The organism is Clostridioides sp. LIBA-6622, assembly GCF_056716095.1.
In genome coordinates this window covers 940,242-1,055,584 of the sequence record NZ_CP196998.1, presented here as the reverse complement: position 1 = coordinate 1,055,584, position 115,343 = coordinate 940,242, and the positions used below count along the sequence as shown (strand labels likewise).

Sequence of the window (115,343 nt, the reverse complement as noted above, 5' to 3'; positions counted from 1 at the left end):
CATACTGTATCCTAATTTTTTAAGAGTTATTCCTATAGTATCTCTAACAGAATCAAACATCATTATATTACCCTTATACTTTGGATTCCAAAGTATATTCCAACTATCTATAGGGTCTTTAACCTCTTTTTTATTATACAATATTCCAAGAGTTCCCCACATATATGCAACACTATATTCATTAGTTTTATCATATATAGGGTTTAAAAAACTTTTATCTAAATACTTCATATTAGGTATATTTTTAAAATCTAACTTTTCCAAAAGACCTTCATTTTTCATTTTTTCTACCATGTAATCTGAAGGAAAAACCAAATCGTAGTGTGTACTACCACTCTTTACTTTTTGATACATCATTTCATTAGTATCATAAGTTGAATACTGAACATCTATTCCAGTTTCTTCTTCAAACTTATCTATAAGAGATTCGTCTATATAATCTCCAACATTATATACATTTAAAACTTTTGTAGAATCAGTCGCTTTATTACATCCTGTAAATAAAGTCACTGTCATCACACCTACAGCTACAAGGGCTATTACTTTTTTATACTTAATCATTATTTAGTCCCCCTTACTATAGATTCTTTTTTATTAGCTAATAAAAGTAACCCTAAAACAACTGCAAACATTATTGTTGATAATGCATTTATTTCAGGTTTTATACCTCTTCTAGCCATTCCATAGATTTCTATAGAAAGATTGCTTACACCATTTCCAGCATTAAAGAAACTTATTATAAAGTCATCTATTGACATAGTAAATGCAATTAAAAATCCAGAAACAATACCTGGCTTTATTTGTGGCAAAATTACTTTTCTAAGAGCATATATAGGTGTCGCTCCTAAGTCCATAGCTGCATCCTCTATATTATCAGGCAATTGCTTCATTTTTGGTAAAACTGAAAGTATGACGTATGGCAAACAGAACATTATATGTGCCAATAGCATTGTTGTAAACCCAAATTCCATTTTTACAAATACAAATAGACTCATAAGAGCTACTGCTGTAACTATCTCTGTATTTAAAATAGGAAGATAGTTTACATTTAGTATTAATTTCTTACTCTTACCTCTCATCTTATGTATTCCTATAGCACTTATAGTTCCTACTATTGTAGATATTACAGATGCTAATATAGCTATTACAATAGTGTAATATAAAGCACTCATTATACTCTCATTTTGAAGTAATTGACCATACCACTTCCATGTAAATCCATTCCATCTTGCCATTGATTTTGAATCATTGAAAGAAAATAGTACTAAAGCAAATATGGGTGCATATAAAAACAAGAATACTAATGCTAAATATATATTAGAAGTTATTTTCTTTAATTTTAAAATAGTAACCCACCGCCTTCTTTGTCAGACTCATCTCCAAATTTTGACATTATGGACATCGATATTAATATTACTATCATCATAAATATCGATATTGCTGAGCCAAAGTTCCAATCTCCAACAACCGTAAATTGTTGTTCAATCAAATCTCCAACTAGCATTATTTTACCTCCACCTAACAGTCTTGATATTGCAAAGGTAGTTACTGCTGGCATAAATACCATAGTTATTCCAGACATTACACCTGGCAAACTCAAAGGAAATATAATTTTTCTAAATACTGTCATATTGTTTGCACCTAAGTCATGAGCAGCATTTATCAAATCATTATCCATCTTTGATAGTGCAGTGTATATTGGAAGAACCATGAATGGTAAAAAGTTGTATACCATACCTAAAAGTATAGCAAAATTAGTATACAAAATTGCTAATGGCTGTATCCCAAACCAACCTAAAAATGTATTTAAAAGTCCATTTTTTCCTAATATAGCAACCCATGCATAAGTTCTTAAAAGAAAATTCATCCACATAGGAAGAATAAACAATAATATTAATGAACCTCTTCTACTTACATGAGCTTTTGAAATTATATATGCCACTGGATAACCAACTATAAGGCATATCAATGTCGCTCCTCCTGCTAAAAGAATAGAACGAGCAAATACTTTAATGTATATAGGGTCGATTACTTCTTTATAATTTTCAAGTGTAAATGCATAACCTCCACCTGACTCTTTTGTAAAACTGAAAAATACTACTAGTATTAAAGGAATTATTACAAATATCGCACTCCAAACTACATATGGATATGCTAAGAAAGATTTTCTCTTCATCTTAGTTATTCTCTTTTCTCATTATATGGATGTCTTCTGGATATATATCCATGCCTAGCTCTGTTCCAACCTCAGCATTTTTAGTATTATGAAGTATCCATAATCTTCCATTTTCATTTAATTCTATCTCATAGTGCACTCCTTTAAACACAGTAGATGTAACTTTCCCCTTTAACATTCCTTCTTCTGGCTTTACCATTTTTATATCTTCTGGTCTTATTACGACTTCTATATTTTCGTTTTTTTCAAATCCTTTATCAACACATTCAAAATCCCTATTACAGAAATTAACTTTATAATCTTCTATCATAATTCCATCAAATATGTTACTTTCACCTATAAACTTAGCTACGAATGAGTTTTTAGGTTCATTATATATGTCTTGTGGTGTTCCCATTTGTTGTATCTTGCCCTTATACATTACGACAATAGTATCTGACATCGTAAGAGCCTCTTCTTGGTCATGAGTTACAAATACAAATGTTATTCCTAATTTTTTTTGAATTCTTTTTAATTCTATTTGCATTTCTTGTCTAAGCTTTAAATCAAGTGCTCCAAGTGGCTCATCTAGTAGCAATACTTTTGGTTCATTAACTAAAGCTCTTGCTATTGCAATCCTCTGTTGTTGTCCTCCACTTAATGAGTCAACTTGTCGTCTTTCAAAACCTTCTAGTGCAACAAGTTTTAAAATCTCTTTCACTTTAGTATCTATTACATCTTTTGGAGTCTTTTTGATTTTTAGTCCAAAAGCTACATTTTCATATACATCCATATGTGGAAATAAAGCATATTTTTGAAATACTGTATTTACTTGTCTTTCATATGGTGGCAAATTATTTATCTCTTTACCTTCAAATAAAACTCTACCATCATCAGCATACTCAAATCCTGCTATTATTTTTAATGTAGTAGTTTTTCCACATCCACTTGGTCCAAGTAAAGTTAAAAACTCATTTTTCTTTATATCTAAATTGAAATTATCTAAAACAGTAAGTTCTTCATAATGTTTAGATATATCTCTTAATTCTATTATATTTTCTACCAATTATTAAACACCTCTATTCTAAAATGATGGTGGCGTACTTACCCAAATCACTTTTGCTGTCGTTTTACCTTCGTTTGATATATAGTGATTCGCTCTTGGTCTAAAGTAAAAGCTTTCTCCTTTTTTTACCTTATTTTTCTTTTCGCCTATATGAACATATATTGAGCCTGCTAATACATATCCAAATTCTTCGCCTTCATGTGGCTTTTCTTCTTTATATTGTCCTCCTGGATACAATGTTATTATTATTGGCTCCATTTCATTTTTTTGTGAATTTGGAATTAGCCACTTCAGTTTATATTTTAAGTCTTCGTCTTCCGTTTCAAACATATCCTCTTTTGTAAAACTAATTCTTTCATCATCTATTTCATTAAAAAATTCCCTTAAATTCGTACCTAGTATCTCAAGTATATCTATAAGGGTAGCTATGGATGGTGATGTTAAGTTATTTTCTAATTGAGAAATAAATCCCTTTGACAATTCACATCTATTAGCTAACTCTTCCTGGGTCAGTTGCTTTTCTGTTCTTAATCTTTTTATCTTTTCACCTATATCCATGTTGCACCTCCTAGTTTCTGTTTTATTTTACTAAACATTTTGTTTACTAAACATTGTGTTTAAAATTTGTAAACAACATAGGTAATTATATATAAAATTTGGATATAATACAAGAGTTTTTTTGACATTTTTTTATTTTTTTATTTATAAGAAATACAAGTATTTTAAAGGCTTTGGAAAATACACAATTAAAGGTGTTTATATTAATATTTATAAAGTTTAGTATCTCTAATTATAAATTAATTAATTCATTAAATACACAATTAAACTTATAAAACATAAAAAAGTATTAAACAAATAAAAAATTGCTAGAAATCTACATTTTATAGTTTCCTAGCAATCTTCATAACTTAATATTCTCTTAATAATTAAAATTTATATATTTTTAAAATTTTTCAAACTAAAATATTTAACCTTTGCTTGAATTTATTATTAAATTACTTAGCTATATTCTGAGCAGCAGTTTTTTTATCTCCATTCATATATAACTTAATAAATTTTATATCATCTACTATAAATCTATGCTTTATCTTGCTACAATCTAATTTAAATAAACTAAATATTATCTGTGTAAAGTAACCCAATCCAAATGCGCTTATTATAGTTCCTATACCAACTTTTCCACCCAAGAAAAATCCTACTATTAATGCTCCAACTTCTATAGTCCCTCTTATTAAGTTAAGTGATTTTCCAGTTTTCTTTTGAAGTGCAACCATCAAACCATCTCTAGGTCCACTTCCTAAACCACTTCCCATATAAAATACCATTCCAATAGCCAAAAGAACCAATCCTAATATCAACATAATTATTCCTACAAATAAACTATCAGCCTCTGGAATTAATTTACTATACAAAAGCAAATCCATAAAGAATCCAATTAATAACATGTTAAAAACAGTTCCCCATCCTACATTCTCACCAAGAACAACATCAGCTATAACTACTATAGAGCCTACAATTATAGAGGCAGTCCCTATAGTTATTCCTATATGATTTGAAAGACCTTGATGAAACACATCCCAAGGAGATAAACCAAGGTTACAATTTATCGTCAATACTATACCAATTGAACATATAAATAAACCTGCTACTAGCTTTAAAAATTTCCATAATACTTTTTGTAACAAAATCTACCCCTCCTAAACATAATTTAACTACTAACTTTAAATATCAAAAGCCAGCAGTTCTATTTAAAAAAATCTTACTTTATTAATTTTATAAGACACTTCTATGATACATCATTTTATGCTAAATAACTACCATTTTATTACAATTTAGTTACAATTTTTAATTATTTTTTTTATTATGTATTTTCTAGTTTCAGTATTTCTTAAATTGAATTCTATATTTTAAAATTCTTTATTATTTTATAGTTCATAAATAAAATAGAGACCACTTAAATATAATAAGAAATTGTATTTAAATAGTCTCTATTTTATTATGTAATGCTATTAATATTTATTATGTGATACTGTTAATATGCCGAATTTAGTTTTGCTTCTAGTTTCTTTTGAACAAGTCCAAAGACAAATAATATAAACCAATATACAAATCCTGCAACTAAGAACGCTTCTAGATATTTATATTTACTACCACCATTATAATTTGCTGCTGCCATTATTTCTAGTACTCCTATAGTAAAAGCTAATGAAGAACCTTTAATTAAATCCACAAAGTGATTAGATAATGCAGGAATAGCCACTCTTATAGCCTGTGGCATGACTATCCTTCTAAATATTTGTACATTTGTAAGTCCAATGGAAGCTCCTGCTTCATATTGACCCTTATCTACAGAAGAAATTGCTCCTCTTATAGTCTCTGCCATATACGCAGACATATTTACTGATAAAGCAATTATCATTGCAGTAAATGGAGACATGTCTACAAGAGCTGGAATAGCTCTTGGTAATCCAAAATATAATGCATACAACTGAACTAATAGTGGTGTGCCTCTAAAAATTGATGTATAAACTTTAACAATTTCATTTAATACTTTAACTTTGTTATAGCTTATCAATGCCATTATAGTTGCTATTACTAAAGATAGTACTAGTGATATTAAAGCCATTGTTATTGTTTCTTTAGATGCTATAAATATTTCTGGCAAAATTTTAAACATGAATGATACATCTAAACTCATAAAATTCACCTATCTCTCAATTGTTATGTCTTCTCCAAACCATTTTTTAGAGATTTCAGTAAGAGTTCCATCTTTTCTCATAGCAGTTATTGTATCATCAACCTTAGCTTTTAAAGCCTTTGATTCTTCATCTTTTCTAAATGGATACGCATTTATTTCTTCATAAATAGGTTCTCCAACAGCGATGAAATTTGAACCAGCTTTTTTATTTCTAGCAGCTGTTGCAGAAACAGAAATTATTCTTGCGTCAGATCTGCCAAGTTCAAGACCTTCATATGAATCAGACCCATCATTGAATACTAATTCCATTGAATTATCTTTATTTTTTTCCTCCATTATAGCTCTTTCAGATGAATTTGCTCCAACTTCAACTTTTTTACCTTTCAAATCTTCAAGACTTTTTATCTTGTCTTTATCTTCTGGTCTAATAGTTATCATTAGAGGATTATAAGCATATGGTACTGTAAAGTCATACACTTCTTCTCTTTCTGGTGTTATACTTATTTGTTGAGCTGCTGTATCTGCCTTACCACTGTCCACCATTCCAAGTAATCCACCTGTATCTCCATTATTTACTTCATACTTAATTTCAGAATCTAATCTTTTACCAATTTCATTCCATATATCAATTTCAAAACCTTGCATTTTCCCATCTTCTCTAAAATTAAATGGATAATACTTTGCTCCTGTAGCTACTGTAATAGTCTTCTTTTCTTCTTTTTTAGATTCTTCTTTTGTTGAACAACCTATTGTTAATCCACAAATAACTAACCCTAATGTTAGTAAGCTTAATGCTTTTTTCAAATACATTAAAATCCCTCCATACTTAATGATATTTTTATTTACATGAATTTAAACTTTATTTATATACCACGATTTAGTTTTATAATTTCTCAACTTACATATCACTCTTTACTTCCATATAAGTTAAATTTAAAACATTCATTTTTATGGATATTTCTACAAAATATAAGTTTATTTTCCATTTACCCCAAAACAATCGTATTATACTTTCCATACTTTGTCTAATAGTTTTTTTCTATGTACTTTTTTAATAGAATTAAAATTTACTATATCATTGTAAAGTTATAGATATACGAAATTACAATGCTTATTAAGCTAACATTAATAAGAAAATAATTTTTATTAAAAACAAATATATTAAAATAAAAAAGATACTGTTAAGTTGATATTTACTTAACAGTATCTTTTTTGTTTGTATCTGATTCTATTTTGATTTTATGAATCTTCTTCGGTTTATCTTTGATACACCTACTAACATAATTGACATGACTATCATTGATGCTCCACCTAAAATTAATTTAGAGTATGTTGTCGTTTTATTCATAGAGCCGCCTCCTTTATTACCAAAACCTCCAGTTTCCTTTGGACCACCTTGACTTCTATCTATATTCATATCGCCATTTTTACCATTCATATCTCCCTTATCAATATTTCCCATTCCTGGTGGTGTTTTACCATCCATACCTTCAGGTGGCTCTGGCATTCCACTCATCTTATCATCAGAATTTTCTGTGTCTTTACTTTCACTTGAACTATTATCATCAGAATTTTCTTTAGTTGAAGAAGATTCTCCACTTAATTGAGCTTTTATAGTTTTGCTCATATTTTCTGCAACTTCTAAAACTCCTGGTATTGACTTACCACCTTTGCCCATAGGTCCTCCTGACTTTTCATTAGTATTGTTCTCACTTTTATTGTCATTTGTATTATTCTCATTTTCACTATTATCTGTAGTATCATTTTTATTATCATTATCTGTATTAGTTTTGACTTCACTTAATGTTAATTCAGCATTAACTTCTTTTTCATTACTTTTGTTTTCAAAACTCTTATTTTCATTGTTAGAGTTATTATTGTTAGATTCATTGTTATTAGATTCTTTATTATTAGAATCATTATTAAATTCTTTATCACCAAATCCCTTATCATCACTAGAGTCTTCAATTGAAGATGTTATATTTTTTTCAAATTCTTCATAAGTATAAAATGCTGTTGGGTCTTCTTTTACATATGATGCTATCAAGTCATGTAATTTTGTTGTCATATTTTCTAAATAATCTGAGTCCAAGTACTTGGTTACTATTTCTTCTAGATATTCATGATACTTAGCTTTATATGTATCATTTTTTAATAGTGCAGATATTAAAGGTCTATCTTCCAAATTACCTGTTGTAGGTTCATCGATAGCTATAGATTGACTACCTCCACCAAAACCACTAAATCCACCAAATGACATATTAAAGTCCCATGGCAACATAGAAAACACTCCATCTTGTTCATATAAATAGTAATTATGAGCGAAACTACCTTGATAACTATCAAGATTTAATAAAGCTGTACTTATTGCTATATTTTTGAGGACAGAATCTACATCAAGATATTTTTCAATATCTTCACCTGTATCTAAAGATCTTAATAGTTTTGTAACTTTAGACCAGTCAGCTGTTTTTTTGTCACTTTCAACGATTAGATTTGAGTAACTATCTGGATCATCACCCTCATATTGTAATGAAGCCCCTTCATCTGATTTGTATAAGTCTCCAGTTACATCCCCAAAATTATTTTCAAGATAAGACTCTTTTAATCCTTCTACTGCCAAATATAATCCATGATATTCACCATTTATAGACACTTTAGCATATGCAAATTCTGGAGTAGCCAATCCCATTTCCTCACAGACGCTATATGTTAAAAATTCTCTCATATAAGATGGGTCAGAGTAACAGTTATTAAGGTTTAGTTGAGTAAGACCTTCCATACTTTGACTAGTATTATATTTATCGAAATTAATCTTATAGCTATATCTATCGCTATCACTATTTGCTACAGATGTAAGGCTTGAATTTCCTTTAGTTCTTATACCAACGTTTCCATATGAATCTCCATTTACAGTTACTTTTGCGACTTTAAATTCTTCTTTTATAGCATTTTCATTCATATCTTCCAAGTCACTTTCATCTATTTCTATATTAACTTCCATAACCTTGTCTCTATCAAAATATTTTTCAATATATACATCACTATATAAATCAACATTTTTATTACCATATGTACTGTAAACTCCAACTACTGCACATAAAAATATAACCATAATTGAGATAAGAAGGGTAAATTTTTTATCTTTCATAAAAGATTACTCCTCTCTACGCTACATAGTCACCATTATAACTTACAAGAACTGCATTAGTGACTCCATCTACTTGGCTTAAGTCATTTATAAGACTTGTTTCTCCGTCCTTCATTCTTACTTCAAATACCAATTCTATACCTTTTTCTGGTGTAACACTTTTTGATTTTATTTGATATTTAGAAAATACTTGCTTAATTTTGTCAGTTGCGATGTCTTCTGAATTTTCATTATTACAATTTACCATCAATATATATGGTGTTTCGGATATTGTTTTGTTTGAAAAGAATATTAGAATCAATCCCATGATTATTGAACCCATAACAGCCAACGGAATCAAACCTGCCCCCAAAACTATCCCTGAACCTAATGACCAAAATAGAAATACCAAATCCATTGGGTCTTTAATTGCTGTTCTAAATCTTACTATAGATAAAGCACCAACCATACCTAGAGATAAAACTACATTTGATGTAACTGCTAATATTACGAAAGTTGTAAGCATTGTAAGTGCTACAAGTGACACATTAAATGGACGAGAATACATAATTCCCATATAGGTTTTTTTGTAAATCATATATATAAACAAACCTACTAAAAATGCTGAACCTAGAGCTAAAGCACTATCTATAAATGAAAAACCTGATACATTTTCTATAAAACTTGATTTAAAAATATCGTTAAATGTCATAACTAAAATCATCCTTCCTATTTTTTAATTTTTTTATTTTATTTGGATACTCTTTATATAAGATTTAAATTTCAATCCTATATATACAATCTACTTGATGCATACTTTGAAACTGCTGTAGAAGTAGTTTTATTAATCTGAACTAAATCTTTTATAAAATCTGGTATAAACTCATCATATTTAACTTCTAATACAGTCATATTTTCATCAATAACTGACACTGTTGGCAAGTCTTTATTGAATAAATCAGTTGAATTTACAGAAGTTTTAATATCGCTATCAATTGTAACTCTTACATTTCCAAGTGGATATACAAAAGCTTCTCTATCATAATCAACTATACTTTTTGCCTCCAATCTTTCACATTTTATTTTTAAATAAAATTCTCTTAATAAACAGTTTGTCGATTCTTTTAAAAACTCAATGTCATTTTTTAATATCTTATCTACTTCCTTTTTAGTTAAACTAGCTGTTAGTTTTGATGTCATATTATAATGTTTTATTTTCTTCTCCAATTTTATATAAGAAGGGTCATTGTTATAAAATCTTATTCTAAACTTTTCTCTCATTGCAACTCCATTTAACTTATCTAAAAGTGCTTTATCTTCAGGAGTGTCAAAATATAAACTTCTGATAAGATACTTCCCATCTTTTGATGCGTTTCTATCTTTCTTCATTATTGGATAAAGTCTTGATTTTAAAGCTAGGACATCAGCTTCAGTTATTTTATGTTTCATCTCAAATCTATAGTTTAACTTCTTATCCATTATTACCACCTCTCAATTCATTTAACTATGTTTGATTTATTTTATATTTAGAGTATACTTCACTCCACTTTGTTAAATCTCCGTAAAATAAGTGCATCTTTATGGCATATATGTGGCAAACAATATTAAATCGATGAGATAGATGTGAATTTATTTATCTAAGTTTTAATAATAAATTACATTTTTATATGGAAATTAAATTTTACATGTTATTAGATTTTGTACAATTAACAAATAGTAGTTTTAGATAACAAAAAAAGAAGATGTTACTTATATATAAATTAAATATTTCAAATAAAAAATTAAGTTTCTTATTTAAAATAACATAATCTATAGTTCCATCTTCTAAATCTATAAAACTAAATAATTAAATTTATATGTTTATACTATGTATACTTATTTATGTTAAAATTAGTTTTACTGCACTCCAAACAAGTACTAGTGCCATAATAATATTGATTACTTTGTAATGCTTATTTATATATTTTTGCAAAATACCTCCTGCTAAAGCCCATGTCAAAGTACCAGATATGCCCACAATACTATTACAAACTGCTGCTGACAATAAATATCCAGCTGACTGTGACACAGGTATCACATATCCTGTATATACAGTAATAGCAAATATTATAATTTTTACATTAACAAACTGTAAAATAAATCCAGTCCAAAATGATTCTTTCTTAACATCGCTATTATTGTTTGGTTTGCTCTTAGCCACTTGTATCGCTAACCAGAGAATATAAAGTGCTCCTATGTACTTCATAATACCAGTAATCATTGGTATAAACTTTGATAATTCAAGACATCCAAAAGCACATATAAACATAATACATATAAATCCCATAGCAATTCCTATAACCACTGATTTTCCTTTTTTCCATCCACTATTACTAATCGTATTTAATGCAAGAATATTATTAGGTCCTGGTGTAAAACCTGTAACAAATGCATATGGTAAAAAAGATAATAAAACTTCACTCAACACTTGCAATCACTCTCCTTTTATATTATAATACTATAAATCAAACAATAAAAAAAATCGAAATATTTGAATTTATACTTCAATTATATTGAATGAAATGAGGATAAATATGTATCTTAAATATCTACAAACTTTTAAAACTATAATAGAAGAAGGTAGTTTTTCTAAAGCAGCAAATAAGCTCAATTACACACAATCAACAATAACATTCCAAGTACAGCAGTTAGAACAAGAATTATCTACACACTTATTTGAAAAAATAGGAAGAAAAATGGTTCTAACTAAAGCTGGCAAAAACTTAATACCTTATGTAGATGATGTTCTATGTTCTGTTGATAAAATGAAGAATATTGGTACTGATTTGTCTGAGCTACGTGGTGATTTACATATTGCGCTAGGAGAAACGCTTATTTGTTATAAGATACCTCCTATTTTAAAACGTTTTCATGAAATGGCACCAAATGCACGACTATTTCTTCGCTCAATGAATTGTTATGATATTAGAAACTCTTTGCTTGCAGGAAGTATTGATTTAGGAATATTTTATAAAGATATTGGTGGCTTAGGAAATTCTATTTCTACCTATACAGTTGGAGAATCACCTTTAACACTAGTTGCTTCACCAAAAGTAAAAAAACAATTCCCTGATTTTATTACTCCAAACCAAGAATTAGATATACCTTTCATAATAGATGAGCCAGCATGTATTTTTAGACAAATGTTTGAATCATACTTAAATGAAAAAAACATTACTTTAGACCATACGATTGAGCTATGGAGTATACCTACTATTAAAAATTTAGTAAAAAATGATATGGGAGTTTCATACCTTCCTACATTTGCAGTGAAAGATGATTTGAAAACAGGAGAACTATGTGCAATAGATACAGAATTAGATGATAGGAGCATTGTCGCAGTATGTGCTCATCATAAAAATAAGTGGATTAGTCCCCTTATGCAATTATTTATTGACTTAGTTGTTTCAAATGAAAATAGATAGACTTATTTTAAATAAGCCTATCTATTTCTTAGTATCTTAATTATTTTAATTACACAACTTCTTCGTCATATTCACTTGAAAATTGACTATTGTAAAGTTCTTCATAAAATCCTTTATTTTCAATAAGCTCTTTATGATTTCCTTGTTCTATAATAGTCCCTTCTTTCATTACTAATATTAAATCAGCATCACGAATAGTTGACAATCTATGTGCAATAACAAAGCTAGTTCTTCCCTTCATCAAGTTATTCATTGCTTTTTGAATCTCAACCTCTGTTCTAGTGTCTACACTAGAAGTTGCCTCATCAAGAATTAACACTGATGGGTCTGAAAGTATTGCCCTGGCAATCGTTAAAAGTTGTTTTTGACCTTGAGATAGATTAGAAGCATCTTCAGTCAATATAGTATCATATCCCTGAGGTAAAGTTCTTATAAAGTGGTCTACTCTTGCTGATTTTGCTGCATTTACAATCTCATCCATGGTAGCATCTGACTTACTATAAGCAATATTTTCTTTTATACTACCATTAAATAGCCATGTATCCTGTAGAACCATTCCAAACATAGTTCTAAGTTCTCCACGTTTTAAGTCCTTTATATTAATGCCATCAATAGTAATTCTTCCATCTTGTATCTCATAAAACCTCATAAGTAAGTTTACAAGAGTTGTCTTCCCAGCTCCTGTAGGTCCAACAATTGCAATCTTATCTCCTGCATTCAATTTAATATTAATGTCTTTCATAAGAATAGAATCATCACTATATCCAAATTTAACATGCTCAAATTCTACTTTACCTTTAGGCATGTTGATAACCTTTGAATCCTCTTTGTCCTTCATTTCTTCCACTTCATCCATAACTGTAAAAACTCTCTCTGCAGATGCAATCGCTGCTTGAAGCATATTTACAATATAAGATATCTCTGTAGTAGGCTCTGATGCTTGATTTACATATTGTATAAATGCTTGTATACTACCAAGAGTCATTGCTCCAGTTGATGCAAATACACCACCTACAACGGCTATAATAACATACCCAATTTGATTTATAAATCTAATAATTGGAGATATCGCATATGATGAAAATTGAGCTTTTCTACTAGCATTATAAAGATTTTGATTTAATTCTTTGAAATTTTTTATAGTATCTTTTTCTTTACTAAATGCCTTGACTACTATTTGACCAGTAAACATCTCTTCTATATTGCTATTTAATTCTCCTAATGCTTTTTGATTTTCTGAAAATCTATTTTGTGATTTTCTTGCAATGATAACAGTAATACCTAAGGAAACAATTAATGTTACAGCTGATACTACTGTAAGTGGTATACTTATACTTATCATCATCACAATAGAACCAATTACTGTGACCACTGCTGTAATAAGTTGCATTAACCCTTCTTGTAAACTATCTGCTACCTTCTCTAAATCGTTTGTAACTATACTAAGTGTTTCCCCTTTTTTATGAGAATCATAGTATTTAAGAGGAAGTTTATTTAATTTATCACTTAAATCTTTTCTCATGTTAAGAACTAAACTTTGTGCAACACTTGACATAATATATTGTTGTATATATATAAATACTGCACTAATTAAATACAACCCTAGAAGTATTGATATTATGCTTCCCATAGTACTAAAATTCACACTGAACTTTGTACCTGTTTGGACTGCAGTTTTAATTCCATTAAATAATTGGTCAATAGCTTTTCCCATAACCATTGGTGCTAAAACTGTAAGAGCTGAACTTATTAGTACTGAAATAAAAATAATTAATAATTTAAACTTTTGTTTTTTCATATATTTCAATAATCTTTTAGTTGTCTTTTTTGCATCTTTAGCTTTTTCTACTGACATACCATCTTCAAAACTAAGTACATCTACATCTTGTTTCTCTGTTATTTTTTCACTCATATTACACCTCCAAATACACAGATTGATTCTTCACTCTATGCAAGTTCTTCTTTACTAAGCTGTGAATCTGCGATTTGCTTATAAACTTCACAATTTTCAAGTAAATCTTTATGTTTTCCTATCCCTACAATTTCTCCATCATTTAAAACTATAATTTGATTAGCATCCATAATTGTACTTATACGTTGTGCTATAATTATAGCTGATGAATCTTTAATTTCATTCTTCAATGCTCTTCTAAGCCTTTTATCTGTCTTGAAATCTAATGCAGAAAAACTATCATCAAAAACATATACTTCTGGTTTTCTAATTAATGCCCTTGCAATAGATATTCTCTGTTTCTGACCACCAGATAAGTTATTTCCACCTTGTGCTACGAATGAATCATACTTATCTTCCATATCAGAAATGAACTCATCAGCTTGTGCTATATTTGCAGCATACTTTACTTCTTCAATACTTGCATCTTCTTTTCCATATTTTATATTTTCCTCTATTGTTCCACTAAACAAAAAAGCTTTTTGTGGCACAAATCCAATCTTATCTCTAAGCTCTTTTTGAGGCATATTCTTAATATCTTGACCATTTATAGATATTTCTCCAGATTGAATTTCAAAAAAACGTGGTATTATATTTGCAATAGTAGATTTACCAGAGCCAGTACTTCCTATAATTGCAGTTACTTCTCCAGATTTTGCTTCAAATGTTATATTGTTCAAAACCGGTTCCTCCGAATCGGAATATGAAAATGTTACGTTTTTAAATACTAAATGCCCTCTCTCTGAAGTAATATCTTTATATCCATTTCCATCTACAATTTCAGGCTCTATATCTAAGATTTGATTTACCCTGTCTGCACAAGCTCCTGCTCTAGGTATGTACATAAATACCATTACTCCCATAATTAAATAAAATAATATTAAGATACAGTATTCAACCAGTGCCATTATATGACCTATCTCCATATTTCCATTACTTACTCTCATACCACCAAACCAAATTATACTCACTATACCTAAGTTCATTATTAACATTACAATAGGCATAAGTACTGCAAATATTTTATTTATTGAAATTGCTGTTTCAGAATAATCCATTGCAGTTCTATCAAATCTCTTTTTCTCAAAACGACTTCTATCAAAAGCTCTTATAACTCTTACCCCAGTTACTACCTCACGTAATACTCTATTCATATTATCCATCTTTATTTGCATCATCTTAAACAATCGGATAACTTTCTTACCAACCAAAAATGCAGATAACATGAATAGAAACATTACTGTAACAATAATAATTGTCATTACTTTATCTATAGAATATGCTAAAAATAGACCAGAAACAGTTATAATTGGTGCTGGTAATACCAATTGAATAAACATAAACAAGGATTGACCTATTAAAGTAATATCACTAGTACTCCTAGTAATCATTGAAGCTGTACCTATCTTATTAAAATCATTTATTGACAAATCTTGTGATTTTATAAATACTGCTTCTCTAATATCTCTACAAAATCCAGATGAGAGATTTGATGATACTTTGCAAACTAAAACAGCTGATAAAGCTGTTATACCTGCTGCTATCAACATAATTATACCTGTCTTTACAATATAATCTATATCCCCCTTTACTACACCATTATTTACTATACTTGCTGTAAGTGTTGGTATATATAAAGTTCCAAGAGTTTGTAAAAATGTAAACATCAGCACTGTAACAATTAAAACTCTATATGGTTTTAAAAAACGAATTAATTTTTTCATACAATCACACTCCTTTATAGAATATTATGATAAACTATACTGTAACAGGATAGTCAAGGAGGAATTTTAATCATGAGTCAAATTTCGAAAAATTATTTCACAACTGGAGAATTCGCAAAGATTTGTGGAGTCAATAAAAAGACACTTTTTTATTATGATGATATAGGCCTTTTCTCTCCAGAGTTAAAGAAGGAAAATGGATATAGATACTACTCATACCATCAACTTAGTATTTTTGGTATAATTTCTTCGCTTAAGGAAATCAAAATGCCTTTAAAAGAAATTAAAACTTATATAGATAAACGAACTCCTAATTTACTAATTGAACTTTTGGAAAAGAAAACTATTGATATTAACAATGAAATTGAAAAATTGAACAATATTAAAGCTTTAATGGATTCTACAATTTCATTTACTAGAAAAGCATGTAATATAGATGCAAATACAATTACTTTAGAAGAACATGAGGAAGAGTACTTAGTCAAAACGCCTATTACTTCTAAAGAACCCTTTCTTGGAGATGATGATGAAAACTTTTTATATGAATGTATTAACTTTATGGATAACTATGATTTAGGTGATGATGGTATGATTGGTTCAATCATTAAAGGAGAAGATATAATGAATAGAGATTTTGAATCATATTCATATTTATTTACAAAAGTTAATAAAGACTATAAGAAATATCCTACATCAATCAAACCAAAAGGGCTTTATGTAACGGCTTACCATAAAGGAGGTTATGAAACTATTGATAGAACTTATAAAAAACTTTTAGAATTTTTCAATCAAAATAATTTACATATTGGAGAATTTGTTTATGAAGAATATCTCCTATATGATATAAGTGTACGAGATTCTAATGAATATCTGACTCAAATCTCGGCAGAAGTTAAAGTATAAAAGGAAGATACTAAAAAATACAAAAATGAATATAAATATAAGTAATACGAATAGAAAATCAAACAAATTTTTTACGATAGTATTACTCAAAACATTATAGAAGTTTATTTTTAAAGATGTAAGTAATTTTATATAAAATCACCTACATCTTTATTTATATTTAAACTAGTTTCTAGAGTTATCCAACAACCACTTTTCTGCATCCTTATAAAGTTTATCAACCTTTTCTGGTCTATCTATTCCAGGAAGTTCTTGATTTATTTTATATCCATCCTTACTAAGCATATAAGAAAGACTTGCATAGGAAGGTCTATAATCTTTTATATCTTCCTTAGAAATTTTGACATCTCTATCCTGATAAACAGATAAAATTATATCTTTTTCATAGATAGCATCCATAGATATTATATACCATATATCGTCTATCTTTTGAGTCTTATACAAAAACTTGACATCTGACTGAAGTTCAACTAGATTTCCATCTATCTCATTTCTAATATGAATAGCTCCCATTGTAATTGATACTGCCTTATCATTATTTACCCAAACTAATGTATCACAAATTTTATGTGGTGCATAAGATTTCATCTTACTTGATTCTTCTACGAACCCCTCTCCACTACCTTGATACCAAGATATTGAAACAGTTGATTCCTTTGCAAAGCATTTTTTCATTTCATCCCATAATGCATTATCTCTACAAAATCTCTCAAATTCTATAAGTTCTTTTACACTATTTTTATCTACTATATCTTGTATAGAATTTTTTCCTGGTCTACTTAATAACATGCTCTCAATCTCCTTTAACATAAAAGTATTTTATTTTTAACAATACTCAATTTATTATCTTACTTTATTGCCTTTTATCCATACACCTTTTATATTTCTAGTTGCCATTATATCTTTAATTGGGTCACCTTCAACCATTACTAAATCAGCTCTTTTTCCCTCTTTTATTAATCCTCGGTCATTAAGACCTAATAGTTTTGCTGGTAAACTTGTTGCACTCTCAAGTACTTCAATTGTATTGAGACCTGCCTTAACTAATAATTCAAATTCACGATGAAGAGATTCTCCATGTTTAACTATACTAACAGAGTTCTCATCATTATTTGCATCAGTTCCAGCTAATATCATCACTCCAGCTTTTTTCAATGTAGCTGTATTTTCTACTGCTGTTTCTAACCTAACATCTTCTCTTCCTGTGGCTTTATTTATATTTGATACTATACTTTCCATCATAACCATAGTTGGAATTGATATAAGATTTTTATCTTTTATTCTTTTTGCTACATCATCAGATAATTTACCTATAAAAGGAATATGATTTATTACATCAACACCTGCTTTTTCTGCATATTCATAAGCTATAGTTGTAGGTGCATGAGCAAATACTTTTTTCCCATTTTCATGAGATATTTCAACTACTCTTTTTATAGTCTCGAAATCAAAAGCTATTTTAGATGTTTTAGGGTCTTCTATTATAATTTTTACAAAGTCTGCTCCTTGTTTAATTTGTTTCTTAGCAAAATTTTCAGCATCTTCAATAGTATGTATTTTACTATCCTTAAATCCCATTCCCATAAGATGAGGGTGCGATGCTGGTGCAACAGGTTCATATACACTACGAATATCAGTTAATCCATCTAAGTTTCTTAAAGATTCTACTATATCTTTACTATTAGTTGCCATATCAAGCATAGTAGTTATCCCCCAATTAGTTGCATCCTCCAAGTTTTTTATACTATCCAAATGTATATGGGAATCAATAAATCCTGGAAGTAAAGTACATCCTTCTCCATCTATAGTAATATCAGCAATTGTTTTTGATGATATTACACCACCTTCTATTACAACACACCTTTGTTCTGAAAGTTTCTCTCCATCAAATATTTTAACATTCGTAATTTTAGTTATTGCCATACTTCACACTCCCTTTATTTTTATTAACAGTCTAATTCTATTTAATTAAAAATTTCTTACTTTAATGCTTCATTAATTTATATAACTAATTATATATAAATTAATTTAACTAAACTATGTGTTAGAATCTAAACTTTGATGTAAAATATACTATATCAATTGTGCTATAGTACAATCAAATATAATTAGAGGAGGTTTAGCATGAAACTAGCAAGTTTAATGAAAGATATATCTCAATATACATCAGTATTGAAGCCATTTTCAGATGAATATATAGACATTACTAGCTTAAATATTTATAAAAATAATCAAACTGAATTTATCACTGGATGTTTATATTTAGGAAACATCTCAGATATTACTGTAAATTTAAACAATATAAACTTTTTAGGTATATTCATACAAAATGAAATTAATATTGATTTAGAAAGATATAATTTAAACTCAAATATCTGTATTATAAAATCAAAAAAAGAAAAGTATGACCTTTTTAGTGAATTGTTAAATATTATGAATCAAGAAGTACGTCTTAGTTTATCTGCTCAAAAGTTTTTTGATGTAGTATCTGAAAATAAAGGCATACAGTATTTAATCGATATAGCACATGAAGAATTTGGCTATCCTATGATAATTCGTGACTCTAGCTTCAAAGTTTTAGCTTATTCTTATGATGCTAGTGATATATTACAACTTACAGAAGATTCTAATGGAGATAAATATTTAGATGAAGAAACTATAAATTACATAAAATATCAAAATATACATAAAAAAACACATTATAATAAATCTACTAAAGATGAAAATAAACCAAACAACTGGCTTGGTACATTAGTATCATCTGTGTGTGTAGAAGAAATTGAAGTAGCTCATATAGCTATCTGTGAATGGAAAATACCATTTAATGAATTTCACTTCAAATTATTAGAATCATTTAATACCGCTTTATCTCTAGAACTACAAAAAAGTAATCTGTTTAATATAAATAAAAAACTTATTCCTAATTACATACTTTCTGATTTATTAGAAAAAAAATATTTAGATGATGATACTATAAGCAGAAGGTTTCATTATTTAAATTGGACTAAGTCAAATTCGTTAAACATAATGGTAATAGTAAACAAAGATAATAATTACTTTGACAGTAAAGTTCCTTTTATTATGCAGTCTTTAAGTGCATTTATACCATCTACTAATTGTGTAGTATATAAATCTGCTTTAGTTGCTTTTATTAATGATTCGTTAATTAATAATTTAATTGAGCATGAGAATAAAGAATTTATTAATTACTTAAAACTAAATTCACTTTACGCTGGAATAAGTTCTAAATTCTCAAAGTTATCTGATAGTCGGAAATACTATATTCAAGCTAAAAGAGCTAGTGAAATTGCTCAAAAATATGATATAAATTTTTCTCCATTTGGGAAAAGCATACCATATATACTTTACGAGCTACTTAGTATCAATTATGATTTGTATGACCTCAATCATCCTGCTGTAACCAAATTAATTGAAGAAGATAAAAAAAATGGTTCTAATTTTTTAGAAACCCTAAAGCAATATATTTATTTTAATAATTCACCAAACAAGGCAGCTGAAGTTTTAAATATCCATAGAAATACTCTATTCTATAGAATTAATAAGATAAAGGAAATTACAGGTATTACACTAGATTATGCTGATGAAATACTTCAGATTTATATTTCTATAAAAATGATTGAAATTAACTCAAGAAATAAGACCTGTTTCAACATATATGAGGGCATGTAAAAACATTTTGACACACTGAAATCGCTATTGTAAAAGATATTTGATAGACCTTAACCTCTCAATATGACAAAATAATTATGAAAGGAGCGATAGCTACATGGAAATTGGAAAGAAACTAAAAAACGCTCGTATAAATTCTGGATTTACACAAGAAAAAGTTGCAGAAAAAATTAATGTATCACGACAAACAATTTCAAATTGGGAAAATGAGAAATCTTATCCAGATATTATAAGTGTCATAAAACTAAGTGACTTATATTCCATTAGCTTGGATGACTTATTGAAAGGAGATAATAAAATGATTGAACATCTAAAAGAAAGTACAAATGTTGTTAATAGCAATAAGAAGTTAATAACTGCAATTATCATAAATATTATGTTGCTTATTTTATTTGTGATATTTAATAGATTTATACCAAACAACTACTACTTTATGGCTAGTATATTTTGTGTGGCGATAATTAGTTCATCAGCATTGTTCTACCAGATTATAAGAAAATTTTAGGAGGTGTTCTCATTATGGAAGTGAATAAAATGGTGTTTATATTGATATGTTTTGCTGTAGCCCTTGTGGGTTCAGTTGGTGTTGTATATCAAATTTATCATATGACCATGATTGATGCAAAAGCTCGTGGATTAAAGCATCCTAAATTATGGGGATTATTTGCTATGAATGGCAATAATTCTAGTGGTTTGATAATATATTTAATAGGTAGACGAAAATATCCCATTATAAATATGTCTGAATCAGATTGCAAAGAAATTGAATCCAGAAAAAAATCAGTTGGAGTTGGATTGATTTTTTTGGTTATAAGTGCTATAGGTTTGGTAATATGTATTACATTACTTTAAATTAAGAAAATTTCAGTAGATATTTAGACTGCCTAGATTAACTTCATTTATTATCCATAAATATTAAATGATACTATTTTATAACTATAAAAAGTAAGGAGAATTTACATGAAATTATCTAGTAAAAATGAAGAAAATGGCGAAAAATCAGAAATCAAACAGTATATAACTGGAGCAGGAAGTTGTATTGTCAGCAAATCAATTCTCAATGGAGCATCAAAGTTGAAGTGGCTTTTTAGAGAATACAGTGAATTTGGAAATGGATGGATTGCTTTTGGAGATACAGATACACAAGAATATGTCAATAATCCCCAAAACATGGCAATTGTAGATTTTAATACTCTTATTAATATTGAACCCATCGCTTTAAATATTTTTTATATGCCTATAGGAACAGAACTAGAGTTTTGCTCTGATAAAAGTGGAAAATATTTCATTGATACAAACACAAGTAAAGAAATTAGAGAACCAGTTAAGCATCCTGCACAAATAGCATTTGAAAAGAACCTAAGATTTCTAAATCAGGAAAATTATCCAATAGAATTCTTTCAAAGCTTGTTTCAAAAAAGTGATAAACTTGAACCCTTCATTGTGGGAGAAACAGATTTTCCAAGTGGAGAAGTTGTCCTTGCAGACCCGCTTGCATATTTAGGTAGTGAATATGAAACTTATTTAGAAAGAAAAATACCAGCTGGAAGTTATTCTGTAGAAATCTCTATTTGTCATTCTAAAATTGCTGGACTTAGAATTGTAGCAACTAGATTAATTATTAGTGACAAACAACCTATTAGATATGAAATTGCTATGCCAAAAGGAAAGAAAATCGACGACTTTGGACAAGTAGGTGCATGGACTTTCTTTGGTGTAGATACAGGATTAGCTTGTTTTTCAGATGCAAAGGTTGCAAAAAAATATGGGGATTTTATAATAAAATGGCAAAATGAAAATCCAGGTAAAAATAAATATAATGATTATTTTTCATCATTTTTTAAAAAAAGCTATGAAATGTATCCAAACATCCAAAGTAAAGATGGCAATTTCTTGATTTGGCAATTACCACAGACACCTTATAGATTGGTTATGTTAACAAGTGGTATGGGTGATGGTATTTATAGAGGATATTGGGGACTTGATACAGATGGAGAAGTCACAGAACTTATAATACCCTTTATGAATCCAACGTATTTTTAAACTGTAAAACTTATTGCCAATTTAGTTTTAATAAATAGAATTCTTTTAAAATACATAAGGTTTAATTAGACATGGAAATAAGGCTATGCTTTTTTATAGTCATAGCCTTTAATAAATACTTGCAAATTCACTACATGAGTCAACTTTTTCAATAATTCAACTATATACTCAAACTGTATCTTCTAAATTCACTGTATATATAGTTCTTCTTCAAATAAACAATAAGAATTCTTTCCTGATGCCTTTACACTATAAAGCGCTCTATCTGCATTTTTAAACAATTCTAAAAATGAATTTCCATTTTGGGGATATCTTGCAATACCTATACTAACGGAAGCTTCAAAACTAAAACTTAAGTCATTGTAATTATCATGAAGCACTCTATTTAATTCTTTAGCTTTTTTATGCAAGTTTACTTCTGAATGATAATCTTGCATATACACTACAAATTCATCCCCACCAATTCTTCCAACTATATCTTCATTACTAAAACTAGCTTGTATCTTCTCAGCAGAAGTTTTTAGCACAAAATCACCAAATGGATGCCCAAAATTATCATTTATTTCTTTAAAATCGTCTAAATCAATAATGAATAAAGCATCTTTTTTATTACATTTATTTGTGGCTATAACTTCTTCTACTCGTTTTTCAAATGTACCTTTATTGTATATATTTGTCAATGAGTCACTTTCTGCTCTAGTTTTCAACTCTTCATATTTTTTTATATCACTATCTACATCTACAATTACACCTACAACCTTTAAAAGTTCTTTTTCATCATTAAAAATTTTTGTCACTGATATCCTACACCAAATGTATTCACCATTAGACTTTTTTAAACGACATATTACTTGATTATGTTTGTTATTCTCTTTAATACTCTTGAGAAAATCTTCAAATACACTATAATCTTCATGATAAACTAATTCTTTGTCCATAATCTCTTTTAAAAGATTCTGACATTTACTGATATATCCAAATTTTTCAGTCCATGCTTGAGATACAAATGATTTATTTTCTTTAGCATTCCATTCAAAGACAACAGAATCAGTCTGCTCAACAATAATTTTATAACGTTCATTACTAAGCCTTAATTCTTCTTTATGAACTATTTCTTGCTCAAGTATTTCATAATTCATAGACAACTTAGTTTTATCTATAATAGATTTAAATAGATAAAATACAATAAAATTAATATATAAAATACCAACACTTGATATTAAGTTTAGAAACTTTAAACTTTCAGAGCTAAAAAACTTATTTATATCAAATATAGAAATAGCCAAAAATAAACTGAATAAAGGTATTGCAAGTAAAGTAATCCAATATTTTATCGCCATATCCGAATGTACATCTTTTTTAAATAAACAAACAGTCTTGCATATAAACAAAAAAACGATTTTAGATAAAATTGTAGCTAGTACTCTTATAGTATTGTTTTCAAACATTATTTCAAAGCCTTCTTTTATAAATAAAACAAAAATACTTGTGACCACAATTTCTGATAATATAAAGAATACATTTAATAAAACCGTAGCAAATAATCGTGTCTTTATGTTTCCTTCATATAAAAATGATGATGAAAAAATAAGGATGAAAATTAAAGGCATTGTGATTGCAGGATTTAAAGTTATTAAATTACAGACTCCTAAGCATATTATAAAACCTAATCTAGCATATCTTACAGCTCTTGTATATCCTTCTTTTTGACCTAAAAAATCTGATAAAAACATATGGACAACAAAAGCTTCAAAGATAACTGTTACTAAATTTGTAATATCAAAAAGCAGTTGTTCTTTCATACATATTTTTTATAAAATAAGAAGCTTACTTAAACTAAATATACTTCAGATTTTACTTTTCCTTTCTGCATATATATTTAAGCATCTACTTTAATTGTCAACCATTATAATATATGTCAGCTTAATATTGTTCTTTTTTCAACAGTATACAATAGATATATGTAAAAAACAACTTCAAATATTGACATATTTTCTTTAATATATATCAATATTATCTTTATAACTTAAATACTATAGTAAACTTAGCTCCTTTTTTACCATTTTCTGCATATATACGTCCTCCATGTTTATTTACAATGGATTTAACTATTGATAATCCAATTCCATGATTTCCCCCAACCCCCTTATAAAATCGTTCAAAAATATGAGGTAAATCGTCTTTATTAATACCAATCCCATCATCTTCAACTACAACAACTATATTTTTTTGATTATATTTACATACTATTTTAATTTCACTCTTAGCATATCTTAAAGCATTTTCTATAAGATTCATAAATGCTTTGGATACATTTTTTTCATCACATTCAAATAGAACCATTTCTTCATCAAACTCATAAATAAATTTTATACCTTTATTTGTTGCTCTTACATTTTGTCTGGAACCACAGTTTGAAAGTACTTCTCTTAAATCACATTCTACAAGGTCATAATCTTTAGTTATATTCTGAACCTCCCATGACTAAAGTCACAGGGTTCCTGCTTCATAGAATTTTGCATATAAAATATGTCTTACAAACTCTCCACAGGCTATCCCCGTAGTTCCTACGGTTCTTACATAAGTTATCTATTTTAGACTGTTATTAATCTTAGTCCTTCTTTTAGTATATTTATACTTGCATTTATATCTCTATCATGAGTTACATTACAACAAGGTCAAATCCATTCTCTTATACTTAAATTTTTCATTTCCTCGTTTTTATACCCACATTTATTGCATGTTTGTGAACTTGCAAAGAATTTACCTACCTTTACAATTTGTCTACCATACCAATTAGCCTTATATTCTAATTGGCGAACAAATTCTGACCATGATACATCAGAAATTAAGCGAGATAATTTACGATTTTTAGTCATATTCTTTACTTGTAAATCTTCTATGCAAATAATATCATTCTCTCATATTAACTTGGTAGATAGTTTTTGTAGAAAATCCTCTCGACAATTAGCTATATGTTCTTGAAGTCTTGCAACTTTTAATCTTGCTTTATTTCTATTTAAACTACCAATTGTTTTTCTTGATAATTCTCTTTGTAATTTAGCAAGTTTATTCGATGATTTTTGAAGATACTTAGGATTTTCTATAAATTGTCCACTACTTGAGATACAAAATTCTTTAATTCCTAAATCTAAACCTATCTGACTATTAGTATTTTCAAATGCTTTAATATCTATATCAGTACAACATAATGATACATAATATTTACCACTTGGTTCTTTGGATACTGTAGCATTAAGTATTCTCCCTTGAGGTACTTGTTTATCCCTTGCTTTAACCATACCAAGTTTAGGTAATTTTATATATTGACCACAGTACATAATATTTCCATTTGTAAAGTTAGTTCTATATGAAAATCTATTAGCTTTCTTTGATTTAAATTTAGGAAATCCTGCATTTTCTTTAAAGAATTTTTTATATGCGTTTTCTAAATCTTTTAAGGTGTTTTGTAGTGAAAATTTGTCAGGTTCTTTAAGCCACTCTAATTCTCTTTTTAAATTGGTCAAATCAGAACTGCACTGTTTATAAGTAAAAGTTTCTTTATTATTTTCATAAACTTCTACTTTTTTAGCAAGATATTTATTATATACAAATCTACAACATCCAAAAGTTTTGTTAATTAACTGTTGCTGTTTTTTATTTGGATACATTCTAAACTTATAAGCTTTTTTCACTACTATCACCTCACTTTACTTGTTTTTTCTGACTATTAATATATTTCATCACACATCCTAATATTAACATATGTAATTTTATTTAAAACAAGTATTTTGAAGGTTTTATATTTATTTCTAAATAACATATGTAAGAACCATAAGTCCTAACTTTTATCATTTTTGAGGTTGTCGTTCACATAAGTTCGCTACTACCTATGCAGTTCTCTTATGAACTTCTTACACTTTCATGCAAGCACAGACTATATCTTATCCTTCGGCATTATCCGTTAAGGTCTACCCACTTCCACTACCAATAGCTTGTAGTGTACTTCCCTCAAGAGGAATAGTCGTTGAAGTTTCTCCTATTCGGAGCTTACCTGCTGATTGCCCATTTTAAAGTACTTAGGGTTTAACCTTATACCATCTAACCAATTTTTTTTACTTTCGTAACTTTCACACTTAGGTTTATTTCATCCTTATGTTTTAGTTTGGTTAGCTTTAGGGGTTTCCAGCAATTCAAGTAGTATTGGATAGGTTATATCCTATCTCTACATATAAGTTTCCCTATATGCTGACTACTTTAGCTACTAACTCATGACTAAAGTCACGAGTATGCGTAGCTATTTTTTAATCAATTTTAGATATATATAGCAAATCTTCAACCATATCGCTCAATCTATCACTTTCTTCAAGTATTATATCACTTGCATGTTTGCTATCTATTACATTATACTTTATGGCCTCTGCATAACCTTTAATGGACATAAGTGGAGTTCTAAGTTCATGAGAAGCATTTTGAAAAAATATTTTTTGTTCATTATCATACTTATCAAGATATTCAGCACTCTTATTCATAATATTTGAAAGTTCTACTAATTCCTTATCTGAAAAGTCAAAGTAAGTTCTTTTAAAATCTCCTTGACCCATTTTTTTTGCAAAACCACATAACTCTTTTATTGGCTTAGCAATTTTTTCAGATAAAACTACGGCTGTAAATATTGCTAATATCCCAGCAAAACACATTACAAATATCAATACAACGTTTATTTTTTGAACTAGATTTAAAGTTTTTGATATATCTATAAAAAGAATCAAATACTTATCTTGTTCTCCATATATACTAGTGATTTTTACAGTCGAAATATAATAATCCTTACTTCCAGTAGAGATACGTGTGTTTTCATCTGAGTTTAAGTCTAGTTTTTCGTTTTGAATACACTTTTTAATCGATTCCATCTCATCAATATTCTTTAAAAAATCATCCTCTCTTGTTGGAAATATCAAGTTATACTTCGAATCAATCACCATAGCATCAGCATCTGATTGTGTTTCTGCCATTCTAACTTTATCTTGTACATTTCTCATAAAGTTAGACAATGCTTTTGGAGGTAGCTTTCCATCATCTTGAGGAGGCTTAATTGGTCTAAAATTACTATCCATATGTTCCACTATTTCTGTAGATTTTGTTAGCTCTTCATTTGCAGTAGTTTTTATGTATGTATCAAGCAATACATTAAAAGATACTAATATTATCATAAAAACTACAATTATCAAACACAATATACTCAATAAAATCCTAGTTTTTATACTTATATTTTTCCTTGAAAATTTTAATTTAAGTATAGATTTAATCTTATTTGTTCTCTTTTTATCATTTTTATTTTCCATCTGAATTTTTCTCCTTTAATCTAAACCCAAATCCCCAAACAGTCTCTATCAAAATATTTGTATCTAAAATTTTTTTACGTAGCCTCTTCACTGTATCATCAGCAGCTCTTGTTTCAACTTCTATATCATATCCCCATATTTTATTTAATAATTCATCTCTAGAAACTGCCCTATCTTTATTTTCAAACAAATAGGTCAATAAGTTATATTCATTTGGTGTCAAATCTATATTGTCACTTTTATTTGTAACAATTTTATTTTTTTTATTTATTGTTATATCACCAAATCTCAATTCCATATCTACAGAATCACCATACTTATCATAGTTTTGTTTCTTTTCAAATTCTATCCTTCTAAATATAGATTTTACTCTCATAACTAAAGACATTGGGCTAAATGGCTTTGTAAAATAATCATCACTACCTAAGGTTATCCCTGTAATATAATCTATATCTGTATCTCTTGCAGTAAGCATGATTATTGGAACTGTACTCTTCTCACGAAGTTTCGTACATACATCAAAACCGCTTAAACCAGGCATCATTATATCTAGTATTACTAAGTCACACTCTTTTTTATTAAATTGCTCTAAAAGTTCATCCCCTGTTTTAAAATCCATAACATCATGGCCTTCATTTTTTAAAAATGTCTTTACCAAATTTCTTATATTGTCTTCGTCATCTGCTATATAAATTAACTTATTCATATACTCACTCCTTAATAAACTCTTAATTTAAATTAAATAGTATAAATAATATTGATTAAACAATAAAATCCCAATATGCAAGATAAATAATATTTTTTACTATATTTAAATTATATCAGCTTTTTACGGTACATTAGTTTTAAAATTGTTTAGATTTTAAGGCAATTTTAAGGCAAAAACAAATTATTATAGAATTTATTAAACTCATTGAAAAATGTTATAAAATAATAACAAAATATCTAAATATATTTATTCATTTTCTACCAAAACTGATATTTTTTAGACTTTTTATTGAATATTCAAACGATTAATATTATAGTTATATTAAGCAATACAGTTTACTTCAAACATAAGAAACATTTACTCATATATCATACTTATTCAATTCTCAACTAATTTTATGTATTTCTTAAACTCATTAACAAAATAAAACTAGGTAAAGTATCTATGAAGGGAGAATTTAAAATGAAAAAAGCTCTTAGATATCTTTTATTTTTAATTATTCTATTACTTATGTATTTCTTAGCTGTCAAATTAAATTTTGATTATTATCATCAAACTCATACCAGTTTTACACAAGACTTTAAAAAATTTGTTTTTATTAATTTGGTTTCCTCTGGTGGTATTGGTTTATTACTAGGTGTTGAATTATTTATTAATGAACATAAAAAAAATGGTAATTGGTATCTTGATATTCCAAGAGTAGTTATTCTCTGTATTCCATCTTTTTTTCTAGCATTAATGCCTATGCTAATCTTTATGTTTCCAGTTGGATATATTCCAATTATAGGTAATTTCATTATACTTGACCGAATACCACTGAATATAACAATTTTTAATATCTTACTTGGATACTTCTTGATAACGAGTTTTCGTAAAAAGTAATAACTAAATAACTTAAATAAAAATAGCTATATTTAAATAAATTCTATTATTTAAAGATAGCTATTTTTTACTTAAACTCAATTATATTCTTATACTAATTTATAATCTTTTGGATTCAGTTTACTTGCTGCTGCTTCATCTACTATAACTATAGTATCTTTGTGAAGTTGAAGTATAGAGCCAGGAACTTCTGGAGTTATATCTCCATAAACAGTTTTGTATACTGCATCAGCTTTTTCTTCTCCTGAAGCTAAAAGTAATATTTTTTTAGATTTTAATATTGAACCAATTCCCATACTTACAGCTTTTTTAGGTACATCTTCTCTTGATTCAAAGAATCTTGCATTAGCTTCTATTGTAGATTCTGTAAGTTCAACCACATGAGTTCTTTTTGCAAATTTATTGTCAGGTTCATTAAAACCTATGTGAGCATTACGACCTATTCCAAGTACTTGTACATCTATACCACCAGCTGCATCTATAGAAGCTTCATAATTTATACATTCTTCTTCAATATCATCAGCCATTCCATTTGGTAGATGAGTATTCTCTAACTTTATATTTACATGATTGAATAGATTCTCTTTCATAAAATAATCATAGCTTTGGTCATTAGATACTGGTAACTTATAATATTCATCTAAATTAAAGCTCATTACGTCTGAAAAATCTACTATGTTATCATTATATTTCTTTACTAAATCTCTATACATACCTACTGGTGTACTTCCTGTAGCTAGTCCTAATATTGAATTTGGCTTTAAAACTATTTGAGCTGCTATCATCTCAGCTGCTTTTTTACTCATTCCATCGTAATCTTTACATACTAATACTCTCATTTTGTTCCTCCTAAATTTTAGCTAATACTTTAATTGATATAAATTCAATTTACTATTTTTTATGTTACTTTTATCTTCTTTAAAGTTTGTTTTTATATTACATATTTTTATATACTACTTCGCCTAAACAAAGAGTCATCTTACAATCTAAATTCTCATCAAATACAGCTATATCTGCATCCTTACCTATTTCTAAACTTCCTTTTTTGTCATTTATACCTAAAGATGTTGCAGGATTTAAAGATGCTAAATTAATTGCTTCATTTACTTTAAGGTTTGTATTATCAAAGAAGTTAAGTACCATTTTATTTAAAGATAATACACTTCCAGCTAGTGCTCCATTTTCAAGTCTAGCTTCATTCCCCTTAACTACGACTTTCTGACCTCCAAGAGCATAATTTCCATCTTCAAGCCCACCAGCTTCTATAGAGTCTGTTATTAAAATAAGTCTTTCTTTTCCTTTATTATTCAATATAAATTGAAATAAATCTTTATTTATATGGATTGTATCTGCTATTAATTCACTATATACATTAGTTGTAAGTGCTGCACCAACAACACCTGGGTCTCTATGATTTAAACCAGTCATCGCATTAAACATATGAGTTACATTTGTTACGCCTAAGTTTATAGCTTCTTTAGCTTGCTCATAATTTGCATTACTATGACCAATAGATAATACTATATCTGTACATCTTTTTATTTCTCTAGTAAAATCAAAATCAATATCCTTCTCTGGAGCATATGTTATTACTTTTATAACATCTTTATATTCTTTAATAAATTCATATTTTGAATTTATTATAAATTTTTCGTTTTGTGCTCCTTTATAATTTTCATTTATAAAAGGTCCTTCTAAGTGTGCACCTAATACCTGTGCTCCTTTAAGTTTTCTATTTTGGGCTTTTTTTATAACTTCAAGCGCATCATAAACATGTTCTTTATCCATAGTCATTGTAGTTGGAAGAAAAGAAGTTACTCCATGTCTCATTATTGATTTTGAAATTGTCTCAATAGATTCATCTGTAGAGTCCATTGTGTCTTTACCCATATTTCCATGTATATGAATATCAATAAGCCCTGGAGATATATACTTTCCATCAACATCTATAACTTCACAATCATTTGGTATACTATCAGCTATATCAATTATTTTTTCATCAAATACGAGTACTTTATTTTCCAAGATTTGATTTTTTAATATTATCTTTCCATTAATTAAACATTTCATATTATTCACCTACTCACTCAATACTATTTCATATTGATATTTATCTGTTCTAAATATTGATATGGTATATTCTATAGGATTACCTTCTCTATTATAAGAATTTCTATGAAGCTTAAGAGCCAAAGCACCTTCTTCTGTCTCCAAAAGTTTACTTTCTTCATCAGAAAGTATTATTGGCTCCATTACTTGCTCAGCTTTTTGTATCTTATAACCATATTTTTCATTTAACACTCTATATAATGAAGAATTATCTAATATCCCTTTTGTAAGACCCTTACACATTTCTTCTGATAAATATACTATTTCCAATCCAAATGGCTCTCCATCAGTATATCTAAGTCTAACAATCTTATATATATTTGTGGTATTATCACTTATTCCAAGCTTTCTTTTAACTAAATCATCAGGTAGTTCCATCTCAAAGGATAATATATCCGTTTTTATATTTACTCCCTTTTCTTTCATAACATCAGTAAAACCTTTTACATTTGAAAACTGATACTTCTTTTTTTGCTTTGCAACAAATGTCCCTTTACCTTGTACTCTATAAAGAAGACCTTCTGTAACTAATCCAACAATCGTTTTATTTACTGTCATACGACTTACATTTTGTATGTTGCAAAGTTCTCTTTCTGGCATTATTGCATCGCCTTCTTTAAGTTCACCAGTTTCTATCATATCTCTTATTATTGAACTTAATTGAGTATGCAATGGTATATTACTAGATTTATCTACTATTTTCATATAGTCACCACTTTTCGATATGGTATATACCAATTTTGGTATATACCAATTATACTTTAAAAGAAATTTTATTTCAATAGTTTTTAACTTATTTTGTAAAAATTTTAGTAAAATGTAAAGACAAAAAAGAAATTGGAGTTTATACTATATAAGAAGCTAGAGAATTGCAAAATACATAGATAAATACATTATTTATTACAAATTTCACTAATACTAATACATATACTGTGAAAAACTACTACATAAGTATATTATGGCTAAATTATAAATATAAAATGAGAGGATGATTTTAATTTGATAAACATAGGTGATTTTAATAAACTTACAGTAAAAAGAAAAACTGAATTTGGGTATTTTTTGGATGGACAGACTAATAATACAAAAGACGATATACTTCTTCATAATAGATTAATTGGAAAAAATGAAATAAATATAGGTGATGAGGTAGATGTTTTCATATTTAAAGATTCTGATGACAGAACTGCTGCAACTTTAATCCCTCCTTTAGCTAAAGTTGGAGATGTAGCACACTTGAAAGTAGTTGACAATACAGATATTGGAACTTTCATAGATATGGGGCTTTCTAAGGACATACTAGTTCCTTTTAAAGCTAAAACTTATCCATTATTTAGAGACGAAAAATATTTATTTTATATATATTTGGATAAAAGTAAAAGAATTGCTGCTACTACAGATATAGATTCATATTTATCAACAGACCATACTTACAATATTGGAGATGTTGTAACTGGAATTGTGTATGGCTTCCAAACTAATAACTCTGCCATGATATGTGTAGATAATAAATATGCAGGTGTAATACTTCATAATGAATACTTTACTGAATTAAAAACTGGCGATGTTCTTGAAAATTTACATGTTATAAAGGTATATGAAGATGGAAAACTAGGTCTTTCTCCTAGAGGAAATAGAAAAGATGAACTTGATACTTTAGAAAATAAAATCTTAAGTTATTTAGAAGGCTCTGATGGATATATGAGATTTAATGATAAATCTGACCCTAAAGATATTTCTATATTATTTAATTCAAGTAAAAAGAATTTTAAAAGAGCTCTTGGAGTACTTATGAAAAAAGGATTAATCTATCAAGATGAAGAAGGAACTTATTTAAAGTAAAATATTTAGGAGAAATACACATGGATTTAGTTCAGTTAAAAATTAAAAAAGATAATTCTTTGGTAAAGTACATTAAGATTATCAGAAAATTTGATAACTCTTTATCTGTTAATGTTATTAAGCAACGAATAGAAAATGATGATTTTGTGGTGGGATTTGATTTAGAATATTATGATGTGCTAGAAGAACTCAACACAATTGATAGAAAAGAAGTTTTTCGTAATATGATAAGTGAACTTTTAGATTCCGGAGCCAGTATTACAATATACGAAAATGGTAACTTATCTTCATTGGAATTTTTGGATAATTGGTTAAAGACTCTTAAGCAGATAAATCTTGAGGTAGAGAAAGATATGTATAGAGAAATAGAATAGAAAAAATATATTTTAAACTTTGCAGTTTCAGGATAATATATATTTAACCATATAACTCATATCTAACATATAGTGGTATGCTATAAAGCATACCACTTGTTATTAATATTACATCTCATACTCTTCTACATGTACATTCTTATAAACATACCTAACATATTATATAAATAAGCCTAATCATTATACAGAATCAATATATTTATTATCAATTTTTATAAATTTTATGCCATCTACTAAATTTATAGAAAATTACTTCCAACGCTTTAATATTGGAAAGAACTTGTTCATCATTGTTCTTGCTTCATCTTCAGTCATACCTTTATTACTTTCAAGCATATGAGGTACACAAATCTCTATCATTTCTTCCATACTTACATCAGCTGTAAATTCACCATCTTTGAAACAATAGCTACAATAATCAGTACTTTTACTTCCATCTTTATTTGTCCCATATAATTCATCAGTTTGTCCCATTGGCATTGCACAACATTGGCAAAATTTAGTTTCTTCCATTTTAAATCACTCCTTATATTTTTCTTTGGCTCTTAACCATATTTAGATTATAGCAATACTAATATGACATTATTATGTCATATTAAAAATAAAAAATATCGACTTTATCACAAATTCACTATTACTAAAAAAATATTGATATGATATAAGAAATGAAATTATTACACCAAAAGGTTGTCCTTTTAGTATTATTAAAAACTGGAAGTTTAATAACTATATTTTCTTTTTTATTGTGTAGGATTGCAAACTTTTTTTGCATCCATTTTTTTCGTAGAACTCTTCTACTCCTGGCTGAGCACCAAAATACAACATGGTTGGAGTATTGTCTTTTGCAAGTTGTAGAAGATTACTGCCAATGCTTTGTTTTTGATACTCTGGAAGAACAAGCAATTCTGTAATTGTTCCAAAATAATATCCATCTGAAAGAACCCTCAAACAACCCACAAGCACTTTATCATCATAAGCAGTTATATTCAATGTTTTCGATAATGCAATCTGTGTTTTATCCATATCATAATCACCTGGCCATATTCTGTTAACGAATGGTATAAAAATTGAGGCATCAAGTTCTTGGTCATTAACTTTATATTTCATTATTTCTTACACCTCCATAAATTCAAATTTGTTACTTTATTATATCATTCCAATATAGGCACAACAATTAAAATCAGTACATATACATTTTTTAAAAAAAGAAAAAATACTTTCAAGAAACTACCATCAAATGAGGTATGTAATATTATTGATTAAATTTTCTTTATGAAGCTTTACAACTATGCACATGTTTAGAAAATAAAAGTAGAAATGCCCATATATCCAAAAAGATAAGGATGTATGAGCATATAAAGATTTATATTCTATTTACTTTAGTTTTTATTGCTGCTTCTTTAACTGCTTCAGCAACATTTTTTACAACATTTTTATTAAATACATCTGGTAATATATACTCTGGACATATCTCTTCATCGCTTATAGTATTAGCAATTGCATATGCAGCAGCTATTTTCATTTCTTCATTAATTTCTTTAGCCTTAACATCAAGTGCCCCTCTAAATATTCCAGGGAAAGCCAAAACATTATTGACTTGATTAGGGAAATCTGAACGACCTGTTCCCATTATGAATGCTCCACCTAGCTTTGCTTCTTCTGGCATTATCTCTGGAGTAGGATTTGCCATTGCTAGTATTATTGGCTTTTCAGACATACTTTCAACCATTTCCTTTGTAACAGCTCCTGGACCTGAAACCCCTATAAATACATCTTTTCCTTTTATAATATCTTTTAGAGGACCTTTTTCATTTCTTCTATTGGTTACTTCTAACATTTCTTTTTGAACATAATTTAGATTTTCTACATCAGCCTCTAATGCACCACTTCTATCACATAATATTATATTTTTAACATTCATATTAAGTAATATTTTTGCTATAGCTATACCAGCAGCACCTGCTCCATTTATTACTATTTCTAAATCTTCTATTCTTTTATTTTCAATTAATTTTATTGAATTTATTATAGCTGCTGCAACTATTATTGCTGTTCCATGTTGGTCATCATGAAATACAGGTATACCTAAAGATTTTTTTAGTCTCTCTTCTATCTCAAAACATCTTGGAGAAGATATATCTTCCAAATTTATTCCCCCAAATACTGGTTCCATCAATTCAACAGTTTTAACTATCTCATCTACATCATTAGTCTTTAGACATATTGGAAAGGCATCTACATTTGCAAATTGTTTAAATAATATAGCCTTACCTTCCATGACAGGTATAGATGCTTCTGCTCCAATATTACCCAATCCAAGCACAGCACTTCCATCACTAACTACTGCAACTAGATTCCCTTTAGAAGTATATCTATAAACATCTTCTTTATTTTCGTGTATTTTTAAACAAGGTTCTGCAACTCCTGGTGTATATGCTGTTGATAAGTCATCCTTAGTTTTAATTTCTACCTTACTTTCTACACTTATTTTTCCTTTATTTATTTCATGCATTTCTAATGCCAATTTTGCATAATCCTTAGACATTGATTTTCCTCCTTAAAGTATATACAACTATTTTTTAACTTTGATATTTATATAAATTTATAAACTTTATTTACATTCATAAAGTGCTCTACCTTGTTCGTATATATTATTTCCATAGCTGTCTATAGCCACTGTAAGCTTAAGGTCTTCTACTACAATCTTTCTTATAGCTTCAGCTCCTAAATCTTCATATGCAATTATTTCACATGATTTTATTGAATTTGAAATATATGCTCCAGCTCCACCTATTGCAGCAAGGTAAACTGCTCCATATTTTTGCATACCTTCTATAACCTCATCACTTCTTTTTCCTTTACCTATCATAAGTCTAAGACCTCTTTCTAAAAGAGGCATAGTCAAGTCATCCATTCTATAACTTGTAGTTGGACCAGCAGCACCTATAACTTCTCCTGGCTTTGTAGGAGTAGGTCCCACATAATATATTCCTTGACCATATACATCAAATGGTAATTCCTCACCTTTATTTATACAATCTATCAATCTTTTATGAGCAGCATCTCTTGCTGTATAAAGTATACCACTCAAACTAATTGTATCTCCACAATTTAATTTAGCTATATCAATTTCACTTACAGGTGTAGTCATTTTTATCATTTTATTTCCCCCCTAAATTACTACCTTTTTATGTCTTGATGCATGGCAGTTTATATTTACAACAACAGGAAGGCCTGCTATGTGAGTAGGAAAAGTCTCTATATTTAAACCTAAAGCTGTTGTAGTGCCACCCAAACCTTGAGGTCCTATACCAAGCTTATTAATAGATGCTAATAATTCACTCTCAAGTTTAGCTATGTTTTCATCTTTATTAAATTCTCCTAATTCTCTAAAAAGTGCCTTTTTAGCTATTTGAGCACATTTATCCACAGTTCCGCCTATACCAACTCCAATTACCATAGGAGGGCATGGGTTAGGTCCAGCTTCTGAAACTGTATCTATTATGAATTTTTTAATACCTTCCAAACCATCTGATGGTTTTAACATTTTCATTTTGCTCATATTTTCGCTTCCAAATCCTTTGGCTGCAAATTCTATTTTAACCTTATCGCCTTTTACCATATCATAATGAATAATAGCTGGTGTATTATCTTTTGTGTTCACTCTGCTAATAGGGCTTACAACAGATTTTCTTAAGTATCCTTCTTCATACCCTTGTCTTACGCCCTCATTTATAGCATCAGTAAGTGTATCTCCTTCAATTACAACATCTTGTCCTAATTCAACAAAAAATACAGCCATACCAGTATCTTGGCATATTGGTATATTTTTTTCTTTTGCTATTTTAGCATTTTCAACTAATATATTTAATATATTTTTTCCAACTTCACTCTTCTCACTTTTAGCTTTTTCTTTTATACAACTTAGAACATCTTCTCCTAAATATAGACTTGCTTCTATACAAAGTTTTTTTACATGTTCAACAATTTGTTCAGATTTTATTTTTCTCAATCGAACATCCCTCCATTACTTTATAAAAAATATTCGTGATTACACTTACACTTTACCATTATTCTTAAAATTTCTCAATATTTTTGTATAATTATATATAAGTAACTGAATATTTACTTCAGAGTTATTATTAATGTTATAAATAATATATCTTCTATCATTAAACATATAGTATCTATTTTTTATATGTAACAATTATTGTTTTATTACATCTACAAATTCTACTTGTATAAGCTTTTGTAAATCAAACGGTGACAACTCTATTTGATAGCCTATTTTTCCTGCACTCACAATAATTGTATCTAAATTTTTTGCGCTTTCATTTACAAAAGTTCTATAAAGCTTTTTCATACCTATAGGAGAGCATCCTCCTCTAATATATCCTGTAAGCTTATTTATATCTTTTACATGAATCATTTCCACACTTTTCTCTTTAGCTACCTTTGCAGCTTTTTTTAAGTCCAAATTTTCATGTACTGGTATTACATATACATATATATTCTTACTGACCCCTTGAGTTACTAAAGTCTTATACACTTCATTCACATCTCGTCCTATATCACGTGCTACCTCAACACCATCTACATGTTCACTTTTTACTTCATAAGACATTACTTTATAATCAACCTTATTTGAATCTAATATTCTCATAGCATTAGTCTTAATCATACATTCACTTCCTTTTTATAAAATACGAACATTATACATATTTTCGAATATTCTGTACTATTTTAATGTAGTCTTATAGATTTTAAATAAATATCTTTTAAAACAACAATATTATTATAACTCTATATCAACTTCAAGACTTCATTTTTTTCCAATTCATTAGAATTTTTTAATATTTTTTTTATTCTAATTGGAGAATCTCCTAAAATAAATATTCTATCTGCTAGAGATAAAGCTTCCTCAATATTATGAGTTACAAATAGCACAGTTCTCTTTTCTTTTTTTAGTATTTCTCTAAAATTATCCATTATAATTTGTGTATTCTTTACATCGATAGATTTAAAAGGCTCATCCATTATAATATTTCTTGATGGATATATAAGAGCTCTAGCTATATTTACTCTTTGCCTAAGTCCCCCACTAAGCATTTGAGGATAGAACTTTTTATATTCACTAATTCCAACCAAGCTTAAATACTCATCACAAATTTTATTTAGCTGAGTTTTATCATAGTATCTATTTGCAACTATCTTTATATTTTCTTCAACTGTTAACCAGTCAATAAGTCTATCATCTTGAAATATATAACTTGTGTCTAATCTACTTTCTACTTTATTCAATTCTTCTTTGATATTGAGATTGTCAGTATCATTTTTAATAATCCCACTTATTATATTCAAAAGTGTAGTTTTTCCACATCCAGATTTTCCAAGAATACAATTAACCTCATTCACATAAAAATCAATATTAAAATTTTTAAATATGACGTGGTCATTGTATCTTTTATTTATATTTTCAATACTCAACTTTATCTTTTCCATAAAAAAGCTCTCCTTGCTAAAAACTTTTGAGCTATTTGCAAAATGGCAGAAATTAAAAGAACAATAATTATCCATGCAAATATTCCAGATGTATTAAAATTGATTTTTTCAGTCTGTATCATAGTTCCAATACCATATGTAGGTTGACTATAGACCTCTCCTGCTATAACAACTTTCAAGCTTAAAGAAAATGTTGATACTAATATAGATATAATTTGAAATTTTATCGCTGGCAAATAAATTTTTAATACCTTATCTACAAATCTTATTTTATATATACTTGCCATTTCTAATAAATTCTTGTCTATATTCAATATAGCACCTAAAACGTTATCATATAATATAGGAAAAACTATAGCAAATCCAACTATAAAAGGTGTACTATCTTTTTCAAACCAAATAAGTGCAAGTACTACCAATATCATAGTTGGTATTGAACGTGCTAAAGCATTAATTGGTTTTAATAAATTTCTAAAAAATCTACTTAAATAGGACATTACTGACAATATGATAGCAAAAATCATAGCAAATAAAAAACTAAAAAAACATCTTCCCATAGAGTAAAGTATGTCTATATAAAAATTAGAATTAAGTATGGTTTCTTTAATACTGTTAAATACTTGAACTACTGTTGGTAAAAATATGTCATTATCAATTTTCAAAGCAATAATTTGCCATAAAAATAAGAGGATAACACAAGAAAGTGTTACCTCTAATTTATCTATAAATTGTTCTTTATTTTTTTTATTTTTCAACCGAGTATATGGCTTCATCAGGTACTTTGCCTCCTAATGTCTTATCATCAAAATCAGCCAATTTATCATAGTAGTTTTTGTAGTCTTTAAGCATATCTTTAACTGGAATATATTTTAAATTGGCTCTTTCAAGAGCTTTTTCTATTATCTTAGATTCAGTAGATATTTTTATTTTTTCAGAATATGCACCTAATTCTTCAGGATTCTTATTTGCCCAATCTATACTATTTGATAATTGACCTACAAAAGAATCAACAAAATCTTTATTATCTCTCAAGAACTCAGATTTCACAATTAATGTAGATTGTGGATAGCCATCTTTTGAACCACTCATTTCCTTCCATGAGTCATTTAAACTTTTTATGATTTTTATATCTGGGTTTTTAGACATCAAAGCACTAAGTGCAGGTTCTGGAACAATACCTGTTGTGATTTTGCCAGTGGCCAATAATGGTACTAATTCACTTGCTGAATTCACATAATTAAATTTTATATCTGAAGCACTTATACCCTTTTGCAATAAAATACTCTTCATAGTTATATCTGGAGTAAGTCCTTTACCAGTACATCCAACTTCTTTACCAAGTAAATCAGAATAGTCTTTTATATTTTCTGTTGATACTAAATAAAGTGAACCCATTCCCACAGTACCAACGATATTATATGATGAAGTTTTATTATATGCTATTGCAGCCATGTTTGATGGAACTATAGCTATATCTGCATCTTTTTTCATCACTCTTGTAGAAATCGCCTCTGGTGTCTTCTCAATACTATATTCTGTCTCATAACCCTCTTTGATTTCTGGATTTTCATTTGCAAGCTTAGCTATTGCCATTGCTGGCAATCCATCTGGAACAGCTACTTTTACCTCTTTAACCACTGATAACTCTTTTTTTGGAGATTTATTCTGCTCTGATGAGCATCCTACCAAAAAAGTCACACCGAATACTACTAACAATATTATAGAAATATACTTTTTCATCTTTTCCTCCCAAAGCTAACATCTTATAAAATAATTATATTTATTTATATTAATTTCTGTTAATTTATCGAATAATCCTTCTTATTTAAATATTTTTATTCATATTTCATCCTAGTACTTTTTCTTTTTCTTAGTTGAACTTTTTTGTTGATTTTTATTAGTTCTGTTATTTACATTAGTTTTTTGGTTTTTATTTACACCTTTAGATGTATTTTTCTTAGAATTATTTCTATTAAAATAAGGCTTCTCATCTCTTGGCTTTATTAGACATCTGTGTCCAAAACCAATTAAGTCTTCTCTTCCAGCTTCTACTAATGCAGAATACACTAAATCATAATTTCTAGGTGCTCTATATTGTAATAAAGCTCTTTGCATTGCCTTATCACGTTTTGCTTTAGGCACATAAACTGGTTTCATTGTAAGTGGGTCTATACCTGTATAAAACATTGTTGTAGATAGAGTACCAGGAGTTGGATAAAAATCCTGAACCTGCTCTGGTTGATAATGAGTATCTCTTAAATACTCAGCTAACTCTATAGCACTATTTAATGTAGAGCCAGGATGACTAGACATTAAGTATGGTATTAAATATTGTTTTTTACCCAATTCTTCATTTATAGCAAAAAACTTCTGTCTGAACTTATCATAAGTTTTTCCTGCTGGTTTTTGCATATATTCTAAAACTTCTTCTGATATATGCTCTGGTGCTACTTTTAATTGTCCACTTACATGATGCTCTATCAATTCCCTAAGAAACTTATTATTTTTGTCTGCCATTACATAATCGTATCTAATACCAGAACGCACAAATACTTTTTTTATTTTTGGTAATTTTCTTACAGCTCTAAGTAAATGTAGATACTCACTATGGTCTGCATCTAAATTTTTACATGGTGATGGTGATAGACATTGTCTATTTTTACAAGCGCCTTTAGTAATTTGTTTATTACATGCTGGTCTTCTAAAATTAGCTGTTGGACCTCCAACATCATGTATATATCCTTTAAAATCATCTAAATTTGTTATTCCTATTGCTTCATCAATAATTGATTTCTCACTTCTACTTTGTACTGCTCTCCCTTGATGAAATGTTATTGCACAAAAGGAACAGCTACCAAAACATCCTCTTGAGCTTACTATACTAAATTTAACTTCTTCTATAGCTGGTATCCCACCAGATTTTTCATACACAGGATGATATGTCTTTTGATATGGTAATCCATAGACTTCATCTAATTCTTCTCTGCTAAGTGGCTTCTCTGGCTTATTTTGTACTAAATACTTACTTCCTTGAGGTTGAACAATTACATTTCCTCTAAATGGGTCTTGCTCATCGTATTGAATTTTAAAAGCCTCTACATACTTCATTTTGTCTTCACATATTTCCTTATATGATGGAATTAATATATATTTATCATATATTTCATCCAATGTATCTGCAACATAACATGTCCCATCAATATGTCTAATATATTTTGGGTCATATCCATCATTAAGTGCATTTGCTACTTCTACAATCTGCTTTTCACTCATACCATAAACTAATAAATCAGCTCCACTATCTATCAGCATAGATTTTCTTACCTTATCACTCCAATAATCATAGTGTGCAAATCTTCTTAAACTGGCCTCAATACCGCCTATTATTATTGCTACATCACTATATGCTTCTCTTATTTTATTGCAATAAACTATAGTTGCTCTATCTGGCCTATAACCCATTTTCCCACCTGGAGAATACATATCCTTATCTCTGTGTTTTTTACTAACAGAATAATGATTTACCATTGAATCCATATTTCCTGCATTGACTAAGAATCCAAGTCTAGGCTTTCCTAACCTCATAAAATCTTCTGTAGTTTTCCAATCTGGCTGTGCTATTATCCCAACCTTATACCCAGCATTCTCTAAAACCCTAGATATTATTGCTGTCCCAAAACTATGATGGTCTACATAAGCGTCTCCTGTAACTAGAACAAAATCTAGTTCTTCCCATCCTCTATCTATCATATCTTGTTTACTTATTGGTAAAAACTTATTTTCCATATTATCACCTGCTCAATATATATTTAACAAATATTTTTTCATACAAAAGTATCTTTTTATTTTGTTCTTAACGCTTAATTATATCACAAAAAATACTTAAAACCACAACTTAAATAATTTATATAGACATTTTAAGTCCAATAAATTTAAATTGTGATTTTAAGTAAATTAATAATACAGTATTTTAAACATTTTCTTCAACCTCAAAACTACTTACTTCATTTCCAAATATTAAACATGCCTCTTTGCCATCAAACCATTTCAAAGTAGTTGTAGTTATATTTGCATTTATATCAAACTTTTTATTACGCATAAATGATTTACAAGTATCATCACTATCTTTTAGATGTCTCATAGGACATTTTTTACAGGGTTTGTTTTGATTGTTCAAGATTGTCTTATAACATAAATCACCTAAATGAGTATTTGGCGCTGACTCAAGCATTTTTTTATTTACAAATAACAGTTCATAAGTATTCCTATCAACAACATACGCCCATATGTCCATATTGTCCATTACAGACTTTTGAATCTTTAAAGACTCTTCTAGTTTGTTCTGAATACGCATTTTTAATAAGAACATACTAAGTGTTTTAGATATAAAGGTTAGTGTATTTACTTCGTCACTAGTCCACATACGATTATATAAACATTCATCAAAACCTACAAACCCTCTAAATTCATTGCCTTCTAAAATTTTACATTGTAATATTGAACGTATATCTTGAGGTTTAAGTATCTTTTTCTCATCACTACCTAAACTATCAATATCATTACAATAAAATAATCCATCTGCATTAAAGTTTAAAAGATAATTACCTAAATCATCATAATAAATATTTTTAAGATTATCAATTTCTGAACGTATTCCTTCATTACACCATTCAAATGTATTTTTACAAGATAAATTATCATCTGAGTTTTCGAATATATATACACGACTTACATTAAAATGCCTACCTACAATATCTAGAATTAAATTTACTGCCAGCTCTATATCATTTGATTCATATAGTATATCAAATATATAATTTGTTATATGTTCTTTAAAAGACCTCTCTATATTGGTATTTTCATCTGTATTTCTTGTATTAGTTATATATTGTGTTTTATCAATTCTTTTATCATATAATGTGTAACAATTTTTACCTTTTCCTTTAGCTGAGTAAAGGGCTATATCTGCATTTCTAAATAACTGCATATAGTCCATACCATCTTGTGGGAATCTAGCAATTCCTACACTCAAGGATATTTTATAATTGTTACCTGACCCCATAAAAGACCTTTCAAAGGCTTTTACCAATTCATCTGCTTTATTTATAATATCTCTTATTTCAGAAATATCCTTCATAAAAACAATAAACTCATCTCCACCAATTCTTCCTACTATATCAGATGCTCTAAATAAGTTGATTAAATCACTCGCAATTTCACTTAACACAGCATCTCCATATAAATGACCTAAGTTATCATTTATTCCTTTAAAGTCATCAATATCAATAATCATTAAAGCACCTTTTCTTTTTTTATCTAGTGTTATATATTCTTCTATAAGTGATTGAGATGCTTTTTTATTATATAAGTCTGTCAAAGGGTCCTTTTCTGCTCTTTCTTTCAATTTCTCCGCCTCTCGCTTTGACTCATCAATATCAGTCAAACTAGCTACAACTTTATAAGGTATTCCATTATCATCAAAAAGTGTTGTTGCCTTTATACTAAACCAAGCATAAGTGGTATCTCTAATTCTAAGTCTAATTTCACACTCCTCATATTCACTACCTTCAGAAGTAAGTTTAATCAATGAAACAAACTTATCCATATCATCCTGATATATATCTACTGATTTAATCAAGCTTTTTGTTGCATTCTCAGTTATAGGGTCATAACCAAACTTATTATACCAATTTGGTGAAATATTCATTTGGTCTTTTTCTATATCCCATTCTACTATGATATTTTGAGTCTGTTTTATAATAATCTCATGACGTTCTTCACTTTTCTTAAGCTGTTGTTCCAATAGTTTAGCAGAAGTAATATCTACAATAACACTACATAATACAGATTTGCCATCTTCATAAACTATTTTTCTCCCTTTTAATAAAATCCATATGATAGTTCCATCCCTTTTCTCAATTCTTTGTTCACTCGCAAATGTATCACTTACTTTGAGTTGTTCATTGATACTATCAATAAGTCCTATTCTATCGTCTTTAAAAATCAGTTTTATTAATTTATTATTTAATTCATCTTTCAGTTGTTCACGTGTATATCCAATCATACTTAAATATCCTTCATTTAAATATATACTGTCAAAATCATCATTTATCTCAGTTATAACTATCCCACCAACAATACTATTGTTAATAGCTTCTATTTCAAATCTTTTTGAATTTAGCTCTTCTTGTATTTTTTTAAGTTCTGTTATATCAGTTAAAACTCCCTGAATACACTCATTTCCTTTGTTATCCTTTATAGATTTACTTCTCTCTAAAATCCAAATTATACTTCCATCTTTTTTTACAATTCTATATTCAACTTCAATTTTATATTGTTTTTCTAATTGATTTAGAATAGTACAATTAAACTTGTCTATATCTTCTTTGTAAATCATATCTTTAAATTTATTTTTAAATATTTTATTTAAATCTTCATCAGAATAACCTGTAAGTTCCAGAAACCCTTGACTTACATATGTCATAGTCATATATTCATCTTTCAGACAGTTCTTAACACCCCCTAATATATTATCCGTAAGTGCTTTAAATTTTTCTTTTTCATTTATAATAACCTTAGTATTGTTATTTATAATGCAGGCTATATATACTATAAAAATCAATATAACTAGTAGTATTTCCAAAGCAAATACATATACATCATAAGATATGTTTTCTGACTGAATATACACTATTTCGTTTGGAACAACAGAAAAAATATACCAATCATTAATTCCAAGTGGCTTATAATTTAACATAAATTTTTCATTATCTAAATTATAATTAGAATATCCCGATTTATCATTTTTCATATTTTCTTTTATAGTTTTTATACAATCTACTTCATTACAGTTGTCTTTATTAAAAAGCTTAAATATACATGATAACATTTTGCTATTTGTATTTTGAGCAATTATATCTCCATTTTTTTTGGCAATAAAAACATCTGCTTTTCCATTAAATGCAGATAATCCTAACAATTCATTTAACTTTGTTGAATCATAAATTCCACTTAAAACACCCACTATTTTCCCACTTTTATAAATAGGTGTTGATAAAACTATTATTTCTTTTTTATTAATAATAGATTTTAAAGGCTCTGATATATTCCTTTCTCCATTTTTAGCTTTTTTAAAATAATCTATATCTTGAATATTGCTGATGACCCCATCATTAGAATAACTTTTCCCATTTAATGTAGAAACTGTCATGCTAATTAAAGAGCTTCGATTTACACTAGAATTCATTAAATCAATCACCATTTCATCATTTATATTATTAAAATTACCAATAAAATTAGCAATAGATTCAATCATGTCAAATTGACCACTAAGTTTTGTCTTGAGATTAATAATATTATCTTCTGTAAACTCAGACAGATATGTATGTGTGGTTTCCTTTAACTTATTATCTAATTTAAATTTAAACTTAAAAATAGCCCCACCAGTTAAAATAATTATAATAATAAACAAGATACTAATACCTAAGATTCTTGGCTTTAGTCTGTTAATCATACTCACATCCTCATTATATATAATTATATTGTTTAATTCTTCAGTAGGAAATTATTTTAAATCAAAAGAAATACTTAAAAGACTAGTAATCTTTACTCACATTGCAAACATTTGCATTTATTCCTATTATTAATATTTTTCAATAAATATTTTCTTTCTTCCTATATTAGAATTAAACAACATACATTCAGATTTATTTATAAAGCATTCATTCATACTTCATGCTTAATAAATATTAAAAACTCTAACTCTACTTTTAATTTACCAAAACTGATAATGTAATATATTCATTATTATTCATTCCTTTTCTAATTAATTACTATACCCTTAATTTCATACAAAAAAAGAATATGTATTTTCTCACATAAAATACATTTTTATACTTATTACTATATAACTTGATTATCAAATCAATCTCTATTTTATAAAACTTAAACTCTATTTAAAACTATACAACTTTACATTCATGATTAGAATTTAGGTTTTCGGATAATAATTCTAGCACAACATTATAATGTCCTTTTATTTTTTCATGTTTATAAATGTGAAAATATAATTTATTATTATAAAATATAAATTTTCATTCTAAATTATAACATAGAACACTACTATCTATATGTTAAAATTATCCGTTTTCGAAAAAGGTAACTATTATTAAAAATATTATCTTCTGGTATTTTAATATATAGCTATAAACAAAAATAAGGGCTAAAAAGTGTAAATCTCACTTTTTAGCCCTTTATTAATTATTCATTTATTTCATGTAGAAATAGCCCACATCTTACTTTAGGTTCAAACCATGTTGATTTGGCTGGCATTATCTTACCTGCATCTGCCACTCTTATCAAGTCCTCAATACTAGTTGGATACATTGCAAATGCTACCTTCATATCCTCATTCACTCTTTTTTCTAATTCTTCAAGACCTCTGATACCACCAATAAAGTCGATTCTTTTATCTACCCTTGGATTCTCAATTCCCAAAATAGCATCAATAACATAATCTTGTAATATAGAAATATCTAATGAATCAACAGGGTCTTCTATTTCTAATAAATTTTTATTAGCTTCCATTTTGTACCATTTATTGCCTAGATACATCCCGAAAGTTCCTTTTTTGTCAGGTTTATATTTTTCTTTTCCTTCTATTTCTTCTAGTTCAAAATTTTCTTTTATTTTATTTATAAATTCTTCCTCACTTAAACCATTTAAGTCTTTGATAACTCTATTATAATCCAAAACCATTAAATTATCATCTGGTGCTATCATAGCTATAAAATAATTAAATTCTTCTTTTCCAGTATAGTTCGGATTTTTAGCTCTCATTTCTTTGGCTACATTTTCTGCTGAAGCTGTTCTATGATGACCATCTGCAATATATAGATAATCCAATTTCCCAAATTCATCTACCAAATTACATATTATATCATCATTTTCAATTTTCCATACTGTATGCTCTATCTTGTCATCTGTTACAAAATCATATAAAGGGTCATTATTATTCATAAAATCATTGATTATATCATCTATCAATCTTTGATGTTTATAAGTTACAAGTATAGTTCCCGTATTAGCATCACAGTATTTTATATGCTTAGTTCTATCAATTTCCTTTTCTGGTCGAGTGTATTCATGTTTTTTTATTGTTCCATTTAAGCTTTCATCAACTGATATACATGCTACTATACCAACTTGAGCTCTACCATCCATGATTTGTTTATATATATATATACACTCTTTATCATCTTTTACTAGAATTTCTTGTTGTCGAAATTCATCTAAATTTTCTCGCGCTTTTAAATAAACTTTTTCATCATATAAATCAATATTTTCATCTAAATCAATTTCTGATTTATCTATATGCAAAAATGAATATGGATTCCCTTCTGCAATTTTTCTAGCTTCTTTACTGTTCATAACATCGTAAGGAAGTGCTGCTACTTTATCTACTATATATTTATTTGGTCTAATCGCCTTAAATGGTTTAATAGTTGCCATTACTTATTTCCCCCTAATTATATAAATATTTTATAATGCTACCTCTATTAGATTATTGAAGTCAAGAAAGAAATCTTGAATCACATTTACTATTTCTTCTCCTATTCTTTCTTGAGCTTCTACTGTAGATGCCCCAATATGAGGTGTAGGAGAAACTCTTGGATGATTTACTAAGTCTAGGTTTAATGTAGGTTCTTGTTCATAAACGTCTATAGCTGCTGCTGATAATTTACCTTCATCTAATGCCTTTAGTAAATCTTTCTCATCAACTAAACCGCCTCTTGCACAGTTTATTAGATAAGCACCATCTTTCATCTTGTTTATTTCTTTTTCAGTTATTACTGCCCCCTTATTCTTATCAAATGGTATGTGTAAAGATAAGAAATCTGCCTTTTCTAAAACTTCTTCCATATCACAGAATCTATATTTGTTAAAGCCTTTTGCTTCACCCATTATGTCAGTATATATAACATCCATACCTAATAGTTCAGCTCTCTTTGCAACTTCTTTTGCAATTCTTCCAAAACCGATAAGTCCAAGTGTCTTTCCATTAATTTCTGTACCTTTATATTTTTTCTTCTCCCATTTTCCATCTCTCATAGTTACATTTGCAGTATTTATGAATCTTGCAAGCACAAATAATTGACCTATTGTAAGCTCTGCAACAGATATACTACTTGCATTTGGAGTATTCATAACTTTTATGCCATTAGCTTCTGCATATTTAACATCTATGTTATCTAATCCTACTCCACCTCTTACTATTAACTTCAATTTTTTGCCCTCTAATGCTTTATCTATTACATCCTTAGTAACTTTAGTAGCTGAACGTACTACAAGTACATCAACATCTTTAAGTTTATCTCCTAAAACATCTTTTTCATAAAACTGCTCTATCACATTAAAATTTAACTCTCTCAATTTTCTCGCTGCATCTCTCTCTATTCCATCAGTAATTAATATATTATACATAACAAACTCCTCCAATTTTTATTCACTTAATTTTCCCAATTTTTATTTTTTAAAGTATTTTTATCCATAAAACACTTTATTTATTTTAACTTTCTGTTTATATAATTTTCAAAATATTTTTTTATTAAAGTCATATCAAATTTTCTTATTCTTTGTTAAAAATTTAATATGTAATTTTTATAAAATATATTCTACTATATATTCTAAATTTCTATTAAAAATACATAAATTTATAATATTATTTATTAAAACCTAATATATCATCAATATTATCTAATAATTCTTGTACATCTTCGACAGTATAGTCACCCATATGTGAAATTCTAAAAGTTTTTTCTTTTAAATCGCCATAGCCATTTGCTATCTGGAATCCTCGTTCTTGTAATTTTGAATTTAAATTTGATACACTAATACCTTGAGTATTTTCTATAACAGTAAGTGTATTGGATAAGTGATTTTCATTGGTAAAAATTTGGAAGTGTTTTTTAGCCCAGTTTCTAACTAAGTTTGCCATGTCTTCATGTCTGTTAAACCTGTTATCTAAGCCTTCATCTAATATATTATCTAATTGGAAATCTAAAGCGAACATGTGAGAAAGAGATGGTGTTGAAGGGTATTGGTAGTTTTTCTTGATTAAGTATTCATACATTGCTAACAAATCAAGATATACTCCTCTAAAAGGTACTTGCTTAGCTCTATCGATTGCTTTTTGAGAAAATGTGCAAATAGACATTCCTGGTGGTAATCCCAGTGCTTTTTGTACTGATGTTATACAAATATCTATTCCAATCTTATCAACCTCGACTTTTATTCCACCGGCTGAACTTACAGTGTCTACACAATAGACCACATCTTTATACTTTTTAACAACTTCTCCAATTTCTTCTATTGGATTTCTTATTCCAGTTGAAGTTTCATTGTGAGTTACAGTTATTAAATCGTATTCTCCGGTAGAAAGCACCTTATCAACCATTTCTGGTGTTGTTGCCTCTCCTAATTCAACTTTAAATATATCCGCTGGGACATTATTAGCCACTGCCATTTTGTACCATCTATCACCAAAGGATCCACAGGAAAATACTGCTGCCTTTTTGGATGTACAGGAACGAATGGAGCCTTCCATTAAACCAGTTCCGGATGACGTGGATAAAAGTATCGTGTTGTTTGTATAGAATAGTTTTTGCATTTTTTCACTTATACTCTTTTGGAGTACAGATGCATCTTTTCCTCTATGTCCTATCATTGGTGTAGCCATCTTTTGCAAGACTTCTTCTTTAACATCAATAGGACCAGGAATAAATAATTTCTTACTCATTATAATTCCCCCCTTTTTTAGTTTGTAATATGGATAGCGTTTTTACTGTCCTTATTTTTAATAACTATAATATCAAGCTGAATTAACTATGTCAACATAATTTTTATTTTTTATATATAATTTTTTTTATATATTTTATGAAATCATTCATTTTACACCTCATCACAAGTGTGAATATTCTGAAATATTTCTTCAAAAAAAATAGACTTTTTAGCTATATAAATTAATTTTTTTGATATGTAAATTTAACACTATTAAGAACAATCTTTTTAGTATAACTAATTTATTTTTATCTTATATTTTTTATAGTATTTTTAAACTTCATGTTTTTTAGATATAAACTTTTTTTAACTAAAGTTCAATATATTCTATGTTTTCTTTTGATTCTTCAAAAAACCATTCTTCATCAGAAAAGTCCCCTTCTGAAATTTGACCAATAGGCATTTTCATATATTTTCCAGTTGCTGTCACTGCTACATCTCCATTTGGTAGAATTATTTCGCCTGTACCTTCAAACAATTTCCTATTTTCTTTAGTTATTCTTCCAACAACTTTTATAGTCGCATCTGTTGGCACTGGTTTTTTATATTTTAATTCTAAAGACACTGTCACTCCCCAAATTTGGTCATCATTTATACTTACAGCTCTTCCGATAGTCTCATCCAATATTGCAGCAGACATACCTCCATGTACTCTTCCTGGATAACTTTGATGCCAATCTTTTGTATTACAAATTGATACAAGTTCTCCGTTCTCAAGTTCATAAAAATCTGCTTTAAGCCCTAGTTCATTTTGTGTCCCACAAACTAAACAAGATTTGCTACTATTTTGCTTCTTTAAAACCTTATACTTTGCCAAAAACTCCATCTCCTAACCTACATTAATAGTTGCTTAATATTAAATAATTCTAAAATATATTATATAATATTAATTAAATACCTGCAAACTTCTAATGATAAAATAGACTATTTCAATATATAACTTTAATTTCATGTATTTTTTTCTAAAAAAAACAATATGGTTTTTTGTAATTAAAATTACTCAAAACCATATTGTACTCTAAAAATAAACTCTATTCGAATAGACTTTTTACTAACTGCCTAGATTATACATTCAACTTATATTATACAAATTAAATTATAATTATAATTCTAAATTTCATTTACTATTAATTCGCCCATTTTCTTAGTTCCTACAACAGTTCCCATACCATTATAAATATCACTAGTTCTATAGCCTTTATTAAGTACATTTTGCACAGCATCTTCAATACACTTAGCTTCCTCTTCTAAATTAAAACTATGTCTTAGCATCATGCTTACAGATAGAATAGTTGCAATTGGATTCACAATATCTTTTCCTGCTATATCAGGTGCACTTCCATGTATTGGCTCATACATACCAAAACTGTCTTCTCTAAGTGATGCTGATGGTAACATACCTATAGAACCTGTAATCATAGATGCTTCATCAGATATTATATCTCCAAATATATTATTGGTTACTATTACATCAAACTGACTAGGCTCTCTTACAACTTGCATGGCAGCATTATCAACATACATATGGGATAACTCTACATCATCAAACTCTTTAGCTAGTTCTTCCATTATACTTCTCCAAAGCCTTGAGCTCTCAAGCACATTTGCCTTATCCACACTTATAAGTTTTCTTTTTCTACCTCTAGCTATTTCAAAAGCTCTTTTTCCAATTCTTCTTATTTCATTCTCGTTATATGTCTCTACATCATAAGCATTTTCAATGCCATCAATAATTTTTCTTCCACGTTCTCCAAAATAAATGCCCCCTGTTAACTCTCTTACAACAACAAAATCAATACCTTTCTCAACTATATCTGCTCTGAGTGGTGAAGCTTCTTTTATACTTTCATACATTGTGGCTGGTCTTAAGTTTGCAAATAATCCCATTGACTCTCTCAACTTTAAAAGACCTGCTTCTGGTCTTATATCTCCTTTACATTTATCCCACTTTGGACCTCCTACAGCACCAAGTAGTATAGCTCCACTTTTTCGACAAACTTCAACAGTTTTATTTGGTAAAGCCTCTCCAGTTTCATCAATAGCACATCCTCCAGCTAATACATATTCACAATCGAATCTATGATTAAATTTAAAGCAAATTTTATTTAGAACCTTTATGCCTTCTTCTATTATTTCTGGTCCAACACCATCACCTTTTATGACTGCTATATTATAGTTCATACTCCACTACCCCCTGTTTGCTTTTATTGAATTGATTAAGCCTTCATTTAGTATAATATTTTGCATAAACTCAGGAAATGGTTCTGCCTTATACTCTTTTCCTTTTGTTATGTTTTTTATCACACCTGTAGAAAAATCTACTTCTATATTATCTCCTTCTTCTATATTATTAGCAGCCTCTTCACATTCAAGTATAGGAAGCCCTATATTTATAGAGTTTCTAAAAAATATTCTAGCAAAAGTAGAAGCAATCACACAGGATACTCCACTTTCTTTTATTACAATTGGAGCATGTTCTCTTGATGAACCACAACCAAAGTTTTTAGTTGCAACTATAATGTCTCCTTTTTTTACCTTAGAAACAAACTTATCATCAATATCCTCCATACAATGCATAGCTAATTCCTTGTAATCAGCTATATTTAAATATCTAGCTGGTATTATTACATCTGTATCTATATTATCACCGAATTTAAAAACACTTCCATTAGCAATCATAAACTTTACCTCCTTTAAATTATCTCTGATGGTTTTGATATTTTACCAGTTATAGCTGATGCTGCTGCTACAGCTGGGCTTGAAAGATATACTTCTGAATCAACATGACCCATTCTTCCTACAAAGTTCCTATTTGTTGTTGAAATTGATTTTTCTCCTGATGCAAGTATTCCCATGTGACCTCCTAAACAAGGTCCACAAGTTGGAGTAGAAACTGCTGCTCCTGCTTCTATAAATGTAGTGATATAACCCCTTTCTATAGCTTCAAGATATACTTGTTGAGTTCCAGGGAATATCATCACTCTGACTCCATCTGCTACTTTTTTACCTTTCATGATTTCAGCTGCTACTTCAAGGTCTGATATTCTTCCATTTGTACAAGAACCTATTACAACTTGGTCTATCTTTATATCTGTATCAATCTCATCTACTGTTTTAGTGTTTTCAGGAAGATGAGGAAAAGCTACTGTTTCTCTTAGTTCAGCTAAGTCGATTTCATATACTTCATCATAAACAGCATCTTCATCTGCTTCATATACATTTACATCTTTTGTTATTGTTGTACATTTATGTGAATTTATATATTCCATAGTTTTATCATCTACTGAAAAAATTCCATTTTTAGCACCTGCTTCTATTGCCATATTGCAAATAGTAAATCTATCATCCATAGATAAATACTCTACTCCATCTCCACAAAATTCCATTGACTTGTAAAGTGCACCATCAACGCCTATCTTACCTATTATATGAAGTATTACATCTTTACCACTTATCCACTTATTTGGTTTATTCTTCAAGACAAATTTTATTGCTCCAGGTACCTTAAACCAACATTTTCCTGTAGCCATGCCTGCTCCCATATCAGTTGAGCCTACTCCAGTGGAAAATGCTCCTAAAGCTCCATATGTGCAAGTATGGGAATCTGCTCCTATAATTACATCTCCAGCTGTTACTATACCTTTTTCAGGAAGAAGAACATGTTCTATTCCCATCTCTCCTACATCAAAGAAATTTATAACACCTTTTGATTTCGCAAAACTTCTTGTAAACTTACATTGTTCTGCACTCTTTATATCTTTGTTAGGTGCAAAGTGGTCTAAGACCATTACTACTTTAGTCTTATCATAAACATCTCCAATACCTAATTTTTCGAATTCTCTAATAGCTACTGGTGATGTTATATCATTTCCTAAAACTATATCTAAATTTGCTTCAATTAATTGCCCTTTCTTAACCTCATTTAAATTAGCATGTTTTGCTAAGATTTTCTGCGTCATAGTCATCCCCATCTTTTACTTCCTCCTCAATATAACTTTTATTTATTGCGTTCATAAGTGCATTAATAGCTGCTGTATTTATGTTTTCTGATATACTTACACCAAAATAGACTTTATCATTGTGTTCTATCCCTACATAAGCTACACCTCTTGAATGTGAACCTTCTTCTAATGCATGTTCCCAATAATATCTAAATTTATAATCTTTCATTCCACATTCTTTTAACGCATTATTAAACGAATCTACAGGTCCATTTCCTATACCAACAATCCTTTGTTCATTTCCCATGTAAGTTACTCTTGCAGTCATCTCAATCATATTAGTATCATTAGAATCATCATTTTCATAGTTTAGTTCATCCATTGATTTTATTTTATATTTTTTAATCTTGTAAGGGCTCTCGACATCAATGTATTCCTTCTTAAATAAGTTAAATATTGCTTCACTACTAAGCTCTTCCCCTATTCTATCAGATTCCATTTTTACTACATTTCCAAAATCAGAATGCATATTCTTAGGTATCATAAATCCATAATCTGTTTCCATTATATAAACAGCTCCACCTTTTCCAGATTGGCTATTTATTCTAATAATCTCTTTGTATTCCCTTCCTATATCATGAGGGTCTATTGGTAGATATGGAACTTCCCAGTAATTATTATCTTTATTTTTCATTGCTATCATGCCTTTTCTAATAGCATCTTGATGTGAGCCTGAAAAAGCACAATGTACAAGATTTCCTGCATATGGATGTCTATCATGTACTATAATTTTTGTACATTCCTCATATATTTCTCTTATACTATCGATATTACTAAAATCTAACTCTGGGTCTATCCCTTGTGTATAAAGATTAAGTCCAACGTTTACTATATCCATATTCCCAGTTCTTTCACCATTTCCAAATAAAGTACCTTCAAGTCTATCTGCTCCAGCTAATAGTCCAAGTTCACTTGCTGCTGTACAAGTTCCTCTATCATTGTGAGTATGCAAACTTAGTATTATAGAATCTCTACAACTTACATTTTCACAAAACCATTCTATTTGGTCTGCATATACATTTGGTGTTGCCATTTCCACTGTTGATGGAAGATTTATTATCACTTTTTTTTGCGGAGTTGGCTTCCAAACATCTATCACTGCCTCACATATTTCAAGTGCATACTCCATCTCTGTTCCTGTAAAGCTTTCAGGTGAATATTCAAAAGTGAACTCTGTCTCTGGATATTTTTTCACCTCTTCATTAAACAATTTTGCCCCTTCAACTGCTATATCTGTTATTTCTTGTTTACTCATATTAAAGACCACATTCCTTTGAAGAACTGATGTAGAATTATACAAATGTATAATTGCTTTCTTACATCCTTTTATTGCTTCAAAAGTCTTTTCTATAAGATGTGCTCTAGATTGTGTAAGAACTTGTATAGTTACATCATCTGGAATCATATTCTCATCTATTAATTTTCTTAAAAACGTGTATTCTGTATTTGATGCTGATGGAAATCCTACTTCTATTTCCTTAAATCCCGTATCCAAAAGCATTTTGAACATTCTGACTTTTTTATTTACACTCATAGGAGTTGGTAGTGATTGATTTCCATCCCTTAAATCAACACTACACCAAATTGGAGCTTTAAATATCTCTTTGTCTGGCCATTTACGATTTTCTATTTGCATTTTGCCATACTTTTTATACTTTTCGTATTTCATGTTATTTCCCCCTTTTTTGTTTTTTGTATCCAGTATACCTTATATCGACGCAATCCTACCATATTTAATTCATAAGAATAAATGTTAATTTTATCATTAGAATAAAAATAACCCCATCTCTAGTAAAATTAGAGACGAGGTTTTGCTCGCGGTACCACTCTATTTAGCTTTCTAAAAAGCTCCCTTAGTAATAGACACTATATGATTATAATGACTATATTTCCTATAACGTGGAATTACTCCGATTATTCTAAGACCTAAGTCTCAGAAAACAGCTCCTAGACAAGTTCAGAACTATCAACTACTAAATCACACCATACTTTAGCTCTCTGAAAGTTTCATTGTTCTTACTGCTTCTATTCATCGCTTTTTTAATCATTTAAATTTTCTAAATATTTCGATTTAATAGTTATTATATACACATTAAAATATATTGTCAACACAAAAAAATAATTATCTATGTTTTTTTATTTTTTATTTTTGATAAGTAATTTTATAAACCATGCTAACTATTGAAAACAGTATAGTGTTATCCCTTAAACTTTTTCATCTTTTCATCTATGATATTTAATAATTTTTTTTCATCTTCTAAACTCAGTGCACTCAATCTGATTTTATAAATAGACTCTTCAGTATATATATTTAATACTTTTTTTACAACTTCTATTTTTTCTATTATTTTATAGTTAAACTTTTGATTTTTTTTAGATTTTATACTGAATATACATTGATTATTTATTAATATTGAATGATTATCGAGAGTAAGATATTCTTTTCCCTCATATTGGTTTAAAAAATCACGACCTTGTTTAAAAAGAAAAACTGCTGTTACTATACATAAAAGATATAAGATTTTCGTTGAATATATAAAAATTGTAGCTAAAATTATAAGTGCTAAGACCATATATATAGCCATACCTTTTTTAAAATAACCATTGTCATAATAATTCATATAGATAAATTTATTTTTACTCAAAATTTTTCACTCCCACGATTCTAAAAATTTATATCAAAAAACTCTATAATTTCATCTTCATGATAATTTATGACTAATTCGTCGGGAAAATCTACTGATTTTAAAACATTCTCTGCATTTTCAAATTCACCTATAGAATAGCATATATGAGAGTCTGTACCAAGAATTACTCTTACTCCATACGTTTTACATAACATTAGCATGTGACTTGCATTTTCCCAAGTTCCAGTTCTATGAGAGTTTGAACTTAATGAAGAATTATTTATTTCTAAAAGAATATTTTTTTCTTTAGCTTTCTTTACTATAGATTCATAATCTAAAGGATATCTACTATCATCTGGATGACCAATTATTTTTACTTTAGGTTTATCCATTACATTCAAAATAGCATTTGTATTTTCTTCTTTTGTCCCTGAAATTATACAAGGTCTATGCAGACTTGCAATTACATAGTCAAGATGTTGTAACATATCTTCTTGAACATCTAAATTTCCGTCATAATCCATTATATTTCCTTCTATCCCTCTAAGAACTCTTACATCTTTTACTTTTCGTGGTAGTAGATGTAAATTATAAAAATAAAATGGATGTGGTCCTCCTGGCATATTAGGTCCATGGTCTGATATCCCTAGATATTTGATATTTTTCTGAACTGCTTCTTCGACATTTTCTTTAAAGGTACTATGTGCATGTCCACTTATCAAGGTGTGACAATGTACATCTATAATAGACTTTTTCATTAAATTTCCTCCTATATTTTATATAATTTTTTTAGATAGCTAAGGGGCTATTTCAAAACTAAAGCTGTCATAATAGACAGAGTAATGTTTTAAAACAGCCCCATTTTCAATTACTTTATACTTCTAAATCTTTAAATTTATCTTTAAATAATTCTCCAATACTTCCTAAAGATTCTTCTACTTCTAAGTACTCTGTTATATCTTCTTCTGGCTCTCTAGTTGCTTCTTTTATTGAAACTAACATTCTTTTAGTCTTTGGTTTAAAGTCAAGAATTTTAACTTTAACTTCATCTCCAATATTAACAACATTAGTAACTTTAGCAACTCTAGTATCACTCAGTTCAGATATTGGTAAATAAGCATCTACACCTTCTTTAATCTGAACAAAAGCTCCTTTTTCTATTATTCTAAGAACTTTAGCATTAACAACATCATCAATTTTTACTTCTTTTGCTATTAAATCCCATGGGTCATTATTTATGTCTTTTAATGCTAATGCAATTTTTTTAGTATCTTTATTTACATCCAACACATAAACTTCTACTTCTTGACCTTCTGAAACAACATCTTCAACATTTTCAACTCTTGTCCAAGCTAAATTATTTATATGTGCTAATCCTTCAATTCCACCAATATCCACAAATGCACCATAAGGCATTATCTTTGTTACTTTACCATCTCTTTTTTGACCAACTTCAAGAGAATTAAATAATTCTTCTTTTGCTACTTTAATACGAGCCTTTTCTTCGTCTCTTTCTTGTTTGATTCTAGCTCTTTCAGCTTCTTTTTCTGCTTTAATTTGAGCTCTTCTTTCTTCTTTTTCTTTATTTATACGTTCTTGTAATACGTCTCTATGAGATGCTACAAGTCTATTCTTTCTAATATCAAAGTCTCTTATATAAACTTCTAAGTTAAGACCAACAAATTTAGATGTATCTGTAATAAACTTTGTATCAAGTTGAGAAATTGGTATAAAAAATGTATATGTATTGTAATTAGCAAATACACCTTTGTCTATATTTTTTTCAACATTTACAGTTATTATTCTATGTTCATCATAAGCTTTTTGTAATTCTGCAAAATCATTTCTTTTATCAAGTTGTAATTTAGATAAAGTTATTGTCCCATCTTTTTGAGATACTTTTGTTATTACAGCAGTTATTTCATCACCTATATGATATAAATCTTCTATATATTGATTTTTTTCTATGTTTAATTCACTTATAGGTATTATCCCATCAAATCCATAGTCTAATCCTAATTGTACTTCATCATTTCTCACTGCAATTATTTTTCCAGTTATTAATTCTCCAACTTTCACTTTGCTGAATACTTGTTCTTGCTGGTCAAGTAATTCTTGCATTGTTAAATCATTTTCCATTATATAAACATCCTTTCCACTTATTAATTATCATATCTGTAAATATTATACCATTAATATTGCAAATACTTACATTTTTCTTATTGTAATTTTAAAAATTAATTCAACTTTCTATCTTTATACATTATAGAAAATATCTTATTAAATTAAAATACAAATTCTAATTTTTATCTATTAAAATATTTTCATGAAAATTTTATATTATATATATTATTCTTCTGTCGTTTTAGATTTTGATAGAGAGCTTTTATAAAATATAAAGAAACAGATTGCTGTTATAGTAGCTGCTGTTATATCTGCAATTGGCTCTGCTAAAAGTACTGCAAAAAGTTTTTCATCAAAAAATGCTGGAAGTATAAATATTAAAGGTATTAAGAGTACAACTTTTCTAAGAAGAGCTAAAATCAAAGATATTTTTGCTTTTCCAAGTGCTAAAAATGTCTGTTGACAAGCTAGTTGAATTCCAAACATAAAAGAACCTGCAAAATATATTTTTATACTCCAACTTGTCATGCTAAGTAACTGTGGATTCTTATTAAATATACCAACAAAAAATGCAGGGAACATCATCAGTAAAATCCACAAAATAGTAGAATATGTAAAACATGACAATAGACATAATTTAAATGTCTTTTTAACTCTATCAAGTTGTCCTGAACCATAATTGTAACTTATTATTGGTTGTGCTCCTTGTGTAAATCCCATATTAGGAAGCATAAGAATTTGCATTATACTACTCATTATAGCCATTGAACCTACTGCTAAATCGCCTCCATACATCTGCAATTTACTATTTAATGCTATAAGTACTAGACTTTCTGTAGATTGCATTATAAATGGAGATATTCCTAACGCCAAAACTGGTAAAATAATACTTGCTTTAGGCATCATATACTTCTTTTTTATCTTAAGTATACTTTTCTTCCCAAATAGGAACACCAACACCCAAATAGCAGAAACACCTTGTGCAATTATAGTAGCTAATGCAGCTCCTTTTACACCCATATTAAGACTAAATATAAAAATTGGGTCAAGTATTATGTTTATCAAAGCACCTATAGCAACTGTAATCATACCAGTTGTAGCAAATCCTTGGGTATTTATAAAAGTGTTCATTCCCAATGAGATTTGAACAAATACTGTACCTATTAAATAAATCTTTAAATAATCCATTGAATATCCAATAGTAGATTCACTTGCCCCAAACATCCAAAGCAAAGGCTCTTTTCCAATTTGAAAACCTATAGTTAAAAGTATTGCTAAAATCACTAATACAGAAAAACTATTACTCATTATTTTCTCTGCACCATCATTATCTTGTTCACCCATTTTTATAGCAGCTAAAGGTCCTCCTCCCATACCAATTAAATAACTACATGAAGTTATTATAATTATTATCGGAAATGCTACTCCAACACCTGCCATAGCAACTTCTCCACTTTCCATTCTTCCAATGAAAATCCTATCTACTATGTTGTATAAAACATTTACAATTTGTGCGATAATAGCTGGTGTAGCAAGTTTAAATAACAATTTTCCTACACTTTCATTGCCTAAATTAGTGCTTGAATTTTCCACTTTAAAACCTCCTTAGTCTATTAATTAAAATTTATTGTTATTAAAATTTTATTCTATATAAAAAATTTATTTTATTGGTAGGAAAATTTTTAGTACTTTCCTCACAAATAATACTATACTATATTTCTTTAGCCCTAGTAAACATTTTAGAGCAAAATGAATTTAAATGATATCATAAAAAAACTATCCAAACATATTGCTTGGATAGTTTTATATTATATGTAGAGAAAGGGCTGAAACTATAACTCCTGATAACAAATTACCAATAAATACTCCTATAAAGGCATCTTTTATTCTCATTTTTAATATAGAAGCTATAGCAGATGCAGTCCATGTTCCTGTAGTTGGAAGTGGTATCCCTACAAATAGTATTATACCTATCATTGAAACACTTTTTAATTTTTTCATTCTTGAATTTATCTTTCTATCAATTGTATCTGCAATACCTTTAAATAGTTTTTTCCCTCTTAAAAATTGCAATACATGCCTAAATGTTAATATTAAGGGAATCGATACCAATGTAGAACCAATTACACTAAATACATAAACCCACATAGGATTTAAACCCATTGCAATACCTATAGGAATGGCTCCTCTTAATTCTGTTATAGGAACCATAGATAAAATTAATATGTGTAAATATCCCAAACTATTCCCTCCTATTCTAAGTGACATTAAGTTATGAATTTACTTGTTCTATAACCTCACCATTCTTTTTACTAACCAAAAACGCATTTTTAGCTAATGAAAGCATAGGTAAATCACTCTTAGAGTCCGAATATGCATATGAATTTTCATAATCAATCTCTATCCCAAGCTTATCTAATACAGCCTTTATTCTATGTATTTTTTCAATTCCCTTACAGTTTTCTCCAATAAACTGATTTTTATATCTTGAATTTTCATAAAACAACTCAGTGCCTATGACTTCGTCTGCAAAACCATAATGTTTAAAGTATTTCATATACGCATATGGAGATGCTGTTATCATAATTATAACATTATGTTCTTTTTTGTTTTTGTAAATAACTTTTTTCATAGACTCGTTAATTCTTTTCATAATGCAATCATCAAAAAATCTTTTTAAATCTTCTTCACTAAAATCTACTATTGGATGAAAGATTGCCTCTTTTGCTCTTTTCAAAGGTACTACCCTAATTAAGTACATAGCTAAAGTAAAGATAATATATGGCAACTTTACAATAGTTTTAAATGTTTTATTTTTTAAAGAATAAATAAAAAAATCTAACATACTATCAGTATTTATAACAGTATAATCTACATCGAGTAATAATACACTTTTTTTCATAAGTATTTCCCCATCCTATCACTAAAAAATTAATATTATTAAACATGTAATTATCCATAATATTACATTTATTTGTAAAGCAGAATCTTTCAACACAATGTCAGTAGGATTTCCTTCATTTGTAGTGTTAATTATATAATTATATCTAAGTACACCATAAACTACAAATATTGTTGTAAATATCATATGTGGCTTTTCTGGATTACTTGTGGAATACAACGCATAACACACTATTGTAGAACTTAACATGACCACCATCATTTGGTTTAGATTTTCTATATCATAGTCCTCTAATATCTTTCTATGTTCAATTGCATCATCTCTTAAAGTTACTATTTCTTTTTTACGTTTTCCAAAAGCTAAATACAAAGATAAGAAAAACGTACATAATATTATCCAATTTGATAAACTTACATTTATGGCTACACACCCTGCATAGACCCTAAGTATAAATCCAAGAGATATTGAAAACACATCTAATAGTATTATATTCTTTAATTTAAGAGAATATAATATATTATTTATCAAATAAAGAAGAAGAATTATAGTCAATCTGAAATTAACAACTATTGATAAACTAATTGAAATCAAAGCTAATATTACAAATAGTATATTAGCATTTCTTTTACTTATTCTCCCACTTGCAACTGGTCTATTACGTTTTTTAGGATGTTTTTTATCTTTGTCCATATCTATAGCATCATTCAATGCGTATACTGATGATGATATAATACAAAAACACACAAATGCAATAAATGTCTTTAATAGCAAATTTGTATTTAGTATGTTATTTGAAAAAATTAGGGCAGAAAATACAAAGAAATTCTTTATATATTGTTTTATTCTCATTAGTTTTATATAATCTGAAATTTTAGTAAGAAGCTTTACATTTGTATTTGTCTGTTTCATAAACTTACTACCCTTTCAATATTATTTTTTAAACAGGATATGATTTTATCCCTATATTTAAAATTTCTATAAATCCATTTACATTGCTAATTATTATAGTAACCAGTAACAATGATAGAAATATATTGTACATACTTTTTTCATTTTTTCTAAGTGCCTTAGTAAAATAAGCCAATAAAACTATAACTGCAAAACTAAAGTTTATAGCCATAATACTTGAATTAACTAGATTATATCCTATTATTCCATGTAAAACTAAGTTGAATACAATTATTCCCATACATAATTTAGGAACTCTTTTTTCTGAGTTCTCAATAACTGACAAAACACAAAAGCAAAATGCTAATAAAGTTAGAATCACTGGTATCGTTGAAACTTCTCCATTTTGCAAAAACAAATCTTTTTTAATCTCTGCTCCAGGAAAATAAAAAACTGAATATAACAATCTTTCTATAATCATTGCAATTTTTTCTAAAATCGGCCCACTTCTTATAAATTTCGTATCATACTGTATTACATTACCAAGATTCATGAAGCTCTCATAAGATTTCGTTGAAACTACACAAATATATGCTATTAAGATAAATGTAGCTAAATGTTTTAATATTTTTCCTATTTTTAACTTAAATTCAAATATAATATTAAAAAAATACAAATATATATTACTAATAGTTATCCCAAACAGAGGAATAGCAGCTAATTCTACCAAATAAGAATTTTTTCCCTTCATTTTGTTTGCAATAAATATAAAAAATATTAAAGAAAATTGACTATATATAAATCTCTCTACATTCAAAGTCATAAATAGTTGTGGGAATGAAAATATCATTATCATAGTAAGTAAAATTAAAGTTAATCTCTGCATTTTTATCTTTTTAATATGATTAAAAACTAAGGTTATAGACATTGCACTAGTTATTATTTGTAGACAAATCAATCCAAACCCATAAGCACTATTAAAATCAGCTGTTCCTGGATTTGCTATTGACGTACAAAATAAGTATATTGGATATGCAAAAATTGATATAATTGCTGAAAATAATATGTGTTTACTATTATCTTGATTTATAGCAAATACATTTAAATTGAATAAAACACCAGTATCTGTATCTAACAATACATCATAAGTATTGTTCAAATCATAAAATATAGTAGTCTTGGAAAAAAATATCTTAGTTATTATTAGATATGTTATTACAACTAATATAAATAACAACATCTCATTTTTGTATTTTAATATTTTACTCATCAATATATATCACCATCCATTCATTATATAGGATTTGTTACTACCTATAATTTATTCCTTCAATTTTAATAGTTACCTTTATAATATCCTTACTTGTTTTATTTTAATTGAATAAGCCTTTATTTACAACCACAATATTCACTTTATTAATGCTATATTTAAGTAAATGCTATATATATAGTATCTATTTATAAGATACAAAAACATAATTTAAGGAGACAATATTATGGCTTGTCTCCTTAAATATCAAAATTATATTTTAAAATACTACTAATAATTTTCTAACATAATATAAATTAATTACACTGTAACATTATTAACTCCATCTTCTTCCCATTTTTTAATTTCTTTTAATCTATTAATTATAGGTAAATGCTGAGTACATTCAACTTCACATTTTCCGCAAGATATACATTCTTCTGCTTTTGCATCACTATTCATTGTATAATTCCAATGTCCTAATCCATAAACTAACTTTGTCATCTCTTCATCACTCTTTTTAAACATCTGCTTTTCATTATAAAAAAGCATATAAGCTGGAGTATTAATACCTTTTGGACATACTTTACAATACCCACATCCTGTACATATTTCATTCATATTTTGATTTAATCTAGTTTCAATGTCATGTATGTCTTCATCTGAATAAATTCTATTTTTATCTGCAATCTTACATGCATCATCTATATCTTGCTTTTTATTAAATCCTATTAAAGATACGCTTATTTGTGGAATTCCTATATTGAATCTTAAGGCTGCTTCTATAGTGCTTTCATCATCTTTAGCTAAAAAAGAAAGTTCTTTATTGTATTTTGGAATAGTTCCACCACTTAATGGATTCATAGCTACAACACCATATCCATTATCAACAGCATATTTAGCACCTTTTAGCCTATATGGAAAGTTTAATATATTGATTCCCATAGTTACACCTTCAAATTTATTTTCATCAAGAATCTCTATAACTTCGTCTCCTGGCTGATGTGATGAAAATACTATATGGTCTATCAATCCTTCTTCTTTGCATTTTAATAATCCTTCATATTGTCCTCCAGGTCTCATAGCTAGTTCATAATGCTCCATCTTTCTAATATTCCATACATGATAAAAATTTATTTTCGATACGCCTAATCGCTCTATTGATTTTTTTACAGCAGCTATTGCTTTTTCTGATGTATCACACACTTTTGGTTTTTCTTTAGTTGATACATAAAAATCCGTTTTACCTTCCTTTATCATTTGTCTAAAAGCCAGTCCAAATATATCTTCACTTCTGTCATCACAATAGCCTGGTGCTGTATCAAAATAATTAATACCTTTTTCATATGCATATTTAACTAAATCAGCATTTTCTTGATTGCTTTTCTCCAAATCAAATCTTAAGCCACCATAGCCAACTATTGAAACCAATTTCCCCGTCTTCCCATATTCAACGTATCTCATCATAAATTCCTCCTTAGATATATTAAGACTTCTTTTCTTTATAAAAAATATTATACCATAAATATTTTTTATAAATTATTTATGGTATAATATTTTTTTTATAAATTATAAATTTTTACAATTGACATTTTATAGCCAAATTAAAAGCTATAAAAAGGTTCAATATGAACTATTACTTGAGCATTTTCATTAATCTCTTCTTGGATTTGTTTCTCAATTTTATGTGTTAAATCATGAGATTGCTCTATACTTATAAAAGGGTCTACCATAACATGCATATCAATATAAATAGAGCTTTTACTTCCTCTACTTCTGATATTGTGAACATCTCTTACTTCATTAAATTCAAACACAATTTCTCTTATATAATCCTCATCTACAGCTACACTATCCACTAAAATTCCAATAGATGGCCTAAATATTCCATAAGCTGAGTAAATTATAAATGCAGAGATTATAATAGGCACTATAGATTCTATTATCACTGGAAATCCTAATTTTACACCAATTAAAGTAATCAATACTCCTAATGATACAAAAATATCACTTCTTGTATGCAATGAATCTGAAATCAAGACATAGCTATTCAGTTTAGTTCCAATCCTATATTCATACATACAGACAAAAATATTTATAAAAAGTGTAATTACTAAAGCAATTAGACTTTCTATAGTTATAGAAGGTGTAATTGGATTGGATATTCTCGATACTGCACTAAGAATTATCTTAATTGCTATAACAAACAACATACCACTAATGAATAAGCTGGTTATAATTTCAAATTTTTTATGTCCATAAGGATGATTTTTATCTTTTGGCTTAGATGCAAAGAAAATTCCTATTAGCCCTACTATATTTGATGCTCCATCTGATAGAGAATGGAATCCATCAGCTGTCATACTATAACTTTTGATTTGATTACCAATAATGATTTTTAATAAAGCTACTGCAAAATTAGCAAATAAAATTATCCATAATACTTGCTTCACTTTCTTATAATTATCCATAATAATCTACCTCCTCCCTTCGATTTAATCGAAAAAAGACTATGTATCAATATTAATTAACTAGACAAGAAAATTGTATATAATCACATTTACTATATTTATATTCAAAATTGGTTGTACTTGTTCATTCAATTTGAAACTTAATTCTAAATAAAAAGTTAAATTGTAGCTTTGATATACATAAAAATAAGTTATAGATAATATATAAAATATCATCTATAACTTAAATTTTTGATAGGAACTATTAATTTTTTATACTAAACCTTCTTTAACTAAGAATGAATGAGCAACATCTTCTGGTGATTTACCAAGCTCATCAACTTGATAGTTAAGTTCTCTCATAGTTTTTTCATTTATTTTACCTGAAAGCATATTCATCACTTTTTCTAACTCTGGATATTTCTTTAAAGTATCTTCTCTTACTAATGGAGCTGCATAATATGGTACAAAGAAGTTCTTATCGTCTTCTAATATCTTAAGATTGAACTTTTTAATAAGACCATCAGTTAAGAATGCATCTATAACCTGAGATTCATTATTACCTAATGCTGTATATCTTAAACTTCCATTCATAGCTTTTACATCTTTAAAATTCAAGCCATAATCTTTAGAAATTCCTATAAAACCATCCTGTCTATTTTCAAATTCTAAAGTTGGTGAGAAAGTAAAGTCTTTACTATATTTAGTCAAATCGGAAATAGTATTTATTCCATACTTTTCAGCAGTTTTAGGCATCATTGCTAATGTATAAGTATTATTAAATCCAAGAGGGTCAAGTAAAGTTAACTGATTTTCTTTTTCCATAGTGTCTTTTACAACCTTATATGCTTCATCAGCATCTTTAATTGGAGTATGTTTCATAACATTTACCAAAAGTGTACCTGTATAATCTACATACATATCTAGTTCTCCAGACTTAATTGCATTAAATGCAACAGATGAACCACCTAGATTTAAATTTTTCTTAACATTAAGATTTGTATTTTTTTCTATTAATTCTGCATAGACATTACCAAGTATAAGTTGTTCTGTATAATCTTTAGAACCAATAGTTATTGTATCTTTCTTACTTGAAAAACTTGAACTAAAAACAACAAACAACATTGAAACAACAACTACAACAGATATTACTTTAAGTGCTATATAGTTTTTCTTTGGTGCTTTTGGATTTAATCCTTTTGGAGTAACTGCGATTTCAATTTTACTAAATAAATAATCAACTAGTAGTGCAATTATACATGATGGAATTGCTCCTGCTAAAATCATATTATTGTTTACAGTTTGAACACCTGAAAATACTAAATAACCTAGACCACCTGCGCCTATAAATGCAGCAAGAGTCATTAGACCAACAGCTGTAACTGCAGAAATTCTAACTCCACCCATTATTATAGGTAGTGCTAAAGGAAATTGTATTTTAAATAAGGTCTGATTTCTTGTAAGACCAATACCTTTAGCAGATTCTAATACTACTGGGTCAATACTAGTTATACCTATATACGTATTTTTTACAATTGGTAGTAATGAATAGACTACTACCATAAATATGGCTGGTTTACTTCCTATCCCAAGTATGGGTACAAGAAGACCCAAAAGTGCCATAGACGGAACTGCTTGGACTAAGTTTACAAATCCAAGTATGATTTTTCTAAGAGATGAGATTCTTGAAATAATTATTCCAAGAGGAACTCCAACTATTATAGCTATCAAAATAGATGTAACAGTTAAACTCATATGTTGTATTAAAAGTTCTATAATCTTATCCTTTTGTAATAGTATAAAGTTAAAAAAATTATCCAAGGACACTCACCTCCATTTCTAGGAATTGTTCACTTAAAACAGAAAGTAAACTACTTCTAGTAATTAGCCCCACAAGTTTATTTTCATCAGAAATAACTGGAATATATCCAACCGAATTATGGTTCATTACATTCAGTATCTCAACTAAATTATCTCCTTCATTTACATGTAAAGGCTCTTTTGACATAATGTCAGCAAGTAATATTGATTTGTCATTAATATCTTTCATATCCTTTACTGTAACAATACCTTTTAATGTTTTAGCTCTGTCTATAATTAGTAAACTGTCAACCTTACTTGTTCTCATAATTTCTATCCCTTGAGTTACAGTTCTCGTTGAAGTAACAGCAATAGGATTTTTTATCATAATATCCCTTGCTTTTATATATTCTGGATTATCCCAAACTCTATCTTCTCCAATAAAATCTTTTACAAAATCATTTGCTGGTTTTCTAAGTATATTTTCTGGAGTATCATATTGTGCTACTCTCCCATCCTTCATAATACAAATTTTATCAGCTATCTTTAAAGCCTCATCCATATCATGAGTTACAAATATTATAGTTTTTTTCAATTCATCTTGAAGAGAAAATAATTGCTCTTGTAAAGATGTTCTTGTTATTGGGTCCAAGGCACTAAAAGGCTCATCCATTAATATTATTTCAGCATCAGTCGCAATAGCTCTTGCAACACCAATTCTTTGTTGCTGACCACCACTAAGTTCTGAAGGATACTTATTTAAAAAGTCATCACTATTAAGACCTACCATCTCTAGTAGTTGTAATGTTCTTTTCTCAATTTCTTCAATGGATTTTTCCTTTTTTAGGCGTGGAATTAACTCTATATTTTCTTTTATTGTAAGGTGAGGAAATAGGCCTGTGTTCTGTATAACATATCCTATTTTTCTTCGAAGCTCTATTTCATTTTCTTGAGAAATTGGTTTGCCATTAATATATATTTCACCAGATGTAGGTTTTATCAATTTGTTTATAAGCTTCAAAGTTGTAGTCTTCCCACAACCACTTGAACCAATCAAAACCACCAATGTACCTGTTTCTACAACTAGAGAAATATCATCTAATATAACATTGTTTCCTATCTTTTTGGTTACATTTCTTATTTCTATCATAATCTATCATCCCCTTTATTAACAAGCAACCTCCGCTAATATTATAAGTTGTTTTTATAATTATATCATACTATTCTCTTTATGTAAACCAAGTAGGTCTTTTAGGTCAATTTTTGTCTGAATATTGCTACAAATATAAAGTATCTATATATAGTATACAATGTATAATACCAAAAAACAAAAAATAATAATATCCACAAAATAACACTAGTATCATTTATATAGCATTGAGACTAGTGTTATTTTATTTAAATAAAAACTATAGTTGAATACTATCCATGTACTCAAATAAAGTAATATCTTTGTAGGTTTCTTTTTTATCACTTAGGTTAGATATTGTAACTCCTAATAGCCTTATTTGTTTTCTATTCATCTCAACATTTCTTAATAAATTGTCTACACCACTTCTTATATCATTATATTCATCAATATAATGGTCTAAGCTAAGGCTTCTAGTTATCTTTGTAAAATCCTCATATTTAATTTTTAGTGTAAGTGTCTTTCCAAATTTCTCAGAGCTTTTTAATCTATGACATACCTCTTCACAAAGTTCATCAAGAATGTTGCGTGTTTCTTCTTCGTCAATATCCAAATTATGACTTAATGTAGTCTCTGCCCCAACAGATTTTCTAACTCTATTTGGCTCTACAGGTCTATCATCTATCCCTCTTGCAAATTTATACAATTCATAACCTTTTTTCTTGAATATATTTTCAAGTTCAAATAAATTTAAGCACCTTAAATCATATCCTGTTTTTATACCTAAATTGTTAAGGGTATTTGAAGTAACTTTTCCAACACCAAAAAATTTATTTACAGGTAATTTATCTAAAAGTTCTTGGGCATTTTTTTCATTTATTACAGTCAAACCATTAGGCTTTTTTAAGTCCGATGCAATTTTAGCTAAAAACTTATTGTATGACACTCCAGCTGAAGAAGTAAGACCAACTTCTCTAAATATATCTCTTTTTATTTGCTTTGCTATCTCAATTGATGAATCAATATTTTTTTTATTTTTTGTTACATCTAAGTAAGCTTCATCTAAAGACAACGGTTCAACTAAATCGGTATATCTATAAAATATATCTCTTATTTGACTTGATACACTCTTATACACCTCAAATCTAGGTCTTACAAAAACTGCATAGGGACACCTATTATAAGCTATAGCTGATGGCATAGCCGAATGTATGCCAAATTTTCTAGCTTCATAAGAACAAGTTGCAACTACACCTCTACTTTGTGGATTTCCTCCAACAATAACAGGTCTTCCTTTTAATTTTTTATTATCTCTTTGCTCTATAGACGCATAAAAAGCATCCATATCTATATGAATTATTTTTCTATGAAGTTCCATCCTTATCACCTTTTAAAATATATAACAGATTTAGTTTATTTAGATTACCTTTTAATTATAACAAACTTATGTTTCTTTATGCTCTTTTTTTTAATTCTCTTCATATGTTGATATTTTCCATATATAAAACATCTTATAATCAACTAATTTAATATAATTTATAAAAAATCCTTAAAAACACTTGCAAAAACTATATAAAAGCTTTACAATAGGTATTCCAAGGAACTAAATTCAAAATTCCTTATGGATAACAGTATATATATTAATTTAAATGGGATGTTTTAAAAACAAAAGACTGCCTTATGCAAGACAGCCTACTGATTTTATTATAATTGTAATGGACTGCTCAAACTATTACTTTAAAACAGCCCATATTTTTTTATATAATTTTAACTGTAGTAAAGATTTTGTGAAGGATATTCTGGGTCACAAGTTACATCTATACCAAGTTTTCTAAATGTTTGTTCGTCATCTCTATTTAGTATAGTAGTAGAATGAGCTTGACACCCTTTTAATAATGCCAATTTTTCCATAGCAAATTGTGCAGTTGGATTAGTTACAGCACAAATACTAAGCGCAGTTAAAACCTCTTGGCAACTAAGTGAAACATTTCTACTAGCTAAAGTTTTTGTTTTTAAATTTATAATAGGCTCCAATATTACAGGTGATATTAAGTGCATATCATCAGATATATTAGCTAAATGTTTAATTGCATTTAATACTGCTGCTGCTGTCCCATTCATTAAATCAGAACCCTTACCAGTTAATATTGTACCATCTTCTAGCTCTAATGCTACTACAGGGCAAGTATCATTCTTATCAGCATTTTCTTTTAATTTATTGCTGTAATTTCTAGCAGGTAAGACAACTTTTCTATCTTCTGGTTTTAAGTTAAGTTCTTCCATAATCATTTTCATTCTATCATAAGCACCTTTATCAACTTGTCCTTTTTTATATTCACAGGCAGTTTTAAAGTATCTTCTTATTATTTCTTCTATTGAAGCTCTTCTTATTACTTCATCATCTATTATTCCAAATCCAACTCTATTAACACCCATATCAGTTGGAGATTGGAAAATTGATTCTTTTCCAGTTATCTTCTCTATTATTTTCTTAAGTACTGGGAATAACTCTAAATCTCTATTGTAGTTTACTGACATTTCGCCATAAGTTTCAAGATGGAATGAGTCTATCATATTTACATCTTTTAAATCAACTGTAGCTGCTTCATAAGCTATATTTAAAGGATGCTTCACAGGTACATTCCAAACGGGGAATGTCTCAAACTTAGAATATCCAACTACATTTCCTCTTTTATTTTCATGATATAATTGACTTAAACAAGTACCAAGTTTTCCACTATTAGGACCTGGTGCTGTTACTACTACTATTGGTTTCGTAGTTTCTATATACTCATTTGCTCCATATCCTTCATCACTAACTATAGTCTCAACATCTGATGGATATCCTTTTGTAGGATAATGCTTATAAACTTTAATTCCTCTACGTTCTAATTTATTTATAAATACAGTTGTGGCAGGTTGTCCTTCAAATCTAGTAATTACTACACTATTTACATCTAACTCATAACCTCTTAAATCATCTATTAACCTTAAAACTTCCATATCATAAGTGATACCAAAGTCTCCTCTTATTTTATTTCTTTCTATATCTCCTGCATATACACAAATTACAACTTCAACTTTCTCTTTCATATGTTGTAATACTTTTATTTTTGCATTTTCATCAAATCCTGGAAGTACTCTTTTTGCATGAAGGTCTCCCATCAATTTTCCTCCAAACTCTAAATAAAGCTTGTCAAAATTATTTACTCTTTCTAAGATATATTTAGACTGCTCTTCTAAATATTTTTTGTGGTCAAATCCTACTTTCATCTTAACACCTCACTAAATTAAATTTCTTATTGATAACAGTATATTTATATATATTTTTTTAGTAAAACATCTTATAAAAAAATGTTAATACTTTTTCACTCAAAGTAATATTATACAATTAAGATTAATTTTTTTCAAGATAGTTTTATGGTAAATTAGATATACTCATATAACTAATAAAATAAGAATATTATATTTTATATGTTTAAATATAATATTCTCACCTTAGCATTAATTTATTTCAATATTCTCATATATCTTTTACTCCAAGTTCAATACTTTTCTAATATCTTCTATTCCTTGATAGACTTCTTTTTTAGAAAAGTTCATAGCTTCTAATTCTTCATCAGTTTTTTCCATAAGCATAGTATAAAATTCTATTGCTATATACTGCATATTTTCAGTATTTACAGTGTTAGCTTTATCAAATAAAATCTCTTCTGCTTCATTCACCTTTCCTTGAAAAACTAGACGTTTCAAGGTAATAAGTATAACTTCTTCTTCTGTATTATACACTAAATCTTTTTCTTCATATTCACTGTATTTCTTTCCTAATAAAAGTCTTGCGACCATAAGTTTTATCTCATTGAAAATCTTATCCACTATAGCCATTTTTACATCTCCTATAAATAAAGTTTATTTTCTTTTTAATTATATCAGACTTTATAGTAAAAATTATTATATGTAAATGAAATAATTCAAAAATAGATTTTGAACATTAAAAAAAAGAAGGTAGCGGGGGATTTCCGACTACCTTCAAACACTAGATTGTGATTGGTTTGGTATTTTACTTATACCCACCATAAGCTTTGTTAAACCATCTAAATTGATTTTTCTAGCATCCACATCCTCCATCAAAAACGTCACCGCATTCACAAAGTATTAATAATACTATTAAGAAAGGTATCCATGCACATAAGTCCATCTCAGCCCAACAGTCTTGGAATGCTAAGAATAAGAAGAATAATATTATTATCCACCAAGCACATCCGCCAAATCCGCCTTCACCAAAAAATCTATCCAACATAATATGTTACCTCCTAGTTATTTTGTATGTGGAGTTTCAGCTCCTAAAATATACTATGTTTAAGGGGTAATATTTGCTAATGATTTTTTTAAATTTTTTCAAAGATTTTCTAAAAAAAATTATTGTCTAACACTCAATGTCTTGCTATCACTATTGATGACTACATCTCCATCAGAAGTCAAAAATGTTTTTACATTCAGTTTTTCTAATATTTTTAATACATCTTCATCAGGAGCTTTTTTATCTGAACAAGTAATAACAGCATATTCTGGGGTAATAGACTCTAAAAATGCTTCAGTTAATTTGTCATACCTTCCATGATGAGGAATTTTAACAAAATCATATTTTAAGGTATTTTCACTTATAAACTCTGCCAACCTTTTTTCCTCTGCATCTCCTGCAAACAAAAACCTGTGTTCTCCATAACTTATACTAGTCATTATTGAATAATCATTCGAACTTTCATAATCACTTTTTGAAGCTGGTTGTATGCTTATTTTTGCATTATTGATTTCAAGATTCATCTTTTCCTTCAGTACTACTGGTTCTACACCAGCTTGTTTAAGTGAATCTGTATACTCATCATACTGTTTACTGTCTTTCTCATAATTTGCTTGTATCAGATTCTTTACTTTGACACTAGATAGCACACTATCGACTCCACCTATATGGTCCTTATCTAAATGAGTTAAAATCAAATAATCAAGTGTATTTACTCCTTTTTCCTTTAATTTATCAACTATTTGTTCTCCATTTTTATCTTCTCCTGTATCAATCATTACAACTTTATCGCCTATCTCAATTAATATACAGTCTGATTTTCCAGTGTTTAGTATAGTAGTCTTAAATGCAGTATTTTTTGTGTTGCCTTGAATATTATTTTGACTTACACTATTTTTTTCACTCTTTAAATAAGATTCACTTGTTGATTTTATCTTACCATTAGTAGTTATATTTACTACAATCAATAATATTGCAATTACAGACAATGTAGTAACAAAAAACATGATGTCTCTTAATATTATTCTCTTCATCCAAAATCTCCTATAAATTTTATTTATTACATATTTATAGTATAACAATCCTGACTTAGTAAAATACACATATAAACAGGGCAAATTCTAGGCATATTTGTGGCATTAAAAAAACGGGGGTTGTCACGCTAGAAAATAGCGTTACTCCCTTTTTTATACAAAAAAGTAAATCCCAAGTTCAAAAGAGCTTGGGATTCTTGTATAATACTTGTATTAAAAAACAAAATACTATACAAATTAATTATGCTACTTATTGTGATAATTATCAATTTAAATTACCACTAAATATGGATTATATGATTCCAAAAGATGATTCTGTAAGGTTATTAAGTCAAATTATTGAGGAGATGAAGTTAGAAAAATTATATAAGACTTATTCTCGAATTAGAGGAAATAAAGTAACCCCTATACAACTTTTGAAATTCGAGAAATATTCTGAAAGTTAAACAGTTGGCAGTATATTCTATTTTTCTATTGAAAATGATATAATATAGCTATTAAGAGGGAGGGGGACAAAATTTTGAAGTTAAAAACCTTTCAACTGATTCTGATTGTTTGTATGATTTTTCTTTCTTTTCCAATAGAACTTGACTCTGCTTCAGATAAGGTTCCAATTAAAGTCGGATATTATGATGATGGTGATTATATGAGTCGAAATGAAAATGGTGAGTATATAGGGTTTAATTTTGAATATTTGCAGGAAATTAATAAATACACTAACTGGAAATATGAAATAGTAGATTGTAAAAGTTGGGAAAATGCTTTTGAAATGTTAAAATCAGGTGAGATAGATGTTCTTCCTAGTGTCTATTATACAAAAGAGCGTACAAAAGAAATGCTTTTTCCAACACTGCCAATGTGTAATATTTATACAACTTTAAATGTAAGAGTGGATGATACTCGTTATGATTATGAGGATTTTGATTCTTTTCAAGATATGAAAGTAGGTGTTATTAGTAATAGTAAAGATGCTGAAAACTTTAAAAAATATTGTAAAACAAATGATTTTAAAGTTCAAATTGTATCTTATAAAGAAACAAATGATTTGTTAAGAGATTTAGAAAATGGAAACTTAGATGGTGTTGCTATAACACATCTTGGTCGGACTAGTACATTTAAAAGTGTAGCACAATTTTCTCCAGAGCCACTTTACACTGTGGTTTCAAACCATAAGCCAGATTTATTATCTCAACTAAATTCTGCTTTGAATACATTGACACTTAGGAACTCTAGTTATGAAACAAAATTATACAATAAGTATTTTTCTATAAGTACTGCTCAGAAGCCAGTATTTACAAAAGATGAGCAAGAATATATACAACAATCTGGTGAAATTTCAGCTGTTTATGATGTTACAAAGATTCCACTAGAATATAGTGATTCTAAAACAGGAGAGTTTTCTGGTGTGGTTGCTGATTTATTCAAGGCAATTACAAATAACACTGGTTTGAAATTTAGATTTGTTTCTGCAAAGAATTATAATGAAGCACTTCAATTATCAAAAGATTCTAGCATATCTGTAGTTTGTGGTATGGAAAATGATTATATCAATAACAAAAAAAACAATATAAGAACAACACAGTATTATTTGCATGCTCCAGTAGTTTTAGTTAGTGGAGAAAAAGAAAATGAAATTAAAAAAGTGGCAGCTGTAAATGGTTCTTTGATTGGAGAAAATATTACTAAAGATGGGAAACTGGATAGAACCATAGAATATTATAATTCTCCAAAAGAATGTTTTGATGCTGTATTAAAGAATAAAGTTGATGCTGTTTATGTAAATACTTATATTGCAGATTATCTATTATCCAATTCTCGTTATGAAAAATTTTCTGTTTCAACTTTGACAAACTATGCAGAAGAAATAAGTATTGGTATTTCTGATTCTGCAGATTCAAGGTTGTTTTCTATACTAGATAAATGTATTCAATATATGTCAACAGAAGAAATGGACAGAATAATTTTAAAAAATACAATAGATCAATATGATATAACTTGGCAAGATATTATTCATCAGCATCCGATGGCAATTATTGGAGGAATTATTATAATATCAGTTATTATTATTATACTTTTGAGTTTTCTGCTTTTATTAAAGTCAAAAAATAACAAGCGTATCGAGAGTTTGTTATACCGAGATAGTCTTACAGGAATTTGGAATTTAAATAAATTTTCTAAAGAAGCTATTGAGAGTTTAAGAAATGCAGAAGGTGGTTTATATGTGATTGTTTATTTAGATATAAAACAATTTCGAATGATTAATGATACTTTAGGATTTTCAGAAGGAGATGAAATACTTTGTGCATTAGCTAAAGTTTTACAAAACACTGTCTCTTCTGAAGAATCTTGTGCTCGCGTTTCTGCAGACCAATTTGTTATGTTATTAAAATACAATAGTTGGGATTGCTTAAAAGAACGTCTCTTTAAGATTGACACTCAACTAAATGATTGGATAGAAAAAATGAGAAAAGCTTACCAACTTATTCTTGTATTTGGCGTATACATAGTAAATGAAGTTGAAAAACATGATATATCTCTCATGCTTGACCTAGCAAATTATGCGAGAAGAAATACAGAAATAACACACAGAAGTTGTATTGTGCTTTATGATATGGCTATGAGAGAGGAAGGATTACACCAAAGAAACTTAACAGATAGGATGCAAATAGCATTAGAACATGGAGAGTTTATTCCATACTTTCAACCAAAGGTAGACATGAATACAAATAGATTGGTAGGAAGTGAAGCACTAGTAAGATGGAATTATCCAGATAAAGGTATAATAAGTCCTGGAGAATTCATTCCTTATTTTGAAAAAAACGGATTTGTGGTAGAAATTGACTTTTATATCTATGAGGAAGTTTGCAAAATGTTAAAGAGATGGATGGATTTAGGATTAAATATTAGTCCAGTATCTTGTAATTTTTCCAGAATTCATTTTAATAATGAGGGTTTCTCAGAAAGATTGATAGAAATAGCAGATTCATATAAAATACCTCATAAATACCTTGAAATAGAAGTCACAGAAAGCATTTTTATTGAAAATCTTAATCAGATTTCGAGTCATTTTAATCAACTAAAAGAATCAGGATTTCCTATTTCTATAGATGATTTTGGTTCTGGATATTCATCTCTTGGTTTATTACAACAATTTTCTATTGATATAATTAAGTTAGACCGTACATTTATACAAACAGGAATGCATGGTAGTCGTGAACAAGCTGTTGTGTGTGGGGTGGTAAATATAGCAAAAGAATTAAATATGAAAGTTATATGTGAAGGGGTAGAAAGTATAGAACAAGTGAGGATACTAAAAGAAATTGGATGTTATTTAGCACAAGGATATTTTTATGCAAAGCCAATGCCACAGGATGATTTTGAGCAATTATTAAAAAATCCTGTACTGGAAATTAAATCAAATGTTTAAGGTGTACGTTTATTATAAATAAAGTTTATGTTCTAAGTAAAATTATGCATGATAAATAAAGGTATAAAAATAGCATTTTTTCAGATAATATTTTATTATAAATAATAAATTTAGAATACTTTTTTAGTATATCTATTGGAAGATGACTCTATCTTTGTACCATCAATAAATAGAGTGTTCTTTGAAATCTCTTTATTATTTTCAAGAAAGTTTGTAAACTGAATTATATTATACAAGAATCTCAAGTTCTTTTGAACTTGGGATTTGCTTTTTTGTACAAAAAAGGGCGTAGCACTATTTTCTAGTGCAACAGCCCCGTTCTTTTTATAAAAATTAAGTCTATCTTTCTAAAGTCACATCTTCAAATTCTTTAATTTTATCATTAGATAAAACACTCTTTTTAGTCGATTGTCCATTTTTTCTATCAAAGGTATTCTTAGCTTTCGCACCTGATAAAAACTTACCAGCTCCATTAATACATCCTTCTTCACACATCATTCCTTCTATAAAGTTACCCTCTAATCTACCCAATTTAGCCATTGTCATTGTCTTTTTAATTTGTCTTGGACCAGATACTTTTATAGGCTCAAAATCAAAACTAATTCCCTTCTCAGCAATATAGTTTTGTATTGATTTAGTTAGACCTCCAGATGCTCCAAATCCTCTTCCAAAAATTGACCCATCATTTATATCTTCATTTGAACATTTTGATAAATCTATATTAAATGATTCAAACAATGCCATTAACTCTTCAAAGGTAAGCACATAGTCTACTGCATCTTTTAGACATTCATCTGTTGCTTCACTCTTCTTGGCTGTACATGGACCTATAAATACAATTTTAGCATCAGAATCAAATTTTTTTACCAATCTTCCTGTTGCTACCATAGGAGATACTGTAGATGATATTTTATCTTTTTCATCTGGATACATCTTCTCTATGTACTTAAAAAATCCAGGGCAACATGAATTTGTCATGTAATCATCTCCAGATTTTATTCTCTCAATAAATTCATTACTTTCATGAACTGTAACTGCATCCGCCCCACAAGAAGCTTCTATCATATCCACAAATCCCAATGACTTTATAGCATTTTTTAACTGTCCATATGTAATATTACTATCAATTTGACCTGTTATAGCTGGAGCTACTACTGCATACATTTTTTCCTTTTTTGCAAGTTTTTTCGCAACAGGTGCTATCAAGCTTTTGTCAGATATTGCTCCAAATGGACATGCTGACATACATGCTCCACAATTTATACAATTATCTTCATGTATCATAGCTTTCATAGTATTTCTATTAAAATCCAATGCCCCTGTTGGACAGACGCTCTTGCAAGGTCTTATAACTTCAGATATAGCATCATATTGACAGGAACTTTTGCACATTCCACAAGCTTTACATAAATCATGATTTATATATGCTCTTCCATTTATGTAAGAAATTGCCCCAAATTTACATGCTTCTTTACATCTATGTGCTAGACAACCTCTACAAAGTTCTGTAACTGTAAATTCATTTATTGGACATCTATCACAGGCTGCTTCCACTATATATATAATTTGCTCATCTATATCTAAATTTACTAAATCTGGATTTATATCTCCATATTTACTATTTGGTGTTAAACTTAATGCAAGTTGTGCTCTTTCAAGAACTACCTCTCTCTCCTTATAAACACAACATCTATATCTTGCCTTTTCTCCTTTGATTATTTCATATGGAATTTTTTCTATATTTTCTTTTGTTAAATTTTCTTCAATTGATAATCTTGCTACTGCTGTTAAAACTTCATGCTTCAACCTTTTTAGTTGCGTTTCAAACTCAAACATAAGTAATCCTCCCTATAATTCACATCTTTTTTGCTATATTTCTACTATTATATACATTGTATTTTCATTTATTTCCATAAATTATTATAACACAGGTGTATACTTTGTTAAGTTATATACAAAATATTATATATGTAATTTTTATTTTAAATTACTAAATAATCAAAAATATAAATAAAAATAGAGTTGTCCAAAAGTCAAACTGCAACTTAGAACAACCCTATACAATATGTATTTTATATCCTTTTTATTTTTCTAAATTTATATTACTAAAATCTTTTATCTTAGTATTTGCTAAGACACTCTTCTTAGTTGATTGAGAATTTTTTCTATCAAAAGTGGCTTTAACCTTTGCGCCTGATAAGAACTTACCAGAACCGTTTATACATCCACCTTCACACATCATTCCCTCTATAAAATTACCTTCTAATTTTCCTAAATTAGCCATAGTCATAGTTTTCTTTATTTCTCTTGAACCAGAAATCTTTACAGGTTCAAAGTTAACACCTATACCTTTTTCAGCAAGATAATTCTCTATAGCTTTTGTAAGACCTCCAGCAGCTCCAAAACCTCTTCCAAATATTGATGCGTCATCTATATCTTCATTTGAACACTTAGCTAAGTCTATATCAAATGCCTCAAATAATGCCATTATTTCTTCAAAAGTCAGTACATAATCCACTGCACCCTTCAATTCTTTCTTGGCTGCCTCACTCTTTTTAGCTGTACATGGTCCTATAAATACAACCTTAGCATCTGGCTCATAACTTTTTATAAATCTTCCACTAGCTATCATAGGAGATACTGTAGATGATATTTTTCCTACATGATTTGGGAATGTCTTTTCTATGTAACCAACAAATCCTGGGCAACAAGAATTTGTCATAAAAGGTTCTCCTTTTTCCATTCTTTCAGCAAACTCTAAACTTTCATGAACTGTAACTGCATCTGCTCCACAAGCAGCTTCTAGTACATCAACAAATCCTAATGATTTTATAGCATTCTTTATTTGACCATATGTAACATTTGCCTCAACTTGACCTGTTATAGCAGGGGCTACTACTGCATACATTTTTTCATTTTGAACTAATTGTCTTGCTACAGGAGCTATCAAACTCTTATCAGATATTGCTCCAAATGGGCAGGCTGACATACATGCACCACAGTTTAAACACTTATCTTCATGTATCATAGCTTTCATATTCTCTCTATCAAATCCTAAGGCATTAGTTGGGCATACACTCTTGCATGGTCTAACAACCTCTGAGATGGCATCATATTGACAAGCTTTTTTACACATTCCACAAGCCTTACATAATTCATGATTTATATAAGCCATTCCTCCAACATGTGTTATAGCACCAAATTTACAAGCTTCTTTACATCTATGTGCTAGGCATCCTCTACAAATATCAGTTACTGTAAATTCATTTATTGGACAACTATCACATGCAGCCTCCAAAATATATATAATTTGTTCATCTTCTCCTATATCCATCGTATCTAAATCTATTTTATCTTGACCTGGTTCTAAACCCATACTTACATTTACTCTCTCAGATATTATGGCTCTCTCTTTATAAACACAACATCTGTATGTAGGTTTCTCACCTTTTATTATTTCATATTGAATATTATCCATTGCTTCTCTTGTAAGGTTATCTTCTTTTCCAAGCCTAGCTATTGCCGTTAAAACATCATGTCTTAATTTGTGTATTTGTGTTTCAAATTGAAACATTTTAATACCACCCCCGTAAATGATTTTATACGATACTATTATAACACAATATTTCCTTTTATTAATATATACATAAAATATTATATGTTTAAATTTTATTTTATCGAATATATATAGTATTTTTCTATTTTATTATATAATAATATTGATATTTCTGAAATTTCACTATTTTTATTTTGAATTTTTAATCGAATATATAATTTTTTTTATTATAATTTTTAATTTTACTTTTTATTCCCATTCCTTTTTGTTACATTTTTTGATATTAAATTCATTTTTTATGTTCATAATTTTATGCTATTTGCTATTATATGATTTAACAATTTTCCTTAAATTCCAAAATTAATTAATCTTTTTAAAAATTTCATTTGCTTTTACTTAAAATTTATGCTATATTAATAGAACAGACTTATTTTTTTAGTTTGTATTTTTTAATAAAGCGGAGGTTTTCTTATAATGAAAAACGGAATAGTAAAATGGTTTAACAATGAAAAAGGATTTGGATTCATATCTGTAGAGGGAGAAGACGATGTTTTCGTACATTTCTCAGCTATACAAAATGATGGATACAAAACTTTAGAAGAAGGCGAAAAGGTTAGCTTTGATATAACTCAAGGTAATAGAGGACCTCAAGCTGAAAACGTAAATAGAATATAATTATTTAATTTAAATATATATATTTTAGAAAAGGAGCTATAGTAGGCTCTTTTTTGTTGTTCATTATGCTTTTAGACATTACAAAAACAAAAAGTTACTTTAAAAAAGACAACTCAAAACAGCTTTTTTAAAGTAACTTCTTATATTATAAGATATTATTATCAGAAACTACTCTATTTAATTTTATCAGATATTATTAAACATAACTCTCTCAAGACTTTACAGGCTATAACTGTTGATATGCCGGTAGTATCATAATCAGGACTTAACTCCACAATATCACAACCAACTATATTTATATTAGAGTTTTTTATAATTCTAAAAACTTCTTGAAATTCTCTATAATTTATACCACCAGGTTCTGGTGTACCTGTTCCTGGAAATACAGACGCATCTAATACATCTAAATCTATAGTTAGATAAATATTCTTTCCATTTAGCATCGTAATTATATTTTCAAAAGTATTTATTCCTCCCATTTCCATGTATGTGTGCTTTTGTTCTATAGCAAACTTAAATTCTGCTTTTGTCCCAGACCTTATACCAAATTGAAATATTTTATTATCTCCTACAATATCCCATACCCTTTTAATTACTGTTGCATGAGAATTTTTGCTATTATTATATTCTTCTCTCAAATCTGTATGCGCATCAAAATGAATTACATATATATCATTATGCTTTTCATACACTGCTTTAAAAGCTGGTAGTGTAACTAAATGCTCTCCTCCAATCATAAATGGAACCTTTGAATCTCTAACAATCTTAGATGTTTCTATATATATTTCTTCCAATACCTGTTCTGTACTCCCAACACTGATTTCTAAATCTCCATAATCACATATATTGTAATCTTCTAAATCCAAATCTAAAAAGGGACTATATGTCTCAAGACCATAAAATTCTTTTCTCATAGAACTACTTGCAAATCTAGCTCCTGGTCTATTAGAAGTAGTTCCATCAAATCCAACACCAAACACTATAAGATTAGATTCTTCATAATTTTTGTCCATACTCATAAAAGTGTTCATATGATAGAAATTATTGTTCATCTAACATCTCCTTTACATATTGAGGTAACATAAATGAACCTAAATGTATATTACTATTATAATATTTAGTTTTTAAATTTAAATCTTCCCATCCATCCTTATCCTGATTTTTTATTGGACTAAATTTTTTCGAAGCAAAACCAAACAACCAATGACCAGATGGATATGTTGGTATATGAGCTTGATAGACTTCAGATATTGGAAATATCTCTTTTAACTTCTTATTAGCTCTTTTCATTTCCCTAGCATTAAAATCAAAATAAGGACTTTCACTTTGATTTACTAAGATTCCATCATCAGTTAGTATTCTATAACAGTCTCTATAAAAATCAGTCGAAAAAAGACCTTCTCCTGGTCCTATTGGGTCAGTTGAATCTACTATTATCAAATCATAAGATTTATCAGAAGCACACTTAACAAAATTAACGCCGTCTTCAAAATATAAATTTACTCTTTCATCATCTAATTTACATGAACATATATCCATATACTCTTTAGATACATCTACAACCATTTTATCGATTTCAACCATATCAATCTTCTCTATTTGAGGATAACGGCTTAATTCTCTTACTGTTCCACCATCACCCCCACCTATTACTAATACTTTTTTTATGTTTAAATTTGTAGACATAGGAACATGGGTTATCATCTCATGGTATATAAATTCATCTTTATCTGTTACCATCATTAACCCATCTATTGTTAGAAACTTTCCAAATTCATCACTATCAAATACATCTATTCTCTGAAATTGAGACTTCCCTTCAAATAAATGTTTATTTACTTTTATAGAAAACCTTACATTTTCTGTCCATTCTTCTGTATACCAAAGCTCCATATAATAATCCTCACTTTCTCTTATATATTCTGTATTTATACTGCTTCTGGCTTATGAGTAATTTTCCCTAAATCTTTTTTTGAATATTTTTTTATTTTTGTAGTCAAACCTCTTGGAATTTCTGTAGACTCACTTCTTTCTGATTTTAAAAGCTGTTCTAACAATTCAAAACTTTTCCATGGGTCTATATCACCACAAGTAAAAAAATCTGCTGCTGCATAACCATATTCAGGCCAAGTATGTATTGTTAAATGAGATTCTGCAATTATAACAGCACCTGAAACCCCCCAAGGATTAAAATGGTGAAATACAGAATCAACGATTGTAGCTTTTGCATTTAATGCTGAATCATTCATAAAATTTTCTATGAGATGTGGGTCTTTAAGTACATTCTCATCACAATTATAATATTCTACTAGTATATGTCTTCCTAGTGTTTCAAATTTCATTTCAATCCCAACTCCTCTATATATTTACTCTATTCTTATTTTTTCTAAATAAATCAATTTATTTTATTACAAGTATTCTATCTAAATCTTTGTCTTGCACATCTGTTAGATATGCATTGCTATTTTTTAAGAAAATAATATATTCCAAAATTTCTTTTGTTATCAATTCTCCTGGAGCAACAATTGGTATTCCTGGTGGATATGCCATTATTGATTCTCCACAAACTCTATCTATACACAAATCAAGTTCTACACTTTCTTTTGGTGCATAAAAAGCTTCTCTCGGATTAAGTTTAATCATTGGATTTATTTGAACCATATTAAAATCATTTAATGCAACCTCTTTTCTATAGACCTTTGCGATTATAGAAAGTGCTTTTACTAATCTATCAATATCAGACTTATTCGTTCCGATAGATACAAGTGCAAGAATATTGTACGAATCTCCTAATTCTACTTGAATTGAAAAATTTTTGTATAATAAGTCATAGACTTCAAATCCAGTTAAATTTAATTCTTTCACATTTATACATAGTTTTGTTTCATCTATAAATTTGGCACCTTTTTGTTTTAATATTTCAGTAGATAAAACTTTTATTCCATCAATTTTGTTTAATCTTGATTTTGCATACCTAGATAAATTTAGTGCTTTTGATAATTGCTTTTCTCCATTCTCAACTAGATTTGCTCTAGCACCATCTATACTTGCCATAAGCAAATAAGATGCTGACGTTGACTGTAACATATTTATTGATTGAAGAACTTTTTCAAATTTTATATTGTCTCTATTCATCAAAAGTGCTGAAGACTGTGTTAATGCTCCCCCAGTTTTATGTATACTTACAGCTACCATATCAGCTCCTAAGCCTATTGCAGAAGGAGGTAAATCTATATGGAATGGAAAATGAGCTCCATGAGCTTCATCCACTAACACCAAAATATTATTTTGATGACATAACTCTATGATATTTTCAATATCAGCACAAACCCCATAATAAGTTGGATTAAGGAAAAATAATGCTTTTATATTACAATTTTTTTCTATCTCCACTTTAATTTTTTTAAGAGTAATATTTAGACTTATACCTAATTGTTCATCAAATTCTGGTTGTATAAATATTGGTATTCCTCCACAAAGTATTAGTGCATTTATAACTGATTTATGTATATTCCTTGGAAGTAATACCTTTTCACCTGGTTTTATCACACTTAAAATCATTGCATGTATTGCCTGAGTTGTACCATTGGTTATAAAGAATGCTTCATCAGCCATATATGCTTGTGCTAACAAATCTTGTGCATTTTTTATAATTCCATTTGGAGCAGATACATTGTCCATAGTTGGTGATGAATTTATATCCATTTTCATGAGATTTTCACCTAGATATTTATTTAATATATCTACACCTCTATTTTTTACATGTCCAGGCACATCAAAACAAGCTATATCTTTTTCTGAGTATTCCTTTAAAGACTCTAATAATGGAGCACATTCATAGCTCAATTCAACCGCATTTGCAGACTCACTATCCATGATTTTAAATTCATCCCCTCTCTATATTCAGATAATTATCGTATTTTTTATTTATTATTTCTATTTTTTATTTTTACTTTTATTAAACTCATGATATTTATTATATTAACATTCAATACTTTTTACAAGTGTTTTTTTTGCTCTACTCAAAAACTCACACATTAGTCATGTCAATATTTATAAACTTTTTTTATTTTTTATTGTTTATATTATTTTTTTTAAAAATTAGTATTTATAAACTTTTTTTATTTTTTATTGTTTTAATATTTCTATTTTTTTGAGATTTACTAAGCCTTTAAGTTTAATATTCTTAAGTTGTAAGTATTTTATTACTAAACTTTTATATTATTCTCATTTCATATGTCAAAATTTCTGGTTTAGTTAGACTAAATAAATTACCTATTTTTGTATTTTTATTTTCTGTTAAAATTCATTAAATTTTTTTTATTTAATGAAATAAACTCTATTTTTATAAACAAAAACAGATACAAAATTAAGATTATTCACATAAGTACTACACTTACTAGGAAAACACCGAAACACAAAAGAAAGATTTACAACGAATAAAAGTGTCTTGATATGACAAAACAATCTTATTTAGAATGACAAATAGTTAAGGAAGATAATTTTTATTTCTTATTGACAATAGTACTAATCAGTACTATACTACATAAAGTACCGATTAGTACTATTAGGAGGATATTATGGATATTAGAAAACAAATCAGACTTGTAAACTCTGCTTTAAGCAGTACATTGGATTTATATAGGATATGGGCGAAAAAGAATAAGTTAAATTACAATTCTTTGGTTGTTTTATATACCTTGTATGATTTTAAGACATGCACTCAAAAACAAATATGTGATTGGTGGGCTTTACCCAAACAAACAGTTCATGGAATTTTATTTGATTTTGAAAAAAAGGGCTATATTTTAATTACCCCAAATGAAGAAAATAAAAGGGAACGATTGATTACATTTACACCTAAAGGAAGTGATTTTGCTTGCGAAATATTAAAGCCATTACTTCAAATGGAAGAAAAGGTAATGGAGCAATTAGGAGAAGAATTGATAAATCATCTTATTGTGAGTAACACAAAATATTATGAATTACTCAAGGAGGAAATCAATAATGGATAATGTTTTAGCTAAAAAGTTTTCCTTTTGTTCATTATTACAATTTGCAATACCTAACATTGTGATGATGATTAGTTTATCTATGTATATTATTGTTGATGGAATGTTTGTATCACGATTAATTGGCACGACTGCTTTATCTGCTGTTAATATGTTTTATCCTGCAATATGCTTTGAAATGGCAATCGCAATTATGATTGCAACTGGCGGTAGTGCAATAGTTGCAAGAAAATTAGGCGAAGGTAAACAAAAAGAGGCACAGGAAAATCTTAGTTTTTTAATTGCTATAGAGCTTTTAATAGGAATTTTGATTGCGATTCTAGGGAATGTTTTCATTGATAAAATTATTTCACTTTTAGGTGTAAGTCCTATTCAGTCTCCCTTAACTATCTGTTATGCAAAAATTATATTTTCATTTGCTCCCGCTTTCTTTCTTCAAACGGCTTTTCAAACGTTCTTTGTTACAGTAGGAAAACCAACATTAGGATTAGTCGTTACTTTATTAGCTGGTATTACAAATATTGTCTTAGATTATATTTTTATGGCGCCCTTTAATCTAGGTGTAAATGGTGCGGCAATTGCCACAGGAATAAGTTATTGTATTCCTGCAATCGTGGGCTTGTTATTTTTCTTTACATCTAAAAAAAATTCATTATGCTTTGTAAAACCTAAAATGGATTGGCAAGTACTTATAAAATCTTGTACAAATGGTTCATCTGAGATGGTAACAAACTTAGCCAATGCTGTAATAACTTTTCTGTTTAATTATGTTCTATTAAAATTTTATGGAGAAGATGGTGTAGCTTCCATTACAATCATACTTTATTTTCAATATATATTCACTGCTCTTTATTTTGGATATTCTAATGGAATTGCACCTGTCATAAGTTTCAAATATGGAAATGATGACAAAGAGCAGTTGCAGAGTATATTTAAAAGCAGTATTGTTTTTTTGCTCATAAGTACAGTATTAGCAAACTTTTTGATTCATTTGACAGTAACAAAAGCAATCACAATTTTCACTCCAGTAAATAGTAGTGTTTATGATATTACACTTCATGGATTTTCTATTTACTCTCTATCTTTTATTATTATGGGATTAGGAGTTTTTACTTCTGCAATGTTTACTGCATTTTCAGATGGAAAGACATCAGCCATTATATCATTTTCAAGGACTTTCATTTTTATTGTAGGTGCTATTCTTATTCTTCCTAATATATTTGGAGAACTTGGTGTTTGGATGGCAGTTCCTGCAGCAGAAATTCTTGGATTCATTGTGGCAGTATTTTATATATTTAAGAAAAAGAATACCTATACTTATCTTTCAAATTAGTGTGATGTAAAAGAAAGATTATCTTTAAATCTATTATCAAATAACACATTCCTGTTGAGTGTTGTATTAATGAGGAAAATTTTTATAAAAAATATAAAAGAGTTGAACTTAAAACTTGATTAAAAAGGCCAGCTTTAAGACAACTCTTCATCATATAATTTATAATATTAAATACTATAAACTTATAGCATTTTTTGTACATTCCTTTATATTCACTGCTTTACTTATAATCAAAACTGTTAAAAGCTCTGAAATAGCCATACTTATCCATATTCCATTTACTCCAAATAATTTAGAAAAAATAATCAATATAATAGGTAAAAGCAAAATTGAACGCAAAGCTCCTATAACATTAGAATGTATTGGCATTTCTATTGCTTGATAATACATAGTTGTTGTTAAATTTTTTCCAATCATAAGGTAAGCTATATTAGCCATATTAAGTGCAACATATGCCATTAAGATAATTTCTTCATCACTTGTAAATATTTTTATAATCTCTCTTCCAAACAAGAAACATACTATTGTAAATATTATAGACACAAAAAAACTCATCTTCGTCGCCATACTATAATAACTTAACATTTTATTACTTTCTTTGGAACCAAAATTATAGCTTATAAGTGGCTGAACTCCTAAAGTTATTCCCATTAGAAGATTATAAATATTTGTAGTTATATAGTTTACTACAGCATAAGCTGAGAGACCTACATCTCCAGCCACTCTTGTTAAAACTATATTATGTGCAAGTATTATTATTGAAAAAGCACATTCTGCGAAAAATGAAGGAAACCCTATTGTAAATAATTCTTTTAAGACATCTTTTTCTATTTTAGCTGACCCAAAAGACAATTTGCCTTTCTTAAATACAAAATGAGGTAGCATTATTATAAGTGTTGATAATTGACCTAATCCACTTGCAATTGCTGCACTCTTTATACCAAATCCAAGTTTAAATATAAATATATAATTCAAAGCTATATGAAAAATTGTCCCTGACAAAGTAGCTATCATTGCAAGCTTTGGTCTTCCATCATTTCTTAAAAAACTGCAAAAAACAAGCCCCAACAAGTTTGGAAGACAAAAAACAGCATAAAAGGTTAAGTACTCAGAAGATAATCCAACTAAGCTTTCAGTCGCTCCCATAAATCTAACAATATGACTTGAAAAAAGTATACAAAATATTGTAAGAGATAAACTACCCAATATTAAAATTTTTATAACTTGCCTAAATATATTTATAGCCCTTTCATCATCTCCAGAACCAAAGTTTTTTGATACTAATGCTCCTCCTCCAACTGCCATTAAACTAGATAACCCTAAAAACACCATAACAAGAGGCACTACTATACTAACAGCTGTAAGTGCTGCGTCACCTAGTCCTTTACCCAAGAATATTCCATCTAATATAGTATTAAATGATGATACAAACATGGCAAGAGCTGATGGTATGGCATATTCTAAAAATTTTTTTATCATTATAAATCTCCCCTCTATATATTATTATGATAATTATTATTCCACTATATAAAATATTAATATATCCTCTGAGGGGAGAGTCAAGTTTTTTTGTATACTATTTTTTTCTTATTTCTAACTGAACTAATGTCTTTTCTTTTGAATCTGAGTCGACTCTAGAGAGTATCCATATTTCATTAAAATCACCAACAATTTCTATATTGTTATCCTTAACATAATCTATTATTTTTTGATAGTAATCATATGCATTATTCCAATTATCATCATATAGTATAGTTAGATATTCTCCTTCTGGCAAAATATATTCATTTTCATAATTGTCTCTCTTTGTAAAATCAACTATGTTATCATATAGCAATGTACTTCCTTCTTTAATTACTTTTTCATAAGAAATACTACCTGATATTATAGGATAGACATCGTTGTATTTATCTTGAATGTGTAAAATAACATGTCTAAGATACATCTCAAACTCAACTTCATCCTTTGAATCACATTTATAAACACTTACTTTTCTTTCTTTATTGTATTTTATAAATACCTTATTTAAACCACATTCTAATAATTCATTTACATTAGCTTCTATATCATTTAAGTATTTTTTTACATCTGACAATTCTTTTATTTTATTTTCTATCATTTTTTTCTGTTCATTAATTGTATTCAACATAGAGTTTATTGAACCATCTGAGTCAATCAATTTTTTTATATCTTCAAGAGTCATTCCCATAATTTTGCAATACTTAATTACATCTATACTCATAAACTGTTCTCTTGAATAATACCTATATTTATTTTCTTGATTTACATATGCTGGTTTTAGTATCCCTATTTTATCATAGTATCTCAGAGTTTTTATTGATAATCCAAAAAGCTTAGATACCTCACCTATTGAAAAATATGTTTTTATATAATCTCCCCCTTTATATTTTGCATTAAAATGATACTATATTACTCTACAAACATCAACATAAATTAATTATATTTATAATTAATTTTATTTATATTTTTCCATTAATAATTAATAAAAAATATGAATATTATATAAAAAAATAAAGAGAAACTTTATAAAAGCTTCTCTTTATTCCATCTCTGATACAGGTATCGTTTTCCAATGTTCCCTCAGAATTCTTTCAACATTTTCTAAATCATTCTCTTTCATAAATTTTACTACCTCAATATGTTGATTATTACTGTATGTCAACATTTTATATAACTCATCTTCATTATTACTAGTATATGACTTTGACATAAAATTATATCTTAAAGAATTCAATAGATTTATTAACACTTGATTTTCTGATTTAGCTATGTATATATCGTGAAATTCGTTACTTAATTTTAAATAATTGCTGTAATTTTTATACTTTATAGATATAGTCATCATTTCTGTTAATTCTTCCATTTTTATTAGGTCCGATTCAGTTAAATTTTGTAATGCTGAAGAACCTGCTAAAGCATCCAATACTCCAATTACAGAATAGGTGTCTAGTTTTTCCTTTTCTTGAAATTCTTTTACCACAAACCCTTTATTAGGTATCTTTTCTAGTAAATTTTCACCCGCCAACCTCGTTAGTGCTTCCCTTGCTGGTGTTCTACTAACTCCTATAGAGTTACAAATCTCAGATTCAGTAATTCTCTGATTAGCTTCATACTCTCCATTTTGGATTTTCTTTGATATATAGTCATATACTTGAGTTGTAAGTGGATCTACCTTCATAAGACGTTCCTCCATATTAAGATTATAAAAGTTAAATCTCCCACCAACTTTGGTAGAGAGGTTCAGTTTTATCTTATTCATTTATATAATATCACAATTATGATATTTTTTATACTTCTTTGTACTATTTTGAAATACTAAAATTTTTATAGTAATTTAAACAAAAAATGTAGAAAAAGTTTTGATTTATCAAAATTTTTTCTACATTTTTACTTTCTCTTTATTTTTTTAATAGAGTCTTTAATTTATTCTAAAAACACCAAATGATTTTGCTTCTAAATCAATTCTCAATTTATTATTTTCAATTTGTGTAATAGTATTTACATTTTTAGGGCTATACTTTATTGGTATTTCCTCAATAAAACTACCATCTATATTTAATGATATTCTTTCAATGTTCTCACTTCTATTTACCAAAATTAATACTCTATCATTATTTTCATTAAATCTAATAAAAGCAAACACAGAATCATTTTCTGTATATATAAATTCTGTATCTCCTGAGCTTAAAATTTTATTTTTATTTCTAATTTTTATAATATCCTTATAGAAACTCAGCATTTCTTCATCTTCATTTTTCCATGGATATGTTCTTCTATTATCTGGGTCAACACCTCCACAAAGACCTGCTTCATCTCCATAGTATATATATGGTACACCCTCAAAGGTCATCTGTACAACTACTGCAAGCTTCACTAAATCCACATCATAATTCAATTCAGTTTTAGCTCTTGTAACATCATGTGTTCCAATTAAATTTAAATTAGACTTAAATGATTCTTTTGGATAATTTTCCTTAATCTGCATATATCTATTGCAAAGCTCATAGGAGTTAACTTCTCCTTTTAAAAAAGAAAACATATTGTTTCTAAAAGGATATCCCATAACAGAATCTAATTCTTCACCTAATAGATAACTTCTTCTTTGACCATAACTAATCTTATTTGATGCATCTTCCCAAACTTCTCCTATAAGAATTGAATCATCGTCAGCTTTTTTTAGTTCCTTTTTTAACTCTCTTATAAACTTAGTTGGTAGTTCATCTGCAACATCTAATCTCCAACCTTTAACCCCCATGTCTATCCACTTATTTATAACACTATCTTTGTCATATATTATATAATCCATATAGCTATCTTCTAGTTCATTTATATTTGGTAATGTCTTAACATCCCACCAACTTTTATACTTTTTAGGAAAGTCCTCAAACATGTACCATGAATGATAGGGAGACTCTTTTGACTGATATGCCCCTAGGCTATTATAATTTCCATACATATTAAAATATTTACTATCTGCTCCAGTATGACTAAAAACACCATCTAATACTATTGACATATCTTTTTCTTTTGCTTTATTTATAAGCTCTTTAAATGTATCTTCATCTCCAAACATTGGGTCAATCTTTTTATAATCACCTGTATCATACTTATGATTACTAGATGCTTCAAATATAGGGCTTAAATATAGTATACTTACTCCTAGTTTTTTTAGGTATCCAAGTTTGTTGATTATTCCTCTCAAATTACCACCATGGAAATCCCATCTTATAATATCGCCTTCACTATCTTTTATGTACATAGGTATATCTTCCCAATTCCCATATATAAAGCTATTCTTTTTAGGATTGTCAACCTTGCCATTTCGGTTACCATTATTAAATCTGTCTACAAATATATGATAAAGTATTCCTTCTTTATACCATGTTGGTACTTTAAAATCTTTATAAACAGTAATTTGATATTTATTTATATCATTATAGTCATACTCACAAGAGTATCCATTTTCTCTATTCTTTCCGTAAAATACAGTTTTTTTATTACCATCAATTTCAAAATCAACTTTAAAATAATAAAAATAAACACCTGTCTCTTCAAATGTTTCCATCTTGCAACAAAAACACTTTCCAAATTTATCATTACTTAATTCTTCATTTAAAATTATTGTTCTCATTTCTTCTTCTTTATTTATTTCTAGGGAAATAGAATCGACATTATAGCCTTCATTTACTTTAATATAAATTGTCAATTGCTCATCAAATTTTAAAGCTCCAAACGGAGCCTTAAAATTTTTATCCCAAGAGTTATATTCTATTATATCTTCCATCTAATCACACCCTTTTAAACCAAATGTCTTTTGCATATTCAGAAATTGTTCTATCTGAAGAGAAAAATCCTGAATTAGCTATGTTAACTAAAGACATTGTATTCCATTTTTCTTTATCTCTATATAACCTATTTATATCAGCCTGAGCTTGACCATAATTTTCAAAATCTCTCAATACAAAATATTCATCATTGTAAGTAGTGAGTGAATTATAAATGCTTCTTCCTTCTTCTCCTAGATTAGGAATAAATCCATTTATTAAATCATCTACGACCCTTTTTATATTCATATTAGAATGATACAGGTCAAGTGAAGAATATCCACCATACTTATTATAATTTAATACTTGTTCTGCACTAAGCCCAAATAAAAACATATTTTCTTTTCCTACTTGTTCACATATCTCTACATTTGCACCATCTAGTGTCGCCAAAGTTATAGCACCATTCATCATAAACTTCATATTACTTGTTCCAGATGCTTCCTTTGTTGTAGTTGAGATTTGTTCACTGACATTTGCTGCTGGTATTATTATCTCTGCTAATGATACTCCATAATTCTCTAAAAATACTACTTTTAACTTGTCCCTTACTCTGACATCATTGTTTATAGTACTTGCAACAGAATTTATAAATTTAATTATACATTTAGCTAAATAATATCCTGGTGCAGCTTTTGCACCAAATATAAAAGTCCTAGGGTCAATATTTAAATTAGGATTATCAAGCAATTCATGATACAGATGAAGTACATTAAATATATTCAACAACTGTCTTTTATAAGCATGTAATCTCTTAACTTGAACATCAAATATTGAACTTGGGTCGATATCTAAATCGTATTTATTTTTTATAAGTTTTGCTAAATTTGCTTTATTATTGTATTTTATATCATCAAGTCTCTGTAAAACAGAGGAATCATTTTTAAATTTCTCAATATTCTTTAACTGTAAAGTATCTTTCTTCCATGAATCACCAATTAAATCTGTAATTAAATTGCTAAGTTGAGGATTTGAACTTATAAGCCATCGTCTATGTGCAATTCCATTGGTCTTATTATTAAATTTATTTGGTTCATCTTGATAAAAATCTTTCAATACCTCAGTTTTAAGAATCTGAGTATGAAGCTTAGCGACTCCATTAACACTGTGGCTTGTGACAATACATAAGTTTGCCATGTTGATGTTATCCCAACTTATTATACTCATTCTATTTATTCTATCTTGGTCATATCCTTTATTATTTAATTCCTCTACATATCTTCTATTTATTTCTTCTATTATCATGTAAATTCTTGGTAATAGTTCTTTCATCATGCTCACAGGCCATTTTTCCATTGCTTCTGACATTATAGTATGATTAGTGTAAGATACTGTTTTTTTAGTTATTTGCCATGCTTCATCCCAAGATAAGTTTTCTTCATCAAGCAAAATTCTCATAAGTTCTGGTATACATAAGGTAGGATGTGTATCATTTATATGAATTGCTACCTTATCACATAAATTGCTAATATCCAATTTATTCTTTTTATATTTCCTTATTATATCTTGTATCCCTGCACTTACAAAAAAGTATTCTTGTTTTAATCTCAGTAACTTTCCTGCATAATTTGAATCATCTGGATATAGTACCTGTGATATTTCCTCAGTATAATACTTATGTTTTAAAGCTTCTTCATAGCTACCAGAATAATTTAGAGCATTTGAAGTAAGTTCACCAAAATCTCTCTTTGGTATCTCACTTTTAAACAATCTTAAGGTATTTATACATTGGTTTTGATACCCAATTATTGGTATATCATAAGGCATTGCCATTACAGGAAGGTAGTTCTTATGAATTACTTTTAAATGACTGCCATCCTTAACTAATTCTACCTCTCCACCAAACTTCACCATTGCTGCTTCATTTGGCCTTACAGTTTCCCAAGCATATCGTCCTTCTGTAAGCCAGTTATCAGGTACTTCTACCTGATAACCATTTACAAATTTTTGTTCAAACAAACCGTATTTATATCTTATTCCATACCCTTGACCACTTATATTCAAGGATGCCATAGAATCTAAAAAGCAAGCTGCTAATCTACCAAGACCTCCATTTCCTAAGGCTGGGTCTACTTCAGCTTCAACTAAATCATCCAAGTTAATTCCTAATTCAGATAAGCCTTCTCTAACTTCTTCTTCAATATTCAAATTTAGTAAATTTGATTTTAATTGTCTTCCTATTAAAAATTCAAGACTAAAATAATAAACTTCTTTTTTCTTGTCTAACTTTGTAGCAACCCACTTTTTTGCTATTTCATCTTTCAATAAACTACATAATACGTTTAACAATTGTTCATTAGTAGCTTCCTTGATAGACTGTGCATATAAGCTATACATTTTCACTTCAAATTTTTGCTTGAATTTCTTTTTGCTTATTGTTACCAAAAAAACCACTCCTTTAATCACATATGTCTCTATATGTTTCTATATACTCCTTAGCTGATTTTTTCCAACTATTATCCGTTTTCATTGCATTTTCAACTAATTTAGTCCATTTTTCTTTATCTTTAAACACTTTGATTGCATTTTTCAAACAGAAAAACATCTCATGAGCATTGTAATTTTTAAAACTAAATCCATTACCTTCACCAGTAAATTTATTGTAAGGCATTACAGTATCCTTAAGCCCTCCAGTCTCTCTAACAATTGGCAAAGAACCATATCTCATAGCTAACATTTGTCCTATACCACAAGGCTCAAATAATGATGGCATTAAGAATATATCACTTGCAGCATATATCTGTTGAGCTAATGATGTATTAAAAGTAATTCTAGCTGATACTTTATCTGAAAAATTAGAATCATAATAATTAAACATCGATTGATATTGATGTTCTCCAGTTCCTAAAACAACAATTTGTAGGTCTTCTCTCATAAGCTCAGGCATCATATATGCTATTAAATCAAAACCTTTTTGAGAAACTAATCTTGAAACTATTCCTATTAATGGAATAGTCGAATCTTTTTTCAACCCTAAAATATCTTGTAATTTCAATTTATTTTCTGTCTTTTTATCAATAGAGTCTACATCATAGTGAACAAATATATCTTTATCTTTTGCAGGGTCATTTAAATCATAATCTATACCATTTAATATTCCTTTTAATTTTCCTGACTCTTTTCTAAGCAAACCATCCAATTGTTCTCCATAAAATGAGGTTTGTATTTCATTTGCATAAGTAGGACTAACAGTTATAATTTTGTCTGCAAAATTTATTCCAGCTTTCATAAAGTTTATTGAGCCATAATATTCTATATCTCCATTATCAAAGTATTTTTGAGGTAAGTCTAATATATCATCTAAAACAAACTTATCAAACACACCTTGATATTGAAGATTATGTATAGTATACATAGTTTTTATATTTTTATACCCCTCAAGGGTTGCATATCTCTCTTTTAAAATCAATGGTAACATGCCTGTATGCCAATCATTTATATGTATTACATCTGGATAAAAATCAATTCTACTTATAGCTTCTAAAACAGCATTTGTAAAGAAAGTGTATCTTTCTGCATCATCTCCATATCCATATATACTGTCTCTTTCATCTTCTCTTCTAAAATAAAATTCATTATCTATAAAGTAAAATTTGACACCATCCAATTCCATTTCTAAAAGTCCACAATATTGATTTCTCCATCCAACATGTACACTAAACACAGCTATTTCTTTTAGTTGATCTTTTAAATAACTTGGTATAGTTGAATATTTAGGCATTATAACCCTTACATCTACACCTTCTTTTTTTAATTCTTTAGGCAATGCATAAGAAACATCCCCTAATCCTCCAGTTTTTGCAAAGGGCCAACACTCTGCTGTTACATAAAAAACCTTCACTAGTCATTCCCCCTTCTAAAAAATATATTTATATGTTTGTATTCTTTTCTACTACAAGAGGATATTTTTCATCTCCTCTTAGCTCTTTTCCATTTGATATATTTGTATTTTTATCTAATATTGCATTATATAATTTTGCATTTGACTTTATTACACAATTTTGCATTACTATTGAATTCTCTATAACTGTTCCTTTTTCAACATTAACTTTTCTAAATATAATACTATCTTTTACAGTACCTTCAATTAGACAACCTGATGCTATAAAGCTATTTTCTACCTTGGCGCTATCTGTATAAATTGTAGGAGATTCATTCTTTTCTTTTGTAAATATCTTTCTTTCAGAATACAATAATTCATCAGCAATTTCTAAATTTAATAAATCTTTGCTCATTTCAAAATATGATTCGACAGAATTTACACATTTTAGATATCCTGTATACTCATAAGCTCCTACTTTCATGTTTTCTGCTTCTTCAATAATAAATTCTTCTAAATAACAATAATTGCCTTTATTTACAATATTATATATACATTCTACAAAATCTTCACGCTTCATAATATAAGTTTCCATACATATATTAGCTCTAGGGAATTTCCCTAAATTATTACCAACATTTATTACTCTATTGTTACTATCTAAATTCAAAGTTAAATTACCAGCAAAATCTTTATTTGCATTATTTACATTTTTATATATTATAGTTATATCATTATGAGATTTTTTATGATATTCCAATGCTTTAGAATAGTCTAAGTTGCATAGCATATAGCTAGGAGCTATTAAAATATATTCTTCTTCACTCTTTTCTATATAATCTAGATTAGCTAAGATAGTGTATATGTCACCTTCTCTATGTGAATAAGTATTTCTATACTTAGTGTTTTCTGGACTAAAAATTGATAAGCCACCTTTTTTTCTACTTAAATCCCAATCTTTCCCACTACCTATATGGTCTGTCAATGATCTGTATTTTTCCTTTGCAAAGATTCCAACTTTAGTGATTCCTGAATTTATCATATTAGATAAAGCAAAATCTATTATTCTATATCTTCCAGCTATTGGTGTAGATGCTATTGGTCTTCCATAGTTAAGTTTGTTTATTGCTGGGTCCCCTTTTTTGTTTAAATTTATTATGCCTAAACATTCATTTCTCATCTTAAAGGCCTCCTTCTATTAATACGCATCTAGGTTCAATATTTTCATATTCAGAAACTACATTTATTTCATTATTTACATTTTTTATCTGAACATTATCATTTATAGTTGCACACTCACCTATCATAGCTTTTTCTATAGTTACATTTTCACCTATTACAACATTTGGCATTATTACTGAATCAATTACTTTACTTCCTTTACCAACAATAACTCCATGTGATAATACAGAGTTACCTACTTCTCCTAAAATTCTACAACCATCTGCTATCATTGATCTATGAACATTTGCGTTTTTGCCTATATATTGTGGAGGCATTGCCATAGTATTTGTATATATCTTCCATTTAGGGTCTGCTAAATCAAGTGTTTCTGGAGATTTTATTATATCCATATTAGCATCCCATAAACTTTGTATAGTTCCTACATCTCTCCAATAACCTTTAAATGGATAAGCATACATTCCAACATTATCTTCTAACATTTTAGGTATTAAATTCTTTCCAAAATCATCATAATTTATTTCTGAATTTTTTTCTGCTTCTTTAAAATAACTTCTCAACATTTTCCAATCAAATATGTACACTCCCATAGATGCCAAATTACTCTTAGGTTCACTTGGTTTTTCTTCAAATTCATAGATACTTGAATCTTCATTTGTATTCATTATTCCAAATCTAGAAGCCTCATCCCAAGGAACTTCAATTACTGCTATTGTAGCTTTAGAGCCTTTTTCTTTATGAAACTTTAACATCTTACTATAATCCATTTTATATATATGGTCACCAGATAGTATTAATACATATTCTGGATTATAAGTATCTACAAAATCCATATTTTGATATATTGCATGTGCTGTACCATTATACCAATTACCTTCTTTTTCATTCATAAATGGTTGTAAAACATATACACCACCATTTATTCTGTCCAAATCCCAATGACTTCCCATACCTATATGTGAATTTAATATCAACGGTCTATATTGAGTTAAAACACCAACTGTATCAATACCAGAGTTTGAACAATTACTTAACACAAAATCGATAATTCTATACTTTCCTCCAAATGACACGGCTGGCTTGGCAATTCTCTTTGTGAAAACACCTAGCCTTGAACCTTGCCCTCCTGCCAAAATCATAGCTAACATCTCTTTTTTCATTTAATGACACTCCCCTCATCTAGTAATTAATATTTATAATTGCATTTTTACTTTTATAAACTCTATCAGTCAATAAATGCTGTGTATAAATTTTGCTCAAATGATACTTTAATAAAAATAAAATAATATCAACTATACAATTGATATAATGTATACCCCATAATGTGCTTATTTACGTATACATTATTTTCCATAAACACTATAGTATTTATTAATATTCAATTCTTAGTTAAAAAATAATACAAATTTTATTTAACAAATATAAAAAACATTTTTTATGATTTTTTTTATGCCCTATAGATATACTTATTTTTTTATTCATTAAATTCATGATAATAAAACATAACTTTAGATTTGTTAAATAATTGTCCAAAAAATTTTAAATAATTAATAGCTAATATTGTTTTTTCATTAACAATTCTTTGATGTTATCTAAACAATAAATCATAAAATTATAATTAGATTATTAGTTTTATTAATAGCAATATTGCTATTTTTATAACTATATTTCTTAATGCCATAAATAGATTAATTAAAATCATTCTCATTGCCTATATGTTTTATATATTATTATATAACACTTTTTATATTAGTAAAGGATAAATTGTATAAAAATTCTGTTAATTTGTTTTTATAATATTATTTTTTAAATAAAAACAAAGAAGAAGACTTAAAAAGCTATAAGTCTTCTTCTTTTCAACGTGCATTTTTATACTATATTTAATTAATTCGACCTTTAGTTTCCATTTCCTTCCTGTAATAACAAAACTCTTTTATTTTTTTAATGAATCATTATTATCTATAATTTCTTTTACATCTAATATCTCTTTGTTATCGTCACTCATAACTTCTTTTATTCCTTTAAATGTTCCTAGGAAGTTAACTGCTTCTGAAGGTAAAACTAGTTTTGTTGACTTACCTTCAGCCATTTTTTCAAGTGCTTCCATAGATTTTAATGCTAAAATATTATTGTCAATATCAGACTCTTTCATTGCTGAAAAGACTAATTTTAGACCTTCTGCTGTTGCAAATTGAGTTCTTTTTATCATTTCAGCTTCACCTTGTGCTTTAGCAATAGCTGTTTGTCTTATAGCTTCAGCTTCACCTTCTGCAACCAAGATAGCAGATTCTTTTTCTCCTTCTGCTACACGTACCATAGCTTCTTTTCTAGCTTCTGCTGTTAATATTGCAGATTGTTTTTCTCCTTCTGCTTGTAATATTGCAGCTGATTTGTTACCTTCTGCTTGAAGAATTGCTTCTCTTCTTTCTCTTTCTGCTCTCATCTGTTTTTCCATCGCAACTTGAATATCATGAGGAGGCATTATATTCTTTAACTCTACTCTATTTACTTTTATCCCCCATTTATCTGTTGCTTCATCTAGGATAGTTCTCATTTTTACATTTATTATATCTCTTGATGTTAATGTCTCATCTAAGTCAAGTTCACCAATTATATTTCTTAATGTTGTAGCTGTTAAGTTTTCAATAGCAGCTATTGGATTTGCTATCTCAAACACATATCTAACTGGGTCTGTAACTTTATAATATACAACTGTATCAATCTGCATAGTTACATTATCTTTAGTTATAACTGGCTGAGGAGGGAAATCTATTACAATTTCTCTCAAATCAATTACATATGCCATCTGGTCTAAAAATGGTATTAAGAAATGTACGCCTGTATCAGCTACTTTCTGAAACTTACCAAGTCTCATTATTATACCTACTTTAGATTGTTTTATAACTCTTATACAAGTTAAACTCATTGCTACGACTACTACTATTAATACAATACTTAAAATAATTTTAATACCCATACTATAAATCCTCCTTTATTCTATTGATTTGTCACACTAGTTGTAGAGTTTACTTTTTTAACAACTAGTTTTACTCCTTCTATCTTCAATACTTCTACTGTAGAATCTTTTTCTATTTTTTCACCATCTATAGAAATAGCTGTCCATGTTTCATGTTCAACTACAACTAGACCTGTGTTATTTGGAGAAATCTCTTGTGTAACAATACCTTTTTTAGACATCATCGCTTGTAAATTAGTGTTAGATTTATAACCTTTATCTTTTTTTACTATCTTTTTAGTAGCCACAACCAACATAGCTATAGAGATTACTGCAAAAATTAGAATTTGTAAGAATATACTCTCTATAAAACTACTTAAAAATATAAGTACTACAGCTCCTACACTAAACCATATCAGAGTTAAGCTTGGCGTCAACATCTCAGCTATTCCAAATAAGATTGCTACTATCAACCATATTAATTTCATACTATCTTCCCTCTTTTCATATGAATTATAAAACCATCTATAAATATATATGTTTATATAATGTTTTTAAATATAAATTTAAACTATAAATCAATACAATAAATTAATTTTAAATTAATTTAATAGTATTATATCAACATACTTTGTTAAAGTTGTTACAAAGTAGTATCAAATGTCAATTCTTAGATAAGCAAAAACTCTTTCATTGTTAACGAAATGTTACTTATTAAATCCGTTGCAGTTACTGTATACATTTTCTTACTTAATTTATCTCCTATATAACCATGTATATATGCTCCCATGACTGTAGCTTCAAATATCTCCATACCTTGACCTATAAATGAAGTAATCATACCAAGCAAACAGTCTCCCATTCCTCCAGTTGCCATACAACTATTTCCTGTAGGATTTATATATGTTTTTTTGCCATCTGTTATGACAGTTTGATAACCTTTTAAAAGTACAACTACATTATATTTTTGAGCAAATTCTTTTGCTACATCTACTCTATGTTCTCTTATATACCCAATTGAGTCTCCTGTCAACCTGGCCATTTCTCCCAGATGAGGTGTAATCACGAATTTATTCTCCCACTCTAAAAATCTATAACATTTATCTTTCATAATATTTAGTCCATCAGCATCTAATACAATTGGACAATTAGAGCCTTCCACTGTTTTAAGCAATTTATCAAATGTCTGCTGATTATCTCCCATTCCTGGACCAAAACCAATTGCATTGCTAGAACTCAATATTTTATTCAATCTTTCTTCTTCAAAATTTACAGTCATCGCTTCTGTAAGCCTAATAGATGCCTTGTTTTGTACATCTTCTTCGCTAATTAATGTTACAAGTCCACTCCCACTCTTAACAGCAGATTCAATTGCTATAAAACTTGCACCATAAAATCCTTTTGAACCTGCAACTATGGATACTTTTCCAAAGTCACTTTTAAAACCATGTATCTCTCTTATTCTAATATTATTTTTCACAAAATTCTCATCAGTTATGAACTCATCTTCATGGTATTTTCTTGTAATAAACTCTGGCACGCCTATTTTTTCTACAATTACATCACCTATAAGCGAACTAATATCATAGTTTAAAAAACCTCTCTTATAAAACTCAAAACTAATTGTCTTATTTGCTTTAATACAAGTTCCTAACACATTTCCTTTATCACTATCTATACCTGATGGAACATCTATAGAATATGTATTTTTACTATTATCATTTACCATATCAATTACTTCTTTAAAAATACCAGTTATATCTCGTTTTAATCCAGTACCAAATATAGCATCTACTACAACATCACTTTTAGATATTGTATCTTTAAATGTTGTTAAATTTTTATTTTTTATAATATTTTCTTTTTCATCCTTAATAATTTTATCAACTTTATTTTTATTTCCAACATCTTCTTCTCTTAAATCACTTTTATTAATATTTATAATATTAATCCCCATATTTAAAAGTATATTGTAGTTTATTTTGGAACATTCACTTAGCTTTTCAATATTCCCTATTAAAAATACTTCTACATCTTTTCCTTTTGTATTTAAATGTCTTGCTATTCCAAGACCATCTCCACCATTGTTACCAACACCACATACAACCACATAGCTATTATATATATCTATATCCATATTTTTCACTGCAGATATGACAGCATTTTCCATTAATACAATCATTGGAATTCCCAATTCTTTCACACATGCGGTATCAACATTTCTACTTAAATTAGATGTACCTATCAGCATAAATTATCACTCCTATAAAGTTAAAGACTTCTTAAAATATTTACAAATAAATATCTATTGAAGTCTTTTTAATATCATAATAGAATCACTAAAACTAAGATTTTAAAACAATTTAAAATAACAAAAAATTTTGAATTAAAATAATTATTTAATTTTATTATATCATATAATTTGAGTTATTATGTTGATTTAAAGCCTATTTGAACTAATTATCTAAAGTTTTTTTATTTTTTATAATCTTTTATTGCTTATTGATATTTATTATTTTTATTAAAAAAATAATAATTAAGAATATTGCTATATTCTATACATAAAAAATTTTTTATTTAAATCAAATTTTCTGATAATTTAATAATTTTTCAAATTTTATAGTTGACTTTTATTTTTTACTGTATTAAACTAATTACTATACAAAACAGAAAACAAAATTTTCAAAATTATTAAATTAAAAGGAGAGATAAACATGAAGACTTTATTAAACAAACAAGTACGATTTTTTAATAGCCAATTTAGTTAGGGTTTGTAACTAAGTTAAGACAAATTGTCATAACATAGATACAAACCCCTTAGGATTATGATTTTTAAGGATTGTATCTGTGTTGGCTATAGTAATTGTTGTTAAAGTTTTTATTTTATCATCATAATATAGAGCCACATGGATTATACTGTGTGGCTTATTCGTATTTTTGCCATACAGTTATATATACTGTGTGGTTTTTTTATATCAAATTTCAATTTTAAAATTAAATTTTAAAAATTATTTAAAAATATTTTCAAAGGGGTGTTTTATTTATGTCAGGTATTATATCTGTAATGACGCAAAGTTTAATTTTATCGATTATGGCACTGGGGGTTTATATAACTTACAAAATCTTAGATTTTCCCGATATGTCTGCTGATGGTAGTTACACAATGGGTGCTTCTATCGTAGCATTTTCTCTTACTAATGGTATTTCTCCTATAGTGGCGACACTAATGGCTATCTTATGTGGTTGCATTGCTGGTCTTGTTACTGGAATTCTTCACATTAAGTTTAAGATTTCTAACTTACTTTCTGGTATTTTAGTTATGGGAATGCTATACTCTATCAATTTAAGAATAATGGGAAAATCAAATATCCCTCTATTTAGTTTCAAGCACTTATTCAATGGAGAAGTATCTCCTATAGTTTTAGCCTTAGTATTCGTTTTTATCTGTAAGGTTTTCTTGGATTTATTCTTAAAAACAGGTCTTGGATACACTCTAAAAGGTGTTGGTGATAACTCTCAAATGATTAAATCTTTGGGTATAAATATCGGTTCTATAAAAATACTAGGACTTATGATTTCAAATGGACTTATAGCTTTATCTGGTAGCCTTATGGCTCAGTTCTTAGGATTCTCAGATGTAAATATGGGTATAGGAACTCTAGTTCTTGGAATTGCATCTATCATAATTGGTATCACTTTATTTAAGAAATTCACTTTTATTAAAGATACTACTGCAATAATCGTTGGCTCTTTTATATACCAATTTACTATATACTTTGCAATGAGTTTAGGAATGTTATCAACTGACTTAAAACTAATAACTGCTATAGTTATAATAGCTTTCTTAGCTACTGGTAATTTAAATATTTCTCTAAAAAAAAACAACCACAAAGCTAGTACCAAAAATAAATCAGAAAAAAGAGGTGTTATAGATGTTACAAATTAAAAATCTTTCAAAAAGTTTCCCTAATCCATATGGTCAACCTAATACTATATTTGAGAATTTATCAATTGATATAGAGGATGGTGAATTTGTAAGTATCATAGGTAGTAATGGAACTGGTAAATCTACTTTACTAAATATAATATCTGGACTTATAAAAGAATCTTCTGGAGAAATTACTTTAAACAATACTGCTATAACAAATTTAGCTGAATACAAAAGGACTCAAATAGTGAGCCGAGTTTTTCAAGACCCAAGCCTAGGAACTTGTCCTTCTATGACAGTTAGAGAAAATTTGTCTTTAGCTCTTAATAAAGGTAAATTATTAAATTTAAGAAAGTGTCTTCGTCATAAAACAGATGACTTAGAACTCTTACTTGAAGGAATTTCTTTAGATTTAAAAAAATACCTAGATATCAAAGTTCAATATCTTTCAGGAGGTCAAAGACAGTCACTATCGCTAATTATGTCTAGCCTAGCAAGTCCTAAAGTTCTTCTGTTAGATGAACATACAGCAGCTCTTGACCCTAAAACATCAAATGAAGTTATTGGGTTAACAGACAAAATAGTAAGAGAAAAAAATATAACTACACTTATGGTAACTCACAATTTAAAGCATGCTCTTCAATATGGTGATAGATTGATAATGCTTCATAAAGGCGAAGTTGTTTTAGATGTAAAGGATAAGGAAAAAGAGCAATTAACAGTTGAAGAAATCTTAGAAAAATTCGAATATGCAGTTTAAGAAATAAAAAACTTAGTCTTAATCAAGCATACTTATAATCTTTTATATGAATATATGAACAAATATAACTATTTAAATTTGAGGGAGGAAAATAAAATGATAAAAAGTAAAAAAATATTAAGTTTAATTATAGCAGGAGTGCTTGGTGTATCAATGCTTACTGGTTGTTCCCAAAATGATGGCTCTAGTGCTTCAAATGAAAAGAGTAAAACAGACAATAAAAAACAAAAAAATATAGGTATCACTCAATTGGTAGAACATCCATCTCTAGATAAGGCAAAGAAAGGATTTATAAAAGCACTTGAAGACAAAGGCTATAAGGATGGAGATAATATAAAAATAGACTTCCAAAATGCACAAAACGATATGCCTACTACACAAAGTATTGCAAGTAAATTCGTATCTGATAAAAAAGATTTGATATATGCTATATCTACTCCGTCTGCTCAGGCAGCTTACAATGCTACTAAAGATATACCTATAATCATGACTGCTGTTACAGACCCTGTAGAAGCTGGGCTTGTTAAATCTATTGAAAAACCAGGTGGAAATATTTCTGGTACATCAGACTATCTTTCTATTGATAAAACATTAGAATTAGTTAAAACATTAGCTCCAAAAGCAAAAAAAATAGGTGTTATATACAATACTAGTGAAGTTAATTCAAAAATTCAAGTTGATTCTTTACATGATTATGCTAAGAAAAATAATTATGAAGTTGTTGAAAAAGGAATTAGCTCTTCAAGTGAAGTTAATCAAGCTATTTCTAGTTTAGTTGGTAAAATAGATGTTTTATATGTGCCTACTGACAATTTAATAGTTTCTTCTATGCCAATAGTTTCTAAAGTTGCTAATGAGAACAAAATTCCTATAATAGCTTCTGAAGAAGGTTCTGTATCTTCTGGTGCTTTAGCTTGTTGTGGAATAGACTATGAAAAGCTAGGATATAAAGCTGGAGAACTTGCTATTGAAGTGTTAGAAGGAAAATCTGTTGGTGATATACCAGTTACTATGTTGGATGAAACTGAAATAATAATTAATGAAGATACACTAAAAGCACTTGACATGCAAAAGTTATCAGCCGATAATATAAAGTATATAAAGTCAGATGAAAATACAAAATCTGCAGAATAAAATTTATTAAATTTAACAAAGTAGGTAATATGAAAACTTTATATAATAAGTACTCTTATCCACCCTAACCCTTTGAAAATTGTGCTTATTTCAGCAATTTAAATATTGCATATAAAGTTATTCATTTTCCATAAAAGTCGTCTACATTGACGACTGATTATGAAAGTTATATAACTTTCTAATCACAACTTGAGCTGTCCAAAAGAATCTTAATATTCTTTAGACAGCTTTTTTTTATAAAATTGTATGAATGTATGTACATATAGACTTTATACTTAGTAAATATTTTCACAAATTTTCCATATTAATTCAATCTAAGGATAACGTTTTTCGCAAACAATACATTGATTTCAAAGTTATATAAGCATACATTATTTAGTATTTTAATTAAATTTAGCAGTTGACTTTTATTATTGTATAATTTATAATTTATAACAAGTCGAGAATACATATAATTTTCTGACTAATTAAAATATTAAAGGGAGAGATAATTATGAATACTTTATTAAACAATAAAAAATATTATTATTATTATAGCCACTATTTTTAGGGTTTGTACCTACGTTTTAACATAGATACAGACCCCTTAAGACTAGTAAAATTTTGGGATTGTATCTATGTTGGCTATATTGTTTATAGAGTTTTCATTTAACTATATAAGAGCCACATAGATTAGACTATGTGGCTTATTCGCGTTTTTCACCACATAGTTTTGTATACTATGTGGTTTTTTTATACACAAAATTAGCAAATAATTAAAATTATAAAAATATTTTCAAAGGAGTGTTTTATTTATGTCAGGTATTATATCTGTAATGACGCAAAGTTTAATTTTATCGATTATGGCACTGGGGGTTTATATAACTTACAAAATCTTAGATTTTCCCGATATGTCTGCTGATGGTAGTTACACAATGGGTGCTTCTATCGTAGCATTTTCTCTTACTAATGGTATTTCTCCTATAGTGGCGACACTAATGGCTATCTTATGTGGTTGCATTGCTGGTCTTGTTACTGGAATTCTTCACATTAAGTTTAAGATTTCTAACTTGCTTTCTGGTATTTTAGTTATGGGAATGCTATACTCTATCAATTTAAGAATAATGGGAAAATCAAATATCCCTCTATTTAGTTTCAAGCACTTATTCAATGGAGAAGTATCTCCTATAGTTTTAGCCTTAGTATTCGTTTTTATCTGTAAGGTCTTCTTGGACTTATTCCTAAAAACAGGTCTTGGATACACTCTAAAAGGTGTTGGCGATAACTCTCAAATGATTAAATCTTTGGGTATAAATATCGGTTCTATAAAGATACTAGGACTTATGATTTCAAATGGACTTATAGCTTTATCTGGTAGCCTTATGGCTCAGTTCTTAGGATTCTCAGATGTAAATATGGGTATAGGAACTCTAGTTCTTGGAATTGCATCTATAATAATTGGTATTACTTTATTTAAGAAGTTCACTTTCATTAAAGATACTACCGCAATAATCGTTGGCTCTTTTATATACCAATTTACTATATACTTTGCAATGAGTTTAGGAATGTTATCAACTGACTTAAAACTAATAACTGCTATAGTTATAATAGCTTTCTTAGCTACTGGTAATTTAAATATTTCTCTAAAAAAAAACAACCACAAAGCTAGTACCAAAAATAAATCAGAAAAAAGAGGTGTTATAGATGTTACAAATTAAAAATCTTTCAAAAAGTTTCCCTAATCCATATGGTCAACCTAATACTATATTTGAGAATTTATCAATTGATATAGATGATGGTGAATTTGTAAGTATCATAGGTAGTAATGGAACTGGTAAATCTACTTTACTAAATATAATATCTGGGCTTATAAAAGAATCTTCTGGTCAAGTATTATTAAATAAACACAACTTGTCTAACCTAGCAGAACATAGAAGAACTCAAATAGTAAGTAGAGTTTTCCAAGACCCAAGCCTTGGAACTTGTCCTTCTATGACAGTTAGAGAAAACTTATCTTTAGCTCTCAATAAAGGCAAATTATTAAACCTAAGAAAATGTCTTCGTTACAAAAGAGATTTCTTAGAAAATTTATTAGAAGGTGTGTCTCTTGATTTAAAAAAATATCTTGATGTTCAAGTACAGTTCTTATCAGGAGGTCAAAGACAATCACTATCACTAATTATGTCATGTTTGACAAATCCTTCTGTTTTATTACTTGATGAACATACAGCAGCACTTGACCCCAAAACATCAAATGAAGTAATTGAGTTGACTAATAAGATTGTAAGGGAAAAAAATATAACTACACTTATGGTAACTCACAATTTAAAACATGCTCTTCAATATGGAGATAGATTAATAATGCTTCATAAAGGTGAAGTTGTATTGGATGTAAAGGGTAAAGAAAAAGAACAATTAACAGTTGAAGAAATCTTAGAAAAATTTGAATATGCAGTTTAAAACATATCTATTATATTAATTTAAGTTTAGTTTATTTCTAAAATAGACTCAAAAATATAATAATTCTGCTAATTCTACAATAATTCATATGAATATATGAACATATATAACAATAAAATTCTTGAGGGGGATATAAAAATGATTAATAAAAAAAGATTGGCAAGTTTAATTTTAGCTGGTGCACTTAGTATATCTATGCTTACAGGATGTTCACAAGGTGGAGATTCTGGTAATTCAAAACAAGAAAGTACTTCTAAAAATAAAGCTGTTAAAAAAATTGGGATAACCCAATTGGTTGAGCATCCAGCATTAGATGCTACTAAGGCAGGATTTGTAAAAGCATTAGAAAAGAATGGATTTAAAGATGGAGAAAATATCGATATAGACTTCCAAAATGCTCAAAATGATATGCCTACTACACAAAGTATTGCAAGTAAATTTGCATCTGACAAGAAAGATTTAATATTTGCTATATCTACTCCATCAGCTCAGGCAGCTTTTAATGCTACTAAAGATATACCTATACTTATCACTGCTGTAAGTGACCCTGTTGCTGCTGGATTAGTTAAAACACTTGAAAAACCAGGTGGAAATGTATCTGGTACATCAGATTTTGTTTCTGTAGACAAAGGCTTAGAACTTCTTAAAATATTTGCTCCTAAGGCAAAAACTATAGGTGTTATGTACAATACTAGTGAAGTAAATTCTAAAGTTCAAGTTGATGCTTTAAAAGAATATGCATCTAAAAATGGTTTTAAAGTTGTTGAAAAAGGTGTAACTACTTCAAATGAAGTTAATCAAGGAATTTCTAGTTTAGTTGGTAAAATAGATGTCTTATATGTTCCTACAGATAACTTAGTAGCTTCTTCTATGCCTATAGTTTCTAAAATAGCTACTGAGAATAAAATTCCTGTTATAGCAGCTGAATCTGGTCCAGTTGAAAAAGGAGCTCTTGCTTGTCAAGGTATCAACTATGAAAAACTAGGTTACAAAACAGGTGAAATAGCAGTTAAAATTTTAAATGGAGAATCAGTTTCTGATATGCCTGTAGCTACATTAGATGATACAGATATAATAGTTAATGAAGATATATTAAAAGCTTTAGGTATGGAAAAACCTTCTAATGATAATATTTCTTATGTAAAAACTAAACAAGAATAGATATAATAGATTTTTTGAGGGAGTGGTCAAAATGAAATGCAGTAAACTAATAAAGTTAACTTTGATTGGTGTTCTTAGTATATCCACCATTACAGGTTGCTCTAAGAATAATGAAGGTGATTCAAATGAATCAACCAGCAAAAACAATGATATAAAAAAAATTGGCATTACACAATTAGTTGAGCATCAAGCCTTAGATGCCTCCAAAGAAGGTTTTGTTAAAGCTTTAGAAGATAATGGTTTTAAGGATAGTAAAAATATAGAAATAGATTACCAAAATGCTCAAAATGATATGCCTACTACACAGACCATAGCGAGTAAATTCGTCTCTGATAAAAAGGACTTGATATTCGCTATATCTACACCATCTGCTCAGGCTGCATATAATGCAACTAAAGATATACCTATACTTATTACTGCTGTAACTGACCCTGTTTCTGCTGGATTTGCAGATTCTTTAGATAAGCCAGGTAAAAATGTTTCTGGAACTTCTAACTTTACACCGATTGAAAAAAGTATGGAAGCTCTTGATGTACTTGTTCCAAAGGCAAAAACTATAGGGGTTATATACAATACTAGTGAAGTAAATTCTAAAGTTCAAGTTGATAATTTGAAAAAATATGCTGACAAAAAAGGGCTTAAGATTATTGAAAAAGGAATTAGTTCTTCTAGTGAAATAAATCAAGCAGCTTCTAGTTTAATGGGAAATATTGATGTTATTTATGCTCCTACAGACAATTTGCTTGCATCTTCTATGCCTATAGTATCTCAACTTGCTACTAAAAACAAAGTGCCTATAATAGCAGCAGAAGAAGGAATGGTAAAAGGAGGAGCATTAGCTTGCCAAGGTATAAATTACGAAAAATTGGGCTATAAAACTGGTGAAATGGCTGTTAAAGTACTAAAAGGCGAATCTAACGTTTCAGATATGCCTATAACAAGTTTAGATGAAACTAATTTAATTATTAATGAAGATACATTAAAAGCACTTTCTATAGATAAACCTTCTGACAATAAGATAGTTTACGTTAAGACTGAAAATAAATAATTTAACTACTCTAGTTTGAACGATATAAAATTAAATATAATTTCTCTATACAATTAATATGCCTGTTTCTATGAGTTTTCTAAAACAAGAAACAGGCATATTTTTACAGTCTTTACATAATAAATACTTATTCTTCTATTCTCTTTATTACTCTACAAGGATTTCCAACAGCTACAGTATCTGATGGAATATCTTTTGTCACTACACTTCCTGCACCTATTACTACATTATCACCTATAGTAATACCTGGTGTTATGATTACTCCGCCACCTATCCATACATTATTACCTATTTTTATAGGAGAACCATACTCTATGCCTGAGTTTCTAAGTTGTGCATCCATTGGGTGATAGGCTGTATAGATTTGCACATTTGGAGCTAACATTACATTATCACCAATTTCTATTTTACATACATCTAAGAAGATACAATCATAATTTGCAAAAAAATTTTCACCTACATGTATGTTATATCCATAATCACATCTTATATTTTGTTCTACATTTATTTTACTACCTGTTGAGCCAAACAATTCTCTTAGAATCTCTTCTCTTTTCTCATATTCATCCTCTAAAGTATTATTAAATAATCTAGTTAGTCTTTTGCACTTTTCTCTTTCTTTTATTAGAGTTTCATCACTTGCATAATAGCCTTTACCTGACAACATTTTTTCTTTTTCAGTCATATAATTTACTCCTTTTCGTTATAATTGTATCTAAAGCAAAATAAATATTCCTGTGGAAAATCTAAATAAATGCTGTCTCCTTTCTTAAATCTCATTTTACTTTTTTCTAATTCTATTTGAATAGGCATACACTTGTTAGATAAATCATGTTTTCTAACGTATATAGTATATGTAAATGGATTTTCTATAATGTTAATCAATTCAAAACATAGCTTTCCACTTAAATCTTCATTAGAATCCAAGACTTTAATATGATGCTCTCTGATTCCCACATATTCTATATTATCACCTATTTCTCTATTTAATGTCAACTCACAGCCCCAATCAGTAGCATAAACAGTATTTTCATCCATTCTATTTAATTGAGATATATTTTTACACCCTGTTATCTTTGCTTCCATAAGGTATTTTGGAAATTCAAACAATTCTTTTTTAGGTCTTTTGGGAAGGCCTTCCCCTTTGTTATATACCATAATGTCATCACAAACTCTATAAGCTTCCTCAATATCATGAGTGACAAATAATATATCTCCTTTGTAATCTTTTAACATATTCATAAGTTCTTTTTCCATATTACTTCTTAAATGATGGTCTAGTGCTGAGAAAGGCTCATCTAAAAGTAATATATCTGGAGATGTTGCCAATGCTCTAGCTAGAGCTACCCTTTGTTGCTGACCACCAGATAATTGCCAAGGATATCTCCTCTCAAACCCATTTAACTTAAGTATATCTAAGTATCTTTCTACTATTTCCTTTTTTTCATTCTTACTTAGTTTTAAAAGCCCAAGCTCAATATTTTGACCTACAGTCATATGTGGAAACAAGGCATAGTTTTGAAATAGAAAGCCTACTTTTCTTTCTTGAGTTGACAAATTTATCTTTTTTTCAGAATCAAACAGTACTATATCATTTAATACAATCCTACCTTTTGTTGGTCTCTCAAGCCCTGCTAT

The 115,343-nt window shown here is 28.3% G+C and carries 99 protein-coding genes, 1 pseudogene and 1 other annotated feature (2 of these 101 cut by a window edge); of the genes and pseudogenes, 20 read left to right on the top strand and 80 right to left on the bottom strand.

The features are described 5' to 3' along the window. The 12 genes from ACTG47_RS05120 to ACTG47_RS05065 form a co-directional block, all read right to left on the bottom strand. On the bottom strand, positions 1-561 hold the 5' portion of the coding sequence (locus tag ACTG47_RS05120) for an ABC transporter substrate-binding protein (protein ID WP_479926361.1). It extends 492 nt beyond the left edge of the window; 561 of the gene's 1,053 nt are visible here — the first part of the coding sequence; its start codon is at positions 559-561; its stop codon lies off the left edge, out of view. Continuing rightward, positions 561-1,235, bottom strand: coding sequence for an ABC transporter permease (locus ACTG47_RS05115; protein ID WP_003432155.1), 675 nt, complete (start codon positions 1,233-1,235; stop codon positions 561-563). The genes ACTG47_RS05120 and ACTG47_RS05115 overlap by 1 nt, the downstream gene beginning before the upstream one ends. A gap of 104 nt (positions 1,236-1,339) precedes the next feature. Beyond that, a complete protein-coding gene (locus tag ACTG47_RS05110; RefSeq protein ID WP_169469391.1) occupies positions 1,340-2,176 on the bottom strand; it encodes an ABC transporter permease in 837 nt (278 codons plus the stop codon). Between the two features lies 1 nt (position 2,177). Further along, positions 2,178-3,221 carry a spermidine/putrescine ABC transporter ATP-binding protein gene (potA, locus tag ACTG47_RS05105; RefSeq protein ID WP_479926360.1) on the bottom strand — a complete coding sequence of 348 codons (1,044 nt, stop codon included), beginning with the start codon at positions 3,219-3,221 and terminating at the stop codon, positions 2,178-2,180. Positions 3,222-3,239: 18 nt separating this feature from the next. Next, positions 3,240-3,779 (bottom strand): helix-turn-helix domain-containing protein, encoded by a 540-nt coding sequence (locus ACTG47_RS05100; RefSeq protein WP_021383760.1) that lies wholly within the window; start codon positions 3,777-3,779, stop codon positions 3,240-3,242. 437 nt (positions 3,780-4,216) lie between these two features. Continuing rightward, positions 4,217-4,906 (bottom strand): YczE/YyaS/YitT family protein, encoded by a 690-nt coding sequence (locus tag ACTG47_RS05095; RefSeq protein WP_479926359.1) that lies wholly within the window; start codon positions 4,904-4,906, stop codon positions 4,217-4,219. Between the two features lie 347 nt (positions 4,907-5,253). After that, complete coding sequence (locus tag ACTG47_RS05090; RefSeq protein WP_479926358.1) at positions 5,254-5,919, bottom strand: amino acid ABC transporter permease; 666 nt, start codon at positions 5,917-5,919, stop codon at positions 5,254-5,256. Positions 5,920-5,928: 9 nt separating this feature from the next. Further along, positions 5,929-6,729: a transporter substrate-binding domain-containing protein gene (locus ACTG47_RS05085; RefSeq protein ID WP_479926357.1), complete on the bottom strand. Its 801-nt coding sequence runs from the start codon at positions 6,727-6,729 to the stop codon at positions 5,929-5,931. 418 nt (positions 6,730-7,147) lie between these two features. Beyond that, positions 7,148-9,070 (bottom strand): CotH kinase family protein, encoded by a 1,923-nt coding sequence (locus ACTG47_RS05080; RefSeq protein ID WP_479926356.1) that lies wholly within the window; start codon positions 9,068-9,070, stop codon positions 7,148-7,150. A 16-nt stretch (positions 9,071-9,086) separates the two neighbouring features. After that, positions 9,087-9,761 (bottom strand): DUF4956 domain-containing protein, encoded by a 675-nt coding sequence (locus ACTG47_RS05075; protein WP_254176387.1) that lies wholly within the window; start codon positions 9,759-9,761, stop codon positions 9,087-9,089. A gap of 77 nt (positions 9,762-9,838) precedes the next feature. Then, positions 9,839-10,528: a polyphosphate polymerase domain-containing protein gene (locus ACTG47_RS05070; protein WP_479926355.1), complete on the bottom strand. Its 690-nt coding sequence runs from the start codon at positions 10,526-10,528 to the stop codon at positions 9,839-9,841. A gap of 400 nt (positions 10,529-10,928) precedes the next feature. After that, positions 10,929-11,516: a LysE family transporter gene (locus ACTG47_RS05065; RefSeq protein ID WP_479926354.1), complete on the bottom strand. Its 588-nt coding sequence runs from the start codon at positions 11,514-11,516 to the stop codon at positions 10,929-10,931. Between the two features lie 106 nt (positions 11,517-11,622). Between ACTG47_RS05065 and ACTG47_RS05060 the strand changes: the two genes are divergently transcribed. After that, positions 11,623-12,513 (top strand): LysR family transcriptional regulator, encoded by an 891-nt coding sequence (locus ACTG47_RS05060; RefSeq protein WP_479926353.1) that lies wholly within the window; start codon positions 11,623-11,625, stop codon positions 12,511-12,513. Positions 12,514-12,562: 49 nt separating this feature from the next. Here the strand turns inward: ACTG47_RS05060 and ACTG47_RS05055 are convergent, their stop codons facing one another. Both ACTG47_RS05055 and ACTG47_RS05050 read right to left on the bottom strand, forming a co-directional pair. Then, complete coding sequence (locus tag ACTG47_RS05055; protein ID WP_479926352.1) at positions 12,563-14,425, bottom strand: ABC transporter ATP-binding protein; 1,863 nt, start codon at positions 14,423-14,425, stop codon at positions 12,563-12,565. A gap of 35 nt (positions 14,426-14,460) precedes the next feature. Beyond that, the gene (locus ACTG47_RS05050; RefSeq protein WP_479926351.1) at positions 14,461-16,188 is read right to left on the bottom strand and encodes an ABC transporter ATP-binding protein; all 1,728 of its coding nucleotides are present in this window, start codon (positions 16,186-16,188) and stop codon (positions 14,461-14,463) included. 72 nt (positions 16,189-16,260) lie between these two features. Here ACTG47_RS05050 and ACTG47_RS05045 point away from each other — a divergent pair, with 72 nt between their 5' ends. Continuing rightward, complete coding sequence (locus tag ACTG47_RS05045) at positions 16,261-17,091, top strand: MerR family transcriptional regulator (RefSeq protein WP_169469415.1); 831 nt, start codon at positions 16,261-16,263, stop codon at positions 17,089-17,091. A gap of 165 nt (positions 17,092-17,256) precedes the next feature. Here the strand turns inward: ACTG47_RS05045 and ACTG47_RS05040 are convergent, their stop codons facing one another. Together ACTG47_RS05040 and ACTG47_RS05035 are read right to left on the bottom strand one after the other, a co-directional pair. Continuing rightward, positions 17,257-17,880, bottom strand: a complete 624-nt coding sequence (locus tag ACTG47_RS05040; RefSeq protein ID WP_479926350.1) for a hypothetical protein — start codon at positions 17,878-17,880, stop codon at positions 17,257-17,259. A gap of 54 nt (positions 17,881-17,934) precedes the next feature. Next, positions 17,935-19,014: an amidohydrolase family protein gene (locus tag ACTG47_RS05035; RefSeq protein ID WP_479926349.1), complete on the bottom strand. Its 1,080-nt coding sequence runs from the start codon at positions 19,012-19,014 to the stop codon at positions 17,935-17,937. A 201-nt stretch (positions 19,015-19,215) separates the two neighbouring features. On the opposite strand from ACTG47_RS05035, the gene ACTG47_RS05030 reads away from it, so the two are divergent. The 4 genes from ACTG47_RS05030 (at position 19,216) to ACTG47_RS05015 (ending at position 22,824) form a co-directional block, all read left to right on the top strand. Continuing rightward, on the top strand, positions 19,216-20,781 hold the full coding sequence (locus ACTG47_RS05030; RefSeq protein ID WP_479926348.1) for a PucR family transcriptional regulator: 1,566 nt from the start codon (positions 19,216-19,218) through the stop codon (positions 20,779-20,781). A 97-nt stretch (positions 20,782-20,878) separates the two neighbouring features. Further along, on the top strand, positions 20,879-21,286 hold the full coding sequence (locus ACTG47_RS05025; RefSeq protein WP_169469423.1) for a helix-turn-helix domain-containing protein: 408 nt from the start codon (positions 20,879-20,881) through the stop codon (positions 21,284-21,286). A 14-nt stretch (positions 21,287-21,300) separates the two neighbouring features. Further along, the gene (locus ACTG47_RS05020; protein ID WP_479926347.1) at positions 21,301-21,633 is read left to right on the top strand and encodes a hypothetical protein; all 333 of its coding nucleotides are present in this window, start codon (positions 21,301-21,303) and stop codon (positions 21,631-21,633) included. Between the two features lie 108 nt (positions 21,634-21,741). Continuing rightward, positions 21,742-22,824: an immunity protein Imm33 domain-containing protein gene (locus ACTG47_RS05015; protein ID WP_479926346.1), complete on the top strand. Its 1,083-nt coding sequence runs from the start codon at positions 21,742-21,744 to the stop codon at positions 22,822-22,824. 188 nt (positions 22,825-23,012) lie between these two features. Here the strand turns inward: ACTG47_RS05015 and ACTG47_RS05010 are convergent, their stop codons facing one another. The 9 genes and pseudogenes from ACTG47_RS05010 to ACTG47_RS04970 all read right to left on the bottom strand — a co-directional run bounded on the left by ACTG47_RS05010 (position 23,013) and on the right by ACTG47_RS04970 (position 32,574). Beyond that, positions 23,013-24,626, bottom strand: a complete 1,614-nt coding sequence (locus ACTG47_RS05010; protein ID WP_479926345.1) for a sensor domain-containing diguanylate cyclase — start codon at positions 24,624-24,626, stop codon at positions 23,013-23,015. A 217-nt stretch (positions 24,627-24,843) separates the two neighbouring features. Beyond that, positions 24,844-25,167 (bottom strand): sensor histidine kinase, encoded by a 324-nt coding sequence (locus ACTG47_RS05005; RefSeq protein WP_479926344.1) that lies wholly within the window; start codon positions 25,165-25,167, stop codon positions 24,844-24,846. Positions 25,168-25,418: 251 nt separating this feature from the next. Next, positions 25,419-26,528 (bottom strand): annotated as a pseudogene (gene tnpB, locus ACTG47_RS05000) (IS200/IS605 family element RNA-guided endonuclease TnpB). A gap of 600 nt (positions 26,529-27,128) precedes the next feature. Beyond that, entirely contained in the window at positions 27,129-28,169 is a 1,041-nt protein-coding gene (locus tag ACTG47_RS04995; protein ID WP_479926343.1) for a sensor histidine kinase, read from the bottom strand. Continuing rightward, positions 28,159-28,875, bottom strand: a complete 717-nt coding sequence (locus ACTG47_RS04990; RefSeq protein WP_479926342.1) for a response regulator transcription factor — start codon at positions 28,873-28,875, stop codon at positions 28,159-28,161. The genes ACTG47_RS04995 and ACTG47_RS04990 overlap by 11 nt, the downstream gene beginning before the upstream one ends. A 560-nt stretch (positions 28,876-29,435) precedes the next feature. Next, positions 29,436-29,675 (bottom strand): hypothetical protein, encoded by a 240-nt coding sequence (locus ACTG47_RS04985; RefSeq protein WP_169469433.1) that lies wholly within the window; start codon positions 29,673-29,675, stop codon positions 29,436-29,438. 174 nt (positions 29,676-29,849) lie between these two features. After that, complete coding sequence (gene nagB, locus ACTG47_RS04980) at positions 29,850-30,599, bottom strand: glucosamine-6-phosphate deaminase (protein ID WP_169469435.1); 750 nt, start codon at positions 30,597-30,599, stop codon at positions 29,850-29,852. Positions 30,600-30,696: 97 nt separating this feature from the next. Beyond that, positions 30,697-31,830 carry an N-acetylglucosamine-6-phosphate deacetylase gene (gene nagA / locus ACTG47_RS04975; protein WP_479926341.1) on the bottom strand — a complete coding sequence of 378 codons (1,134 nt, stop codon included), beginning with the start codon at positions 31,828-31,830 and terminating at the stop codon, positions 30,697-30,699. Between the two features lie 9 nt (positions 31,831-31,839). Continuing rightward, the gene (locus ACTG47_RS04970) at positions 31,840-32,574 is read right to left on the bottom strand and encodes a GntR family transcriptional regulator (RefSeq protein ID WP_479926340.1); all 735 of its coding nucleotides are present in this window, start codon (positions 32,572-32,574) and stop codon (positions 31,840-31,842) included. Between the two features lie 294 nt (positions 32,575-32,868). On the opposite strand from ACTG47_RS04970, the gene ACTG47_RS04965 reads away from it, so the two are divergent. Continuing rightward, entirely contained in the window at positions 32,869-33,711 is an 843-nt protein-coding gene (locus ACTG47_RS04965; protein WP_479926339.1) for a CvfB family protein, read from the top strand. Positions 33,712-33,731: 20 nt separating this feature from the next. Continuing rightward, positions 33,732-34,085 carry a hypothetical protein gene (locus tag ACTG47_RS04960; protein WP_479926338.1) on the top strand — a complete coding sequence of 118 codons (354 nt, stop codon included), beginning with the start codon at positions 33,732-33,734 and terminating at the stop codon, positions 34,083-34,085. Between the two features lie 249 nt (positions 34,086-34,334). Here the strand turns inward: ACTG47_RS04960 and ACTG47_RS04955 are convergent, their stop codons facing one another. The 36 genes from ACTG47_RS04955 to blaAHM all read right to left on the bottom strand — a co-directional run bounded on the left by ACTG47_RS04955 (position 34,335) and on the right by blaAHM (position 75,929). Beyond that, positions 34,335-34,598, bottom strand: a complete 264-nt coding sequence (locus ACTG47_RS04955; RefSeq protein WP_479926337.1) for a zinc ribbon domain-containing protein — start codon at positions 34,596-34,598, stop codon at positions 34,335-34,337. A 213-nt stretch (positions 34,599-34,811) separates the two neighbouring features. Next, positions 34,812-35,192, bottom strand: a complete 381-nt coding sequence (locus ACTG47_RS04950; RefSeq protein WP_169469446.1) for a GNAT family N-acetyltransferase — start codon at positions 35,190-35,192, stop codon at positions 34,812-34,814. 256 nt (positions 35,193-35,448) lie between these two features. Further along, complete coding sequence (locus ACTG47_RS04945; protein WP_479926336.1) at positions 35,449-36,630, bottom strand: NAD(P)-dependent malic enzyme; 1,182 nt, start codon at positions 36,628-36,630, stop codon at positions 35,449-35,451. A gap of 66 nt (positions 36,631-36,696) precedes the next feature. Next, complete coding sequence (locus ACTG47_RS04940; RefSeq protein ID WP_479926335.1) at positions 36,697-37,245, bottom strand: Fe-S-containing hydro-lyase; 549 nt, start codon at positions 37,243-37,245, stop codon at positions 36,697-36,699. 12 nt (positions 37,246-37,257) lie between these two features. After that, positions 37,258-38,097 carry a fumarate hydratase gene (locus ACTG47_RS04935; protein WP_169469449.1) on the bottom strand — a complete coding sequence of 280 codons (840 nt, stop codon included), beginning with the start codon at positions 38,095-38,097 and terminating at the stop codon, positions 37,258-37,260. 195 nt (positions 38,098-38,292) lie between these two features. Beyond that, entirely contained in the window at positions 38,293-38,766 is a 474-nt protein-coding gene (gene ybaK / locus ACTG47_RS04930) for a Cys-tRNA(Pro) deacylase (protein WP_479926334.1), read from the bottom strand. 122 nt (positions 38,767-38,888) lie between these two features. Then, positions 38,889-39,587 carry an ABC transporter ATP-binding protein gene (locus ACTG47_RS04925; RefSeq protein WP_479926333.1) on the bottom strand — a complete coding sequence of 233 codons (699 nt, stop codon included), beginning with the start codon at positions 39,585-39,587 and terminating at the stop codon, positions 38,889-38,891. After that, the gene (locus tag ACTG47_RS04920; RefSeq protein WP_479926332.1) at positions 39,575-40,360 is read right to left on the bottom strand and encodes an ABC transporter permease; all 786 of its coding nucleotides are present in this window, start codon (positions 40,358-40,360) and stop codon (positions 39,575-39,577) included. Before ACTG47_RS04920 ends, ACTG47_RS04925 begins: the two co-directional genes overlap by 13 nt. After that, the gene (locus ACTG47_RS04915; protein ID WP_479926331.1) at positions 40,332-41,327 is read right to left on the bottom strand and encodes an ABC transporter substrate-binding protein; all 996 of its coding nucleotides are present in this window, start codon (positions 41,325-41,327) and stop codon (positions 40,332-40,334) included. The genes ACTG47_RS04920 and ACTG47_RS04915 overlap by 29 nt, the downstream gene beginning before the upstream one ends. A gap of 111 nt (positions 41,328-41,438) precedes the next feature. Then, on the bottom strand, positions 41,439-43,373 hold the full coding sequence (locus tag ACTG47_RS04910) for a YgiQ family radical SAM protein (protein WP_479926330.1): 1,935 nt from the start codon (positions 43,371-43,373) through the stop codon (positions 41,439-41,441). A gap of 184 nt (positions 43,374-43,557) precedes the next feature. Continuing rightward, the gene (locus ACTG47_RS04905) at positions 43,558-47,100 is read right to left on the bottom strand and encodes a sensor domain-containing diguanylate cyclase (protein WP_479926329.1); all 3,543 of its coding nucleotides are present in this window, start codon (positions 47,098-47,100) and stop codon (positions 43,558-43,560) included. 746 nt (positions 47,101-47,846) lie between these two features. After that, positions 47,847-49,097, bottom strand: coding sequence for a DUF1015 domain-containing protein (locus ACTG47_RS04900; RefSeq protein WP_479926328.1), 1,251 nt, complete (start codon positions 49,095-49,097; stop codon positions 47,847-47,849). Between the two features lie 30 nt (positions 49,098-49,127). Then, positions 49,128-50,069 (bottom strand): D-2-hydroxyacid dehydrogenase, encoded by a 942-nt coding sequence (locus tag ACTG47_RS04895; protein WP_479926327.1) that lies wholly within the window; start codon positions 50,067-50,069, stop codon positions 49,128-49,130. 238 nt (positions 50,070-50,307) lie between these two features. Continuing rightward, positions 50,308-51,384, bottom strand: coding sequence for a pyridoxal-phosphate-dependent aminotransferase family protein (locus tag ACTG47_RS04890; RefSeq protein ID WP_021383755.1), 1,077 nt, complete (start codon positions 51,382-51,384; stop codon positions 50,308-50,310). A gap of 351 nt (positions 51,385-51,735) precedes the next feature. Then, positions 51,736-52,251 (bottom strand): PaaI family thioesterase, encoded by a 516-nt coding sequence (locus ACTG47_RS04885; protein WP_169469468.1) that lies wholly within the window; start codon positions 52,249-52,251, stop codon positions 51,736-51,738. A gap of 284 nt (positions 52,252-52,535) precedes the next feature. Beyond that, positions 52,536-53,606, bottom strand: coding sequence for a 3-isopropylmalate dehydrogenase (gene leuB / locus ACTG47_RS04880; RefSeq protein ID WP_479926326.1), 1,071 nt, complete (start codon positions 53,604-53,606; stop codon positions 52,536-52,538). Between the two features lie 6 nt (positions 53,607-53,612). Beyond that, positions 53,613-54,104 carry a 3-isopropylmalate dehydratase small subunit gene (gene leuD, locus ACTG47_RS04875; protein ID WP_169469472.1) on the bottom strand — a complete coding sequence of 164 codons (492 nt, stop codon included), beginning with the start codon at positions 54,102-54,104 and terminating at the stop codon, positions 53,613-53,615. 14 nt (positions 54,105-54,118) lie between these two features. Further along, positions 54,119-55,396, bottom strand: coding sequence for a 3-isopropylmalate dehydratase large subunit (leuC, locus tag ACTG47_RS04870; RefSeq protein WP_169469474.1), 1,278 nt, complete (start codon positions 55,394-55,396; stop codon positions 54,119-54,121). After that, positions 55,353-57,095 (bottom strand): 2-isopropylmalate synthase, encoded by a 1,743-nt coding sequence (gene leuA, locus ACTG47_RS04865; RefSeq protein ID WP_479926325.1) that lies wholly within the window; start codon positions 57,093-57,095, stop codon positions 55,353-55,355. Before leuA ends, leuC begins: the two co-directional genes overlap by 44 nt. A gap of 127 nt (positions 57,096-57,222) precedes the next feature. Then, positions 57,223-57,468 (bottom strand) — a binding site (T-box leader). A 156-nt stretch (positions 57,469-57,624) separates the two neighbouring features. Further along, positions 57,625-58,047 carry a hypothetical protein gene (locus ACTG47_RS04860; protein ID WP_479926324.1) on the bottom strand — a complete coding sequence of 141 codons (423 nt, stop codon included), beginning with the start codon at positions 58,045-58,047 and terminating at the stop codon, positions 57,625-57,627. Positions 58,048-58,091: 44 nt separating this feature from the next. Beyond that, positions 58,092-58,811 (bottom strand): phosphatase, encoded by a 720-nt coding sequence (locus tag ACTG47_RS04855; protein ID WP_479926323.1) that lies wholly within the window; start codon positions 58,809-58,811, stop codon positions 58,092-58,094. 115 nt (positions 58,812-58,926) lie between these two features. After that, positions 58,927-60,192, bottom strand: coding sequence for a 30S ribosomal protein S1 (locus ACTG47_RS04850; RefSeq protein WP_479926322.1), 1,266 nt, complete (start codon positions 60,190-60,192; stop codon positions 58,927-58,929). Positions 60,193-60,402: 210 nt separating this feature from the next. Beyond that, positions 60,403-61,770 (bottom strand): MATE family efflux transporter, encoded by a 1,368-nt coding sequence (locus ACTG47_RS04845; RefSeq protein WP_479926321.1) that lies wholly within the window; start codon positions 61,768-61,770, stop codon positions 60,403-60,405. A 210-nt stretch (positions 61,771-61,980) separates the two neighbouring features. Then, the gene (locus ACTG47_RS04840) at positions 61,981-62,418 is read right to left on the bottom strand and encodes a COG2426 family protein (protein ID WP_479926320.1); all 438 of its coding nucleotides are present in this window, start codon (positions 62,416-62,418) and stop codon (positions 61,981-61,983) included. A 31-nt stretch (positions 62,419-62,449) separates the two neighbouring features. After that, the gene (locus ACTG47_RS04835) at positions 62,450-63,079 is read right to left on the bottom strand and encodes an HAD family hydrolase (RefSeq protein WP_479926319.1); all 630 of its coding nucleotides are present in this window, start codon (positions 63,077-63,079) and stop codon (positions 62,450-62,452) included. 21 nt (positions 63,080-63,100) lie between these two features. Next, positions 63,101-63,988: a decaprenyl-phosphate phosphoribosyltransferase gene (locus ACTG47_RS04830; protein ID WP_479926318.1), complete on the bottom strand. Its 888-nt coding sequence runs from the start codon at positions 63,986-63,988 to the stop codon at positions 63,101-63,103. A 28-nt stretch (positions 63,989-64,016) separates the two neighbouring features. After that, on the bottom strand, positions 64,017-65,237 hold the full coding sequence (locus tag ACTG47_RS04825) for a DUF6080 domain-containing protein (protein ID WP_479926317.1): 1,221 nt from the start codon (positions 65,235-65,237) through the stop codon (positions 64,017-64,019). A gap of 300 nt (positions 65,238-65,537) precedes the next feature. Continuing rightward, positions 65,538-66,680 (bottom strand): aldo/keto reductase, encoded by a 1,143-nt coding sequence (locus ACTG47_RS04820; protein WP_479927066.1) that lies wholly within the window; start codon positions 66,678-66,680, stop codon positions 65,538-65,540. 140 nt (positions 66,681-66,820) lie between these two features. Continuing rightward, positions 66,821-67,687 carry a cation diffusion facilitator family transporter gene (locus tag ACTG47_RS04815; RefSeq protein ID WP_479926316.1) on the bottom strand — a complete coding sequence of 289 codons (867 nt, stop codon included), beginning with the start codon at positions 67,685-67,687 and terminating at the stop codon, positions 66,821-66,823. A 252-nt stretch (positions 67,688-67,939) separates the two neighbouring features. Continuing rightward, positions 67,940-69,487 (bottom strand): ABC transporter permease/substrate-binding protein, encoded by a 1,548-nt coding sequence (locus ACTG47_RS04810; protein ID WP_479926315.1) that lies wholly within the window; start codon positions 69,485-69,487, stop codon positions 67,940-67,942. After that, positions 69,480-70,616: an ABC transporter ATP-binding protein gene (locus tag ACTG47_RS04805; protein ID WP_479926314.1), complete on the bottom strand. Its 1,137-nt coding sequence runs from the start codon at positions 70,614-70,616 to the stop codon at positions 69,480-69,482. The genes ACTG47_RS04810 and ACTG47_RS04805 overlap by 8 nt, the downstream gene beginning before the upstream one ends. 259 nt (positions 70,617-70,875) lie before the next feature. After that, a complete protein-coding gene (dinB, locus tag ACTG47_RS04800) occupies positions 70,876-71,973 on the bottom strand; it encodes a DNA polymerase IV (protein ID WP_479926313.1) in 1,098 nt (365 codons plus the stop codon). A gap of 389 nt (positions 71,974-72,362) precedes the next feature. Next, on the bottom strand, positions 72,363-73,868 hold the full coding sequence (locus ACTG47_RS04795) for a DUF1846 domain-containing protein (RefSeq protein ID WP_169469501.1): 1,506 nt from the start codon (positions 73,866-73,868) through the stop codon (positions 72,363-72,365). Positions 73,869-74,129: 261 nt separating this feature from the next. Further along, a complete protein-coding gene (locus tag ACTG47_RS04790; protein ID WP_479926312.1) occupies positions 74,130-74,480 on the bottom strand; it encodes a DUF6483 family protein in 351 nt (116 codons plus the stop codon). Positions 74,481-74,703: 223 nt separating this feature from the next. Then, complete coding sequence (locus ACTG47_RS04785; protein WP_021383686.1) at positions 74,704-74,895, bottom strand: hypothetical protein; 192 nt, start codon at positions 74,893-74,895, stop codon at positions 74,704-74,706. 119 nt (positions 74,896-75,014) lie between these two features. Beyond that, on the bottom strand, positions 75,015-75,929 hold the full coding sequence (blaAHM, locus tag ACTG47_RS04780; protein WP_479926311.1) for an AHM family subclass B3-like metallo-beta-lactamase: 915 nt from the start codon (positions 75,927-75,929) through the stop codon (positions 75,015-75,017). Positions 75,930-76,216: 287 nt separating this feature from the next. Here blaAHM and ACTG47_RS04775 point away from each other — a divergent pair, with 287 nt between their 5' ends. Together ACTG47_RS04775 and ACTG47_RS04770 are read left to right on the top strand one after the other, a co-directional pair. Next, positions 76,217-76,375, top strand: a complete 159-nt coding sequence (locus ACTG47_RS04775; RefSeq protein ID WP_479926310.1) for a hypothetical protein — start codon at positions 76,217-76,219, stop codon at positions 76,373-76,375. A 74-nt stretch (positions 76,376-76,449) separates the two neighbouring features. Then, positions 76,450-79,356, top strand: coding sequence for an EAL domain-containing protein (locus tag ACTG47_RS04770; protein WP_479926309.1), 2,907 nt, complete (start codon positions 76,450-76,452; stop codon positions 79,354-79,356). 339 nt (positions 79,357-79,695) lie between these two features. Here ACTG47_RS04770 and ACTG47_RS04765 read toward each other — a convergent pair whose 3' ends face one another. Further along, positions 79,696-81,192, bottom strand: coding sequence for a 4Fe-4S dicluster domain-containing protein (locus ACTG47_RS04765; protein ID WP_479926308.1), 1,497 nt, complete (start codon positions 81,190-81,192; stop codon positions 79,696-79,698). A gap of 247 nt (positions 81,193-81,439) precedes the next feature. Then, positions 81,440-82,930 (bottom strand): 4Fe-4S dicluster domain-containing protein, encoded by a 1,491-nt coding sequence (locus ACTG47_RS04760; RefSeq protein WP_479926307.1) that lies wholly within the window; start codon positions 82,928-82,930, stop codon positions 81,440-81,442. Between the two features lie 456 nt (positions 82,931-83,386). Here ACTG47_RS04760 and ACTG47_RS04755 point away from each other — a divergent pair, with 456 nt between their 5' ends. After that, entirely contained in the window at positions 83,387-83,587 is a 201-nt protein-coding gene (locus ACTG47_RS04755) for a cold-shock protein (protein ID WP_003418660.1), read from the top strand. A 173-nt stretch (positions 83,588-83,760) separates the two neighbouring features. On the opposite strand, the gene speB is transcribed toward ACTG47_RS04755, so the two are convergent. From speB to ACTG47_RS04735, 4 genes are read right to left on the bottom strand one after another with little or no spacing between them, the layout of a single operon-like run. Further along, positions 83,761-84,639 carry an agmatinase gene (speB, locus tag ACTG47_RS04750; RefSeq protein WP_479926306.1) on the bottom strand — a complete coding sequence of 293 codons (879 nt, stop codon included), beginning with the start codon at positions 84,637-84,639 and terminating at the stop codon, positions 83,761-83,763. Continuing rightward, complete coding sequence (gene speE, locus ACTG47_RS04745; RefSeq protein ID WP_479926305.1) at positions 84,629-85,480, bottom strand: polyamine aminopropyltransferase; 852 nt, start codon at positions 85,478-85,480, stop codon at positions 84,629-84,631. Before speE ends, speB begins: the two co-directional genes overlap by 11 nt. 35 nt (positions 85,481-85,515) lie before the next feature. Next, positions 85,516-85,929, bottom strand: a complete 414-nt coding sequence (gene speD, locus ACTG47_RS04740; RefSeq protein WP_054269513.1) for an adenosylmethionine decarboxylase — start codon at positions 85,927-85,929, stop codon at positions 85,516-85,518. Between the two features lie 58 nt (positions 85,930-85,987). Next, entirely contained in the window at positions 85,988-87,463 is a 1,476-nt protein-coding gene (locus tag ACTG47_RS04735) for an aminotransferase class I/II-fold pyridoxal phosphate-dependent enzyme (protein ID WP_479926304.1), read from the bottom strand. A 704-nt stretch (positions 87,464-88,167) separates the two neighbouring features. Between ACTG47_RS04735 and ACTG47_RS04730 the strand changes: the two genes are divergently transcribed. Both ACTG47_RS04730 and ACTG47_RS04725 read left to right on the top strand, forming a co-directional pair. Then, entirely contained in the window at positions 88,168-88,602 is a 435-nt protein-coding gene (locus ACTG47_RS04730) for a MarR family winged helix-turn-helix transcriptional regulator (protein WP_479926303.1), read from the top strand. Beyond that, positions 88,568-89,932 (top strand): MATE family efflux transporter, encoded by a 1,365-nt coding sequence (locus ACTG47_RS04725; RefSeq protein WP_479926302.1) that lies wholly within the window; start codon positions 88,568-88,570, stop codon positions 89,930-89,932. The genes ACTG47_RS04730 and ACTG47_RS04725 overlap by 35 nt, the downstream gene beginning before the upstream one ends. 174 nt (positions 89,933-90,106) lie before the next feature. Here the strand turns inward: ACTG47_RS04725 and ACTG47_RS04720 are convergent, their stop codons facing one another. The 11 genes from ACTG47_RS04720 to ACTG47_RS04670 form a co-directional block, all read right to left on the bottom strand. Beyond that, positions 90,107-91,411, bottom strand: coding sequence for an MATE family efflux transporter (locus tag ACTG47_RS04720; protein ID WP_479926301.1), 1,305 nt, complete (start codon positions 91,409-91,411; stop codon positions 90,107-90,109). A gap of 97 nt (positions 91,412-91,508) precedes the next feature. Continuing rightward, positions 91,509-92,303: a MerR family transcriptional regulator gene (locus ACTG47_RS04715; protein WP_479927065.1), complete on the bottom strand. Its 795-nt coding sequence runs from the start codon at positions 92,301-92,303 to the stop codon at positions 91,509-91,511. A 189-nt stretch (positions 92,304-92,492) separates the two neighbouring features. After that, positions 92,493-93,131 (bottom strand): GntR family transcriptional regulator, encoded by a 639-nt coding sequence (locus ACTG47_RS04710; RefSeq protein ID WP_169470361.1) that lies wholly within the window; start codon positions 93,129-93,131, stop codon positions 92,493-92,495. Positions 93,132-93,371: 240 nt separating this feature from the next. Continuing rightward, positions 93,372-95,237 (bottom strand): glycoside hydrolase family 13 protein, encoded by a 1,866-nt coding sequence (locus ACTG47_RS04705; protein ID WP_479926300.1) that lies wholly within the window; start codon positions 95,235-95,237, stop codon positions 93,372-93,374. A 4-nt stretch (positions 95,238-95,241) separates the two neighbouring features. After that, the gene (locus ACTG47_RS04700; protein WP_479926299.1) at positions 95,242-97,662 is read right to left on the bottom strand and encodes a glycogen/starch/alpha-glucan phosphorylase; all 2,421 of its coding nucleotides are present in this window, start codon (positions 97,660-97,662) and stop codon (positions 95,242-95,244) included. A gap of 13 nt (positions 97,663-97,675) precedes the next feature. Continuing rightward, a complete protein-coding gene (glgA, locus tag ACTG47_RS04695) occupies positions 97,676-99,118 on the bottom strand; it encodes a glycogen synthase GlgA (protein WP_479926298.1) in 1,443 nt (480 codons plus the stop codon). A gap of 28 nt (positions 99,119-99,146) precedes the next feature. Beyond that, the gene (glgD, locus tag ACTG47_RS04690; protein ID WP_169470357.1) at positions 99,147-100,277 is read right to left on the bottom strand and encodes a glucose-1-phosphate adenylyltransferase subunit GlgD; all 1,131 of its coding nucleotides are present in this window, start codon (positions 100,275-100,277) and stop codon (positions 99,147-99,149) included. Between the two features lies 1 nt (position 100,278). Continuing rightward, positions 100,279-101,439: a glucose-1-phosphate adenylyltransferase gene (locus tag ACTG47_RS04685; RefSeq protein ID WP_479926297.1), complete on the bottom strand. Its 1,161-nt coding sequence runs from the start codon at positions 101,437-101,439 to the stop codon at positions 100,279-100,281. A 773-nt stretch (positions 101,440-102,212) separates the two neighbouring features. Beyond that, on the bottom strand, positions 102,213-103,256 hold the full coding sequence (locus ACTG47_RS04680) for an SPFH domain-containing protein (RefSeq protein ID WP_479926296.1): 1,044 nt from the start codon (positions 103,254-103,256) through the stop codon (positions 102,213-102,215). A gap of 20 nt (positions 103,257-103,276) precedes the next feature. After that, positions 103,277-103,723: an NfeD family protein gene (locus ACTG47_RS04675; protein WP_479926295.1), complete on the bottom strand. Its 447-nt coding sequence runs from the start codon at positions 103,721-103,723 to the stop codon at positions 103,277-103,279. Positions 103,724-103,905: 182 nt separating this feature from the next. Continuing rightward, a complete protein-coding gene (locus ACTG47_RS04670) occupies positions 103,906-105,486 on the bottom strand; it encodes an NAD(P)H-hydrate dehydratase (protein ID WP_479926294.1) in 1,581 nt (526 codons plus the stop codon). Positions 105,487-106,278: 792 nt separating this feature from the next. On the opposite strand from ACTG47_RS04670, the gene ACTG47_RS04665 reads away from it, so the two are divergent. From ACTG47_RS04665 to ACTG47_RS04635, 7 genes are all read left to right on the top strand, one after another. Further along, on the top strand, positions 106,279-107,181 hold the full coding sequence (locus ACTG47_RS04665; RefSeq protein ID WP_479926291.1) for an ABC transporter permease: 903 nt from the start codon (positions 106,279-106,281) through the stop codon (positions 107,179-107,181). Then, positions 107,168-107,923: an ABC transporter ATP-binding protein gene (locus ACTG47_RS04660; protein WP_479926293.1), complete on the top strand. Its 756-nt coding sequence runs from the start codon at positions 107,168-107,170 to the stop codon at positions 107,921-107,923. Before ACTG47_RS04665 ends, ACTG47_RS04660 begins: the two co-directional genes overlap by 14 nt. A gap of 96 nt (positions 107,924-108,019) precedes the next feature. Next, positions 108,020-109,057: an ABC transporter substrate-binding protein gene (locus ACTG47_RS04655; protein WP_479926292.1), complete on the top strand. Its 1,038-nt coding sequence runs from the start codon at positions 108,020-108,022 to the stop codon at positions 109,055-109,057. 794 nt (positions 109,058-109,851) lie between these two features. Beyond that, positions 109,852-110,754 (top strand): ABC transporter permease, encoded by a 903-nt coding sequence (locus tag ACTG47_RS04650; protein ID WP_479926291.1) that lies wholly within the window; start codon positions 109,852-109,854, stop codon positions 110,752-110,754. Beyond that, positions 110,741-111,496, top strand: a complete 756-nt coding sequence (locus tag ACTG47_RS04645; protein WP_479926290.1) for an ABC transporter ATP-binding protein — start codon at positions 110,741-110,743, stop codon at positions 111,494-111,496. The genes ACTG47_RS04650 and ACTG47_RS04645 overlap by 14 nt, the downstream gene beginning before the upstream one ends. Before the next feature lie 138 nt (positions 111,497-111,634). Further along, positions 111,635-112,657, top strand: a complete 1,023-nt coding sequence (locus ACTG47_RS04640) for a CD0873 family tyrosine ABC transporter substrate-binding lipoprotein (RefSeq protein ID WP_479926289.1) — start codon at positions 111,635-111,637, stop codon at positions 112,655-112,657. Positions 112,658-112,688: 31 nt separating this feature from the next. Beyond that, a complete protein-coding gene (locus ACTG47_RS04635; protein ID WP_479926288.1) occupies positions 112,689-113,705 on the top strand; it encodes an ABC transporter substrate-binding protein in 1,017 nt (338 codons plus the stop codon). Between the two features lie 127 nt (positions 113,706-113,832). On the opposite strand, the gene ACTG47_RS04630 is transcribed toward ACTG47_RS04635, so the two are convergent. Next, the gene (locus ACTG47_RS04630) at positions 113,833-114,390 is read right to left on the bottom strand and encodes a sugar O-acetyltransferase (RefSeq protein ID WP_479926287.1); all 558 of its coding nucleotides are present in this window, start codon (positions 114,388-114,390) and stop codon (positions 113,833-113,835) included. A gap of 5 nt (positions 114,391-114,395) precedes the next feature. Then, on the bottom strand, positions 114,396-115,343 hold the 3' portion of the coding sequence (locus ACTG47_RS04625) for a sulfate/molybdate ABC transporter ATP-binding protein (protein WP_479926286.1). Its footprint extends 129 nt past the window's final position; only the last 948 of its 1,077 coding nucleotides appear in the window; its start codon lies off the right edge, out of view; it ends in the stop codon at positions 114,396-114,398.

Excerpts from the sequence above, each read along its gene's own strand:
- ACTG47_RS05115 (WP_003432155.1), bottom strand. The coding sequence starts at position 1,235 with ATGGCAAGATGGAATGGATTTACATGGAAGTGGTATGGTCAATTACTT.
- ACTG47_RS05110 (WP_169469391.1), bottom strand. The coding sequence starts at position 2,176 with ATGAAGAGAAAATCTTTCTTAGCATATCCATATGTAGTTTGGAGTGCG.
- ACTG47_RS05100 (WP_021383760.1), bottom strand. The coding sequence starts at position 3,779 with ATGGATATAGGTGAAAAGATAAAAAGATTAAGAACAGAAAAGCAACTG.
- ACTG47_RS05090 (WP_479926358.1), bottom strand. The coding sequence starts at position 5,919 with ATGAGTTTAGATGTATCATTCATGTTTAAAATTTTGCCAGAAATATTT.
- ACTG47_RS05085 (WP_479926357.1), bottom strand. The coding sequence starts at position 6,729 with ATGTATTTGAAAAAAGCATTAAGCTTACTAACATTAGGGTTAGTTATT.
- ACTG47_RS05080 (WP_479926356.1), bottom strand. The coding sequence starts at position 9,070 with ATGAAAGATAAAAAATTTACCCTTCTTATCTCAATTATGGTTATATTT.
- ACTG47_RS05075 (WP_254176387.1), bottom strand. The coding sequence starts at position 9,761 with ATGACATTTAACGATATTTTTAAATCAAGTTTTATAGAAAATGTATCA.
- ACTG47_RS05070 (WP_479926355.1), bottom strand. The coding sequence starts at position 10,528 with ATGGATAAGAAGTTAAACTATAGATTTGAGATGAAACATAAAATAACT.
- ACTG47_RS05060 (WP_479926353.1), top strand. The coding sequence starts at position 11,623 with ATGTATCTTAAATATCTACAAACTTTTAAAACTATAATAGAAGAAGGT.
- ACTG47_RS05055 (WP_479926352.1), bottom strand. The coding sequence starts at position 14,425 with ATGAGTGAAAAAATAACAGAGAAACAAGATGTAGATGTACTTAGTTTT.
- ACTG47_RS05050 (WP_479926351.1), bottom strand. The coding sequence starts at position 16,188 with ATGAAAAAATTAATTCGTTTTTTAAAACCATATAGAGTTTTAATTGTT.
- ACTG47_RS05045 (WP_169469415.1), top strand. The coding sequence starts at position 16,261 with ATGAGTCAAATTTCGAAAAATTATTTCACAACTGGAGAATTCGCAAAG.
- ACTG47_RS05040 (WP_479926350.1), bottom strand. The coding sequence starts at position 17,880 with ATGTTATTAAGTAGACCAGGAAAAAATTCTATACAAGATATAGTAGAT.
- ACTG47_RS05035 (WP_479926349.1), bottom strand. The coding sequence starts at position 19,014 with ATGGCAATAACTAAAATTACGAATGTTAAAATATTTGATGGAGAGAAA.
- ACTG47_RS05030 (WP_479926348.1), top strand. The coding sequence starts at position 19,216 with ATGAAACTAGCAAGTTTAATGAAAGATATATCTCAATATACATCAGTA.
- ACTG47_RS05025 (WP_169469423.1), top strand. The coding sequence starts at position 20,879 with ATGGAAATTGGAAAGAAACTAAAAAACGCTCGTATAAATTCTGGATTT.
- ACTG47_RS05020 (WP_479926347.1), top strand. The coding sequence starts at position 21,301 with ATGGAAGTGAATAAAATGGTGTTTATATTGATATGTTTTGCTGTAGCC.
- ACTG47_RS05015 (WP_479926346.1), top strand. The coding sequence starts at position 21,742 with ATGAAATTATCTAGTAAAAATGAAGAAAATGGCGAAAAATCAGAAATC.
- ACTG47_RS05010 (WP_479926345.1), bottom strand. The coding sequence starts at position 24,626 with ATGAAAGAACAACTGCTTTTTGATATTACAAATTTAGTAACAGTTATC.
- ACTG47_RS05005 (WP_479926344.1), bottom strand. The coding sequence starts at position 25,167 with ATGGTTCTATTTGAATGTGATGAAAAAAATGTATCCAAAGCATTTATG.
- ACTG47_RS04995 (WP_479926343.1), bottom strand. The coding sequence starts at position 28,169 with ATGGAAAATAAAAATGATAAAAAGAGAACAAATAAGATTAAATCTATA.
- ACTG47_RS04990 (WP_479926342.1), bottom strand. The coding sequence starts at position 28,875 with ATGAATAAGTTAATTTATATAGCAGATGACGAAGACAATATAAGAAAT.
- ACTG47_RS04985 (WP_169469433.1), bottom strand. The coding sequence starts at position 29,675 with ATGAAATTACCTATAATTGGAATATATCCAACTGGAAACATAAAGATT.
- nagB (WP_169469435.1), bottom strand. The coding sequence starts at position 30,599 with ATGAGAGTATTAGTATGTAAAGATTACGATGGAATGAGTAAAAAAGCA.
- nagA (WP_479926341.1), bottom strand. The coding sequence starts at position 31,830 with ATGAAATGTTTAATTAATGGAAAGATAATATTAAAAAATCAAATCTTG.
- ACTG47_RS04970 (WP_479926340.1), bottom strand. The coding sequence starts at position 32,574 with ATGAAAATAGTAGATAAATCTAGTAATATACCATTGCATACTCAATTA.
- ACTG47_RS04960 (WP_479926338.1), top strand. The coding sequence starts at position 33,732 with ATGGATTTAGTTCAGTTAAAAATTAAAAAAGATAATTCTTTGGTAAAG.
- ACTG47_RS04955 (WP_479926337.1), bottom strand. The coding sequence starts at position 34,598 with ATGGAAGAAACTAAATTTTGCCAATGTTGTGCAATGCCAATGGGACAA.
- ACTG47_RS04950 (WP_169469446.1), bottom strand. The coding sequence starts at position 35,192 with ATGAAATATAAAGTTAATGACCAAGAACTTGATGCCTCAATTTTTATA.
- ACTG47_RS04945 (WP_479926336.1), bottom strand. The coding sequence starts at position 36,630 with ATGTCTAAGGATTATGCAAAATTGGCATTAGAAATGCATGAAATAAAT.
- ACTG47_RS04940 (WP_479926335.1), bottom strand. The coding sequence starts at position 37,245 with ATGATAAAAATGACTACACCTGTAAGTGAAATTGATATAGCTAAATTA.
- ybaK (WP_479926334.1), bottom strand. The coding sequence starts at position 38,766 with ATGATTAAGACTAATGCTATGAGAATATTAGATTCAAATAAGGTTGAT.
- ACTG47_RS04925 (WP_479926333.1), bottom strand. The coding sequence starts at position 39,587 with ATGGAAAAGATAAAGTTGAGTATTGAAAATATAAATAAAAGATACAAT.
- ACTG47_RS04920 (WP_479926332.1), bottom strand. The coding sequence starts at position 40,360 with ATGAAGCCATATACTCGGTTGAAAAATAAAAAAAATAAAGAACAATTT.
- ACTG47_RS04915 (WP_479926331.1), bottom strand. The coding sequence starts at position 41,327 with ATGAAAAAGTATATTTCTATAATATTGTTAGTAGTATTCGGTGTGACT.
- ACTG47_RS04910 (WP_479926330.1), bottom strand. The coding sequence starts at position 43,373 with ATGGAAAATAAGTTTTTACCAATAAGTAAACAAGATATGATAGATAGA.
- ACTG47_RS04905 (WP_479926329.1), bottom strand. The coding sequence starts at position 47,100 with ATGATTAACAGACTAAAGCCAAGAATCTTAGGTATTAGTATCTTGTTT.
- ACTG47_RS04900 (WP_479926328.1), bottom strand. The coding sequence starts at position 49,097 with ATGGCAACTATTAAACCATTTAAGGCGATTAGACCAAATAAATATATA.
- ACTG47_RS04895 (WP_479926327.1), bottom strand. The coding sequence starts at position 50,069 with ATGTATAATATATTAATTACTGATGGAATAGAGAGAGATGCAGCGAGA.
- ACTG47_RS04890 (WP_021383755.1), bottom strand. The coding sequence starts at position 51,384 with ATGAGTAAGAAATTATTTATTCCTGGTCCTATTGATGTTAAAGAAGAA.
- ACTG47_RS04885 (WP_169469468.1), bottom strand. The coding sequence starts at position 52,251 with ATGGAGTTTTTGGCAAAGTATAAGGTTTTAAAGAAGCAAAATAGTAGC.
- leuB (WP_479926326.1), bottom strand. The coding sequence starts at position 53,606 with ATGAACTATAATATAGCAGTCATAAAAGGTGATGGTGTTGGACCAGAA.
- leuD (WP_169469472.1), bottom strand. The coding sequence starts at position 54,104 with ATGATTGCTAATGGAAGTGTTTTTAAATTCGGTGATAATATAGATACA.
- leuC (WP_169469474.1), bottom strand. The coding sequence starts at position 55,396 with ATGGGGATGACTATGACGCAGAAAATCTTAGCAAAACATGCTAATTTA.
- leuA (WP_479926325.1), bottom strand. The coding sequence starts at position 57,095 with ATGAAATACGAAAAGTATAAAAAGTATGGCAAAATGCAAATAGAAAAT.
- ACTG47_RS04860 (WP_479926324.1), bottom strand. The coding sequence starts at position 58,047 with ATGAATTATTATGACAATGGTTATTTTAAAAAAGGTATGGCTATATAT.
- ACTG47_RS04855 (WP_479926323.1), bottom strand. The coding sequence starts at position 58,811 with ATGAAAAAGTCTATTATAGATGTACATTGTCACACCTTGATAAGTGGA.
- ACTG47_RS04850 (WP_479926322.1), bottom strand. The coding sequence starts at position 60,192 with ATGGAAAATGATTTAACAATGCAAGAATTACTTGACCAGCAAGAACAA.
- ACTG47_RS04835 (WP_479926319.1), bottom strand. The coding sequence starts at position 63,079 with ATGAAAAAAAGTGTATTATTACTCGATGTAGATTATACTGTTATAAAT.
- ACTG47_RS04830 (WP_479926318.1), bottom strand. The coding sequence starts at position 63,988 with ATGAAACAGACAAATACAAATGTAAAGCTTCTTACTAAAATTTCAGAT.
- ACTG47_RS04825 (WP_479926317.1), bottom strand. The coding sequence starts at position 65,237 with ATGAGTAAAATATTAAAATACAAAAATGAGATGTTGTTATTTATATTA.
- ACTG47_RS04820 (WP_479927066.1), bottom strand. The coding sequence starts at position 66,680 with ATGAGATACGTTGAATATGGGAAGACGGGGAAATTGGTTTCAATAGTT.
- ACTG47_RS04815 (WP_479926316.1), bottom strand. The coding sequence starts at position 67,687 with ATGGATAATTATAAGAAAGTGAAGCAAGTATTATGGATAATTTTATTT.
- ACTG47_RS04805 (WP_479926314.1), bottom strand. The coding sequence starts at position 70,616 with ATGATAGAAATAAGAAATGTAACCAAAAAGATAGGAAACAATGTTATA.
- dinB (WP_479926313.1), bottom strand. The coding sequence starts at position 71,973 with ATGGAACTTCATAGAAAAATAATTCATATAGATATGGATGCTTTTTAT.
- ACTG47_RS04795 (WP_169469501.1), bottom strand. The coding sequence starts at position 73,868 with ATGAAAGTAGGATTTGACCACAAAAAATATTTAGAAGAGCAGTCTAAA.
- ACTG47_RS04790 (WP_479926312.1), bottom strand. The coding sequence starts at position 74,480 with ATGGCTATAGTGGATAAGATTTTCAATGAGATAAAACTTATGGTCGCA.
- ACTG47_RS04785 (WP_021383686.1), bottom strand. The coding sequence starts at position 74,895 with ATGTTGGATAGATTTTTTGGTGAAGGCGGATTTGGCGGATGTGCTTGG.
- blaAHM (WP_479926311.1), bottom strand. The coding sequence starts at position 75,929 with ATGAAGAGAATAATATTAAGAGACATCATGTTTTTTGTTACTACATTG.
- ACTG47_RS04775 (WP_479926310.1), top strand. The coding sequence starts at position 76,217 with ATGGATTATATGATTCCAAAAGATGATTCTGTAAGGTTATTAAGTCAA.
- ACTG47_RS04765 (WP_479926308.1), bottom strand. The coding sequence starts at position 81,192 with ATGTTTGAGTTTGAAACGCAACTAAAAAGGTTGAAGCATGAAGTTTTA.
- ACTG47_RS04760 (WP_479926307.1), bottom strand. The coding sequence starts at position 82,930 with ATGTTTCAATTTGAAACACAAATACACAAATTAAGACATGATGTTTTA.
- ACTG47_RS04755 (WP_003418660.1), top strand. The coding sequence starts at position 83,387 with ATGAAAAACGGAATAGTAAAATGGTTTAACAATGAAAAAGGATTTGGA.
- speB (WP_479926306.1), bottom strand. The coding sequence starts at position 84,639 with ATGAACAATAATTTCTATCATATGAACACTTTTATGAGTATGGACAAA.
- speE (WP_479926305.1), bottom strand. The coding sequence starts at position 85,480 with ATGGAGCTTTGGTATACAGAAGAATGGACAGAAAATGTAAGGTTTTCT.
- speD (WP_054269513.1), bottom strand. The coding sequence starts at position 85,929 with ATGAAATTTGAAACACTAGGAAGACATATACTAGTAGAATATTATAAT.
- ACTG47_RS04735 (WP_479926304.1), bottom strand. The coding sequence starts at position 87,463 with ATGGATAGTGAGTCTGCAAATGCGGTTGAATTGAGCTATGAATGTGCT.
- ACTG47_RS04730 (WP_479926303.1), top strand. The coding sequence starts at position 88,168 with ATGGATATTAGAAAACAAATCAGACTTGTAAACTCTGCTTTAAGCAGT.
- ACTG47_RS04725 (WP_479926302.1), top strand. The coding sequence starts at position 88,568 with ATGAATTACTCAAGGAGGAAATCAATAATGGATAATGTTTTAGCTAAA.
- ACTG47_RS04720 (WP_479926301.1), bottom strand. The coding sequence starts at position 91,411 with ATGATAAAAAAATTTTTAGAATATGCCATACCATCAGCTCTTGCCATG.
- ACTG47_RS04710 (WP_169470361.1), bottom strand. The coding sequence starts at position 93,131 with ATGAAGGTAGATCCACTTACAACTCAAGTATATGACTATATATCAAAG.
- ACTG47_RS04705 (WP_479926300.1), bottom strand. The coding sequence starts at position 95,237 with ATGGAAGATATAATAGAATATAACTCTTGGGATAAAAATTTTAAGGCT.
- glgD (WP_169470357.1), bottom strand. The coding sequence starts at position 100,277 with ATGAGAAATGAATGTTTAGGCATAATAAATTTAAACAAAAAAGGGGAC.
- ACTG47_RS04685 (WP_479926297.1), bottom strand. The coding sequence starts at position 101,439 with ATGAAAAAAGAGATGTTAGCTATGATTTTGGCAGGAGGGCAAGGTTCA.
- ACTG47_RS04680 (WP_479926296.1), bottom strand. The coding sequence starts at position 103,256 with ATGGGTATTAAAATTATTTTAAGTATTGTATTAATAGTAGTAGTCGTA.
- ACTG47_RS04675 (WP_479926295.1), bottom strand. The coding sequence starts at position 103,723 with ATGAAATTAATATGGTTGATAGTAGCAATCTTATTTGGAATAGCTGAG.
- ACTG47_RS04670 (WP_479926294.1), bottom strand. The coding sequence starts at position 105,486 with ATGCTGATAGGTACATCTAATTTAAGTAGAAATGTTGATACCGCATGT.
- ACTG47_RS04665 (WP_479926291.1), top strand. The coding sequence starts at position 106,279 with ATGTCAGGTATTATATCTGTAATGACGCAAAGTTTAATTTTATCGATT.
- ACTG47_RS04660 (WP_479926293.1), top strand. The coding sequence starts at position 107,168 with ATGTTACAAATTAAAAATCTTTCAAAAAGTTTCCCTAATCCATATGGT.
- ACTG47_RS04655 (WP_479926292.1), top strand. The coding sequence starts at position 108,020 with ATGATAAAAAGTAAAAAAATATTAAGTTTAATTATAGCAGGAGTGCTT.
- ACTG47_RS04650 (WP_479926291.1), top strand. The coding sequence starts at position 109,852 with ATGTCAGGTATTATATCTGTAATGACGCAAAGTTTAATTTTATCGATT.
- ACTG47_RS04645 (WP_479926290.1), top strand. The coding sequence starts at position 110,741 with ATGTTACAAATTAAAAATCTTTCAAAAAGTTTCCCTAATCCATATGGT.
- ACTG47_RS04640 (WP_479926289.1), top strand. The coding sequence starts at position 111,635 with ATGATTAATAAAAAAAGATTGGCAAGTTTAATTTTAGCTGGTGCACTT.
- ACTG47_RS04635 (WP_479926288.1), top strand. The coding sequence starts at position 112,689 with ATGAAATGCAGTAAACTAATAAAGTTAACTTTGATTGGTGTTCTTAGT.
- ACTG47_RS04630 (WP_479926287.1), bottom strand. The coding sequence starts at position 114,390 with ATGACTGAAAAAGAAAAAATGTTGTCAGGTAAAGGCTATTATGCAAGT.